This window comes from Nocardioides ganghwensis (assembly GCF_014779655.1).
Lineage (GTDB): Bacteria > Actinomycetota > Actinomycetes > Propionibacteriales > Nocardioidaceae > Nocardioides > Nocardioides ganghwensis.
This window is the reverse complement of record NZ_JACXYX010000010.1, coordinates 1-110618: the sequence shown is the minus strand read 5'-3', so window position 1 is coordinate 110618 and position 110618 is coordinate 1. Positions and strand designations below refer to the sequence as shown.

Sequence of the window (110618 nt, the reverse complement as noted above, 5' to 3'; positions counted from 1 at the left end):
GCACCAGCCTGCTGGTGGACCGCGGCTGGTACGCCACGGACAACCGGGGCGCGACCACCGCCGACGTGCCGGCGCCGCCGGCGGGCGAGGTCACCGTGACCGGGTGGGTGCGCCGCGACGCCGAGGGCGACAGCACCGAGGTCGCCGACCGGTCGACCCGCGCCGTCGACAGCCGACGCATCGGCGAGGCCCTCGGCCGCGAGGTGCTCGGCGGCTGGGTGGACCTGCGCTCGGAGTCCCCCGAGCCGGAGACGCCCCTGGTGCCTGTCGAGCTGCCCGAGCTCGACGAGGGTCCGCACTTCTTCTACGGCCTCCAGTGGTGGTTCTTCGGGGCGCTGGCGATCTTCGGGTTCTTCTACCTCATCTACGACGAGTGGCGCGGCGGGCGCGGCCCCTGGGGGAACAACCAGGCACAGACCCCCGAGCGCACCGCCCCGGGACGGGTCGAGCCCGCGCGGGCGCGGCGCCGCACCCTGCGCGAGCGGCTCGACTCGGGCGCGGAGCCGGGGGACGAGCCGGGCGACCGGTCAGTGGGCGCGGAGGAGACCGCCGTCGACCGGGAGCATCACGCCCGTCAGGAATGACGCCGCCGGCGAGAGCACGAAGGCCGCGACCGCCCCGAACTCCTCGGGCTCGCCGTAGCGGTCGAGCGGGATCGTCGCGCCGGCCGTGGCGTCGAGCTCGGCCACCCGACCGGTGGCGATGCGGCCCGGCAGCAGGCCGTTGACCCGTACGCCGCGCGGGCCCAGCTCGTCGGCGAGGGTCTTGGCGACCATCGCGAGGCGCGGACGCAGCCCCAGCGACTCCTGGGGGCGGCCCGAGAGCACGACCCACGCACCTCCGCGTCAGCTGGAGGTCCAGGCGCCCAACCTAACCAGCGATGGTGGACTCGGTCCTCGCCTCGCGGAACTGGGTCGCGTGGAGGGTGGCGTAGAGCCCGCCGGCGGCCAGCAGCTCGGCGTGGGTGCCCTGCTGGACGACGCGACCGTCGTCGAGGACGAGGATCAGGTCGGCGTTGCGCACGGTGGAGAGCCGGTGGGCGATGACCAGGGACGTACGCCCCTCGAGCGCGGCGTCGAGCGCCTGCTGGACCGCGGCCTCGGACTCGCTGTCGAGGTGCGCGGTCGCCTCGTCGAGGACGACGACGGCGGGCGCCTTGAGCAGCAGCCGCGCGATCGCCAGGCGCTGCCGCTCGCCGCCGCTGAGCCGGTAGCCCCGGTCGCCCACGACCGTGTCCAGGCCGTCGGGCAGGGCCCGCACCAGCGCCGCGATCTGCGCGGCCTCGAGGGCCGCCCAGATGTCGGGCTCGACGGCGTCCGGACGGGCGTAGAGCAGGTTGGCGCGGATGGTGTCGTGGAACATGTGCGCGTCCTGGGTGACGTAGCCGACGACGTCCTCCAGCGACTGGAGCGTGACGTCGCGGACGTCGTGGCCGCCGACGCGCACCGCACCCGACTCGACGTCGTAGAGGCGCGCGACGAGGTGGGTGACCGTGGTCTTGCCGGCGCCGGACGGCCCGACGAGGGCGACCATCTGCCCGGGCTCGGCGGTGAAGGTGACGTCGTGCAGCACGCGGCCCGTGTCGCGGGACTCGGTGCGCGCCACCGTCTCCAGCGAGGCGAGGGAGATCTCGTCGGCCCGGGGATAGGTGAAGGCGACGTGGTCGAACTCGAGCCGGGAGGCGGAGGGAGGCAGGACGACCGCGTCGGGCTTCTCGCGGATGAGCGACGGCAGGTCGAGCACCTCGAAGACCCGGTCGAAGCTGACCAGCGCAGTCATCACGTCGATGCGGACGTTGGAGAGGCCCTGGAGGGGGCCGAGCAGCCGGGTGAGCAGCACTCCGAGCGCGACGATCGTGCCGACCGACAGGTCCCCGCGGATGGCCAGCCAGCCGCCGATGCCGTAGACGAGCGCCGTGGCCAGCTGCGGCACCAGCGTCATGGCCGCGAAGAAGATCCGGGTCAGCAGCGATATGCGCACGCCGAGGTCGCGCACGACCGCGGCCTTGCGGGCGTAGGCGACGTCCTCGGCCTCGCGCCGTCCGAAGAGCTTGAGCAGCATCGCGCCGCCGACGTTGAACCGCTCCGTCATGGCGTTGCCGAGGTCGGCGTTGCCGTCCATCTGCTGGCGCGACAGGTCGGCCAGCCTCGCGCCGACCAGGCGTGAGGCCACCAGCAGGATCGGGAAGAGCGCGAGGCACAGCACCGTGACGGGCCAGCTGAGGAACAGCATCGTCACGCCCACCACGACGGCGGCGATGATGTTGGACACCGTGCCCTGGAGCGTCGAGGTGAAGGCGCGCTGGGCGCCGATCACGTCGTTGTTGAGGCGGCTCACCAGCGCGCCGGTCTGCGTCCGGGTGAAGAAGGCGAGCGACTGCCGCTGGACGTGCGCGAACACCTGCGTGCGCAGGTCGTAGATCAATCCCTCACCGATGCGGCTGGACAGCCACCCGGTGATCAGCCCGAAACCCGCGTCGACCACCGCGACGACGGCGACGAGGGCGGCGAGCCAGACCACCAGCGAGACGTCGCCCGTGCGGACCCCGTCGTCGATGATCGCCTTGAGCAGCAGCGGCGGAGCCACCACGAGGGCGGCGTCGACGACCGTGACCGCGAGGAACGCGGTGATCAGGCGCCGGTGCGGTCGGGCGAACCCCAGGACCCGGCGTACGGTCTGGCGCTCGATCTTGTTGTCGATGACGCTCCGGTCGCTGCGCAGGAACCGCCACGGAGGGCCACCTGCCCCCGGTCCCATCGACATACGTCTTCTCCCTCTGCCCGTCCGACCCAGGCAGAACGCCCCGGTGGACCCCAGTGTTCCTGAGGGGTACGACGATCAGTCCGCGAGGGCGGCCGCCACGGCGCGGAAGCGGCGTACCTGCGCCTCCCGCTCGAGCCGGCGCTGCTCGTCGAGGTCGCGGTCGGCCGCCCCCTGGAGCAGCGTCTTGGTCTCGGCCACGACGCCGGGCATCGGGGCGACCAGGGCGGCGGCCAGGTCGGCGACCGCCGCGTCGAGGTCGGCGGAGGGCACCGATGCAGTGGCCAGCCCGATGCGGACCGCCTCCTCGGCGGGCACGACCCGCGCGGTGGCGCAGATCTCCAGCGCCCGGGCGTAGCCGACGTGCTCGACCAGGGGCTTGGTGCCGGTGAGGTCGGGCACCAGGCCGAGGGCCGACTCCTTCATGGAGAACTTGGCGTCGTCGGCGACCACCCGGAGGTCGCACGACAGGGCGAGCTGGAAGCCGGCGCCGATGGCGTGGCCGCGCACCTTGGCGATCGAGACGAAGCGCGGGTCGCGCAGCCAGGTGAAGCCGCCCTGGAACTCGTCGATGCGTGCGGCGGCCTCGTCGTCACTGAGCGCCAGCAGGCCGACGACGCTCTCCTGGCCGGCCGTCGACGGGTCGAGCATGGCCCGGTCGAGCCCGGCGGAGAAGGTCTCCCCCTCCCCCGTCACCACGACGACCCGGACGTCGTGCGGCAGCGTGCGGCCGATCTCGCCCAGCGCGATCCACATCGCGGGAGTCTGCGCGTTGCGGACCTCGGGACGGTCGAGGGTCACCGTGGCCACCTGGCCGTCGATGTCGAGGCGGAGGCCGACGGCGGCGAGGTCTTCGGGAGTCATGGGCGCGAGGTTACTACCCGTCGGTAACCTCAGGCGAGGGAGACCAGGTCGGCGTACTCGTCGCTCCAGAGGTCCTCGTCGCCGTCGGGCAGCAGCAGCACCCGGTCGGGGTCGAGCGCCCGTACGGCTCCCTCGTCGTGCGTCACCAGGATGATCGCCCCGGTGTAGCTGCGGATCGCGTGCAGCACCTCCTCGCGGGAGGCCGGGTCGAGGTTGTTGGTGGGCTCGTCGAGCAGCAGCACGTTGGCGCTCGACACGACGAGGATCGCCAGGGCGAGGCGGGTCTTCTCCCCACCGGACAGCACGCCGGCGGGCTTGTGGGCGTCGTCGCCGGAGAAGAGGAACGACCCCAGCACGGAGCGGGCCTGCGTGTCGGTCAGCTCCGGTGCGGCGCTGTGCATGTTCTCCAGCACGGTCCGGTTGACGTCGAGGGTCTCGTGCTCCTGGGCGTAGTAGCCCATCTTGAGGCCGTAGCCCGCGACCACCTCGCCGGTGTCGGGCTGGTCGACGCCCGCGAGGATGCGCAGCATCGTGGTCTTGCCGGCGCCGTTGAGCCCGAGGATGACGACGCGGCTGCCGCGGTCGATCGCGAGGTCGACGGCGGTGAAGACCTCGAGCGAGCCGTAGGACTTCGACAGCTCGGTGCCCATGAGCGGCGTCTTGCCGCACGGGGCCGGCTCCGGGAACGCGATGCGCGCGACCTTGTCGGCCTGACGCTCGGACTCGATGCCGGCCATCATCTTCTCGGCGCGCTTGAGCATCGACTGCGCGGCCTGCGCCTTGGTGGCCTTGGCCCGCATCTTGTTGGCCTGGTCGGTGAGGACCTTCGCCTTGTTCTCGGCGTTCTGGCGCTCGCGCTTGCGCCGCTTCTCGTCGTCCTCGCGCTGGGTGAGGTAGTTGTGCCAGCCCATGTTGTAGACGTCGATGACGGCCCGGTTGGCGTCGAGGTGGAAGACCTTGTTGACCGTCGCCTCGAGCAGCGCGTTGTCGTGGCTGATCACGACGAAGCCGCCGCGGTGTGCCTTGAGGAAGTCGCGCAGCCAGACGATCGAGTCGGCGTCGAGGTGGTTGGTGGGCTCGTCGAGCAGCATGATCTCCGCGCCGGAGAACAGGATCCGGGCGAGCTCGACGCGACGGCGCTGGCCTCCGGACAGCGTGCCGATCGGCTGGGCGAGCAGGCGCTCCTCGATGCCGAGCGCGGCGGCCATCTGCGCGGCCTCGGACTCCGCGGCGTACCCGCCTCCGGCGTGCAGCTCGGCGTCGGCGCGCGTCCACCGCTTCATCCCGCGCTCGTGGACCTTCGGGTCCTCGCTGGCCATGTCGACCTCGGCCTCGCGCAGGCGGCGTACGACCTCGTCGAGGCCGCGCGCGGACAGGATCCGGTCGCGGGCGATGACCTCGGGGTCGCCGACGCGCGGGTCCTGGGGCAGGTAGCCGACCTCGCCGCTGCGCAGGACCTGCCCGGACGCGGGCTGGCCCTCGCCGGCGAGGATGCGGGTGAGGGTCGTCTTGCCGGCGCCGTTGCGCCCCACGAGGCCCACTTTGTCGCCTGCGGCGATGCGGAAGGTGACGTCCTCCATGAGGAGCCGCGCGCCGGCTCGGACCTCGAGCTTCTGGGCGGTGATCATCTCGGGCGCCATCCTACGAAGGGGTGGCTCCGAGAGCCCCATCGGCGGCGTTCGCGCTACTGTGCGCAAAGGCTCCCCCAGCCCCCCAGATCCGCGGAAAGGCGACTCCCATGCGCTTCAACCCGAAGGCAGACATCAGCGGTGGCCGCGTCCGCGACGTCGGCGGCAGCGGCGGCGGTGGCGGTGGTGGCGGGATGCGGATCCCGATCCCCGGCGGCACCCGGGCCGGCGGCGGGATCGGAGGCCTCATCATCATCATCCTGTTCGTCGTGCTGACGCAGTGCGTGGGTGGAGGCGGTGGCCTGCCCAGTCCCGGCGGCTCCGGCTCGCAGACCCAGCCCGAGGGCATCGACACCGGCGACAAGCGCTACGCCAACTGCAAGACCGGCGCGGACGCGGACGACGACCCCGACTGCGCCCGCCTCGGTGTCGCGGTCTCGCTCGAGGACTACTGGGGCGAGACCCTGCCCGAGCAGGGTGACGTCCAGTTCCAGCCGTCCACGATCAACACCTTCGCCGGCGGCGTCGACACTGCCTGCGGTCAGGCGACCTCGCAGGTCGGCCCCTTCTACTGCCCCGGTGACCAGCAGATCTACCTCGACACCACGTTCTTCCCCCAAGTGCTCGAGCAGCAGCTCGGGGGCCAGGGCGGCGACTTCGTCGAGCCCTACGTCCTCGCCCACGAGTACGGCCACCACATCCAGAACCTGATGGGCACGATGGGCAAGGTCCGCACCCAGCAGGGCGCCGACTCCGACGCCGTACGCCTCGAGCTGCAGGCCGACTGCTACGCCGGCATGTGGACCGCCTACGCCGAGGACAGCGAGCTGCTCACCCTCGACGACGGCGACATCGCCGAGGCGCTCGACTCCGCCAAGGCCGTCGGCGACGACCGCATCCAGCAGAAGTCCGGGCAGGGCGTCGACCCCGACGGCTGGACCCACGGCTCGTCGGAGCAGCGGATGGGGTGGTTCAGCCGCGGCTACGAGGAGGGCACGCTCGAGTCGTGCGACACCTTCTCCGCCAGCGAGCTCTGACCCGGGCCGGCGCTCAGGCCAGCAGCGCCTCGATGTGCCCGACCTGGCGCTGCATGGCGTAGATGTAGGGAGCGACGCTCGGGTGGCGGAACTTGCCCGCCAGCGCTCCCTCCCCGTCGGCGACCCGGGCCAGCGCCCAGTCCAGCCGCGTGAGGGCGGTGTAGACGGCCATCACGCGCGCGCCCGTCACCACCTCGTCGGGTGAGGCCAGGCCGGCCGGCAGCGCGTCGACGTACGCCTCGACGAGCGGCTCGACGTCCTCGCGGGTGGCGAGGGAGAGGTAGCCGAGGTCAGCCCCGACCGGGCCACGACCCAGGTGGGCCCAGTCGATGGCGATCGCGCCCTCGCCGCCGGGCACCCGTCCGGGGATGTTGGCGGCGGACGGGTCGCCGTGCTGTGCCACCTGCGGCAACGCGTCGCACCGGTCCAGCCACACGGTCCGGTGCCGCCAGAGGTGGTCGGCGATGTCGGCCATCGGCGTGCGCGCGAGGGTGCGCCAGCCGCCGCGGCGCTCCACCAGCGCCAGCCGGCTGCGGAGCTGGTCGCGCGCGAGCCAGGGGTGGGTGCCGAGGTCGGCCGCGGCGAACCGCCCGAGGCAGGCGGCCAGCCAGAGGCCCGGAGCGTCGTCGGCCTCCACCCGGACGTGGACCAGGGTGAGGCCCTCGTCGTCCTCGTCGACCCGCACCACCGGCGCCTCGCGGAGCCCGGGCGAGTCCGCGACGACGCCGCTGAGGGCGACGTCGGCAGCACGCCGCCAGTAGTTCACGTCGGCGGGCGCCAGCGGGCCACGGGCGTCGTACGGGTCGGGGCGCGCGAGCCGCTTCACGACGACGTCGCGACCGCCCATCTGCGCGGACCACAGCCCGACGGTGGCCGGCCCTGCCCCCGGGAGGCGCTGCCACCCCGGCTCCGGCTGCCAGGCCGTCGCGGCGGACCCGTCCATGGTGGTGAACCTAGCCGACCTCAGGCGTTGACGACATCGACGCGGAGCGCCTGCGTGTCGGCGATCGCCGCGTCCAGCACCGCGCGGCGCGGGTCGGGCACGGCCAGCCACGGCTCGACCACCGTGAGACCGGTGAGGCGCGGATCGGCCAGCACCGCGTCGACCGCTGCGTGGTCGCCCCCGGTGGAGACGACCGGCACCGCGCCCAGGATCCGGGCGGCGTGGTCGGCGGCGGCCTCGTAGGCCTGGCGCGCCTGGTTGTCGCGGCGCCGCGCGAACCGCTGCTGGCTCTGGCCGCCGGCCTTGGTGCGGCCCTGCACGTGCCGCTGGCCGACCTTGTGCTCGACGAGGTCCGTGCCCCGCAGCCGCGCCACGGCGAACCCGCCCTTGCGCACCAGGAGCACTCCCCACTCCCCCGGCGCGACCGCCGCGGTCGCGAACGCTGCCGCCTCGGGCTCCCCGGCGTACGACGCCCCGAAGGGCAGTCGGGCGGTGAAGTGCGAGCCGTCCGCGGCCTCCCCGCGCAGGGCGCCGTCGGCCACCGACAGCGTGGCGCCGCCGTGACCGGTGGTGAAGTTGGCCACCCAGCGCTCCCAGCGCGCGACGGGGACCAGGACGTGGGGCACGGTGACGGAGGTCCTCAGAGGAAGTCGAGCGGGTCGAACTCGTCGATCGGGATGACCCGGGTGCGCGGCAGCGCGGAGTTGAAGGCGCCGAGGTCGTACTCGAGGTCGAAGATCCGCAGGCCCGGCAGGTTGCGGAACTGCGAGTTGACGAACTCGGTGAACCCGATGACGCCGACCTGACGACTGCCGTCGCAGAGGGCGGAGACCTGCTCCACGAAGTCGCCGTCATGGCTGACGAGCACCACGTCGGCATCGCGGTGGACGAGCGCCTCGGCCGTGCGCTGGATCGCGATGTCGACGATCTTGCCCTCGCCGCTCAGCGGGATGGGCTTGAAGCCGATCGCCAGCAGGGCCTGGACGAAGCTCGTCGGCAGCTCGGTGGTCGCGGCCAGGAAGAACAGGCCCGTGACGTCCTGGTCGAAGGCCCGCTCCGCCCACTCGAGCAGCCGGTCCCAACGCGGGCGCTCCTCCGGGCGGGGGCGCCGGCCCAGGATCGAGGTGCCCAGGGTGGCGTCGATGTTCTCCCCGTCGACGAGGAGGTAGGTCATCCGCTCGGCCATGCGAGGACTCTCCCACACCGGCCGCGGGCCGGCCGTCAGGCCTGGTAGACGACCTTGAAGGACTCGACGACCTCGTCGCCGGCCACGTCCACCTCGGTCACCTCGACGAGCGCCCGCGGGACGCCCGACCCGTCGCAGAGGATCGAGAGCACGCCGCTCTGCGGGAGCTCGCCGGCGTAGTCGGCCTCGGCCGCCGTGGTGCTCCCCTTCTCGTCGGCGAGGACCTGCGCGACGAACGCGTCGGACTCCTCTGGCGTCTCGCCGTAGGCCCACGCGGGGGGCGGCACGGACTCGAGCGTCGTGGGGCCGAAGTAGGTCGGCGCCGCGTTGAGCTTGGCGTGGAACCGGGCGAGGTCCCAGAAGACCCGGAGCTCCTCGTGGTCGAACGCGATCAGGGACAGGTCGACCTCGGGCTCCTCCATGGCCGCAGCCTATCGACCTGCCGGTCGGACTAGGCCACGGCCGCGACGTACGCCGCGAACTCGCGCGCCGCCTCCATCGAGCCGGGCCGCGGCGGGGCCAGCGGGTCGAGGCCGAGGTCGCGGTCGGCGAGCACCTGCTGCAGCAGCGGGCGCCACCCGGGGTCGCCGTGCATCATCGCCCAGCGCAGCGCGTCCCGCTTGCTGGCCACCTCGCCGGTGCGCACCGTGTAGAGGCTGCGCGCCGCCTGCACCACGAGGTAGCGCTGGCACCACGCGACGGCGGGCGGACACCAGTCGAGGACGTCGTGGGCCAGCGTCGCCAGCCCCGCGCGCGCGCTCTCCCGGAGCACGTCGTCCGGCACCGGGGCCACGACCTCGACGGCGCACGGACCGACGAGGGTGATCCCGTGCTCGCGCAGGATCCATCGCGTCCAGGGCTGGTTGCAGTGCTCCGACCACTCGAGCCGGTCCGACCCGTGGTCGACGTAGAGCCACTGGCGGCCGAGCCCGTCCGGCGTACGCAGGTCCCCCGCGACGGCGTACGACCCCTCGAGGTGACGGTTCCAGAAGCCGGGACGCTGGGGCAGCTCCGCGTGCAGCTCGCGGAGCGCCGCCTCCTGCCCGGCGTCGGGTCGCTCGCGGACGACGACGAGGAAGTCGCAGTCGCTGTGCCGGTCCCCCGCGCCGAGTGCGAAGGAGCCCTGGAGGTACGCCCCGACGAACGACTCGCCCAGGGCGGACTGCGCGCCGGTGACGAGGTCGTGCAGCACGCCGTTGAGCTCGGCGTAACGCGTCGGGTGGGGGTTCAGCACGGTTGGAGTGTGCGCCCGTACGCGCCCGGACGCCACGGATTATCGGGGCGTGCGCACCGGTCCCGCGCCGCTGGTCCGGCTGGGGTCCGCGGGCTACGGTCGAAGGTCCCCCCACCCAACCGGAGGTCCACATGCGTCGCCTCGTCCTCACCTGCACCGCCGCCGCCCTCGGTGTCGCCCTGTCTCCGGTCGTCCCGACCGCCAGCGGTGTGACCGCTGCACCCACCGGCACCTTCCCCGACCGCATCGAGCTGCCGGACGGCTTCCAGCCGGAGGGGATCGCCCTCGGCCCGGGACCGACGGCGTGGTTCGGGTCCCGGGCCGACGGCGACATCTACGAGGTCTCGCTGCGCACCGGCGAGGGCACCGTCATCAGCGAGGGGCCCGGCACCCCCTCGGTGGGGATGAAGTCCGACCGGCAGGGTCGCCTCTACGTCGCCGGTGGCAGCTCCGGCACCGCCCGGATCATCGACACCGAGACCGGCGCCGTGCTGGCCGACCGGACCCTCACGACCGGCGCCAGCTTCGTCAACGACGTGGTCCTGACGCGCACCGCGGCGTGGTTCACCGACTCCTCACAGCCCCAGCTCTACCGCGTCGACCGCGGGGCGGGCGGTGAGCCCGGGACGGCCACCACCACGCTGCCCCTGACGGGCGAGTGGGTACAGGGCACGGGGTTCGGCGCCAACGGCATCAGCACCACGCCGACCGGCCGCGCGCTGCTGGTGGTGAACTCCACGACCGGGCTGCTCTACCGCGTCGACCCGGCCACCGGCGAGGCCACGCAGGTCGACCTCGGCGGGGCGTCGCTGACGATGGGCGACGGCATGCTCCGCCACGGCCGCACCCTCTACGTCGTGCGCAACCGCATCAACGAGGTCGCCGTGCTGCGCCTCTCGCGCTCCGGCCTCACCGGACGCCTGGTCCGGACGATCACCGCCGGCGACCTGCCCGCGTCGACGTCCTTCGACGTGCCGACCACGGTCGCGAAGTTCGGCTCGCACCTCTACCTGCCCAACGCGCGCTTCACCACGCCGGCGACCCCGACCACCGACTACTGGGTGACCAGGGTGCGGGCGAAGGCCGGGAGCTGAGCCCGGAGGTGTCGACCCGACCGTCGCGCGCTGCGCGCGTGCCCGACCTCAGACGTTGAAGCCGAGGGCGCGCAGCTGCTCGCGGCCGTCCTCGGTGATCTTGTCCGGACCCCACGGCGGCATCCAGACCCAGTTGATCGCGACGTCGCCGACCAGGCCCTCGAGGGCCGACTCGGTCTGGTCGGTGATCACGTCGGTCAGCGGGCATGCCGCGGAGGTGAGCGTCATGTCGAGCACGGCGTTGCTGTGCTCGTCGAGGTGGACGTCGTAGACCAGGCCCAGGTCGACGACGTTGATCCCGAGCTCGGGGTCGACGACGTCCTTCATCGCCTCGGTGACGTCCTCGACGGTCACGGTGGACGTACCGGCGCCGGGGGCGGCCTCGGGGACCTCGGGCAGGTCGGAGTGGTCGGCCTTCTGGGGCTCGCTCATGCGGTCTCTCCTTCAGTCTGGGCCTGGGTGGTCGCGTCCTTCCACGCCATCCAGGAGAGGAGCGCGCACTTCACGCGCGCAGGGAACTTGGCGACGCCGGCGAAGGCGATCCCGTCCTCGAGGACGTCCTCGTCGGGCTCGACCTGCCCCTTGCCCTGCATGAGCTCGAGGAAGGTCTGGTGGATGGTCATGGCCTCGTCCACCGGCTTGCCGATCACGAGGTCGGTCAGCACGGACGCCGACGCCTGCGAGATGGAGCAGCCGACGCTGTCGTAGGACACGTCCTCGACCACGGGGCCGTCGGCACCGTCGGACAGGTGCACCCGGAGGGTCACCTCGTCGCCGCACGTCGGGTTGACGTGGTGCACCTCGGACTCGAAGGGGTCGCGCAGCCCCTTGTGGTGCGGGTTCTTGTAGTGGTCCAGGATGATCTCCTGGTAGAGCGCGTCGAGATCGGTGCTCATCTCATCCCACCTTGAAGTAGCTGCGGGTGTGGTGAAGGCCCTCCACGAGCGCGTCGATCTCGGCGGGCGTCGTGTAGAGGTAGGACGACATCCGCGTCGAGCTCTGCACGCCGAAACGGGCGTGCGCCGGCTTGGCGCAGTGGTGTCCCGCCCGGACCGCGACGCCGCGCGAGTCCAGCACCTGGGCGATGTCGTGCGGGTGCACGCCGTCGAGCTCGAAGGAGATCGCGCCGCCGCGCTGCGCCGCGTCGAGCGGGCCCAGCACGGTCACGCCCGGCACGGACTGCAGGCCCTCGAGGGCGTACGCCGTGATCGCCTGCTCGTGGCGGTGGATCGCGTCCAGCCCGACGTGGCGGAGGTAGTCGACCGCAGCGCCGAGGCCGACGGCCTCGACGATCGGCGGGGTGCCGGCCTCGAAGCGGTGCGGCGCCCTGGCGTACGTCGAGCGGGCCATGGTGACGGTCTCGATCATCTCGCCCCCGCCGTGGAACGGCGGCAGCTCGTTGAGGAGCGACTCACGGCCCCACAGCACGCCGATGCCGGTCGGACCGCAGACCTTGTGGCCGGTGAAGACCAGGAAGTCGCAGTCGACGGCCTGGACGTCGACGGGCAGCTGGGGCGCGGCCTGCGAGGCGTCGATGACGGAGTACGCCCCGACGGCCTTCGCACGGGCGCACAGGTCGGCGACCGGGTTGATCGTGCCGAGCATGTTGGAGACCCAGGTGAAGGCGAGCACCTTGGTGTTCTCGTCGACCAGCTGGTCGGCGTTCGAGAGGTCGAGGTGGCCGTCGTCGGTCAGGCCGAACCAGCGCAGCTCGGCGCCGGCCCGCTCGCACGCGAGCTGCCACGACACGATGTTGGAGTGGTGCTCCATCTCCGTGATCACCACGTTGTCACCGGGCGAGAGCTCGATCGTGCGGGCCAGCAGGTTGAGCGCCTCGGTGGCGTTCTTGGTGAAGACGACCTCGTTGCGCGACGGCGCGTTGAGGAAGGCCGTCACGTGGTCGCGCGCCGCCTCGTAGGCCTCGGTCGACTCCGCGCCGAGCTGGTGCATCGCCCGGGCGATGTTGGCGTTGTGCCGCTCGAGGTGGTCGACCATCGTGTCGATGACGACCTGCGGCTTCTGCGAGGTGTTTGCGCTGTCGAGGTAGACCAGCGGCACTCCGCCCGCGAGCGTGCGCTCGAGGATCGGGAAGTCCTTGCGGATCACGTCGAGATCCGGAAGCAGTCCTTCCATCGTGGTCCTCCTCTCCGGGTGCAGTGTGGGCGGCAGGTCAGGCCTGAACGGCCTTGAGGTACTTGTCGTAGCCCTCGGCCTCGAGCTGGTCGGCGAGCTCCTTGCCACCGGACTCGGCGACCCTGCCGTCGACGAACACGTGGACGAAGTCGGGCTCGATGTAGCGCAGGATGCGCGTGTAGTGGGTGATGAGCAGGACGCCCTTGCCCTCGCGCTGCCGGAACCGGTTGACGCCGTCGGACACGATCTTGAGCGCGTCGATGTCGAGGCCGGAGTCGGTCTCGTCGAGCACCGCGACCTTGGGGTCGAGCAGCTCGAGCTGGGCGATCTCGTGGCGCTTCTTCTCGCCGCCGGAGAAGCCCTCGTTGACGCTCCGGGTTCCGAAGCTCGGGTCGAGGTTGAGCCGCTCGAGGGCGCCGTTGACGTCCTTCACCCACGTGCGGAGCTTGGGCGCCTCGCCGTCGATGGCGGTCTTGGCCGTACGCAGGAAGTTCGACACCGAGACGCCGGGGACCTCGACGGGGTACTGCATCGCGAGGAACAGGCCGGCGCGGGCGCGCTCGTCGACGGACAGCGCGAGCACGTCCTGGCCGTCGAGGGTCACCGAGCCGCTGGTGATCGTGTACTTGGGGTGACCGGCGATGGAGTAGGCGAGCGTCGACTTGCCGGAGCCGTTGGGGCCCATGATGGCGTGGGTCTCGCCCTCGTTGATGGTGAGGGTGACGCCCTTGAGGATCTCCTTGGGGCCGTCCTCGGTCTCGACGGTGACGTGGAGGTCGGTGATGACGAGCTTGCTCATGCGGGGGTGACTCCGTTCAGGGTGGTCTCGGTGTCGACGTAGACGTCGGTGCCGCGTACGTCGACGGGGAAGGTGGCGACCGGCTCGGTCGCCGGGAGGTTGGTGGGCTTGCCGGTGCGCAGGTCGAACATCGAGCCGTGCAGCCAGCACTCGATCTGGCAGTCGGCGACCTCACCCTCGCTGAGGGCGACCTCGGCGTGGCTGCAGGTGTCCTCGACCGCGAAGACCTCGTCGCCGTCGCGGGCGATGGCGATGTCGTAGCGGCCGAGGGTGACCGCCAGGGCCTGGTCGGTCGCGACCTCGTCCAGCGCGCACGCGCGCTCGAAGGCCATCAGTCGTCCGACCCGAAGGCGGCGAGCGAGCCGATGTCCTTGAGGACGTTCTTGGCGAGCTCGGCCTCGACCGTGGTCAGCAGCCGCTGCTCGATGGACGGCACGCCGACCTGGCGGATCAGGTCGTTGAAGAAGCCGTGCACGACCAGGCGCTGCGCCTCCTGCTCGGAGATGCCGCGCGACTGGAGGTAGAACAGCTGGTTGTCGTCGAAGCGCGCGGTCGCCGAGGCGTGGCCGGCGCCCTCGATCTCGCCGGTCTCGATCTCGAGGTTGGGGATCGAGTCGGCCTGGCAGCCGTCGGTGAGGACGAGGTTGCGGTTCTCCTCGTAGGTCTCGATGCCCTCGGCGACCTTGCGGATCAGCACGTTGCCGACCCAGACGGTGTGCGCCTTCTCGCCCTGGAGCGCGCCCTTGTAGACGGCGTGCGACTTGGTGCGCGGGGCGGTGTGGTCGGCGAAGATCCGGTGCTCGATGTGCTGCCCGGCGTCGGCGAAGTAGAGGCCGAGGAGCTCGGCGGAGCCGCCCGGGCCGTCGTAGGTGACGTTGGCGTCCATCCGGACCAGGTCGCCGCCGAAGGAGATGGCGGCGTGCTTGTAGGTCGCGTCGCGACCGATCCGCGCCTGGTGGTGCGAGAGGTGGACGGCGTCGTCGGCCCAGTCCTGGATCGACACCACGCTCGCCTCTGCCCCGTCACCGACGACGACCTCGACGACCGCGGACACCGCGGCGGAGCCCGTGTGGTTGAGGACGACAACGGCCTTGCTGTGGCGACCGAATCGCAGCACCACGTGGGCGCCGCTGGTGACGTCGGCGTCGGTGCCCTCGACGTCGATCACGATCGGCTCACCGGCCTCGACGTCGGCCGGGACGTCGACGAGAAGGGTCGCCCGGACCTCGGCGAGGACGCGCGCGGTGAAGCGCGTGTTGGGCGCCCAGCCGCTCACGCCCCGCAGGTCGGTCGCCTCGTCGCCGGTGACGACGTCCACGCGCACCCCATCAGGGGCGTTCCAGGTGGCCTTCGTGTTGCGGCCGTCGAGCGGGGCGTCCGCGTGGAGGCCCTTGAGCCGCTTGAGCGGCGTGAAGCGCCAGATCTCCTCGCGGCCGGTCGGGACCTCGTGGTCGGCGACGTCGAACGAGCCGGCCGGGTGCAGGTGGCTCTCCACCCGGTCGAGCTCGGAGGTCTGCTCCAGCGCGGAGCGGACTGAATCGGTGGTGACGGTCAAGGCACTTCCTTCTTATCGGCGCGGCTACAGGCGGTGATGTCTTCCGGTGCGCTCCTTGACGCCGCTTCGCGACGTCGCGGTGCGCACCGGATCATCAGCCCACGGCCCCTTCCATCTGGAGCTCGATCAGGCGGTTGAGCTCGAGGGCGTACTCCATCGGCAGCTCCTTGGCGATCGGCTCGACGAAGCCGCGCACGATCATCGCCATCGCCTCGTCCTGCTCCATGCCGCGCGACATGAGGTAGAAGAGCTGGTCGTCGGAGACCTTCGAGACGCTGGCCTCGTGGCCCATCGACACGTCGTCCTCACGGATGTCGACGTAGGGGTAGGTGTCGCTGCGGCTGATCTGGTCGACCAGCAGCGCGTCGCACAGCACGTTGGACTTGGAGCCGTGTGCGCCCTCGTTGACCTGGATCAGGCCGCGGTAGGACGTACGGCCACCACCGCGCGCCACCGACTTGCTCAGGATCGAGCTGGAGGTGTGCGGCGCCGCGTGCACCATCTTGGCGCCGGCGTCCTGGTGCTGGCCCTCGCCGGCGAACGCGATCGACAGGGTCTCGCCCTTGGCGTGCTCGCCCATGAGGTAGATGGCGGGGTACTTCATCGTGACCTTGGAGCCGATGTTGCCGTCCACCCACTCCATGGTCGCGCCGGCGTCGCAGGTGGCGCGCTTGGTGACGAGGTTGTAGACGTTGTTGGACCAGTTCTGGATGGTCGTGTAGCGGCAGCGGCCGCCCTTCTTGACGATGATCTCCACGACCGCGGAGTGCAGCGAGTCCGACGAGTAGATCGGCGCGGTGCAGCCCTCGACGTAGTGCACGTAGGCGTCCTCGTCGACGATGATCAGCGTGCGCTCGAACTGGCCCATGTTCTCGGTGTTGATCCGGAAGTAGGCCTGGAGCGGGATGTCGACGTGGACGCCCTTGGGCACGTAGATGAACGAGCCGCCCGACCACACCGAGGTGTTGAGCGCGGCGAACTTGTTGTCACCGACCGGGATGACGGTGCCGAAGTACTCCTTGAAGAGCTCTTCGTGCTCCTTCAGCGCGGTGTCGGTGTCGACGAAGATGACGCCCTTCTCCTCGAGGTCCTCGCGGATCGAGTGGTAGACGACCTCGGACTCGTACTGGGCGGCGACGCCGGCGACGAGGCGCTGCTTCTCCGCCTCGGGGATGCCGAGCTTGTCGTAGGTGTTCTTGATGTCCTCGGGCAGGTCCTCCCACGAGGTGGCCTGCTTCTCGCTGGAGCGGACGAAGTACTTGATGTTGTCGAAGTCGATCGTCGACAGGTCGGAGCCCCAGGTCGGCATCGGCTTGCGGTGGAAGAGCTTGAGGCCCTTCAGGCGCAGGTCGAGCATCCACTGCGGCTCGGACTTCTTGGAGGAGATGTCGCGCACGACGTCCTCGTTGAGGCCGCGCGTGGCGGTGGCGCCCGCGGTGTCGGAGTCGGACCAGCCGAACTCGTACTTGCCGATGCCCTTGAGCTCCGGGTTGAGTTCTTCGATGGAGGTCATGCCTTCTCCTTCTTCGGGGTCTGGGGGATGCAGGTCGTGCAGACGCCGTCGCCGTGGGCGATGGTCGCCAGTCGCTGGACGTGGGTGCCGAGCACCGCGCCGATGGCCTCGGTCTCGGCCTCGCAGAGCTGCGGGAACTCGTGGGCGACGTGGGAGACGGGGCAGTGCTGCTGGCACAGCTGCGGCACGCTCACGCCGGTCGCGGGAGCGAGCTCGCGCACCGATGCGGCGTAGCCGTTCTGGGTGAAGACCTTCGCCAGCGCCTCGGCCGGGCTCAGGTCGGGGTCGAGGGCCAGCACGGCGGCGTAGTCACGCTCGACGAACGCGACCCGGCGGCGGGCGAACTCCACGACGGCGTCCTCGCCCTGGGTCTCGGCCAGGAAGCGCAGGGCCTGCACGGCGAGGTCGTCGTACTGCTGGTCGAAGCTGTCACGCCCGGCCTCGGTGAGCGCGAACACCTTGGCGGGTCGCCCGCGGCCCCGGGTGCCGTAGACCTTCTGCTCGCGCGACTCCACGACGCCCTCGGCGAGGAGGTGGTCGAGGTGGCGGCGTACGGCGGCCGGCGTCAGGTCGAGGCGGCGCGCCAGGTCGGCGGCGGTGGACGGGCCGTTCTCCAGGATCGTGCGCGCCACGCGGTCGCGCGTGGGCGCGTCCCCGTCGAGGGTCGCAGCCGTCCTGGTGAATTCCACAACGCCAGTGTGACGTTATTGCGGTCCACCCTTCAAGCAAGGGTCACCTAAGTCACCCGGAGCCCGCCCAGATGCAGCCTCGGGACGCGCTCAGTCGGCCGTACGGGCGCGGAACGTGCGGATCGCGAGCGGCGCCACCACGGCGGTGATCAGGATGATCCAGCCGATCGTGAACGGGATCGGGTGGTGCATCGGGAACGCCGCCCCCTCGGCCAGCGGCTGGTCGTTGCCCCACAGCTCGCGGACCGCCTGGGTCAGCGACGAGATCGGGTTCCACTCGGCGACGAACCGCAGGAAGGTGGGCATGCGGTCGGTGGGCGCGAACGTGTTGGCCAGGAACGTGATGGGGAACATCGTGGCGAACATGACGCCGTTGACGGCCTCGACCGACCGCATGGCCGACCCGACCCAGATGCCGACCCAGATCATCGCGAAGCCCCAGCCCAGGAGCAGGAGGTAGCCGAGCGCGGCCTCGAAGACGTTGGTGTGGATCCGCCAGCCGATGACCAGGCCGGTCAGCGACATGACCACGAGGCCGATCGAGGAGTGGGCCAGGCTGGAGATGCTGCGCCCGACGAGCACCGCGGCGGGGTTGATCGGCAGCGATCGCATCCGGTCGACGATGCCCTTGTCGAGGTCGGCGGTGAGCCCGACCGCGACGATGAAGGACGCGAACGCCACGGTCTGCGCCATGATCCCGGCGAGCAGGAAGGCCCGATAACCGGCGGGGGTGGCGACGTCGATCGACGAGCCGAACACGTAGGCGAAGAGCAGCACGAACATCACCGGCTGGATGGTGACGTCCATCAGCATCTCGGGCATGCGCCTGATGTGGAGGAAGTTGCGTCGCGCGATGGCCCAGGACTGGGTGAGCAGACCGGTGGTGCGGATCTCGGGTCGCTCCAGCGTGCTCGTCGCGTGGGTCGTCGGGTCGGTCGTGGGGCTGGTCATCGGGTCATCTCCCCTGCCGGCTCGCCGGCTGTCTCGTCGGTGTCGTCGGTCCGCTCCTCGGCCCGGTGGCCGGTGAGGTGGAGGAAGACGTCGTCGAGGCTCGGTCGCTTGAGCCCGATGTCGTCCAGCACGATCTCGCTCTGGTCGAAGAGCCCGGCGACGCGGGTCATGTGTCCCAGCCCCTCGGCCGGGGCGGTCAGCTGGCGGGCGCCGGCGTCGACGTGGACCTCGCGCACGTAGGGGCGCAGCAGCTCCTCGGCCGCCGCGAGGTCCGCCGCGTGCGACACGGTCACCACCAGCGCCGCGGCCCCGGACTGGTCCTTGAGCTGGAGCGGGGTGCCCTCCGCGATGACCGTGCCGCGGTCGATCACCACGATGTTGTCGGCGAGCTGGTCGGCCTCCTCCAGGTATTGCGTGGTCAGCAGCAGGGTGGTGCCGTCGGCGACGAGCTCGCGCAGCACCTCCCAGAGCTCGACGCGCGAGCGCGGGTCGAGGCCCGTGGTCGGCTCGTCGAGGAACAGCACCGGGGGCGTGGCGATCAGGCTGACCGCCAGGTCGAGGCGGCGCCGCATGCCGCCGGAGTAGGTCTTGGCCGTGCGGTCACCGGCGTCGGCGAGGGAGAACCTCTCGAGCAGCTCGTCACTCGCGCGCTTGATGTAGCCGGGATCGAGACCGTAGAGCCTGCCGATGAGGCGGAGGTTCTCCCGGCCGGTCAGCAGCTCGTCGACCGTCGCCGCCTGACCGGTCAGTCCCATGCTGCGCCGCACCGCCGCCGGGTCGGCCACGATGTCGTGCCCGGCGACCCGCCCGGTGCCCGCGGTGGGCCTGGTCAGCGTGGTCATCATCCGTACCGTGGTGGTCTTGCCGGCGCCGTTGGGGCCGAGGAGGCCGAGGACCGAGCCCTCCGGGACCGAGAAGGACACCCCGTCGACCGCGACCGTCTCGCCGAAGTGCTTGACGAGGCCGTCGGCCTCGATTGCTGCAGCTCGCGTCATGCGTCCACGCTAGCCGCGGGGACCGACAGCCGCTCGTCAATATGTCGCACCTAGAATCGGTGCGTGCCACACGCCTCCCCCGCCGTCGAGATCGACGGCCTGGTGATGGCCTACGGCGACAAGGTCGCCGTCGACGGTCTCTCCCTCGACGTGGCGCGCGGCTCGATCACGGCGGTCCTCGGCCCCAACGGCGCCGGCAAGACGACCACGCTCGAGACCTGCGAGGGCTACCGCGCGCCGCAGCGCGGCACGGTCCGCGTGCTGGGCCTGGACCCCCAGCGCGACCGCACCGCCCTGCTCCCCCGCATCGGGGTGATGCTGCAGGACGGCGGCGCCTGGAGCGGCGTACGCGCCGTGGAGATGCTGGAGCACATGGCCGCGCTGCACGCCCACCCGCTCGACACCGCGATGCTCGTCGATCGGCTCGGCCTCGGCGACTGCGGCCGTACGCCCTACCGGCGGCTGTCCGGTGGGCAGCGCCAGCGGCTGGGGCTGGCCGTGGCCCTCGTCGGGCGCCCCGAGCTGGTGTTCGTGGACGAGCCGACCGCCGGCATGGACCCGCAGGCCCGCCGCACGACGTGGGAGCTGCTGGAGGAGATCCGGGGCGACGGGGTGACCGTCGTGCTGACCACCCACCACATGGAGGAGGCCGAGCACCTCGCCGACCGCATCCACATCATCGACCACGGCACGGCCATCGCGAGCGGCACGCCCGCCGAGCTGACCCGGGGTGGTCGCTCGGCCACCATCCGGCTCGTCGTCAACCGCCCCTTCCCCGACGGTGCCCCCGAGTCCCTGCGTGCCGAGCTCGGTCCGCTGACCGAGGTACGCCAGCTCGACGAGGTCAGCATGCTCATCCACGGGCCCGCCGACGCCACGACGCTGGGGCGGGTGTCCCGCTGGTGCGAGGAGCACGGCGTGCTCCCGCAGACACTGAACCTGGGCCAGCGCACCCTCGAGGACGTCTTCCTCGAGCTGACCGGTCGGGAGCTGGCGCCGTGAACCCGCTCCCCACGAGCCCGAGCCCGACCACCTTCGCGCCCGCACCCGGCAGCGCACCGCTGGCCCGGATGGTGCTCGCGCAGGCACGGATGGAGGCGCGGCTGATGCTGCGCAACGGCGAGCAGCTCCTGCTCGCCCTCGTCATCCCCGTCATCGTGCTCGTGGGCGGCGTCGTCGCGGCCGGCCGCCTGGGCAGCACCCTCGGCGGCGCCGCAGCGGTCGACGTCCTCACGCCCGGCGTGCTGGCCCTCGCCGTGATGTCGACGGCGTTCACGTCGGTGGCCATCGCCACGGGGTTCGAGCGACGCTACGGCGTCATCAAGCTCCTCGGCGCCTCGCCGCTGCCGCGGCACGGCCTGCTGCTGGGCAAGGCGCTGGCCCTGCTCATAGTCGTCGCCCTGCAGCTCGTCGTGCTGGTCGTCGTCGGGCTCCTCCTGGGCTGGGAGCCCACGCTCACGCACCCCGTCCGTACGGTGCTCGGCCTGGTCCTCGCGGTGGGCCTGGGCACGGCGGCGTTCGCCGCGCTCGGACTGTTCGTCGCGGGGGTGCTGCGCGCCGAGGCGACGCTGGCGCTCGCCAACCTGGTCTACCTCCTGCTCATGGCCGGCGGCGGCATCGTGCTGCCGACCAGCACCTACGGTGCCGCGGGCGGGCTGGTCGAGTGGCTGCCGTCCGGCGCCCTGGGCGAGGCGATGCGGGGCGCGCTCGTGGACGGACAGATCGACGCCCGGTCGCTGCTCGTGCTCGCCGCCTGGGCGGGACTCGGCACGGTGCTGACCGCACGGACCTTCAAGTGGGAATGATGAGACACGCCATCCTCGACCGCCTCGCGCCGTACCTCTGGCCCCTGGCGATCGCCAACCTGCTCGCCAACATCGGCATCGTCGTCACGGGCGGGGCCGTCCGCCTGACCGGGTCGGGGCTCGGCTGCCCGACCTGGCCGCGTTGCACCGACGAGTCGTACGTCGCGCACGGGGAGCTGGGCCTCCACGGCGCCATCGAGTTCGGCAACCGGCTGCTCACGTTCGTGCTGGCGGCGGTCGCGCTCCTGTGCTTCCTGGCCGCGCTGGGCGCGATGCACCGCCGCGCGACCAGGCTCTCGCTCGTCATCGGGCTCGGCATCCCGCTCCAGGCGGTGATCGGCGGCATCACCGTGCTGACCGACCTCAACCCCTGGATCGTCGCCGGCCACTTCCTGCTGTCGATGGCCATGGTCATGGTGTGCGTGGCGCTCCTCGACGAGCTGCGCAGCCCCGACCGGGCAGCCGCTCCCCCGCTGCCCCGGGCGCTGGCGTGGGCGACACTGGCCGCGGGCTGGGTCGCGCTCTACCTCGGCACCGTGGTGACCGGTGCCGGGCCGCACGCCGGCGACACCGAGGCACCGCGCAACGGCCTCGACCCGGCGACGGTGTCCCAGGTGCACGCCGTCTCGGTCTACGTGCTGATCGCGCTGACGGTGGCCCTGCTGGTCGTGGCGGTGCGCGGCGGGCACCAGTGGCTGGCCCGGGTGACCGGGCTGGTGCTCCTCGTCGAGGTCCTGCAAGGCGCGCTCGGATGGGCGCAGTACTGGCTGGACCTGCCCGTCGCCCTGGTGGCGCTGCACATGCTCGGAGCCGCACTGCTGGCCGCAGGCCTGGCCCGCGTCGCGCTGGCGGTCCTCCCCCACCGCGCCGACCGCGAGGCGGTGGCCGACGGCGGGCCGCAGCCCCACGCTGCGACCCGCCCGGCCTGACGCTCCGGCCCGGCTCTCGGCTGCGGGTCTGGCGACCGATCAGTACGGCTAGCGGCCGAGCAGCGGGTCCAGCGCGACGGCGACGAACAGCAGGGACAGGTAGAGGTTCGAGGCGTGGAAGAGCCGCATCGGGTTGATCTCGCCGAGGGCCTCGGACGTCTTGGTGCGCGACCACATCCGGTGCGCCTCGAGGAGGAAGACCGCGCCCAGCGCCGCGGCTGCCACCGGGTAGACCAGGCTCGTGTCCGCGACCGGCCAGAGCAGCAGCGAGGTCGCCACCATCACCCAGCTGTAGACGACGACCTGCCGGCCGACCTCGCGGGCGGGCTTGACCACCGGGAGCATCGGGACGTCGACGTTGCGGTAGTCCTCGCGGTAGCGCAGGGCCAGCGCCCACGTGTGCGGCGGCGTCCAGAAGAACACCACCATGAAGAGCACCACCGGCGTCCACGCGAGCGAGCCGGTGACGGCGGTCCAGCCGATGAGGGTCGGGAAGCAGCCCGCGATCCCGCCCCACACGATGTTCTGCGTCGTGCGCCGCTTGAGCAGCATCGTGTAGACGAAGACGTAGAACGCGATCGCGGTCACCGACAGCACGGCCGACAGCGTGTTGACCCCCGCCCAGAGGATCACGGTCGACAGGACCCCCAGCACGAACCCGAAGACCAGCGCGGCGCGCGGGGAGACGATGTGCCGCGGGAGCGCCCGACGCCGGGTCCGGCGCATCTGCTCGTCGATGTCGCGGTCGTAGACACAGTTGAAGACCGACGCGGAGCCCGCGGAGAAGGTGCCACCGAGCACGGTCCACACGACCGTGGCCAGGTCGGGCACGCCGCGGGCGGCATAGAACATCACCGGCACCGTGGTCAGCAGCAACAGCTCGATCACGCGCGGCTTGGTCAGCCCCACGTAGGCGGCGACGACGTCGCGCCAGGTCTTGGGGCCCTCTGCCTCGCCGTCGTCACCGCTCGACGGCCGGGCGGACGCAGCTGCGTTCGGACCGGCGTGGGACACGGTGGCAGACCTCAGGGGACGTGGGCGGATGGAACGCGGACAACGGGGCACCGAGGGGCATCGACAACCGTGTCGACCAGCGTCCGGGACGACCCTCGGGCGGGGTCGAGTCTACTCGGCCACGGCGATAGGCTCGCAGTCGAGGCAGCCCGGACCCCTGTGATCTGGGCTGCACCCCCGTCACCACCGGGTCCGCACCGGACCTGCACCTGCATTCCACCCGAGAGGAACCGCGTTGACCGAGAAGTCCGCCCTGCCCGCCACGCTCGAGTGGGACGACGTCGACGAGCGCGCGGTCGACACCGCCCGGGTCCTCGCGATGGACGCGGTCCAGAAGGTCGGCAACGGCCACCCCGGCACGGCGATGAGCCTCGCCCCGGCGGCCTACCTGCTGTTCCAGAAGGTCATGCGGCACGACCCGGCCGACCCCGAGTGGGTCGCACGCGACCGGTTCGTGCTGTCCTGCGGCCACTCCAGCATCACCCTCTACATCCAGCTCTACCTCGGCGGCTTCGGCCTCGAGCTCGACGACCTCAAGGCGCTGCGCACCTGGGGCTCCAAGACCCCCGGCCACCCCGAGCTCGGCCACACCGCCGGTGTCGAGGTGACCACGGGCCCGCTGGGCCAGGGCGTGGGCAACGCCGTCGGCATGGCCCTCTCGGGCCGACGCGTCCACGGCATGCTGGACACGGACGCCGCTCCCGGCGAGGGCCTCTTCGACCACCAGGTCTACGTCCTGGCCTCCGACGGTGACCTGCAGGAGGGCGTCAGCTCCGAGGCGAGCTCGATCGCCGGCACCCAGAAGCTCGGCAACCTCACCGTCATCTACGACCGCAACCAGATCTCGATCGAGGGCGACACCGACATCGCCTTCACCGAGGACGTCGCCGCCCGCTACGAGGCGTACGGCTGGCACGTCCAGACGGTCGACTGGACCAACGGCGGCACCGAGTACGTCGAGGACGTGCCGGCCCTCTACTCCGCCATCCGCAAGGCCCACGGCGTGAGCGACAAGCCCTCGCTGATCGTCCTCGACACGGTCATCGCCTGGCCCGCCCCCAACGCCCAGGGCACCGAGGCGGCCCACGGCAGCGCGCTCGGCGCCGACGAGGTCGCCGCCACCAAGAAGATCCTCGGCTTCGACCCCGACCAGACCTTCGAGGTCCCGCCGGGCGTGCTCGAGCACACCCGCGGGCTGCGCGAGCGCGGCTCCGCGTGGGGCGCGGAGTGGGACGAGAAGTACGCCGCCTGGGCCGAGGCGCACCCGGAGTCCGCCGAGCTGCTGCACCGGCTCAAGCGCCGGGAGATGCCCGTCGGCCTCGACGAGGCGCTGCCGACCTTCCCCGCCGACGCCAAGGGCGTCGCCACCCGCTCGGCCTCCGGCAAGGTGATCAACGCGATCGCGCCGGTGCTGCCCGAGCTGTGGGGCGGCTCCGCCGACCTCGCCGGCTCCAACAACACGACGATCACCAGCGCCCCGTCCGTCGGTCCGGAGGTCGCCGAGATCGGCGAGTGGAGCACCGACCCGTACGCCGGTCGTGTCCTCCACTTCGGCATCCGCGAGCACGGCATGGGCGCGATCATGAACGGCATCGCGGCCGACCGGCTCACCCGTGTCTTCGGCGGCACCTTCCTCACGTTCTCCGACTACATGCGCGGCTCGGTGCGCGTCGCCGCGCTGAGCAAGCTGCCGGTCACCTACGTGTGGACCCACGACTCCATCGGCCTCGGCGAGGACGGCCCGACGCACCAGCCGATCGAGCACCTGGCGGCGCTGCGTGCCATGCCCGGCCTCGACGTCGTACGCCCGGCGGACGCCAACGAGACCGTCGCCGCCTGGCGGACCATCCTGAGCCGCACCGACTCGCCGGCCGCCCTGGCGTTGACCCGACAGAACGTCCCGGTCTTCCCGCGCGGCACCGACTCCGACACCGGACTCGAGTGGGGCTCGACCGAGGGCGTGGCCCGCGGCGCCTACGTGCTGCTCGACGCCGACAAGGGCACGCCCGACGTGATCCTCATCGGCACCGGCTCGGAGGTCCAGCTCGCCGTCGAGGCGCGGGCGCTGCTCGCCGAGGACGGGATCGACGCCCGCGTGGTGTCGATGCCCTGCCTGGAGTGGTTCGAGGAGCAGGACGAGTCCTACCGCGACACCGTCCTGCCGCCCACGGTGAAGTCGCGCGTGTCCGTCGAGGCCGGCGTCAAGCAGGGCTGGCGCGAGGTCGTCGGCGACAACGGCCGGATCATCTCGATCGAGCACTACGGCGCGTCGGCCGACTACGCCCGGATCTACACCGAGTTCGGCATCACCGCCCAGGCCGTCGCCGACGCCGCGCGCGACAGCGTCGCCGTCGTCAACGCCTGACCGATCCCGACCGTCCAGACCCATCCACGGACCCCATCCACGGGAGGAACCGCATGAACGACCGCCTCAAGGCCCTGGCCGACGCCGGGGTGTCCATCTGGCTCGACGACCTGTCCCGCGAGCGCCTCGAGACCGGCAACCTCGCCGACCTCGTGGAGACCAGCAGCGTCGTGGGCGTCACGTCCAACCCGTCGATCTTCCAGACCGCGCTGGCCGACGGCGAGCGCTACGACGCCCAGGTCCGCGATCTCGCGGCCGACGGCGCCGACGTCGACCGCGCCACGCTCGTGATCACCACCGACGACGTGCGCGAGGCCTGCAAGGTCATGCGACCGGTCTTCGACGCCACCGACGGCGTCGACGGCCGCGTCTCGATCGAGGTCTCCCCCGGCCTGGCGCACCACACCGAGCAGACCGTGGCCGAGGCCGCCGAGCTCTACAAGACCGTCGGCGAGCCCAACGTGATGATCAAGATCCCGGGCACCGAGGAGGGCTGGCCCGCGATCACCGAGACCATCGCCGCCGGCATCTCGGTCAACGTCACCCTGATCTTCGGCCTCGAGCAGTACCGCAACGTGATGGAGGCGTACGTCTCCGGCCTCGAGCAGGCCGCCGACAACGGCCACGACCTCGCCGACATCCACTCGGTCGCCTCGTTCTTCGTCTCGCGCGTCGACACCGAGATCGACAAGCGGCTGGAGGCGACGACCGAGGGCCCCGGCACGGACCCGGCCCTGCGCGGCAAGGCCGGCGTCGCCAACGCGCGGCTCGCCTTCCAGATGTACGAGGAGTTCTTCAGCGGTGAGCGCTGGGAGGCGCTCGAGGCCAAGGGCGCGCGCAGGCAACGTCCGCTGTGGGCCTCGACCGGCGTCAAGAACCCCGACTACGACGACACGATGTACGTCGTGGACCTGGTCGTCGAGAACACCGTCAACACCATGCCCGAGAAGACGCTCGAGGCGGTCGCCGACCACGGCGAGGTGCGTGGAGACCGGGTCCGTCCCTACTACGACGACGCGGCCGCCCACATGCAGGCGCTGGCCGAGGCCGGCATCGACTACGACGACGTGATCGCGGTGCTCATCAAGGAGGGCGTCGAGAAGTTCGTCGTCGCGTGGGACGAGCTCCAGACGACGCTGGCCGCGTCGCTCGAGGCCGCGCGGGCATGAGCGCCGGCGAGCCGGTCGACCCGACCACGACCGCGGCGTGGGCCCGGCTCGCCGGGCTCGCCGACGCCTACGAGGCGGACCTCCGCGGGACCCTGACCACGTCGTGGGTCGAGAAGCACACGCTGCTCGCGGGCGACCTGCACGTCGACCTGTCCAAGAACCTCGTCGACGACGCGGTCGAGGAGGCGCTGCTCGCCCTGGCCGACGAGGTCGACCTCGCCGGGCGGCGGCAGGCGATGTTCTCCGGCGAGCGGATCAACGTCACCGAGGACCGCGCCGTGCTGCACACGGCGCTGCGGCTGCCCGCGGACGCATCGCTCACCGTCGACGGGCAGGACGTCGTGCCCGAGGTGCACGAGGTGCTCGCTCGGGCGTACGCCTTCGCGGACCGTGTGCGGTCGGGTGGGTGGACCGGCGTCACCGGCCGGCGGATCGAGACGATCGTCAACATCGGCATCGGCGGCTCCGACCTCGGCCCCGTCATGGCCTACGAGGCGCTCGAGCCCTACCGGCAGGAGGGCCTGACCTGCCGGTTCATCAGCAACATCGACCCGACCGACGCCGGGCAGACGCTGTCCGGCCTCGACCCCGAGACGACGCTCTTCATCGTCTCCAGCAAGACCTTCGGCACGCTCGAGACGCTGACCAACGCGCGGCTGTGCCGGGCGTGGCTGCTCGACCGGCTCCCCGACGGCGCCGACCCCGAGGCAGCGGTCGCACAGCACTTCGTGGCGGTCTCGACGGCGCTCGACAAGGTCGCCGACTTCGGGATCGACCCCGAGAACGCCTTCGGCTTCTGGGACTGGGTCGGCGGCCGCTACTCGATGGACTCCGCGATCGGCCTGTCCCTGATGGTGGCGATCGGCCCGGAGCACTTCGGCGACATGCTCGGCGGCTTCCACGCGATGGACGAGCACTTCCGCACCGCGCCGGCCGCCGCCAACGTGCCGCTCAGGATGGGCCTGCTCAACGTCTGGTACACCAACTTCCTCGGCGCCCACACCCACGCGGTCCTGCCCTACGCGCAGCTGCTGCACCGCTTCCCGGCCTACCTCCAGCAGCTCACCATGGAGTCCAACGGCAAGAGCGTGCGCTGGGACGGCACCCCCGTCGACCACGACACCGGCGAGGTGTTCTGGGGAGAGCCCGGCACCAACGGGCAGCACGCGTTCTACCAGCTGATCCACCAGGGCACCCGGCTGGTCCCCGCTGACTTCATCGCCTTCGCGCGGCCGGCGTACGCCCTCACGGACACCGGTCCCGACGGGCAGAGCATCGACGTGCACGAGCTGTTCCTGGCCAACTTCTTCGCCCAGACCAAGGCACTGGCGTTCGGCAGGACGGCCGACGAGGTACGGGCCGAGGGGGTCGCGGAGGAGCTGGTGTCCGCCCGGACCTTCCCCGGCAACCGGCCCACGACCTCGATCATGGCGCCAGCCCTCACCCCCTCGGTGCTCGGCCAGCTGGTCGCGCTCTACGAGCACATCACCTTCGTCCAGGGGGCGGTCTGGGGCATCGACAGCTTCGACCAGTGGGGCGTCGAGCTCGGCAAGCAGCTCGCCCAGCAGCTCGGACCGGCCGTGTCGGGCGACGCCGCGGTCGCTGCCGAGCAGGATCCCTCGACGCAGTCCCTCATCGCCTACTACCAGGAGAACCGAGGCTGATGGCTCACACCAACCCGCTGCGGGACCCCCAGGACCGCCGCCTGCCCCGCATCGCCGGCCCCTGCGGGATGGTGCTGTTCGGCGTGACCGGCGACCTGTCGCGCAAGAAGGTCATGCCGGCCATCTACGACCTGGCCAACCGCGGCCTGCTGCCGCCCGGGTTCAGCCTGGTGGGCTTCGCCCGCCGCGACTGGGCCGACCAGGACTTCGCGCAGATCGTGCACGACGCGGTGAAGCAGCACGCCCGTACGCCCTTCCGCGAGGAGGTGTGGCGCCAGCTCTCCGAGGGCTTCCGCTTCGTCTCGGGCGACTTCGACGACGACGCCGCCTTCGAGCAGCTGCGCCGCACCGTCGAAGAGCTCGACCAGCTGCGCGGCACCGGCGGCAACATGGCCTTCTACCTCGCGATCCCGCCGTCCTTCTTCGGCACGGTCGTCGGCCAGCTCAAGGAGCACGGGCTCGCCGACCCCGGTCCCGACCAGTGGCGCCGCGTCGTCGTGGAGAAGCCCTTCGGCCACGACCTCGAGTCGGCGCGCGAGCTCAACGAGACCCTCGCCGGGGTCTTCCCCTCGGGCTCGGTCTTCCGCATCGACCACTACCTCGGCAAGGAGACCGTCCAGAACATCCTCGCCATGCGGTTCGCCAACAACATGTTCGAGCCGATCTGGAACGCCAACTACGTGGACCACGTGCAGATCACGATGGCCGAGGACATCGGCATCGGCGGCCGCGCCGGCTACTACGACGGCATCGGCGCGGCGCGCGACGTCATCCAGAACCACCTCCTCCAGCTGATGGCGCTCGTGGCGATGGAGGAGCCCATCTCCTTCGACGCCGAGAGCCTGCGCATCGAGAAGCAGAAGGTCCTCGCCTCGACCACGCTGCCGCCGCGACTCGACACCACCACCGCCCGCGGCCAGTACACCGCCGGCTGGGCAGGTGGCGAGAAGGTCAACGGGTTCCTCGAGGAGGACGGCATCAAGAAGACCTCCACCACCGAGACCTTCGCCGCCATCACCGTGCACGTCGAGACCCGCCGCTGGGCTGGCGTGCCGTTCTACCTCCGCACCGGCAAGCGGCTCGGTCGTCGCGTCACCGAGGTGGCCGTCGTCTTCAAGCGCGCGCCGCACCTGCCGTTCAGCCAGACCTCGACCGAGGACCTGACCCAGAACGCGCTCGTCATCCGGGTCCAGCCCGACGAGGGCATGACCATGCGGTTCGGCTCGAAGGTGCCCGGCACCGCGATGGAGATCCGCGACGTCAACATGGACTTCGCCTACGGCGGCTCCTTCACCGAGGCCAGCGCCGAGGCGTACGAGCGGCTCATCCTCGACGTGCTGCTCGGCGACCCGCCGCTGTTCCCGCGCCACGAGGAGGTCGAGCTGTCCTGGAAGATCCTCGACCCGGTGATCGAGCACTGGGCCAGGAAGGGCAAGCCCGAGGCGTACGACTCCGGCACGTGGGGACCCGCGTCGGCGGACAAGATGCTGGCCCGCGACGGCCGCACGTGGAGGAGGCCCTGATGATCGAGCTCACCGACACCAACTCGTCGAAGATCGCCGCGGAGTTCGTCCAGGCGCGCACCCGCGCCGGCAGCCCCGCGATGGGGATGGTGATGACGCTCATCATCGTCGCCCCGGAGGACGACGCCGCCGAGGCGATGGCCGCAGCCAAGCGCGCCTCGCGCGAGCACCCCTCCCGCGTGCTCGGCGTGATCCTCGGCGACGCCCGCGGGGCCGCGCAGGTCAACGCGCAGGTCGGCAGCGGCGACGGGTGGGGCGGCGAGACAGCGCTCATCCGGCTCAAGGGCGAGGTGGTCAAGCACGCCGAGTCCGTCGTGCTGCCCCTGCTGCTGCCCGACTCACCCGTCGCGATCTGGTGGCCCACCGCGGCGCCCGCCGACCCGGCCGCAGATCCGCTCGGCGCGCTCGCGCAGCGTCGCATCACCGACTCCGCCGCCGTGTCGCGCGGGAAGGCCACGGCGATGCTCAACCAGTGCCAGACCTACGCTCCGGGCAACACCGACCTGAGCTGGACCCGGCTCACGCCGTGGCGTGCGCTGCTGGCCGCCGCACTCGACCAGCACCCCCTCAAGGTCACCGGCGCGCGCGTCGTCGCCGAGCGGGTGAGCCCGAGCGCCGACCTGCTCGTCGCCTGGCTCACCGACCGCCTCAAGGTCGACGTGACCCGGGGCACCTCGGACGGACCCGGCATCACGGAGGTCAGCATGGACACCAAGGAAGGCGCCATCCGGATCTCGCGCGCCGACGGGCGACTGGCCACGTTCTCCTCGCCCCACCGGCCGGACCGACCGGTCGCACTGAAACGGCGCGAGGTCCCCGCACTGCTCTCCGAGGAGCTGCGCCGCCTCGACGAGGACGACGTGTACGCCCACGTCGCCGCGCGGCTCGTCAAGCTCAGGAGCGCGAAGTGAACGCCCCGGAGGTCCGGCGTCACGACGACGCCGACGTCCTGGTCGGCGACGTCGCATCGGCGCTGCTCGACCGGATCGAGGCCGCGCAGGCGCGCGGGGAGACCCCCGACATCGGGCTCACCGGCGGCTCGATCGCCGAGGAGCTCCACCGCGAGCTGGCACGGCGGGCCGTGGACTCGTCGGTGGACTGGTCACGCGTGAGGTTCTGGTGGGGCGACGAGCGGTTCGTCCCGGCCGACTCCCCCGACCGCAACGCCGGGCAGGCGCGCGCGGCCCTGCTCGACCACGTCTCCGTCGACCCGGCCAACGTCCACGAGGTGCCCGCCAGCGACCAGGTCGCGACGGCCGAGGACGCGGCCAAGGCGTACAGCACGGCCCTGCGCGAGCACGGCGCCGGCTTCTTCGAGGTGCTGATGCTCGGCATCGGTCCCGACGGCCACTGCGCCTCGCTGTTCCCGGACCATCCCGCGCTCGACGCCCGCGACGCGATCGCCGTCGCCGTGCACGACTCCCCCAAGCCGCCACCGGACCGCGTGAGCCTCACCTTCGAGGCGATGGAACGCTGTCGCGCCGTCTGGTTCATCGCGAGCGGGGAGGGCAAGGCGGAGGCCGTCGCCCGCGCCCTGGCCGACGACGGCTCCGTGGCCGAGACGCCCGCCCGCGGCGTACGCGGTGACGAGACCGTCTGGTGGCTCGACGAGGCTGCCGCCTCGGCCCTCCCCTGACCGGGCACTTCCGTCCCCACCAGAGACGCCGACCGGGCACTTCCTTCCCCGCCAGGCGCGCCGACCGGGCACTTCCTTCACGACGCCCGGCGTGCGAGGTCGATGTGGCGCTTCTCCCTCGTGCCCAGCGAAGCACGCGCCTTCTCGAAGCCACGGCTCAGGCGGTCCGACGCGGCGAGCTCATTGCCGTAGACGTCCGCCTTGGTGAAGACGTCCATCGACCACCAGCGCTCATCGGCGAGCCACGCCAGCCTTGCCTCGTCGTGCTTCTCGGCGTCGACTCCGTGGAAGGCTTCGCCGAAGAACTCCGCCCCGTAGCGCACCTCTCGATCGCCCAGATCGATCCTGAAGACGGGGACGCCCGCGTCGTCGTGCTCCCAGATCTGGGTCTGTGGGCGGGCCGGGATCTCGGCTTCGTACCAGTGCAGGCGCAGGGCGCTCTCCGGAGGTGACTCGGCGCCGTCATCGCCGAGCGGCGCGAGGAACCGGAGCTGGCGCACCCCGCGATAGCCCTTGAACCGGTCGATCTCGTGCAGGAGCTCCGCCGGATCCACGCCGAGCCGCAGGAAGCCGTCGATGGCGGCCAGCGCGTCGTACCTCCAGAGCAGTCGTCCCAGGTCGCACGTCGTGCGTAGCGGGGTCGTGACTGCGAGCGTGCCCACCTGCTCGACGTCGCGTGCGAGCAGGTTCCGGGTTCCGCTCGAGATCCCGCTGCGTCTCATGCGACTCCCAGAGGTGCTGAAGAGGTCGAGGGACGGCATGAGGTGGATCGCGCTGCGAGGCAGCGCGTCGACTCCGTGCACCCAAGCAGCGGTGCGGTCCACCAGCACGACGTGCGGCGGGACGACCAGCGCTGCGGCGTCCACCCGCAGGCTCAGCGAGTCAGGCACTTGCACGGCCACGTGAACGCCGCGGAGCAACGGACGCAGCAGTCCTCGAGCCACGAGGTCGCTCAGCAGCCGCGCTGGTACGCCGGCGGACTGCGCCTGGGCCGTGGTGAACGGGCGGTCGGTCGGAATCGGTGCATCGCTGTCGAGGAGCACGACATCGCGACACCAGTAGGGCTTCGAGGGCATCCACCCACGATGCCGCGCCGATGACGAGAGCGTCGGCCGTCATCCACAGCGCCGTCTGCCCACCGGGGCCGCAAGTGCCCGCTCAGCGCGTGTGGCGGGGCCGGGAGTGCCCGCTCAGCGCGCCTGGCGGGGCCGGGAGTGCCCGCTCAGCGCGTGTGGCGGGGCCGGGAGTGCCCGCTCAGAAGATGATCTCGCCGGCCTTGCGGCGGCTGCGCAGCAGGGCGACGGCCTCGTCGAGGATGTCGGCGGCCTCGGTCTCGCTGCGACGCTCCTTCACGTAGGCGAGGTGCGTCTTGTAGGGCTCGATCTTCGGCGCCGGCGGCGGGTTCTCGCTGTCGAGGCTGGCGGGCAGCCCGCACTTCGGGCAGTCCCACGAGTCCGGCACGGCCGCCTCGATGGCGAACGTGACCACCGAGCGGTGGTCGTGGCTGCAGAAGTAGGTCACCGTCTGCCGCGGCGCGGCGTCACCGCGCTCGGCCTCGCCCATCGGACCGGCTCCGACCCGACTACCGCGGATCGCGTTCCCAGCACCAGCCATGACGACTCCTTCTCAGAAACGCTCAGGGGGATTATCAGTTGCCCTGGTAGGCCATGAGAAGGCCCAAGGCGATGATGCAGGCAAACCAGATGACGCCGACGCCGACCGTGAAGCGGTCGAGGTTGCGCTCAGCCACCGACGATCCCCCCAAGCTGCTGGAGACGCCGCCGCCGAACATGTCGGACAAGCCGCCACCTCGCCCCTTGTGGAGGAGGACCAGCAGGATCTGAATCGCGCTCGTGATGACGAGCAGGATGGTGAAGAGCAGAATCACGGTCGGAAGCCTACGTCACGTCTCGCGGGAACCGGCGGGTGCCCTCACAGCACCGGCATGTCGTAGAACCGGCAGATCCCGCCGAACTCGTCGACCTGCAGGCTGGCGCCGCCGACGAGGCACCCGTCGACGTCGGCCTTCTCCATGATCCCGCCCACGTTGGCGGCCTTCACAGAGCCTCCGTAGAGGATCCGGAGCCCGTCGGCCGCCCCGTCGCCGTGCACCTCACGCACGCGCTCGCGGATGGCCGCACAGACCTCCTGCGCGTCGTCGGGGGTCGCCACCTCGCCGGTGCCGATGGCCCAGACGGGCTCGTAGGCGACCACGAGGCCCGCGACCTGCTCGGCGGTGAAGCCGTCGAGCGAGCCGTCGACCTGCGAGAGCGTGAACGACACGTGCTCGCCCGCCTGGCGGGTGTCGAGGCCCTCCCCGACGCACACGATCGGCGTCATGCCCGCGTGGAGCGCCTGGTGCGCCTTGGCGTTGACCAGCTCGTCGGACTCGTTGTGGTACATCCGGCGCTCGCTGTGGCCGACCACGACGTAGGAGCAGCCCAGCTTGGACAGCATCCCGGCGGTGATCTCACCGGTGTAGGCGCCGCCGTCGTGGACCGAGACGTCCTGGGCCCCGTAGCGGATCGCCAGGCGGTCGCCGTCGACCAGCGTCTGCACCGAGCGGAGGTCGGTGAAGGGCGGCACCACGACGACTTCGACCTTGCCGAAGTCGTGCCGCTTGTCCGCGAGCGTCCAGGCGAGCTTCTGGACCAGCACCACCGCTTCCTGGTGGTTGAGGTTGGCCTTCCAGTTGCCGGCCATCAGGGGTGTGCGCGCCATGGTGTTCAGTCCCTCTCCAGTACGGCGATGCCCGGGAGCTCCTTGCCCTCCAGGAACTCCAGCGACGCGCCACCGCCGGTGGAGATGTGGCCGAACGCGGCCTCGTCGAAGCCGAGCTGGCGTACGGCCGCGGCCGAGTCGCCGCCGCCGACGACCGAGAGCCCCTCGACCTTGGTGAGGGCCTCGGCGACGGCACGGGTGCCGCCGGCGAAGGCGTCGACCTCGAACACGCCCATCGGGCCGTTCCAGAAGACCGTCCGCGCGTCGGCCAGCTCCGCTGCGAACGCGGCTGCCGACTCCGGCCCGATGTCGAGGCCGAGGGCGTCGGCCGGGATCTCGGAGGCCGGTACGACAGTGGGCTCGGGCTCGCGGTCGCCCGACGGGAAGGCCGTGTCGACCACCACGTCGGTCGGGAGGACGATCTCCACACCGCGGTCCGCGGCCTCGGCGAGGTAGCGGGTGCAGGTGTCGAGCTGGTCGGCCTCGAGCAGGCTCTTGCCGACCTCGTGGCCCTGGGCCTTGAGGAAGGTGAAGACCATGCCGCCGCCGATGAGCAGCTTGTCGGCCTTGTCGATCAGGTTGTCGATGACGCCGAGCTTGTCGGACACCTTGGAGCCGCCGAGCACCACGACGTAGGGCCGCTCGGGGTGCTCGGTGAGACGCCGCAGGACGTCGACCTCGGACGCGACCAGGCCGCCCATCGCCGACGGCAGCCGCAGCGCGACGTCGTAGACGCTGGCCTGCTTGCGGTGCACGACCCCGAAACCGTCGGACACGAAGGCGTCGGCCAGCTGCGCGAGCTGGTCGGCGAACGCGCCGCGCACGGCGTCGTCCTTGCTGGTCTCGCCGTCGTTGAAGCGGACGTTCTCCAGGACCGCGACGTCGCCATCCTGCAGGCCCGCCACCGTCTCCGTCGCGCTCGCCCCGACCGTGTCGGTGGCGAAGGCGACCGGGCGACCGAGCAGCTCGGCGAGCCGCTCGGAGACCGGCCGCAGCGAGTACTGCGGGTCGGGTGCGCCCTTCGGGCGGCCGAGGTGGGCGAGGACGACCACCTTGGCGCCCGCGTCGGACAGATGCTTGATGGTGGGGACGCTCGCCCGGATCCGGCCGTCGTCCGTGATCGCGGTGCCGTCGAGGGGCACGTTGAGGTCCGAGCGGACCAGCACGCGCCTGCCCTTCAGGTCACCCAGCGACTCGATCCCTGCGGTGGAGTCGGTCATCGCCGTCAGAGCGAGGTGCCGACGTGCGTGATCAGGTCGGCGAGGCGGTTGGAGTAGCCCCACTCGTTGTCGTACCAGCCGAGCACCTTGACCTGGTTGCCGATGACCTTGGTCAGCGGGGCGTCGAAGATGCAGGACGCCGGGTCGGTCACGATGTCGGTAGAGACGATCGGGTCGGTCGAGTAGCGCAGGAAGCGACCGTCGGCGGCAGCCTTGACGATCTCGTTGACCTCGTCGACCGACGTCTCGCGCGAGGCCTCGAAGGTGAGGTCGGTCGCCGAGCCGGTCGGGACCGGGACGCGCATGGCGTAGCCGTCGAGCTTGCCCTTGAGCTCCGGCAGCACCAGGCCGATGGCCTTCGCCGCACCGGTGGAGGTGGGCACCATGTTGAGCGCGGCGGCGCGGGCGCGACGCGGGTCCTTGTGGATGTTGTCCTGCAGGTTCTGGTCGGCGGTGTAGGCGTGGATGGTCGTCATCAGGCCCTTGTTGATGCCGAGGCCGTCGTGCAGCGCCTTCGCCATGGGTGCCAGGCAGTTGGTGGTGCACGACGCGTTGGAGATGACCGTGTGCTGCGACGGGTCGTAGAGGTCGTGGTTGACGCCCATCACGATCGTGATGTCCTCGTTGGAGGCGGGCGCGGAGATGATGACCTTCTTGGCGCCGGCGTCGACGTGGGCCTTGGCCTTGGTCGCGTCGGTGAAGAAGCCGGTGGACTCGACGACGACGTCGACACCGAGGTCGCCCCACTTGAGGGAGCCCGGGTCGCGCTCGGCGGACACGGCGATCTTCTGGTCGCCGACCATGATCGAGGTGTCGTCGCTCGACACGTCGGCGTCGAGGCGCCCGAGGATCGAGTCGAACTTGAGCAGGTGGGCCAGCGACGCGTTGTCGGTGAGGTCGTTGACGCCGACGATCTCGATGTCGGCGCCCGAGGCGCGCACGGCGCGGAAGAAGTTGCGGCCGATGCGGCCGAAGCCGTTGATGCCTACGCGGACGGTCATGGTGATTGTCTCCTTCGGGTGGGGCCTTCGGTGACCTCGTGGACGATCTGGCCTTCGGTGACCGGTTCCGACCCTATCGGGTGGCGGACGGGGGTCCACCCGCAGTCTCCCGCGGTACGGACCGGTAACCTTGGATCGATCCAATCCTCGGGACGCACCCGGTTGCCCGCGCCGCCCGACCGGAGCCTCAGGCGTCCTCGGCGAGCATCTCCGGGGTCAGCGACGCCTCCGTGTCGGGGATGCCGAGCTCCTCGGCACGCTTGTCGGCCATCGCGAGGAGACGACGGATGCGGCCGGCGATCGCGTCCTTGGTGAGGACCGGGTCGTGCAGCTGGCCGAGCTCCTCGAGCGAGGCCTGCTTGTGCTCGAGCCGGAGGTGGCCGGCCTGGCGGAGGTGGTCGGGGATCTCCTCGCCGAGGATCTCCAGCGCCCGGTCCACCCGGGCGCCCGCCGCGACGGCCGCGCGCGCCGAACGGCGCAGGTTGGCGTCGTCGAAGTTCGCGAGGCGGTTGGCCGTGGCGCGGACCTCGCGCCGCATCCGCCGCTCCTCCCACGCCATCAGGGACTCGTGGGCACCGAGGCGGGTCAGCAGCGCGCCGATCGCGTCGCCGTCACGGATCACGACCCGGTCGACGCCGCGCACCTCGCGCGCCTTGGCGGAGATGCCGAGCCGGCGCGCCACTCCGACGATGGCCAGTGCCGCCTCGGGGCCGGGGCAGGTGATCTCCAGCGAGGACGACCGACCGGGCTCCGTGAGCGAGCCGTGGGCGAGGAACGCACCGCGCCACGCAGCCACGGCGTCGCAGCCGCCGCCGCTGACGACCGCGGGCGGCAGGCCGCGTACGGGTCGGCCGCGCTGGTCGAGCAGGCCCGTCTGGCGGGCCAGCGCCTCGCCGTCCTTGGTCACCCGCACGATGTAGCGACTGCCCTTGCGGATGCCGTTGCCCTGGACCATCACCACGTCGGAGGGGTGGCCGTAGACCTCGGCGATGTCCTTGCGGAGCCGTCGTGCGGCGGCCCCGGTGTCGAGCTCGGCCTCCACGACGATGCGTCCGCTCACGATGTGCAGCCCGCCGGCGAAGCGGAGCATGGAGGCCACTTCGGCCTTGCGGCAGCAGGTCTTGGTGATCTGGGTGGAGGCGAGCTCTGCCTTCACCTGTGCCGTCATTGCCATGGGGCGCATCCTGCCACGTTGGTCAACAACCGAAATCCCCCTCACCCACCCCTCAGGAGGGAGTCGGTCGACTCGGCTCAGGCCTCGTCGACGATCCGCCGGAAGGCCTCGGCGAGTCGGTCGGGGTCGTGGCGAGGCTCCCCCGGCACGGCGATGTCGGCGACCACGAGCCGGGCGCCGCGGTCGGCGACGTCCTTCTCCAGCCGGGCGTGGTCGTTGGCGAGCGCCGAGGAGTCGACGAGGACGGCGTGGACGGTCAGGTCCGGCGCGTGCTCGAAGAGCGCGGCGAGGTGGTCGGCGGGCCCGAAGCCCGTGGTCTCCCCCGCCTGTGCCTCGAGGTTGAGCACGACGACGAGGCGCCCCTGCGTCTCGGCCAGCGCCCGGCGCAGGCCCGGAACCATCAGGTGCGGGATCACCGAGCTGAACCACGAGCCGGGACCGAGCACGACCCACTCCGCCGCGAGGATCGCGTCGACGGCCTCCGGACACGCCTGCGGGTCCTCGGGGACGAGCGCGACGGAGTCGATGCGGCCCTCGGTCGTCGCCACCTCGACCTGGCCGCGTACGAGGGTGACCGCGTCCGGCGCGGCCGGGTCGACACCGCGCACCCGGGCGGTGATGTCCATCGGGGTCGTCGCCATCGGCAGCACGCGTCCGTGCGCTCCGAGGAGCCGCCCCACCCAGTCGAGCGCCCGGACGTGGTCGCCCATCAGCTCCCAGAGCCCGACGATCAGGAGGTTGCCGATGACGTGGCCGTTCATCTCCCCCTGGCCGGCGAAACGGTGCTGGATGACGTCGGCCCACGTACGGCCCCACTCGTCGTCGCCGCACAGCGCGGCCAGCGCCATGCGGAGGTCGCCGGGAGGCAGTACGCCGAACTCCCCGCGCAGCCGCCCAGACGACCCGCCGTTGTCGGCGACGGTGACGACAGCGGTCAGCTCGTCGATCGTCAGGTCGTCGTGGAGCCGCCGCAACGCCGAGAGCGTGGCGAACAGGCCGTGCCCGCCCCCGAGGGCCACCGCGGCCTGCGCGGTGTCGCGCGCCACGTCATTCCCTGCCGAGGTCGCGGTGGGCGGTGCTGACGTCGTAGCCCGCCTCGCGCAGCAGCCCCGCGATCGCCTCGGTCATCGCGACGCTGCGGTGCTTGCCCCCCGTGCAGCCGACCGCCACCTGCATGAAGCGCTTGCCCTCGGTGAGGTAGCCCTCGGCGACGGTGCGGAGGACCGGGAGGTACTGCTCGAGGAACTGCCCGGCCCCGGGCTGGGACAGCACGTAGGCCGACACATCCGGGTCGCGGCCGTTCTGCGGGCGCAGCTCGGGGACCCAGTGCGGGTTGGGCAGGAACCGCATGTCGGCCACCCAGTCGGCGTCCACCGGGATGCCGTACTTGAAGCCGAAGCTGATCACGGTGACCTTGAGCCGCGTCGACGCCGCGGTGCCGAACAGCTCGGCGATGCGGTCCTGGAGCTGGTGGACGTTGAAGTTGGAGGTGTCGAGCAGCACGTCCGCGTCGCCGCGGAGGTCGGCCATCACCCCGCGCTCGCGCTGCAAGCCGTGGAGCAGGCGCCCGCCACCCTGGAGCGGGTGCGGTCGCCGGGCGGCCTCCTGGCGGCGTACGAGCACCTCGTCGGTGGCCTCGAGGAACAGGAGCGTGGTCGGCCGGCCGGTGACCTGCTGGTGGCGGTTGGCCTGGAGGGAGTCGAAGAACGAGCCCGAACGGACGTCGACGACCACGGCGATCGGCTGGTGGATGCCGCGGCTGTCGTCGACGAGCCGCACCACGTCACGCACCAGCGTGGGTGGCAGGTTGTCGACCACGAAGTAGCCGAGGTCCTCGAGCTCCTTGGCGGCCGTGCTGCGACCGGCACCGGTCATGCCGGTGACGATCACCAGCTCGCCGGGGGTCGGCTCGTTGGTGAGGGACATGCCCTAGTCCTCCATGATCTCGCCAGTGGCGGTGTTGACCGTCGGCGTGCTGGCAGCAGTCTTGCGGGTCGTGTCGGCCTTCGCGACCGCGTCCTTGATGGCCGTGGCCGTGCGCGGACCGATGCCGGGGACGAGCGCGATCTCGTCGACCTCGGCCTCCCGCAGCTTCTTGAGCGACCCGAAGTGCTTGAGGAGCGTCTTGCGCCGCACCTCGCCGAGCCCCGGGACGTCGTCGAGCGTGCTCTCGACCATCGACTTGGAGCGTCGGTTGCGGTGGTGGGTGATGGCGAAGCGGTGCGCCTCGTCGCGGATGCGCTGGAGGAGGTAGAGCCCCTCGCTGGTGCGCGCCATGATCACCGGGTCCTCCTCCCCCGGCAGCCACACCTCCTCGAGCCGCTTGGCCAGCCCGCACACCGGGACGTCGTCGATGCCCAGCTCGGCGAGTGCCTGCCGGGCCGCCGCCACCTGCGGCGGTCCCCCGTCGACGACGACGAGGGAGGGGGCGTACGCGAACTTGCGGGGCCGGCCGGTCTCGGGATCGACGAGCATCGGACCGGACTCGGTCGAGACCGTCTCGCTGCGCGCCTGCTCGTCGAGCAGCCGCCTGAAACGCCGGGTGATCACCTCGTGCATCGAGGCGACGTCGTTCTGGCCGTCGACGCCGCGGATCACGAAGCGGCGGTACTCGGACTTGCGGGGCAGGCCGTCCTCGAAGACGACCATGGAGGCGACCACCTCGGTGCCCTGGAGGTTGGAGACGTCGTAGCACTCGATGCGCAGCGGCACCTCGTCGAGCCCCAGCGACTGCTGGATCTCCTCCAGCGCACGGTTGCGTGTGGTCAGGTCGCTGGCGCGCTTGGTCTTGTGGAGCGCGAGCGCCTGCGCGGCGTTGCTGGCGACCGTCGCCTGGAGGTCGCGCTTGTCGCCGCGCTGCGGCACCCGGATGGCGACCTTGCTGCCGCGCCGCTCGCCCAGCAGCTGCTCGAGCACGTCGTGGTCGGGCGGCAGCGCGGGCACGAGCACCTCGCGCGGGATGGTGTCTCCCGCATCGGGGTCGGCGCCGCCGTAGAGCTGGAGCAGGAACTCCTGGACCAGCCCGGCGGTGTCGCTGTCGTCCGACCGGTCGGCCACCCAGCCGCGCTGGCCGCGGATCCGCCCGCCGCGGACGTAGAAGATCTGCACCGCGACCTCGAGCGGGTCCTCCGCGAGCGCGATCACGTCGGCGTCGGTGCCGTCGCCGAGCACGACCGCCTGCTTCTCGAGGGCCTTGGTGAGCGCGCCGAGGTCGTCGCGCAGCCGCGCGGCCTTCTCGAAGTCGAGCGCCTCGGAGGCGGCGTACATCTCGCGCTCGACGCGCTTGACGAAGGCGGTGGTGTTGCCGCCCATGAAGTCGCAGAAGTCGTCGACGATCTCCCGGTGCTGCTCGGCGGTGACGTTGCCGACGCACGGGGCGGCGCACTTGTCGATGTAGCCGAGGAGGCACGGGCGACCGATCTGGGCCGAGCGCTTGAAGACGCCGTTGCTGCACGAGCGCATCGGGAACACCCGCAGCAGCAGGTCGACGGTCTCGCGGATCGCCCACGCATGGCTGTAGGGGCCGAAGTAGCGGGTGCCCTTGCGCTTGGCGCCGCGGCCGACCATCACCCGCGGGAACTCGTCACCGACAGTGACGGCGAGCCAGGGATAGGACTTGTCGTCGCGGTACTTGACGTTGAAGCGCGGGTCGAACTCCTTGATCCAGCTGTACTCGAGCTGGAGGGCCTCGACCTCGGTGTCGACGACCGTCCACTCGACGCTCGCGCCGGTGGTGACCATCGTGGCCGTGCGCGGGTGCAGGTTGCCGATGTCCTGGAAGTAGGACGACAGACGGGGTCGCAGGCTCTTGGCCTTGCCGACGTAGATGACGCGGCCCTTGGCGTCGCGGAAGCGGTAGACCCCCGGCTTGGTCGGGATCGACCCGGCCGCGGGTCGGTAGGAGCTCGGGCTGGCCACCCGCCAACCCTACGGGCGGCCACCCACATCGCTTCAGCCGCCTCGGACGGCGCTCACGCGAGGGTGATCGAGTCCCCGTCGACGGTGATCTCCACCTCGGACAGCGGGGAGGGAGCCGGTCCGCCCACGTTCTCGCCGGTGGTCATGTCGAACAGGCTCTGGTGGCAGGAACAGTGGATCTTCCCGTCCTGGATGTCGGTGACGGGGCACTTCTGGTGGGTGCAGGTCCGGCTGAAGGCGTGGAACTCGCCCTCCTCCGGCTGGGTGATGACGATGCTGGGGTCCTCGATGAAGACCGCGCCGCCCACCTCGATGTCGGCGGTACTGGCGACCACGGCGCCGGCGCTCCCGCCGGACCCACTCTCGGAGCCCGAGGGGCTCGGCGTCCCGGTGTCCTCGCCCGAGCCGCCGGTCGAGCCGGCCTCGTCCTCCCCACAGGCGGCCAGGATCGGCAGCCCGGCCGCGACGGCCGCGACGCCGGTCAGGGTGCGGCGGCGGTTGATCCCCGGAATCGGCCCAGACGTCATGACGGCTTCCCTTCGCCCAGAAGTGGTTGAGAAGGACACTACCGGCCGTGCACCAGCAGGGCCGTCAGGACGTCTTCCTCGCGGCAGCCTTCTTCGCCGCGGGGGCCTTCCGGCCTGCCTTGGTGGCTGTCTTGGCCGCAGCCTTCTTGGCCGGTGCCTTCTTGGCCGGTGCCTTGGCGGTCGTGCGGGTCGCCTTGCGCGCGGGCGCGGAGGTCGCGGCCACCGCCTTCTGGCGGCGCGGCGCACCTGGCTGCTGCGCACCGCGCCCCTCGAGGATGGGGGCGAGGAACGAGCCGGTGTGGCTCTCCGCGACGGCCGCCACCTCCTCCGGCGTGCCCTCGGCGACGACCATGCCGCCTCGCGAGCCGCCCTCCGGCCCCATGTCGATGAGCCAGTCGGCGGTCTTGATGACGTCGAGGTTGTGCTCGATCACCAGGACGGTGTTGCCCTTGTCGACCAGGCCGGACAGGACGTGCAGGAGCTTGCGGATGTCCTCGAAGTGCAGGCCGGTGGTCGGCTCGTCGAGGACGTAGACCGTGCGTCCGGTGGACCGCTTCTGCAGCTCGCTGGCGAGCTTGACGCGCTGCGCCTCGCCACCGGAGAGCGTGGTGGCCGGCTGACCGAGCCGGACGTAGCCGAGGCCCACCTCCTGGAGCGTGTTCATGTGGCGCGCGATCGCCGGCACCGCGGCGAAGAAGTCGGCGGCCTCCTCGATCGGCATGTCGAGGACCTCGGCGATCGTCTTGCCCTTGTAGTGGACCTCGAGCGTCTCGCGGTTGTAGCGGGCGCCGTGGCACACCTCGCACGGGACGTAGACGTCCGGCAGGAAGTTCATCTCGATCTTGATCGTGCCGTCGCCGGAGCAGGCCTCGCAGCGGCCGCCCTTGACGTTGAACGAGAACCGGCCCTGGAGGTAGCCGCGCATCTTGGCCTCCGGGGTGGAGGCGAAGAGCTTGCGGACGTGGTCGAAGACGCCGGTGTAGGTCGCCGGGTTGGAGCGCGGGGTGCGACCGATCGGCGACTGGTCGACGTGGATCACCTTGTCGACGTGCTCGAGGCCGGTGATCTTGGTGTGCCGACCGGGCACGGTGCGCGCGTTGTAGATCTGCTTGGCCAGGGAGGTGTAGAGGATGTCGTTGACGAGCGTCGACTTGCCCGACCCGGACACGCCCGTGACCGCGGTGAAGACGCCGAGCGGGAAGCTGACGTCGACGTCCTGGAGGTTGTGCTCGCGCGCGCCGTGCACGGTGAGGTCGCGACCGACGGTGCGCGGGCGGCGTACGGCGGGGACGGGGATCTCGCGGCGGCCGCTGAGGTACTGGCCGGTCATCGAGTCGGGGTGGGCGAGCAGGTCCTCGACGGACCCGGAGTGGACGACCTGGCCGCCGTGCTCGCCGGCACCGGGACCGATGTCGACGACCCAGTCGGCGACCCGGACGGTGTCCTCGTCGTGCTCGACCACGATCAGGGTGTTGCCGAGGTCCTTGAGCCGCAGGAGCGTCTCGATGAGGCGCTTGTTGTCGCGCTGGTGCAGGCCGATGGACGGCTCGTCGAGGACGTAGAGGACTCCGACGAGACCCGCGCCGATCTGTGTGGCCAGCCGGATCCGCTGCGCCTCGCCGCCGGACAGCGAGCCGCTGGGCCGGTCGAGGGACAGGTAGTCGAGTCCGACGTCGAGCAGGAACTGCAGGCGCTCCTGGATCTCCTTGAGGACCCGCTCACCGATCTGGCGCTCGCGCACGGACAGGTCCACGGTGCGCAGGTAGTGGGCGGCCTCGTTGATCGGCAGCGCGCAGACCTCGGCGATGTTCTTGCCGCCCTGGTCGCGGGCGCCGAGGGTGACCGAGACCGAGACCGGCTTGAGCCGGGAGCCGTGGCAGGCCGGGCACGGCACCTCGCGCATGAAGCCCTCGAACCGCTCGCGGCTCGTGTCGGACTCCGCCTCGCGGTGCCGCCGCTCGACATAGGGGCGGACGCCCTCGAACGCGGCGTAGTAGGCGCGCTGGCGGCCGTAGCGGTTCTTGGTGACCACGTGGACCTTGGTCTTGTGGCCCTCGAGCAGGGAGGTGCGCGCCTTGGGGGTCAGCTGGTCCCACGGCGTGTTGAGGTCGAACCCGAGCTCCTCGCCGAGCGCGTTGACCAGCCGGAGGAAGTAGTCGGCGACGTGGGCGCCGCTCCACGGCGCGATCGCGCCCTCGCCGAGGGTCGCGCCGGGGTCGGGCACGACCAGCTCGGGGTCGACCTCCATCCGGGTCCCGAGCCCGGAGCAGACGGGGCACGCGCCGAAGGGCGAGTTGAAGGAGAACGAGCGCGGCTCGAGGTCGTCGGTGTCGATGGTGTGGTCGTTGGGGCACGCCATCTTCTCCGAGAACTTCATCTCGCGCCCGGGGTCCTTGGCGTCGAGGTCGACGAAGTCGAACACCACCAGACCGCCGGCGAGGCCGAGCGCGGTCTCGACGGAGTCGGTGAGCCGGCGCTTGGACGACTCCTTGACGGCGAGCCGGTCGACCACCACCTCGATGGTGTGCTTGAGCTTCTTGTCGAGCGTCGGCGGGTCGTCGAGGGTGTGCGTCTGGCCGTCGACGCGCGCCCGGCTGAACCCCTGCTGCTGCAGCTGGCGGAACAGCTCGACGTACTCGCCCTTGCGGCCGCGGATGACCGGGGCGAGCACCTGGAAGCGGCGGCCCTCCTCGAGCGCCAGGATGCGGTCGACGATCTGCTGCGGCGTCTGCCGCTCGATCGGTGCGCCGCAGGTCGGGCAGTGGGCGCGGCCCGCGCGGGCGTAGAGGAGGCGGAGGTAGTCGTAGACCTCGGTGATGGTGCCGACGGTCGAACGGGGGTTCTTCGAGGTGGACTTCTGGTCGATCGAGACCGCGGGCGACAGGCCCTCGATGAAGTCGACGTCGGGCTTGTCCATCTGGCCGAGGAACTGGCGCGCGTAGGCCGAGAGCGACTCGACGTAGCGGCGCTGGCCCTCGGCGAAGATCGTGTCGAAGGCCAGGCTGGACTTGCCGGACCCGGACAGGCCGGTGAAGACGATGAGCGAGTCACGCGGGAGGTCGAGGGAGACGTCCTTGAGGTTGTGCTCCCGGGCGCCCCGGATGATGAGCTGGTCGGCCACAGTGGTCCTCGGTGAGATGGCATCGGCGGAGTCGAACACATGTTCGCCTCGTCGTGCGCCGTCGGTCAAGGCGACGCACCGCTCCACACTATGACCCACCACCGACAACGGGCCCATCCGTCACCCTCGGGGGTGGAGGTCGAGGAGTGGCACCATGGGTGCCGTGAGCGATGCAGCGGGCCGCGCGCCCGACCTTCTCCCGGCCGCCGACCAGGCGCTCGTACGCACCGTCGACGGGCTCGACGACGCGGCGTGGGCCGAGCCGTCGCTGCTGCCCGGCTGGACCCGTGCGCACGTCGTGGCGCACCTCGCACTCAACGCCGAGGGGCTGGCGGGGGTGCTGCACGGCGCCCACCTCGGTCGGCCGCAACCGATGTACGCCTCCCCGGAGGCCCGCGACGACGACATCGAGGAGCTCGCCGGGGCGACCCCCGGGGAGATCCGCGAGCGGTTCCTGGCCTCGACCGCGACGTTCTCCGAGGCGCTGGAGGCGATGCACGCCGGTGACTGGGACGGCCGGTTCGAGCGGACCCCGGGAGGACCGGAGTTCGCACTGGTCAACGTTCCCCTGATGCGGGTGCGCGAGGTCGAGATCCACCACGCCGACCTCGACGCGGGCTACACCGCCGCGGACTGGCCGGAGGGATTCCGCACCCTGCTGCTCGACTCGATGACGAAGCGGCCCTATCCCGCGCCGTTCCTCGTACGCCCCACCGACCTCGCCGGCACCTGGGCGTACGGCGAGGCCGCCGGTCAGGCGGGCGCCACGGTCCCGGTGGTGACCGGGCCGTCCGCGGCCGCCGGCTGGTGGCTGACCGGCCGCGGCTCCGGCGAGGGCCTCACGTCCGACACGACCGAGCTCCCGGAGGTGGAGACATGGTGACCGACACCTACACCGGGGACGTCTCCCCCGGCGGCGACCCCGACGTACGCCGACTGGGCTGCCTGACGCTGACCAAGGTCGCCGTCGACCCGGAGATGTCCAACAACTGCTACGTGCTGCACTGCAGCGACACCGACGAGGTGGTCCTGGTCGACGCCGCGGCCGAGCCTGAGCGGCTCCTGGAGCTCATCGGTGACCGGACGCTGACCTCGGTCGTGACCACGCACCAGCACTGGGACCACCACCGCGGGCTGGCGGCCGTCACGGCCGCCCACCCCGGTGCGGTCGTCGTGGCGGGCGCACCCGACGCCGATGCGATCGAGGAGCAGACCGGCGTCACGGTCGGCCGGCGCGTGGGCGAGGGCGACACCGTCCCGGTGGGGACCTGCGAGCTCGCGGTCATCCCGGTCGCCGGCCACACGCCGGGGTCGATCTGCCTGGTCCTCGACGACGAGAAGGTCTCGCCCACCCCGCACCTGTTCACCGGCGACTGCCTCTTCCCGGGGGGCGTCGGAGCGACCTTCGGCGACGTCGACAAGTTCTCGCAGCTGGTCGGAGAGGTGGAGCACAAGCTCTTCGGCCGGCTGCCGGACGAGACCTGGTTCTACCCCGGCCACGGCAACGACGGCGTCCTCGGCGACGAGCGCCCCCACCTCGCGGAGTGGCGCGAGCGCGGCTGGTAGTCCGTGGCAGGCTGGGTGCATGAGCACGCGAGAGCTGACCCTGGCCGACTTCGAGCAGACCGTGAGCAGCGAGGGCATCGTCCTCGTCGACTTCTGGGCCGCCTGGTGCGGTCCCTGCCGCCAGTTCGCCCCGGTCTACGAGAAGGCGGCGGAGGACAACCCCGACATCGTGTTCGGCAAGGTCGACACCGAGGCCGAGCAGCAGCTGGCCCAGATGGCGGCGATCAGCTCGATCCCGACGCTGATGCTCTTCCGCGACGGCGTGCTGCTCTTCAACCAGGCCGGCGCGCTGCCTGCACAGGCCCTGGCCGGGGTGATCCAGCAGGCACGGGAGCTCGACATGGACGCCGTCCGCCAGGAGGTGCAGGCCGCGCAGGAGGCCGCCGCCAACGGCCCGCAGGACGAGGTCGGTCTCGACGACTTCGCCGCCGCGCACAGCCAGGGGGCGTACGTCGTCGACGTGCGCGAGGCCGAGGAGGTGGCCGACGGGCGCGTGCCCGGCGCCGTGCACATCCCCATGAACGACGTCCCCGGCCGCGTCGCGGAGCTGCCGAAGGACAAGCCGTTCTTCGTCATCTGCCAAGCCGGTGGCCGCAGCCGTCAGGTGGTCGACCACCTGCGCGCGCAGGGCCTGCACGCCATCAACGTCGCCGGCGGCACCGGCGGCTGGGCGCAGCGCGGGTGGCCGCTCGAGTCCTGACCCGGCCCCGGCTCGTCAGAACATCCGGCGCAGGATCGCCGGTCGCAGGTTGCTGGACAGGTGCGCCGCCAGGGCCACGAAGAACGCCACGTGCGCGCCGACGTGCAGCGGCACCCAGGCGTCGTCGCCCGTGCCGACGAGCACGAGCCCGGTGAGCGGCACGACCACCAGAAGCGTCATCAGGGCGCGCTCGGTCCGGGTCGCGAGACGCCGCCGGGCGGGTGACAGGTGCTCGGACCACGGCGGGAGGCCGGCGACGCGACGCCACAGCGGCCGTACGACGCCCAGCGCCAGCACCGCCAGCCCCAGGAGCAGGTGCACCTCGGCGAGGTCGAAGCCGCCCCCGAGCAGGTCGTGGTCGTCGGCGCGCGCCTCGCACGCGTCCTCGAGGCGGTCGAGGCGCTCCTCCTCGGCGTCGCTGGTGTCGCCGCCGCTGCGGTCCTCCCCCGCCGGGTCGCACCCGTCGTCGAGGTCGAGGTTGTAGCCGACCGCCAGCTGGGCGGCGACCGCGAGCACGGTCAGCCAGTGCAGCACCTTCTGCGAGGCGCGGTAGCCCACGCGGGGCTCGGGTCCGGGCACCCGGTGAATGCTAGGCGCAGTTCCGGACGCCGCTGAGGACGTAGGTGCCGCCGAGGCCCGTCGTGGTCACGCCGGTCCTCTGGTTGGTGGCGGAGTAGCGCAGCGTCAGGTTGAACTGGCTCGGGCTCGAGGCGGTGCAGAAGACGAAGTTGATGAGGTTCGCGGTCGCCGTCACCTGGAAGGTCTGCGGGCTCGTCTGCGGCAGGAAGTTGGTCCCGTCGACGGTGAGCTGGGTGAACTGGATCGTCCAGGTGTCGCTGGGCTGAACCGTCAGGTTGAGCGAGAACTTGTAGCCCTGGCAGTTCGGGCCGTTGGGCCCGCCCGGCTGCTTGCAGACCGTGAAGGCGCCGGGTCCCGGCACGACGGGCGTGTCGGTCGACGCGGCGAAGGCCGGGGCCGTCGAGGCGACGGCGACGACGGGAATGGTCCACGCGGCTCCGCGCACGATCGTCCTGCGGTTGTACTGGGACATGCCTGGAACCCCCACGTTCCTCGGAAGGCGCCATCCCCACGATGGCTCCGATGACGAAACTAGGGGCCCGCGTGCGCGAACACACACGTACCCGGTTTTCTTGAGGATTCCTGCGATTTCCCTGCACGAATACCGCACTGCTGGTCTGGACCAGTTGACACCGGTCGGCACGCGCTCGGCCCGCGACAGGCGTGGGATAGCCTCGCCGCGTGCTCATCAGCGACTCGCGACAGGTGCTCTTCGTCCACGTCCCCAAGACGGGCGGGGTGTCGGTCGAGGAGACGGTCAAGGAAGCCTGCCCCGACGCCCGCAAGGCGCGCGTCCCGATCGGGCGCCACGCCACGCTCGGCAAGATCATCAGGACCGAGCCGCAGGTCGTCGACTACTGGACGTTCGGCTTCGTCCGCAACCCGTGGGCGCGGATGGTCTCGTGGTACTCGATGATCTCGGCCTGGGACCGCCGGCACGGCCCGAAGAGCGGCAAGCCCCAGGACGTCAAGCACGGCTCGATGCGCGACGGCAACGCCATGTGGCGCGCCGCGGCGGCGTACTCCGGCTTCGACGAGTTCGTGATGCGCGGCACCGAGGAGCTGCCCCGCGTCGGGACCCCGCAGATCACCTACCTCCGCGCGCCCAAGCACAACCGTGAGGTCGACTTCATCGGACGCACCGAGAACTTCGTCGAGGACCTCCAGCGGGTCCAGGTGCAGCTGGGACTGGAGCCGTCGACGCCGGTGCACAAGAACAAGTCCAAGCACGGGACCTACCACGACTACTACACCGACGAGACCCGGCAGCGGGTCGCCGAGGTCTACGCCGAGGACATCGAGCTCTTCGGCTACACCTACGACTGAAGCGGGTTCTCCAACGGCGTGCCCCGGGCGCCCGCCCACTCCCCCGTCGCCTCGAGCCGCCGCCAGACCTCGTACTCCGGGGCGAAGTGGGCTGCCAGTGCCTCGCGGGTGGCGAAGGCCAGCTCACCGCGCTCGGCCTCGGACGGCTCGGAGGCGTTGCGTCGCTCGAACTCCAGCGGCACGCCCACCCGCTCGCTGAACCAGGCCGACCAGACCTCGGGGTGCTCGACGCTGAAGATCCGGTCCACCGCGATCGCGCCCTGGGCGTGGATGAACCTCGCCGGCCTCCCCTTGGGCACCGGCGCGTCCCCGTCACCGGCGAGGAAGCGCAGCGCGAACTCCTCGAACGTCATGTCGGCCGTCGACTGCCGGCTGTCCTCGCGCGCCCGGTAGCGCCACCACGACTCCAGCCACGCGATCGGCTCGCGGAACATCGTCACGAGCTCGTACGACTCGCGCGGGTGTCCCTGCGCGGCCAGCCGCGGTGCCCGGGTGTGGACGAAGCCGCGCGCCGGCAGGTGCTTCTGGCCCGGCGGCGACCCGACGACCTCGGTGGCGTACGGCGCGAGCGCGCGCTCGAGGCTCGTGCTGGCGGTCTTCGGCATGGCGAGCAGCACGAAGTCGCGTCCGGGCCCGAGCTCGAGGAACGTCATCACGCGGCCGATCATCCCGCATGCGCCGGGTCGGGCCGGGCTGGGCTAGCCTCGCGCCCGTGTTGATCTCCGACTCCAGGCGCGCGCTGTTCGTGCACGTGCCCAAGACGGGCGGGGTCTCGGTGGGCGTGGCGTTCGAGCGCTGCTGCCCCGACGCGCGCAGCAAGGCGCCCGGGGTCACTCCGCCCCTCGGCCGCCACGCGCCGTACGCCCGGATCCTGCGGGCCGAGCCGCAGACGGTCGACTACTGGTCGTTCGCGTTCGTGCGGAACCCGTGGGCACGCATGGTCTCGTGGTGGGCGATGATCCAGGACTGGGACCGGGAGTGGGGCCCGTCGAGCGGGAGGCCGCAGGGCGCCGCGGCGACGAAGATGCGTGGCAACGACATGTGGCGGGCCGCGGCGGCGTACTCGGGGTTCGAGGAGTTCGTGCTCCGCGGGACCGAGGAGCTGCCCCGGGTCGGACGCCCGCAGGTCGACTACCTGAGGGCGCCCGACCGCGAGGTCGACTTCGTCGGTCGCACCGAGAACTTCGCCGAGGACCTGGCGGAGGTCGAGCGGCGGCTGGGCGGGGAGCCCGAGCGGGTCCCCCACCGCAACAAGTCGCCGCACGGCAGCTACCGCGACTACTACACCGACGCGACGCGGGCGAAGGTCGCCGAGGTCTACGCGGCAGACCTCGACGCCTTCGGCTACACGTTCTGACGGTGCGGGCCCCGGGTCAGCTCGCCCGGTACTGGTTCCAGGCGTCGCTCATCCGCGCGACCTGGCCGGCGGTGAACTGGTACATGCAGGAGTCCTGCGTGTAGTCCATGTAGTTGTGGATCGGGTCCACGCCCGGCGAGGCGCACGAGTCGGCGCCGACGGGGCAGTCGAACTGCGGCCCGGCCTCCGCCGGGGTGTCGGCGACCTGGTCGCCCTTGCCGTTGCAGCCGCCCTGGAACGTGTGGTAGAGCGCCAGCCAGTGGCCGACCTCGTGGGTGAGCGTGTCGCCCAGCGCGTACTTGCCGGCCGTGCCGCCGGGCATCGACTCGTCGAGGATCACCACGCCGTCGTTGGTGCTGAGCTTCCTGGTGGGGAACGTGGCCCAGCCGAGGAGGTCGTCGCCGATGCTGGCGGTCCAGATGTTGAGGGTCTCCTTGCCGCCCTTGCGGGTCGCGGCCTTCATCTCCTTCTCCACGCCGCCGGGCGTGACGGTGTACCAGGCGTCGTTGACGGGGTAGGTGAAGCCGGCGAGCTCGAAGCGGAACGGCGTCGCGGCCGACGCCTGGGTGCCCGTACGGCCCGTGTAGGCCTCGTTGAGGACGTCGAGCTGCGCCCTCGCGAGCTGGGTGAGGCGGTCGCGGTCGGCCTGGGTCGCGGTCGTCGGGGTGACGATGTGGAACCACGTCGGGACCGTCACCGACCCCGCGGCGAGGGTGGAGGCGTTGTCGAGCGTGAGGTACTGCTCGCCGGTGCCGGCGAAGGGCTTGGGCTCGTTGGCCTTGGCGCCCTTGCGCACCCGGGCGTTGGCGGCGGCCTCGTCGCCGTGCTCGTCGCCGTGCTCGTCGGAGTGGCCGTCGACGCACTCGGCGGCCTTCGGGGAGAACGGCGCAGCGGTGGCCGGGATCGCCGCGGTGGCCGAGAGCGTCGTGGCGACGAGCGCCATCGAGCCGGCCACCACGAGACCCCGCAGGGAACGGGAGTGTCGCATCCGAGATGTCCTGTCTGTGTGACGTGGGAAGGCAGCAACCTAACCGGGCGACCAGCAAGAAGAACAGGCCCTCGTCGCGATCTCGTGGACAACCTCTTCCCGTGGTCTGCCCCGGCTGTCAGATTTCCGCCGTGGACGCACTCGAGACCTGGACCCGCAGCGAGCACACCTCCGACGTCGACGGGCGCCCGACGACGCACCCCGTCTGGCGCAAGGGCACCGGTCCGGGCGTCGTCGTGATCCACGAGATGCCCGGGCTGACCGCGGGCGTGATCAGGTTCGGCGAGGAGCTCGTCGCCGCCGGCCACACGGTCGTCCTGCCGCACCTGTTCGGGCCGGTCGGCCGCGAGTTCAGCAACCTCGACGTCGCCCGCGCGTTCCCGCGGATCTGCGTCAGCCGCGAGCTCACCAAGCTCGCCCGGGGCGTGACCACGCCGGTCGCCGGCTGGCTGCGCTCGCTGGCGCGCGACCTCCACGCCGAGCTCGGCGGACCCGGCGTGGGGGCCCTCGGCATGTGCTTCACCGGCGGCTTCGCGCTGGCGATGATGGTCGACGACGCCACCGTCGCCCCGGTGGTCTGCCAGCCCAGCACGCCCTTCATCGGACTGCCCGGCCGGGCCGCGGACCTCAACCTCTCCCCCGCCGACGTCGGGGCCGTGCGCCGGCGCGCGGCCGACGGCTGCTCCGTCCTGGGCATCCGGTACGCCTCCGACCCGCTGGTCGGGACACGCTTCGACACGCTGACGTCGTTGATCGGCGACGCCTTCATCCGCGTCGAGCTCGAGGGGAAGGGCCACTCGACCGTCACCGAGCAGCGCTCGCAGGTCGCGGTCGACGCGATCCTGGAGTTCTTCGCCGAGCGGTTGCGGTAGGCCCGCGCCAGGATGCTCAGTCGTCCAACGAGGCGTTCAACCGCTGCACGGTCTCCAGCGCTCCCTGCGAGGTCTCCGGCGCGGTGTCGCGGTAGTAGGTCCACCCGCTGATGGCGGGCGCGAGCGCGTACCCGCGGGCACGCCGGTAGGCGGCCTCGTCGAGGCCCACGGCGTCGCGGTAGACCTGCGCGGCCGACGGGGGGACGTAGCCCCACATCGCGTTGAGCTCGATCGCGGGGTCGCCCCGCCCGGCGCAGCCCCAGTCGATCACGGCCGCCAGGCGCCCGTCGCGCACGAGCAGGTTGCCCTCGTGGAGGTCGCCGTGGAACCAGCGCGGCTCGCCGACGTACGCCGGCGCGTCGAGGGCGTCCGCCCAGACGGCCAGCACCGCGTCCCGGGAGACCTGCGTGGGGTCGGCGCGCCCGGTCCACTCCCGCACCCAGTCGTCGAGCGCGGTCAGCGGCCCGCCGCGCCCGTGGGTCGTGACCGGGCCGTCCATGCCGGGCACCTCACGACAGGCCCGGACGAAGGAGCCGAGCGCGGTCCCCCACTCCTCGGGGTCGAAGGTCTCCTCGTTGGGGTTCGCCCCCTCGATCCACGGCACGACGGTCCACGCGAACGGGTACCCTCGCCCGGCTCGCCCAGCGCGACCGGCGCAGGGATCGGCAGCGGGAGGTGCGGTGCGAGCAACCGGCGTACGGTCGCGTCGTCGACGGCCACCTCGTCCGCGTGCATCCCACTCATCGGACAGCACCGTAGTACCGACGAGTAACGTAGGCACGTGAGTTTCCTGAGCCGTCAGGCCGTGATCGCCGCCCTCACCGTCAACGCCCTGCGTCCCCCGCGCGGCCAGCGCTCGGGGGTGCCGTCGTTCGCCGCCGGCTGGCTGTTCGGCGAGACCGCCCCGCAGATGCTGGCGCTCACCGCGCTCGATGCTGCCGCGCACCTGACCCAGGGCCGCCGCGAGGGCGTACGCGCCAAGGCCGCGCTGGCCCTCGCGGGCGCCAGCGCGCTCGGCCTGGCCCACATGGTCCGGCAGAGCCGCCGGGCCGAGGACGTGCTCGAGGACGCCCTCGTCGAGGGCCTCGGCGTCGACTACGTCGAGCAGCTCGACCGGGCGCCCGACCCCGCGGACCTGGCGGTGTCGTGGCGACGGCTGGCGCGGCCGTTCGACTTCGCCGACGACGCCGTACGGGTGATCAGGAACCTCCCCTACTCCGAGGCAGGTCGCCGCGGCCACCTCGACATCTACCTGCCGGCCACGGACGACGCGATCACCGGGGCCCCGGTGCTCCTGCAGGTCCACGGCGGCGCGTGGATGATCGGCGAGAAGGAGCACCAGGCGCGTCCCCTGATGAACCGGATGGCCGCCCAGGGCTGGGTGTGCGTGGCGATCAACTACCGCCTGTCGCCCCGCAACCCGTGGCCTGCGCACATCGTCGACGTCAAGCGCGCCATCGCGTGGGTGAAGGACAACATCGCCCGCTACGGCGGCGACCCGGACTACGTCACCATCACCGGCGGGTCCGCGGGCGGCCACCTCGCCGCGCTGGCGGCACTGACCCCCGGTGACCCGGAGTGGCAGCCCGGCTTCGAGGACGCCGACACCTCGGTCCAGGCCGCCGTCCCGTTCTACGGCGTCTACGACTTCGCCGGCTCGACCGGCCTCACCAACGCCATCGGGATGCGCGACGCGTTCCTGGGCCCGCGCGTCCTGCAGACGACCTGGCAGGACGCCCCGCACGTCTACGAGGCCGCCTCCCCCATCCTGCGGATCACGCCCGACGCCCCCGACTTCTTCGTCGTCCACGGCGAGCTCGACACGCTCGTCGCAGTGGAGCAGGCGCGGCTGTTCGTCGCCGAGCTGCGGCGCACGTCGAGGAGGTCCGTGGTCTACGCCGAGCTCCCCGGCGCTCAGCACGCCTTCGACGTCTTCCACTCGATCCGCAGCACGTACGCCGTGCGGGCGGTCGACCGCTACCTCACCTGGCACTGGAACACCTGGCGCCACGGGCTCGCAGCCGACAGCGGCGTCGAGCCCGAGGAGATCGACCTGATGGACGAGGCCGACAGGGACGCAGGGTGACCGCGCCGGACCGGTCGCTGCCCGCGGACCTGCTCGAGCACGCCCGCGCCACCAAGGGCTTCATGCCCGAGGACGAGGGTGGGCTGCTGCACCGGTGGGCCCGCGTACGCCTCCCACACGGCCCGGCCCTCGAGGTCGGCACCTACTGCGGGAAGTCGGCGATCTGGCTCGGCGGCGCCGCCCGCGAGGTCGGCGGCACCGTCTTCACCGTCGACCACCACCGCGGCTCCGAGGAGAACCAGGCGGGCTGGGAGCACCACGACGACACCCTGGTGGACGCCGCGACCGGCCTGATGGACACCCTCCCGACCTTCCGGAGGACCATCGCGACCGCCGGCCTCGAGGAGCAGGTGGTCGCGGTCGTCGGCCGGTCGGAGACGGTCGGTGCGTGGTGGCGCACGCCTCTCTCGCTGCTGTTCATCGACGGCGGGCACGGCGTCGAGCCCGCCCGCGCCGACTTCCGCACGTGGCCGCGGTGGGTCGCGGCCGACGGCGTGCTGGTGGTCCACGACGTCTTCCCCGACCCGGCCGACGGAGGGCGTCCGCCGTACGAGGACATCTACCTCCCGGCGCTGGCCAGTGGTGCGTTCACGGAGGTGGAGGCCGTCGGGTCGATGCGGGTGCTACGCCGTACGTCCGGCGACGCCGGCGACCCGCTCGCCTGACCGGCACCCGCACTCCAGGCCGATCTCGGCGAAGTCGGCGGCGAGGGTCGTGCCGCGCATGATGTCGGCACCGGGCGTGCTGTCGGTGAGCGCGTCGAAAGCCAGCACCACCGCCGCAGCCGTGTAGGTCGTCTGCTCGACCGGCCAGTTGACGCCCTGCTCGTCGGGGGCGGTGGGGAACACGTAGCCGGTCCAGTAGGAGCCGTCGTCCGTACGCAGGTGCTGCATGTCGGCGAGCAGCTGACGGGCCCTCTCGCGGTCGCCGATCGCCTCGAGCGCGAGCACCAGCTCGCACGTCTCGGCGCCGGTGACCCACGGGTTGGTGGACACGCACCGGATCCCGAGGCCGGGCTCGACGAAGGTGTCCCAGCGTTCGGCGAGCAGCTCGCGCGCCGCCTCGCCGCGGACCGCGCCGCCGAGGACCGGGTAGTACCAGTCCATCGAGAAGGTCGACTTGTCCAGGAACTGGTCGCGGTGCTCGCGCAGCGCGTGGCCGAGACGGCCGCCGGCGAGCTCCCACTCGACCTGCGGCTCCCCCACCAGCTCGGCGAGCGCGACGCCGGCCCGCAGCGAGTGGTAGATGCTGGACGACCCGGCCAGGAGGGCCTCCTCGTTGACCACGGCCGGCTCGCCGTCGTGCCACTCCTGCGACCACGCGACGCCGCCGAACGGCAGCTGGAGCGACACCACGAAGTCGAGCGCGCGCCGGACGGTCGGCCACATCAGCCGGACGAACGCCTCGTCGCGCGCGACCAGCCAGTGGTGCCACGTGGCGACCGCGACGTACGCCGACATGTTGGTCTCACCGGAGTGGTCCTCGACCTCGCCGACGACGATCTTCAGCGGCCACGAGCCGTCGGCGCGCTGCGTCTCCCGCGCCCACGCGAAGGCGCGCTCCGCGGCGTCGCGGCGTCCGCCGACCATCAGCGCCATGGCCGCCTCGAGGTGGTTCCAGACGTCGGTGTGCTCACCTGGGGTCCACGGGATCGCGCCGGAGGGCTCCTGCATCGCCTCGATCGTCGCTGCGGTCTGCTCGACCCGGGCGCGGGTGAGGACGTCGGTCATGCGGGCTTGCGGAAGTAGAGCACCATGCTCTTCCCGATGAGCGGGTCGAGCACCTTGCCGGCGTACTGGAGCGCCCTGGGGTTCTCCATGATCTCCCAGACCAGGAGCCGGTGGTAGGCCTTGGCGAGCGGGTGGTCGTCGTTGGTGACGCCGACCGCGCACTTGATCCACCAGTAGGGCGTGTGGAGGCCGTGGGCGTGGTCCTTCCCGGTGAAGACCATCGCGTCGCCGGGCGTGCCGTCGTTGGAGCGGCCGGCCTTGGTGACCTTGTCGACGAGCTCCTCGGTCGTGTAGATCCGGACGTGGCCGCCCTCGGCGTTGTGGTAGTCGTCGGAGAGCTTCCAGTTGACGATCTCGGGCAGCCACCGCGGCACCGAGATCGCGAGCGTGCCGCCGGGGCGGAGCACCCGGACGAGCTCCTTGATCGCGTCGACGTCGCGGTGGATGTGCTCGAGGACCTCCGCGGCGACGATGCGGTCGAACTCGCCGTCGGCGAAGGGCAGCGCCAGGGCGTCGCCCTCCTTGACGTCGGCCTCGGCCCCCTCGGGCACCTCGCCCGCCTCACGCATCGCGGCGAACCACTCGCGCACGGTCGCGAGCTCGTCCGCGTCCTGGTCGAACGCGATGACGTCGGCGCCGCGCTTGTACATCTCGAAGGCGTGCCGTCCGGCGCCGCAGCCCATGTCGAGCACGCGGTCGCCGGGGCGCAGGCCCAGCCGGTCGAAGTCAACGGTCAGCACGGTGGCCCTCCCTCTGGCCGGCCCTCTCGGCGTGGAAGGCGGCGATGGTCTCCTCGTAGGCGGCGGCCGTGGCCTCGGCCACGGCACGCCAGCTGAACATCCTCTCGACGCGGGCGCGCCCGGCCGCGCCCATCGCCGTACGTCGCTCCGGGTCGTCGAGCAGCGCGGCGATCGCCTGCTCGAGCTCGCCGACGTCACCGGGCGTGACCAGGTCGGCGCACTCGCCGTCGGGGCCGACCACCTCGGGGATCGCGCCTGCGCGGGACACCACCAGCGGGGTCGCGCACGCCATCAGCTCGGCGGTCGGCAACGAGAACCCCTCGTAGAGCGACGGCACGCAGGCCACCTCGGCCGAGCCCATCACGTCCACCAGCTCCGCGTCGCTGACGCCGTTGACGAAGCTGACCTTGTCGGCGATGCCGAGCTGGTCGACGAGCTGCTCGGTGCGGCCGCCGGGCTCGGGGCGGGTGACGAGCACCAGTGACACGTCGCGCTCGACGGCGAGCTTGGCGAAGGCCTCGAGCAGCGTGGCGATGCCCTTCATCGGGGCGTCGGCGCTGGCCATCGCCAGGATCCGGCCCGGCACGCGCGGCGCGGTCGGGGGGGCGAAGACGTCGTCGACGCCCAGCAGGATCGTCTGCATCCTGGCGGGGTCGACGCCGAAGTCCCGGGCGACGTCGCGACGCGACGACTCCGACGGCGTGAGCACCTTGCGGTAGCGCTTGGCGACCCTGGTCTGCATGCGCAGGAAGCCGTACCACCGGCGCAGCGTGAGGCGCTTGCGCCAGGTCGGCGCGGTCTGGAGGTCGATCCTGCGGTCCATCGTGATCGGGTGGTGGATGGTGGCGACCACCGGCAGGCCGTAGGACTCGAGCGCCAGGATCCCGGTGCCGAGCACCTGGTTGTCGTGCGCGACGTCGAAGTCGCCGGCACGTTCCTTCATCAGTCGCGCGATGCGCGAGCTGAACGTCTTCGGCTCGGGGAAACCGGCCGCGCACATCGTCAGGAACTCCTCGACGTCGATGAGGTCGCGGAACTCGCGCAGGTGCGGCACCCGGAACGGGTCGGGCTCGCGGTAGAGGTCGAGGCTGGGCACCTTCGTGAGCACGACGCCCTCGTCGAGGTCGGGGTATGGCTGCCCCGAGAACACCTCGACCTCGTGGCCGAGGCGGACGAGCTCGCGGCTCAGGTGCCGGATGTAGACGCCCTGTCCGCCGCAGTGGGGCTTGCTCCGGTAGGACAGCATGGCGATACGCACCCGGTCATTATGCCTACTCATCGGTAGGCGACCCGTAGCCGGACCGCCTCCTCACCCCTCGCTGGAGTGACCGGGGAAGACGTGGGCTGTCGGGTCCAGGACCACCGCCGCGTTGTTGACCGCCGTCGCGGCCTCCCCGAAGCCGACGGCGATCAGCCGGACCTTGCCGTGGTAGTCGGTGATGTCGCCCGCGGCGAAGACGCGCGGGAGGTTGGTCCGCATCGACGAGTCGACGACCACGTGCCGCTTCTGCGTCTCCAGGCCCCAGGTCTGGATCGCGCCCAGGTCCGCGATGAAGCCGAGCGCGGCGACGAGGGCCTGTGCCTTGCGCACCTGCGGCTCCTGCCCGTCGACGGTGATCTCGACCTCCTCGAGGTGGCCGTCGCCCCGCAGCTCGGTGACCTGCGCGTTGGTGATGATCTCCACGCTCGAGTCCTTGACCGCCGCCACGGTGCGCTCGTGGGCACGGAAGGCGTCGCGGCGGTGGACCAGCGTCACGGACGCGGCGATCGGCTCGAGGTGCTGGGCCCAGTCGAAGGCGCTGTCCCCTCCCCCGACGACGACCACGTCCCTGCCGGCGTACGGCGCGAAGCTGGGCACGAAGAACTCCATGCCGCGGCCCACCCAGCCCTCGCCGGCCGGCAACGGGCGCGGGCTGAACTTCCCGATGCCCGAGGTGATCAGCACCGCCCCCGCCGTGACCTTGGTGCCGTCGTCGAGGGTGACCACGACCTCGTCCTCGCCGTGGTCGAGCGTGGTGGCCGTGCGGTCCAGCAGGTACGTCGGGTCGGCCGTCGCGGCCTGGGCGACGAGCCCCTCGACGAGGTCACGTCCCTTGATGCTGGGGAAGCCCGCGACGTCGAGGATCGCCTTCTCGGGGTACATGGCGGTGATCTGACCGCCCAGCTCGGGCAGCGAGTCGACCACGGCGACGCGCAGGCCGCGGAAGCCGGCGTAGTAGGCGGCGAACAGGCCGGTGGGGCCGGCTCCGATGATCAGCAGGTCGGTCGTCACGTCGTCCACGTCCCGGATCCTTCCGGTCGGGCGGGCTGCCGACAAGGGCCGGTCCGCGGTGTCCCCGTGCAGCGTCCCCCGTCTGCCGTCCCCCGTCTGCCGTCCCCCGTCTGCCGTCACAGGGCGTCGAGCTCGCTGAGCTTCCACTCCCCGCCGTCGCGCCGCAGCGTGACGAGGACGCGGTCGAGGTCGAGGGTCGGCTCGGCGAGGTCGTCGCCGGAGGTGCGCTGGTTGACGAAGACCAGCACCCGCGCGTGGGTCGCCGAGGCGGTCACGAGGGCGGTGTCGACCACGTCGGCGGAGACCACCGTACGGTCTCGCTGGCTCGAGGTGGCGACGCCCGCCATCGTCCGGTCGTAGCGGTCCTGCATCGCGGTCGTCATCAGGGCGCGCGCCGCAGCCTTGTCCTCGGCGAGCGTGTCCCACGAGTAGCCGTACGCCGCGGCGGCAGCCTCTGCGGCCCGCTCGCGCACGGCGTCCTTCACCGAGGCGGACACCACGGACACGTCCGGGTCGTCGGCGCTGCTGATCCCTGCGCCCGACCCCGGTCCGGGGTCCCGCAGCACCCACACGAGCGCGAGGGTCGCCGCGCACACCAGCACCACGAGGCCCACGATCCAACGCCTGCTCGTCATCATGGTCCGGTCACCGCACGAACTGGAGGTTGTCGGTCAGCCACCGGTCGTCCTCGCGGACGAGCTCGAGCCGCAGGCGGTAGTAGCGGACCTGTCCCTCGCCCCCGGTGCCGGTGTTGGTCACGGTGCTGTTGGCGGCGACCAGGACCGTGGCCGAGTCGGCGTCCTGGTCGCCCACGCCGAGCGCGACGACCTCGGGCACCGAGGTGGCCTCGGTCCGGACGGCCTCGCGGGTCAACGTCTCGCGCTGCGACTCGTACTGCTCGGCGAACTCGCCGGTCGCGCCCGCCAGCACGGCGTCGATGAGCGGGTCCATGTCCTGGTGGTCGACGGTGAGGAAGGCCAGCGCCTCGGCTCGGGCCGCAGCCGCGACGTCCTGCTGCGCAGCGGTCAGCTCGGCGTCGACGGAGTCGCGGGAGGTGACGACGAGCCCGATCGCGACGAGCAGGCCCACGAGCACGACGGCGAGCCCGCCTGCCACCCAGCTCCGTGCTCGTACGCCCACGCGGCGAACCTAGCCCAACGGAGCGTCGCCGTGCGGGTGATCGGCGCGTCCCTAGACTGCATCGTCGTGAGCAGACCGATCCAGTACCTGAGCGCGCACCCGTCCGCGATGCTGCTGGGCGCGCAGCTGCTCCAGGTGCTCGCCTGGCCGTTCCTCGGCGGCTCCACGGTGGGTGGGGCGTTCCTCGGCGTCATCGGGATGCTGGCCGTCGGGTCCGCGGTCCTCGCGGTCCGGCGTACGCCGCACGTGAGCCGGGTCGTGTTCTTCCTCGGCGCCCCGACGATCGTCTTCACGCTGCTCGAGGCGGTCTTCCCGACCACCGACCCGATCGTGCTCGTCTCGGGCCTCCTGCACGCGCCGTTCTACTTCTACGTCTCGTACGCGATGCTGCGCTACCTCTTCCACGACGACAAGGTGACGACCGACGAGTACTTCGCCACCGGCGCCGCGTTCACCGTCGTCGCGTGGGGCTTCGCCTACCTCTTCGCGGCCGTGCAGGTGGTGTGGCCGCAGTCCTTCAGCAACGCGGGCGGCTTCGAGCACTCGTGGTTCGAGCTGCTCTACCTCTCGTTCTCCGTGCTGACCAGCGTCGGGCTCTCCGACCTGGTCGCCGTGGGCGTCCAGGCGAGGTCGGTGGTCATGGTCGAGATGATGACGGGCGTGTTCTACATCGCCATGGTGGTGTCACGCATGGTCGGTCTGACCATCCTGCGTCAGCGCTGATCCGGGCGAGCGGCCGTCAGTCGTCCTCCTCCTCGTGGTCGAGGAGGCCCTCCTTCTCGGCCTCGCGCACGATCCGGCGTACGTTGTCGATGCTGCCGCAGTCGGCGTCGAGCTGCTTGTTGCGCTCGGTCGCGAAGGCGACGCCCAGCTCCGCGCGCACCTGCTCGCCGACCTCCTCGCGCGCCGGATTGAGGATCGTCAGCTCCTCCTCGGTGAGGTGGTGGTTGAGCGCGGTCGCGAGCTCCTCCACGGCATCGTCGAAGGCCTGGGTGTCGGTGCCCTTGAGCTCCAGCACCTTGAGCATGGCCTCGTGGCCCTCGGCGTGCTCCTCCTCGCCGTGCTCGGCCTCGTGCTCGGTGATCGCGTCCTTGCGGCGCAGCTTGGGGTAGACGTGCTGCTCCTCCGCCTCGGCGTGGGCGACGTGGAGGGCCGCGAGGGCCTTGCGCACGGCGTCGCGGTCCGAGGAGCTGTCGCGCAGCTGGCGCATCAGGGACTCGAAGCGGCGGTGGTCCTCGAGGATGAGGTCGATGACGTCGCCGGAGACCGGCCTGCCCAGGTCGATGGGAGTGCTCATGCCGCGAACCTAGCGAGCACCTTCGAGTCGGACCAGTGCACACCTCCGGACGGGTGTGACGTGCCTATGCTGGCGACGTGCCGGAGATCGAGGTGTGGCGACAGTTCGACCACGATCCGCGGAGTCCTGCCAACCGGTCGATCCGGGCGTCGGACCGCGACCGCGCGGTGATCGAGACCGTCCTCGCCGACGCGTTCGCCGAGGGCCGCCTCACCCGCGCCGAGTACGACGAGCGCACCGAGGCCGCGCTCGCCAGCCGTACGCTCGGCGACCTCGTGCCCCTCGTCGAGGACCTGCCCGTCAGCCGGGCTCCTCGGTCAGGAGCTGCCGACATCCGCCAGCAGGCGGTCCGGAAGTGGCAGGCAGACCGTCGGGAGGCGCTGCTGGGCGTGATCGGCCTCTCCGCCCTGCTCTGGACCATCTGGGCAGTTGCGACGCCCGGCGGGTTCCCGTGGCCGCTCTTCCCCGTGGGATTCGCGCTGATGAACCTCGCGCGGATCGTCGTGAACAAGCGCGACATCATCGACGAGCACGCCCGTCGGCTGGAGAAGAAGCAGGAGAGGGAGCTCAGGCGGCGCCCGGACGAGTTCTGAGCTCGTTCCTCACTTCGTCGCCGGCGCTCGCTGCGCTCGCGCTGCTCCTCGCTCGTCGGGTGCGCCACAGACCTCGTTCCTCGGCCCGAGCGCACCACTCCTCACTTCGTCGCCTCCATCATCTGGCGCAGCTCCTTCTTGAGGTCGGAGATCTCGTCGCGCAGGCGAGCGGCCACCTCGAACTGGAGCTCCGCCGCCGCCGTCTTCATCTGGTCGGTCAGCTCCTGGATGAGCACGGCCAGGTCGCTGCTCGGGATGCCGGCGGTGTCGGGGGCGTCCTGGTGGATCCTCGACAGGGCGGGCGTCGGCGACTTGCCGGCCTTCACGCCGCCGGCCCGGCCCTTCTGGCCGACGTCGGCCCAGGTCTTGAGGAGCTCCTGGGTGGTCTCGTCCTCGCGGGCGAGCATCTCGGTGATGTCGGCGATCTTCTTGCGGAGCGGCTGCGGGTCGATGCCGCGCTCGGTGTTGTAGGCGACCTGGATCGCGCGGCGACGGTTGGTCTCGCCGATCGCCATCTCCATCGAGGGGGTGATCTTGTCGGCGTACATGTGGACCTGGCCGGACACGTTGCGGGCGGCGCGTCCGATGGTCTGGATCAGCGACTTGTCGGAGCGCAGGAAGCCCTCCTTGTCGGCGTCGAGGATGGCCACCAGCGACACCTCGGGCAGGTCGAGGCCCTCGCGCAGCAGGTTGATGCCGACGAGGACGTCGTACTCGCCCAGGCGCAGGTCGCGCAGCAGCTCGATCCGCTTGAGGGTGTCGACCTCGGAGTGGAGGTAGCGGGTGCGGATGCCCGCGTCGAGGAGGTAGTCGGTGAGGTCCTCCGACATCTTCTTGGTCAGCGTCGTGACCAGGACCCGCTCGCCCTTGTCGGAGCGCTCGCGGATCTCGTGGATCAGGTCGTCGATCTGGCCCTTGGTCGGCTTGACCACGACCTCGGGGTCGACCAGGCCGGTCGGGCGGATGATCTGCTGGACTGCGTTGTCGACGCCCCCGACGCGGTCGAGCTCGTAGTTGCCCGGGGTGGCGGAGAGGTAGATCGTCTGGCCGATCCGGTCGACGAACTCCTCCCACCGCAGGGGGCGGTTGTCCATCGCGCTGGGCAGTCGGAACCCGTGGTCGACGAGGTTGCGCTTGCGTGACATGTCGCCCTCGTACATGCCGCCGATCTGCGGCACCGCGACGTGGGACTCGTCGATGACGAGCACGAAGTCCTCGGGGAAGTAGTCGAGGAGCGTGTTGGGGGCGCTGCCGCGGGTGCGGCCGTCCATGTGCATCGAGTAGTTCTCGATGCCCGAGCACGAGCCGACCTGGCGCATCATCTCGATGTCGTAGGTGGTGCGCATCCGCAGGCGCTGGGCCTCGAGGAGCTTGCCCTGCTTCTCGAAGGTGGCGAGCTGGTCCTCGAGCTCGAGCTCGATGCCCTTGATCGCCCGCTCCATCCGCTCCGGGCCGGCGACGTAGTGGGTGGCGGGGAAGACGTGCAGCTCGGTGTCGTCGGAGACGACCTCGCCGGTGATCGGGTGCAGCGTCATCAGCCGCTCGACCTCGTCACCGAAGAACTCGACGCGGATCGCGAGCTCCTCGTAGACCGGGAAGATCTCGAGGGTGTCGCCGCGGACCCGGAAGGTGCCGCGGGTGAAGGACATGTCGTTGCGGGTGTACTGGATCTCGACGAGCCGCCGCAGCACCGAGTCGCGGTCGTGCTCCTCGCCGACCTTGAGCCGCAGCATCCGGTCGACGTACTCCTGCGGGGTGCCGAGGCCGTAGATGCAGGACACCGTCGACACCACGATCGTGTCGCGGCGCGTGAGCAGGCTGTTGGTCGCGCTGTGGCGCAGCCGCTCGACCTCCTCGTTGATCGAGGAGTCCTTCTCGATGTAGGTGTCGGTCTGGGGGACGTAGGCCTCGGGCTGGTAGTAGTCGTAGTAGGAGACGAAGTACTCGACGGCGTTGTCGGGGAACAGCTGGCGCAGCTCGTTGGCGAACTGCGCGGCAAGGGTCTTGTTGGGCTGGAGGACGAGCACGGGCCGCTGCAGCTGCTCGGTCACCCAGGCGACCGTCGCGGTCTTGCCGGTGCCGGTCGCTCCGAGGAGCACGATGTCCTGGACGCCGCCGTTGACCCGCTCGACGATCTCCTCGATCGCGGCCGGCTGGTCGCCCGACGGCTGGTAGTCGGAGACCACCTTGAAGGGGGCCACCCGGCGCTGGAGATCGGTGACTGGACGCATGCGTCGAGCCTACGGGCAGGCACCGACAACGGCGTCCTACGCTCGAGCCGTGCCCACTCCCACCCAGCCGCCGGACCGCGTGCTCGACCTGTTCGCGGCCGAGGGGGTGCTGGAGCCGCTGCCGGGCGGCCAGGGCACGACCTGGCGTGCCGGCGACCTCGTCCTGTCCCCCGGGCACGACGGGTCCGGGGCGTGGCTGGCCCCGGTCCAGGCGCGGCTGGCCGTACGCCTCGACGAGGCGGCACCCCGGTCGCTCCGGCTCGCGCTGCCGGTGCCTGCGCGCGACGGCAGCCTGACCGTGGACGGCTGGGCGGCGACCCGCTTCGAGCCGGGAACGACGCCGTGCGACGACCTGCCGACGCTGCGGGCCACGGCGCACCTCCTGCACGCCCACCTCGCGGGCGTCGTCCCCGACCGTCCCGACGGGCTCGACGCCCGCACCGACCGCTGGACGGTGGCGGAGCGGCAGGCGTACGACGCCGACGCAGCCCTCGAAGCCACCGCGCACCGCCCCGAGCCGGGACTCGCCGACCTCGTGGCCGCGCTGGTCGCGGGGCTCGACGGCACCGACCTCGGCCGTGAGCAGCTGGTCCACCGCGACCTCGCCGGCAACGTCCTGCTCGACGTGACCGGCGTGCCGTTCGTCATCGACCTCTCCCCTGCGTGGCGCCCACCGCTGTGGGCGGAGGCGATCTGCGTGCTCGACGCCGTGCTCTGGCACGGCGCGCCGGCCGCGGCGCTGGAGGAGTGGCGCCACGGCGTCGAGCGGCAGGCGATGCTGTGTGCCGCGCTCTTCCGGGTGCTCTCCGACCAGCCGTGCGACGTCGAGCGGTACGCCGTGCTGGGGCTAGCCGGCTAGCGCATGCGGTCGAAGGTGACGACCCGCTCCACCGGGTCGCCGGCGACGAGCCCGACGGGCAGCCCGCCAGCCGGGGCGCGCGCCCGGGCCTGGGGGTCGTGCGCTGGGTCCCGTGGCTAGATTGAGCCCGTGACCGTCGCCCGCACGCTGACCGCCCTGCGGCGCACCCTGCTCGGGCTCGTCGGGCTCCAGCTCGGCGTGGCCGTCGCGCTCTCGCTCGTCGACTCCTACCGCCGTCGGGGCAAGAAGCCGAAGCCCTTCCCCGTCACCCGGCCCGACACCGTGCCGGTCGGCGACGGCGAGATCACGACCTACACGTTCGGGCGCGACCTCTACGACGACATGCTGGCCGCGATCGACGGCGCGAAGAAGCAGATCCTCTTCGAGACCTACATCTGGAAGGGCGACGAGATCGGGTGGAAGTTCAAGACCGCCCTGACCGCGGCCGCCGCGCGCGGCGTCGACGTGCACTGCATCTACGACGGCTTCGCCAACATGGTGGTCTCGCCCGCCTTCAAGCGCTTCTCCCCCTCCCTCAAGGTCCTGCGCTACCCCGTGTGGACGGCAGGCCTGCGCGTGTGGGACCTGCGCCGCTACGGCCGCAACCACCGCAAGATTCTCGTCGTCGACGAGGAGGTCGCCTTCCTCGGCGGCTACAACATCGGCTCGGCCTACGCCACCGAGTGGCGCGACACGCACGTACGCATCACGGGGCCGGGCGTGTGGGACATGAAGCGGGCGTTCGCCGACTTCTGGAACCTCAACCGCCACCACCGGCTCCGTCGCAACGAGCGACCGCTCCTGATCGAGACGGCGTCGGACTGGGACCCGCAGATCCGCGTGCACAAGAACGTCCCGCGGCAGTGGAACTTCCCGATCCGCAGCATGTACCTCGAGGCGATCAACCGGGCGAGCCGCAACATCTGGCTCACCACGGCCTACTTCCTGCCGGACCAGGACTTCGTCGACGCGCTGGCCGAGGCTGCACGCCGGGGCGTCGACGTACGCATCCTGCTGCCGCTGAAGTCCAACCACATCGTCGCCGACTGGATCTCGCGCGGCTACTACGGCCAGCTGCTCCGGTCCGGCGCGCGCATCCTGCGGTTCCGCGACGCGATGGTGCACGCCAAGACCGCGACCATCGACGGCAGCTGGGCGACGGTCGGCACCGCCAACATCGACCGGCTGAGCCTGCAGGGCAACTACGAGATCAACCTCGAGGTCATCGACCCGGCCTTCGCCGCGGTGATGGAGGAGGTCTTCCGCACCGACGAGTCCAACTGCCTCGAGCTCACCCTCGACGAGTGGGAGGCGCGCGACCTCAACCGGAAGTTCACCGAGACCTTCCTCGCGCCGCTGCGCCCCCTGCTCTGAGCAGCAGGATCCACGTCGACACGACGCCGATCCACCCCAGGCCCGCGACGTACGCGACGGCCTGCCACCCCGACCAGTCGAGGGCGTCGCCGTACCTCAGCAGCGCACCTGCCTCGAGGACCACGAAGGCGGCGCCCGTGAGCCCGAGCGGGCCGACGTCGTCGGTGTCGTCGATGACGTACGCGTGCCCGGCCGCCCAGCCGAGCCCGACGAGCCACGCGCCCACGGCCCGGCCGGTCAACGGCGTCAGTGGCCACGCCCAGCCTCCTGCCGCCCACTCCGGGGCCAGCAGGAGGGCGACGCCCGACACCAGCAGCACCGCTGCGAGACCGCCGAGCAGGACCCGCAGGGTGCGCGGCAGACGGCGTACGCCCTCGGCGCGCGCCGGCGTGCGGGACTGACGGACCAGGCCGAGGACCATCAGCACCGGCACGCCGGCATAGATGGCGAGCCAGCCCCACGTCACCGCACGGGCGGTGGCCGGGTGCTCGGCACCGAGGTGGAACCTGTCGAGGTGCAGCAGGGTCACCGCCAGGGTCAGCGTGGTGAAGACGAGGACTGCCCACACCGTCAGGCGGGCACGTCCCCAGCCCGCGGCGCGCGCTCCTGCCACCTCGAGGACGGCACTGGCCCAGTAGGCCGCGCCCAGGAAGACCGCGGTCATCGGCACGTCGATGGTCCACGCGAACCAGTCGGCCGTCCGCGTCGGGAAGACCGTGAGCTGGAAGCCGGCCAGGAAGACGAGCACGGCGGCGGTGACCAGCAACCGCCGCATCGCCCCGGTGACAGGGGTCATGCGGTCGGGGCCGGGTGCGCGGCGAGGTAGCCGTGGAGCAGGGCGATGACGGTGGCACCATCACCCACGGCCGTCGCCACCCGCTTGACCGAGCCCGAACGGACGTCGCCGACCGCGAAGACCCCTTCCATGCTGGTCTCCAGCAGCAGCCGACCGTCCTGACCAGTTCGGATGAAGCCCGCCTCGTCGCGCGCGATCTCCTCCGGCAGCCAGGAGGTCCGCGGCACCGAGCCGATCAGCACGAACAGCCCGCCGGCCGGCACCTCCTCGCGCGAGTGCCCGTGCGGGTCACCCAGGGTCAGCCCGGCCAGGCAGCCGTCCTCCTCGCGCCCGTCGAGCACGGCGGTGCGATACCGGATGGCGACGTTGCGGGTCGCCTCGAGCTGCGCGATGAGGTAGTCCGACATGCTCGCCGCGAGCGACGGCCCACGCACCAGCAGGGTGACCTGGTGGGCGTAGCGAGCGAGGTGGAGGGCCGCCTGCCCGGCCGAGTTGCCACCGCCCACGACGTACACCTCCGTCCCGGCCATCGACGGCGCCTCGGACACCGCGGCCCCGTAGAACACTCCGCGCCCGACCAGCCGCTCGAGGGACGGCACGTCGAGCATGCGGTAGTCGACGCCGGTGGCGATCACGACGCTGCGGGTGCGGATCACGCTGCCGTCGGACATGGAGACGGTTCGCAGGTCACCGTCGGTGCCCAGCCCCTGCACCTCGCGCAGGAAGGAGTACTCGCTCCCGAAGGCCCAGGCCTGCTGGAACGAACGCCAGGCCAGGTGAGCGCCGCTGACCCCGCGGGCGAACCCCGGGTAGTTGCGGATGAGCGACGAGGTGCCCGCCTGGCCACCGACCGCACGCTGCTCGACGACCATCGTCGAGAGCCCTTCGGATGAGGCGTACACCGCCGCGGCCAACCCACTCGGGCCGGCGCCGATCACCACGACGTCGTAGACGTGGTCGCTCGGAAGCGGACCCATCAGCCCGAAGGCGTCGGCGATCTCGAGGTCGGACGGCGCGACCAGCGTCGTGGGTGGCGTGGTGAACGCCAGCTGGAGCACCGGCAGCTCCGGGTCGGTGAGACCGAGCCCGGCCAGCAGCCGGTTGGCCGACTCGGTGCCGACCTGGTGGAAGCCGACCGGGATGTGGTTGCGGCCGAACTGGTCGCGCAGCGCGTGGGTGCGCTCGTCGCGCTGCTCGCCGATCATCCGCACCGCCTCGAACCCGATGCCCTGGGCCAGGTGCCAGTCGTCGAGCGTGTCGGTGATGGCGCCGTGGAACTCCTCGTCACGCCGTCGCTCCGGTCGGAGCAGCACGAGCTCGGCGTGGCCGTGACCGATCGCGGCGAACACGTCCTTCGTGCTGGCGAAGTCGCCCCAGATGGCGGCGACGGCCCGCTTCGCCGAGGGGTGCAGCGAGTAGGCGCGGCGCAGGAAGTCCAGTCCGTCGCGGTCGTCGGGCCCGTAGCAGGCGATCACGAGGGCCACCTGCCGTTCCCACCGGCGCAGGCCCTCGAGCACGGCGCGCGCGTGGCCGTAGTCGGCGCACACGACGACCTCGTAGTCTCCTCCGTACCTGTGCCGCAGCTCCGACTCGAGGACGTCCCGTGACGCCTCGTCCGTGGTGGCCAGCAGCAGGACGGGGTCCGTGTTGCCCATGACGATCGACGCTACTCCCGGGCCGCGTCGGGCTGCGACACCATTTCTGGGGGTCTGGACCGGCGCACCGACCTGCGCGTCAGCGCGTCGGAAGGTGGGTCGGGACGCTCATCCGCGGACCGCGGCGGGGGCGCGACCGGCCCCCGGCGACCGCCATCGTCGCCGCCCGGCCCCGGTGCGGCCGGTAGGGCTCGAGCAGCCCGGCCATCTCGTCGTCGGTGATGTCGTGCCCCACGAGGGCCCAGCCGACCCAGTTGGCGAGGTGGTAGTCGCCGAAGCTGACGGCGTCGGCGTCGCCGAGCGCCCGCTGGCGCACCTCCGCGCTGGTCCACACCCCGATCCCGCGGACCGACCGGAGGCGCCGGTCGGCCTCCTCGGCGGACACCTCGGTGATGCGCTCCAGCGACGGGGCGAGGCGGCACGCGGTGACGACGGTGCGGGACTGGGCCGGCTGGACACCGAGGCGCAGCCACTCCCACGACGGGATCGCCGCGATCGTCTCCGGAGTCGGTTGCAGCATCAGCCGCAGCGGCGCCACCGGCCCGGGCGCCGGCTCGCCGTGGCGGCGTACGAGCTCGCGGAACGAGCCGAACGCCTGCTTGCCGGTCACCTTCTGCTCGAGGATCGAGGGCACCAGCGACTCCATGACCAGGCCGGTGCGACCGATGCGCCAGTGCTGGTGGGCGCGCCAGCCCTCGGCGACCTCGGGGTGGTGGTGGGGCTCGAAGCCGGTCGGGTCGTCGTCGGCGCCGAGCAGCGCGGGCATCCGGTCGAGCGCCCACTCGGCCCCCGGTCCCCAGGCCCGGCCGACGACCTCGCCCGCCGACGGTCGCGGCTGCACGCACAGCGACGCCGGCCCCGCGGGCGTACGCATGGCGCGCCAGATGCGGCCGTCGTCGAGGTGCCGCTGCGTCGGGTCCCCCGCGCCGCGCCGCTGCGGTCGCAGGACCTGCGAGGGCGCGCACGGCCAGTCGGGCACCCAGGTGCGGGTGCGCTCGGCGGACGTGGCGGGCATGGTGCGACGGTAGACGAGGCCACCGACCACGACGACGGATAGGTTGCTGCCATGTCAGAAGGAATGGGCGGGACACCGAACAAGCGCGACCTCGAGGCCGGCATCCAGAAGGACTTCTCGAGGTCCATGTCCTACGGCGACTACCTGCGCCTCGACGTGCTCCTCTCGGCGCAGCAGCCGCTGTCGGACCCGCCCCAGCACGACGAGCTGCTCTTCATCGTCCAGCACCAGACGAGCGAGCTGTGGCTCAAGCTGATGGTCCACGAGCTGCGCTCGGCCCGCGCGCTCCTGCGCACCGACGACCTCTCCCCCGCGCTCAAGCGGATGGCCCGCATCAAGCACATCCAGCACACCCTGACCGACCAGTGGTCGGTGCTGGCGACGCTCACGCCGAGCGAGTACGCCGAGATCCGGCCGTTCCTGGCGACCAGCTCGGGCTTCCAGTCCGCGCAGTACCGCGAGGTCGAGTTCCTCCTCGGCAACAAGAACGCCGACATGGTCGACGTGTTCTCCCACGACGAGGCCGCCCGCACCCGCCTCGCCGAGCTGCTGCACGAGCCGTCGCTCTACGACGAGTTCCTCGCCCACCTCTCACGCCAGGGGTACGCCGTCCCGCAGCGGCTGCTGGAGCGCGACTGGACGCAGCCGCACACCACCGACCCCGAGCTCGTGGACCTCTTCGCGGCCGTGTACGCCGCGCCCGCCGAGCACTGGGGCGTCTACGAGACGTGCGAGGAGCTCGTCGACATCGAGGACGCCTTCCAGCAGTGGCGCTTCCGCCACCTGCAGGTCGTGCAGCGCGTCATCGGGCACAAGGTGGGCACCGGCGGGTCGTCAGGGGTGGACTTCCTGCGGCGTGCGCTCTCGCTCACGTTCTTCCCGGAGCTCTACGAGGTGCGAACGAGGATCGGGCAGTGAAGGCGCCTGCCGTGACCGTCCGCAGCCTCAGCCAGGAGGAGGCCGTCGAGCGCGCGGCCCTGCTGGCGATCACCTCGTACGACATCGAGGTCGACCTCACCGACCTGGTCGACGGGCCCGCCTTCCGGGCCGTCAGCACCGTCCGCTTCAGGGCCACCGCCGGAGCGTCGACGTTCGTCGACTGCTGCTCCGAGGTCGAGGCCGCCACGCTCAACGGCACGCCGCTGCCCGCGGCGGAGGAGGGTCGGATCGCGCTCGACGGCCTCGCCGAGGACAACGAGCTGGTGGTCGCCACCGTGCAGCGCGACACCACGCACGGGCGCGGGGTGCACCGCGCCGTCGACCCCGGCGACGACAACGTCTACGTGTGGACGAGCTTCGAGCCGGACGAGGCGCGCTACGCGTGGGCCTGCTTCGACCAGCCCGACCTCAAGGCACCCCATGCCTTCACCGTCGTCGCACCGGAGGCGTGGACCGTGGTCAGCAACTCCGGCGACCCGCTGGTCGAGGACGTCGACGGCGGGCGGCGATGGACCTTCGAGCCCACGCCGCCGCTGTCGACGTACAACCCCGTCGTGGTGGCCGGACCGTTCGTCGAGGTGCGGCAGGAGGCCGGGGGCCACGACCTCGGCCTCTACGCCCGACAGACCCTGGCCTCCGCGCTGGAGCGCGACGCCGAGCAGCTGTTCACGCTCACCGCACAGGGCCTCGAGTTCTTCGGCGAGCGCTTCGGCATGCCGTTCCCGCAGCGCACCTACGACCAGGTGTTCCTGCCCGAGTTCGGCGGGGCGATGGAGAACTACGGCTGCGTCACCTGGTCCGACAGCATCCTGCGGCGCCACGAGCCGACCACCGGTGAGTGGCAGGTGTTCGCCAACGTGCTGCTGCACGAGATGGCGCACATGTGGTTCGGCAACATCGTCACGATGCGCTGGTGGGACGACCTCTGGCTCAACGAGGCCTTCGCGGAGTTCGCCTGCATGTGGGCCGCGGAGAGAGCCACCGCCTACGGCGACACCGCGGCCAACAACCTCGTGGGCGACAAGCTCTACGCCTACCTCGCCGACCAGGGACCCAGCTCCCACCCCATCCGCCAGCCCGTGCGCACCGTGGCCGACGCGGAGTCGATCTTCGACTCGATCACCTATCCCAAGGGCGCGGCGGTGCTCAAGCAGCTCATGCACTTCGTGGGCGAGGACACCTTCTGCGTGGGCATGAGCGCCTACTTCGCCGAGCACGCATGGGGCAACACCACCCTCGACGACCTCGTCGGGTCGCTGGAGCGGGCCAGCGGACGCGACCTCCAGCCGTGGCGTGCGGCCTGGCTGGAGACCGCGGGCGTCGACCGGCTGGGCATCGAGCAGACCGACGACGGCCTCGTGCTCACCGCCGTCGGCGCCCACGGCGCCCCCCACCCGCAGGTGGTGGGCGTGGGTGCCTACCGCCGCGCCGGTGAGGCGCTCGAGGAGGTCGGCTCCGCCCGCGTGGAGGTGGTCGGCGGGCGCACCGCGGTCGAGGGCCTGCCCGACGCCGACCTCTACCTCGTCAACCACGACGACACCACGTTCGCCACCACCCGGCCCGACCCCGCCGGGCGGCAGGTGCTGGTCAGCCACCCGTCGGGCCTCCCCACGACCCTGGCCCGCGCCGTGGCGATGGCGACCGTGTGGGACATGCTGGCCGGGGGCGACGCCACGGCTGCCGAGGCCGTGGGGGCGCTCACCGACGTGCTGAGGGTCGAGACCGTGGAGACGGTCGCCGAGCCGTGCCTCGAGCTCGCCCTCACCGCGGCCCAGCAGTGGGCACCGGAGTCCGAGCGGCTCGACCTCGAGGCGCAGGTCGCAGCCGCGGCCCGCCGCCTGGTCGACGCCGGGGTGTCGCGGCAGGCGGCGTTGCGCACGCTGGTCCGCACCGCGACCGGCGAGGACGACCTCGCCGCGGTCCGTGAGCTCTCCGGGGACGACCTCGACCTGCAGTGGTACGCCCTGGACCGCCGTGCCGAGCTCGGCGAGGTGGACGCCGACGCCGTCCAGGCCCTGCAGGAGCGCGACCCGGACCCCGACGCCTGGGTCCGCGCGCTCGGCGTGCGCGCGAGCTCACCCTCTGCCGAGGCGAAGGAGGAGGCGTGGACCGCGATGGTGGAGCGGACCGTGCCCATCCAGGCCGCCCGCACCGTGGCGGCAGCCTTCTGGCGACCGGGGCAGGAGGACGTGCTGGCGCCCTACGCCGAGCGCTACCTCGAGGCGCTGCCCACCCTGCACGAGGGCGGGATGATCCCCGGTCTCGCGCTGACCGCCAGCCTCTTCCCGGTGTACGCGGTCGACGAGGCCTGGGTGGCGAGGGCTCGCGACGTGGCGGCCGCCCAGGCAGCGCCCGTGGTGGTCGGCTCGCTCACCGAGCGTTCCGAAGAGGTGCTGCGGATGGTGCGCGCCCGCTCGCTGTGAGGCCGCAGCCTCAGAGCAGGCGGCCGCAGGTGGGCCACGGGGAGCGTCCGCGCTGCTTGTAGAGCAGCTTCGCGCGGTAGGTCTGCTCGCCCGCCGACGCGGCGGTCGGCAGGCCGGAGCCGCCGACGCTGCGCCACGTGCCGAGGTCGAACTGGTAGAGCCCGTAGTAGCCGGCCGGGTTGACCGCGCGCGGGTTGCCGCCCGACTCGCAGTTGGCCAGGGCGCCCCAGTTGAGGCCGTCGGCGCCTGCCACGGCGTACGGCTTGCGTCCCACGAGCACGCGGCGCGGGCGCGGGTCGCGGAGGAGCTTCGTCCTGACGACGCGGTACTTCACGGGCTCGCCGTTGTGCAGGGTCTTGACCGCGACGACCTGGCGCACGCCGGGCCGCCCCTTGCGCACGACCTTGCGCTTGCCGGGCTCCAGCTTCGTCGTCGGGACCTCGACCAGGCCGCGGCGGACCGACGTCCGCTTGGTCTTGCGCTCCTTGACCACGTCGGTGAGGCGTACGACGTCACCCGCGCGCAGGCGCTTGCGCTTGCCGGAGACCTCTCGGCCGTCGCGGACGACGTCGACCAGGTCGTTGCCGTCCACGGGGACGCCTTGCGCCTCGAGGAGCTGGCCGGGCCACACGCGGGGCACGGTCGCCACGTCGACGGGCGGCTGGTCGGCCACCTTGACGCGTACGGCGACGGCGTCGCGGGTCTCCTCGGCGGCAGCGCTGCCGGGCAGGAGGCCCAGGGTGAGCGCGGCCACGGCGAGACCGGCTGAAAGGGAGCGGGCGGACAGGGCGGGTGTGGTGGTGGCACGCACGTGCTTCGGACCTCACGGGGTTGGGGGCGACGGGCCGCGGCGTGCGTCACCTCGCGACGGAGGCGCCTCGCTCACGGCGAGGACACAGCGCGAGGACACTGCCTGCGGCACATCCACCAGAACACGATCGCGCCCGCATGTCGAATCGGGCGCACGCATACGGTGGGGCCATGGACGTTCGTCGGGTGGTCGTCGCAGCCGAGCGCGCCTGGGACGGAGCCCGCCTCCGCCGGGCCCGCTCCAGGCTCCCCGAGCACTTCAGGATCGAGGCCTACATCGGCCACGGCGGCCCCCGCGGTGCGGTCGTCCGCGGACGCGTCCTCGACAACCCCGTGGCGAGCGAGGCCGTGGACGGCGAGGGCGTGGGAGCCGCCGTACGCCGCACCCTGCGCCACTTCCTGACCAACGACCTGCCCGGGGTCCCGCTCGAGGTCCGCGTGGGCGGGACGATCGTCGACACCGTGACGGACGCGGAGGGCTACTTCCTGGTCCGCGTCCCCACCACGCCCGAGGCCCTCGAGAGCCCGTGGACCCGCGGCACCGTCGAGCTCCGCGGGGACTACCGCGGCGTGGCCGAGCCGCACACGACTCCGGTGGAGGTGAGCGTGCCGCCGGCTGGAGCGAGGTTCGGGATCATCTCGGACGTCGACGACACGATCCTCCAGACCGGCGTCCAGCGGGTGGGCCGGATGATCCTGCAGACCCTCACCGGCTCCTCCCTCACCCGCACGCCGTTCCCGGGCGCGGTCGAGCTCTACCGGGACCTCACCGCGGGCGTGAACCCGGTCTTCTACGTCTCGTCGAGCCCGTGGAACCTGCACGCCTTCCTCGTGGGGTTCCTGCGCCACCGCGGCTTCCCGCTCGGGCCCGTGCTGCTGCGCGACCTCCTCGGCACCTGGGCGGGCCGCGAGCAGAAGCACGACCGCATCCGGGAGGTCCTCGACCTCCACCCCGACCTGCCGTTCGTCCTGCTGGGCGACTCCGGTGAGCACGACCCGGAGATCTACGCCGACATCGTGCGCGAGCACCCCGGTCGGGTCCTCGCGGTCTACATCCGGGAGGTCCGTCTCGACCCGGGCGACGGCCGCGTGGAGAAGGTGTCGGACACGTGGGGCTCGGACGTGCCGTTCGTGCTGGCGGCCGACTCGGACGCCGTACGCCGGCACGCGCGGGGCCTCGGGCTGCTGTGACGTTGGAACGGGTGCCTTCGAGCTGCCAGTACCTCGATGTCTCGCCAGCCAATGACCTCGAGGAGAACCCTGTGAAGACCGAGTACCACGCCTTCGTCGACGGGGATGTCGGACGCTGCGGCGCCATCCTTCGCCACGTGGAGCCGCGGAGGATGCGGACGCGCACCGTGTTCCGCATGGGTGAGGACGCTCCCGTGTACCTCGTGGACCATCTCGTCGATCACGACGGTGATGTCCGACGGTGGAGCCGGTTCACGTACGAGTCACCTGGCTCGGAGAGCCAGCACTCGGGGACGCGCGACACCGATGGCACCGTCCACGTGGACGGGACGCTGGCGCCGGAGCTCGCCGACGCGGTCGGCGGGTACGGCGAGCACCTGGTTGTGGCACAGATGCTCGGCGGCGACGAGGACACCGTGGCGTACGTCCAGTTCGACGAGAGCGAGCCCGGAGAGGACCCACAGACGGCGGAGCTGCACAAGCGCGGGTTCGAGGCGACGGAGCTGCTGGACGGTTCCACCGTGAACGCCGAGCGCGTCCAGCTCGTCCTGGCCGGACGCTTCAGCAACGCGCACTGGAGCGTTGACGGCGTGGTCGTGAAGTCTGACTGGTGTGGGGCCCAGTCGTTCGTGGTCGACGATCTCGACGCTCTGTGCGCAGGACTTGACTCGGAAGTGGTGGGGCGGATCACGGAGTTCGCGGCGCAACGGGTCGGGGAAGCCGGCGGCGGTTTCACGTCCTAGGTAGCGGACCGGCCCGCGTGGTGCTCGCGGTACGGCCGGTAGAGCCGCTCCAGGAAGGCTTCGAGCTCCGCTGCGAGCTCGTCGTCCAGGGACGGGAACGAGAAGGTCGCCTTGCCGGTGCGGCACTTCCGGAACCTCGCCGTGCAGCCTTGGAGTGCCTCCGGCCACGTGTCCACCGCGATCGCGTAGAGGCTGACCTTGTTGGCGCTCCGCTTCACTGCCGCGAAGTAGTCGTGGCCGCCGGACCCGGGCCACCGCAGGGAGGGCATGCCGTAGATGGTCGCCTCCTCCAGCTCGTCCCGGTAGGGCTCGAGGAGCCGCCAGATCCGCGATTCGACAGCGTCGAGGTCCGCCATCGGACAAGTGTAGGAGTCCTTGTCGCAGCACGTCACGCACTTGACAACTGTACTCGTAATCGGTCATAATCGAACACCTGTTCGCACTGGCGGAGGTCCAGGAAGGGGTGGCGACCAGTATGACTGTCAGCACCGACTCCCCTGCTGCCGCGCCCGACTGGTCCGCGGATGAGCTGCACGCCTTGGCGGACATGCTCGCCGAGGTCGGCACCAGCGAGGGGCCCGTGGCGATGCTCGACCAGGTCGAGGCGCTCGAGCGGATCAAGTCCGCCGCGGCCGCGGCGCAGGTGCGGGCGACCGCTGCGTTCGCCGACGCGGCAGAGGCCGCAGCGGACACTCCCACCGACGGCAGGCGGCGGCCCCGTCGCGCGTTGTCGATCGGCGCGGAGGTGGCGCTGGCCGCTCGCACCAGCCCCTACCAGGGCGAGCAGCGGGTCCTGCTCTCCCGTCGGCTCCGGGACCACCTGCCCGGCGTGCACGCCGCCTTGGGCCGTGGTGAGATCCGAGAGGACCAGGCGTTCGCCGTCTCCCGCGCGGTCGCCCACCTCGACCCCGCTCAGCGAGCCGCCGTCGACGCCGACCTGGCCGGCACTCCCGACAGGCTCGCCGGTCTCGGTGACGAGAAGCTCCGCCAGGCCGTGCGGCGCTCCTGCCTCACCATCGCCGCGGACGCCGAGACCCGTCGCTACCGCCGCGCCCGGGCCGACCGGCACGTGACCACCCGCCAGCTCGACGACGGCACCGGCCGCATCACTGCGATCGTGGCCGCCGAGGACCTCGCTGCCGTGCGTGCGGTCCTGGACGAGGAGGCTGCTGCGGCGAGAGCCGCCGGCGACGAGCGCACCGGCGGGCAGGTCCGCGCCGACGTGCTCGTGCACCGGCTGACCGGCCACGACCCCGTCGAGCCGATGCCTGTCCGGGTCAACCTGGTCGTGTCGGTCGAGTCCTTGATCGGCGCAGGCAGCGAGCCGGCGCAGGTTCCGGGCATCGGCTGGCTGCCCGCCGCCCTGTGCACCGACCTGGTCCGGGCAGCCTCGGCTGCCGCGAAGGCCACCCTGCGGCGTCTCTTCGTACGCCCCGCCGACCGCTCGCTGGTCGCGATGGAGTCGACCAGCCGCGCCTTCCCGGCCGGCCTGGGCGAGCTCCTCGACCTCCGCGACGGCGGTCTGTGCCGCACGCCCGGCTGCAACGCCGCCATCCGCCACCACGACCACGTGGTCCGCGAGAGTGACGGTGGATCCACCAGCGCCCACAACGGGCAAGGGCTCTGCGAGCGCTGCAACTACGTCAAGGAGAGTCCGGGCTGGACCTCCTGGGTGGCGACACCCGACACCGGCCCGCACGAGGTCCACGGCGTGTCCGAGCACCTTCGCATTCTCCGGTCGACCGCGCCACCCCTCCCCGGCTGCGGCGCCACCGACCACTCACCCGCCGAGCTCCGCCTGGCCCGGGCACTCACCCTCGCCGCCTGAGCGCTGACGAGGGCGCCTACCCCGGCCGCTCGATCGTCGTCTCCACGCCCGTCACCGACGGCCGCCGCGGCGTGCTGGAGAACCCGAACCGGCACGGCGGGTCGACAGGCGCGAGCGCGCCCAGGTCCCTCCCCCGCCACCGACCGGAGAGCGCCGTCACGGCGTGCACCGAGGTCGCGCCGTACCACTCCCGCCGGTCGTTGCCGGCCGTCCTGTTGGTCCGTACGCCACGCATCACGACCCGGGCGACGGGGTCGACGACGGCGCACCAGGCCGGGGACGTCGCGACCCGCGCCGGCACCAGGCCGAGCGCGGCGCCCAGCGGCGTACGGCCTCCGACGACCAGCCGCAGCGACAGAGACGGGGTGGAGACCGCCCACCCGTCAGCGGTGTCCTCGACCGCGACCGGCTCGATGACGTGCTCGTCGAAGGCGTAGGTCGCCGCGACGAAGTCCCGCACGCGCTCGTCCGGTGCGAGCAGCACCCGGTGGCCGGCGGCGTCCTCGACCATCACGTCCGCGAAGGAGCCCCACGGCGAGGCGTCCCACCGGCCGACGACGACCCGCACCCCGCTGGTGCTGCCGACACCGGCGATGCGGCCGGTGAAGCGTTCGCGGACGCGGGTCACGGCGCCACGAGGCCGTCGGGATCGCGGCCGTCCGCGACCAGCCCGGCGGCGACGCCGGCGCGGTCCTCGTCGGACCGGTTCTGGCTGAGCTTGGCCTTGGCCTCGACCGACCCGACGACGACCTCGACGCCGACGATCGGGCGGAGGTTCTTCTCGACGTAGTCGGCCGGTGCGTCGGTGACCGCCCACGGGTCGTCGCGCGGCTGCTCGTGGTGCTCGGTGAGACGGGTGACGAGCCCGCGGACCCACTCGGCGTCGTCGTGGACGGTGACGGCACCACGGAGGTGGACGACCGTGTAGTTCCACGTCGGGACGACCCTGCCGTGCTCGGCCTTGGTGGCGTACCAGGACGGCGAGACGTAGGTGTCCGGACCGGTCACGATCGCCAGCGCCGGAGAGCCCCCGACGATCCGGCGCCAGTGGGCGTTGGCGCGGGCGAGGTGCCCGACGAGCCGGTCGCCCTCCCACAGCACCGGCAGGAAGGTCGCGTCCGGTGTGCCGTCCTCGCCCACGGTGACGAGCTGCGCGGTGCCGACCGCGGCGACGAACGGACGTACGTCGTCGGGGTCCATCACGTTGAGGCGCGGGACGTAGAGCTGCGGGTCTGGCATGGGCCCATCCTGCCCGTTCGGGCGCGGCGGCTGTCGGTGGCGGGCGGCAGGATGGACCCATGCTGCTCGCCGAGCTCGTCGCGACCTCCGCCGAGGTGTCCGCCACCAGGTCCCGCAAGGCCAAGGTCGTCCTGCTCGCCGAGCTGCTGGGCCGGGTCGAGCCCGATGAGCTCGAGGTCGTGGTGTCCTACCTCGGAGGCGCGCTGCGCCAGCGGCGTACGGGCCTGGGCTGGCGCGGCGTCAGCGACCTGCCGCCGCCGGCCGACGAGCCGTCGCTGGACGTGCTCGAGGTCCATGAGGCGTTCGAGGCCATGTCGCGGCTCTCCGGCCCGGGGTCGCAGACCGCGCGCCGGGAGGCCGTGGTCGACCTGTTCGCGCGGGCCACCCCCGCCGAGCAGAAGTGGCTCCAGGCCGTCGTCACCGGCAACCTGCGCCAGGGCGCGCTCGACGCGGTCACGCAGGAGGCCGTGGCGGTGGTGGCCGAGGTGCCGCTCGCCGCCGTACGCCGCGCCGCGATGCTCGCCGGGTCGACCGTCGCGGCTGCCGGGGCCGCGTTCGAGGGCGAGGCGGCGCTCGCCGCGATCACCCTCGAGGTCGGCCGGCCGGTCATGCCGATGCTCGCCTCCAGCGCGCCCGACGTCGCGGCCGCGATGGCCGGCCTCTCCCCCGACGGGACGACCGAGGTCGCCATCGACGCCAAGCTCGACGGCATCCGCATCCAGGTCCACCGCGAGGGCGACGACGTGCTCGTCGTGACCCGCTCCCTCGACGACATCACCGGCCGGTTGCCCGAGGTGGTCGAGGTCGCGCGCTCGCTCCCCGCCGAGCGGTTCGTCCTCGACGGCGAGGCACTCGCGCTGACCGACGACGGGCGACCGATGGCCTTCCAGGACACCGCCAGCCGCACGGCCCAGGAGAGCGCCCAGGACAGGCAGAGCGACGTCACTCCCCACTTCTTCGACCTGCTCCACGTCGACGGCCGCGACCTGCTCGACTCCCCCGGCCACGAGCGGCTCGCCGCGCTCGACGCCCTGGTGCCCGAGCAGCACCGCGTACGCCGCCTCGTCACCGCCGACCCGGCCTCGGCCGACGCGTTCGCGACCGAGACGGTCGCCGCCGGTCACGAGGGCGTCGTGCTCAAGGACCTGTCCGCTCCCTACGCCGCCGGCCGCCGCGGGTCCGCGTGGGTCAAGGTCAAGCCGGTCCACACCCTCGACCTCGTCGTCCTCGCGGTCGAGTGGGGCTCGGGCCGGCGCGAGGGCTGGCTCTCCAACATCCACCTCGGCGCCCGCGACGAGACGTCACCGAGCGGCTTCGTCATGCTCGGCAAGACCTTCAAGGGCATGACCGACGAGATGCTCACCTGGCAGACCGAGCGGTTCCTCGGCCTCGAGACGCACCGCGAGGGGCACGTCGTCCACGTCCGACCCGAGCAGGTGGTCGAGATCGCCTTCGACGGCCTCCAGCGCTCGACGCGCTACCCGGGCGGACTCGCGCTCCGGTTCGCGCGGGTCCTGCGCTACCGCGACGACAAGGCGCCCCACGAGGCCGACACGATCGAGATGGTGCGCTCCCACGTGGCCGGCTGAGCCCAGTCAGGCCCGCGGCTTCGCGAGCCGGCACCCGGGCGTGTCCAGGTCGAACGCGCGACCACCGTCGAGGCAGCCCAGCAGCCACGACGTCTGCTGCCCGTAGTTCATGTGCGGCACCATCCGCACCCGCCCGCGCCGGTCCTCCTCGCACGCGGAGTCGATGCAGCGGCGACCGCCGACGTAGCCGGTGTTGGCGATGCCGACGACGAGGCCCGTCGAGCGGGACACGATCGGCGAGCCGGAGTAGCCGCCGCGGATCGCGCACCCGTCCCGCGCCGGGAGCCGGATCGAGCGCCACCAGTCCCACGCCCGCTCGTGGAGCCGGTAGGCCGTGCCGCGGGTGGCGCAGACCCGCTGCTCGGTCCAGTAGGCCGACGGGATCCGGATCCGGTCGCCGCGAGACGGCCCCGCCTCGGCCAGCGTGAGCGGCGCGACGCCTGCGCCCGCCAGCTCGGCGTACGTCTCGCGGAGCGTGAGCACCGCGAGGTCGGTGCGGAACATCGCTGCGTAGTCCAGCCGCACGGCGCGCGCGGCCCTCGCCACCTCGCCGCGTCCGTCGAGCAGCTCGACGCGCGTCCACCTCTCCTGGTCGACGAGGACCTCCCGGGCGCCCAGGAACGGGAACCGCACGCAGTGGCCGTTGGTGATCACGACGCCGCGGTCGGTGTCGAGGGCGGCCGGCCAGCGCACCAGCGCGCCCGAGCAGCCGGGCAGCCGCGCCGTACCTGCGAACCGTCCCGTGTCGGCACTGGTCGACGTGGGGGCCGCCGACGTGGGGAGCGGCGACAGGACCGTACCGAGCACCAGCAGGGCGAGCGCGACCGACGATGCGGCCCGACGGGCTCGGAGAAGCGGCATGTCGGCATGGAACCACACGCTGTGCCACGTCAGGCCGAGCCACCACAGACCGGGCACCGCCGCCGCCCTCCCTAGACTGGCCGCCATGAGCACCGACCCCACGGCCAGCGCGGCCCCCGGACGCGGCGGCTCCGCGGCCGCCCGCCGCCGGGCGCGCGAGGCGGAGATCATCTCGGCGACCCGGCAGCTCTTCGACGAGCGCGGCGTCCGCGACGCTCAGATCGAGGACATCGCAAAGTCCGTCGGGATCAACCGCGCCATCATCTACCGCCACTTCACCGGCAAGGAGGAGCTCTTCAGCCTCACGCTGGTGCAGTACCTCGACGAGCTGCGCGTGGCGCTCCAGGACGCCGCGGCGACGACCGACGACCCGCGCGAGCAGCTCGTACGCCTGGTGGACGCCTTCGTCGACTACGGCCTGGCCCACCCGGCGTTCGTCGACTGCGCGCAGTCGATCATGCGACGCCCCGGCGGTGACCTGCTCGAGGAGGTCAGCGAGTCCGCGATGTACCGGCTCGGCCAGGCGATCAGCGGCTGCCTGTCGGTGCTCACCCGCACCATCACCTCGGGTGCGCGCAGCGGTGACTTCCACGTGGAGGACCCCGAGCTGCTCGCCAACATGCTCTACGCCAGCGGTCTCGGCACCCTCCAGCTCGGCCGGGTGGCGATGCTGGTCGCCGAGGAGGAGCCGGGCGTCCCCCGGATCAGCCGCATCACGGCCGCGCAGGTCCGCGACCACATGGTCGCCACCGCGCTGGCCCTGGCGGCCGGTGCCCCCGCAGGTGCGGCGCCCGGACGCTGAGCCGCGTCGCTCAGCGCGACAGGTGCTTGGCCCGGGCGAAGCAGAAGACCCCGTAGCAGGCGATGCCGAGGCCGATCGCGATCAGCAGCACCTGGCCGAACGGCTGCTCGAGCACGGTCTGCAGCGCTTGGTCCAGGCCCCCGGACTTCTTCGGGTCGTGCGTGATCGCGGCGTAGCCGAACAGGCCGCCCACCAGGGCGATCGAGATGCCCTTGGCGATGTAGCCGGCCTTGCCGAGCTTGACGTACGCCGAGCCGTCCGTGCCGGACTGCCCCTGTGCGTCGAGGTGCTCGCGGAACTTCTCGGTCCATCCGCGATAGACGAGGGAGCCGCCGTAGGCGATGATCGCGATCCCCACCGCACCCACGATCAGCTGGCCGCCGGGGAGCTGCATGAGCTTCGCCGTGGTCGAGCCGGTGCCGCCCCCCTTGCCTCCTCCGGAACCGGTCGCGGTCTGCACCGCGCTCCACCCGATCGCGCCGTAGATGACGGCCTTGCCGAGCGAGGTGGCGCGCTTGCGCCACCGCTTCGTCTCGTCGGACTCGTCGCGGTAGCCGAAGGCGAACTCCAACAGCCGCCACACCACCAGCAGGAACATGCCGACTGCGACCAGCCACACGAGCACCCCGCCGAGCGGCTGCTCGGCCAGGTACTGCATCGCCCCACTGTTGGAGGCGGAGTCCGCCTTCTCACCTAGGGCCAGCTGGATGGCCAGCCAGGCGATCAGCAGGTGCACCACGCCGTACGCCACCAGCCCTGCCCGGATCGCGTGGTCGAGCCAGTCGCTCTCGTGGGCCTGCTCGGCGGTGTCGGAGGCGTTCATGGGCTCAACCTAGGACCTGACGACCGAAGCCGCGAGCCCTCCGACCCCTGAGGGTGAGCCCGGCGCCGGCGTGCCCTAGACCAGGGTGGCGCGGTCGCGCTGGATCGAGCCCAGGAGTCCGTTGACGAAGGCGGGCGAGTCGTCGGTGGAGAGGTCCTGCACCAGCTGCAGGGCCTCGCTCACGGCGACCGTCTCCGGCACGTCGTCGTCGCCCCAGAGGAGCTCGTAGACGCCGATGCGGAGCACGTTGCGGTCGACGGCCGGCATCCGGCTGAGGGTCCACCCCTTGCTGTAGGTGGTGAGCACCTCGTCGATGCGCTCACGGTGCTCGACCACGCCCCGCACCAGCGTGCTGGTGTAGTCGTTGGTCGGCCCCTCGCCGGCCTCGATGGCGCGGTCGAGCGCCACCACCGGGTCCTCCGAGCGGAGCTCGGAGGCGAACAGGATGTCCAGCGCGCGCTTGCGGGCCTTGGAACGGGCTGCCACGTCTGCGTCAGGCCTTGACGCGGCCGAGGTAGGACGAGTCGCGGGTGTCGACCTTGACCTTCTCGCCGGTGGTGATGAACAGCGGCACCGCGATCGTGTGACCGGTCTCCAGCGTGGCCGGCTTGGTACCACCGGTCGAGCGGTCGCCCTGCAGCCCCGGCTCGGTCTCGGCGATCAGCAGCTCGACCGAGGCGGGGAGCTCGATGAACAGGACGCGGCCGTCGTTGGTGGCGACGATCGCCTCCTGGTTCTCCAGCATGAAGTTCTTGGCGTCGCCGACGACCTCGGGCGAGACCTCGAGCTGCTCGTAGGTGCTGGTGTCCATGAAGACGTAGGACGAGCCGTCGTTGTAGAGGTACTGCATGGTCCGCTTGTCGACGTTGGCCGTCTCGACCTTGGTGCCGGCGTTGAAGGTCTTGTCGACGTTCTTGCCCGACTCGACGTTGCGGAGCTTGGTGCGCACGAAGGCCGGGCCCTTGCCGGGCTTGACGTGCTGGAACTCGACGACGGCCCAGAGCTGACCCTCGATCCTGAGGACCATGCCGTTCTTGAGGTCGTTGGTGCTTGCCATGTGCTCGATCTCCGCCTTCGTCGCGTGTCCAGGTGTCAAGGTGCAGGTGCCGCGGCCACAGGGGCCGGCGCCGACGCGCCAGTCTAGTCGCGGGCCGCGAGAGCCATGAAATGCCGGGCCTGCCCCTCGGTGGTGCCGCGCGGGTTGCGCCGCCACCCGCCGTTGCCCGGCAGGAGCATCACCAGCCAGAACGCGGCCCACAGCGGGCGGTAGGCCTCCAGGCGCTCCCGGGCCTCGGCGTCCAGGCCGACCGCGTCCGCCAGGGCCCGCACGTCGTACACGCCGGGCAGGCGGCTGCCGATGTGCTCGACGCGGTCGGCGAGCTCGTACGCCGGGTCGCTGAGGCCACGAAGGCCCGCGCCACGTCCACTGCCTCGCCGACCAGCACCGGGTCCAGGCACTCCCCCAGGTCGTGGTCACCGGCGAGCCACTCCCGCATCACCTGCGCGTGCTCGGCGGCGCCGTGGCGTCGCGGGCCGACGCCTGCCTCCCGGACCAGCTCGACCGGTACGCCGTACAGCCGGCGCAGCGACGCGCCGAGGGCCTCCGTCTGCACGGTCGTCAGCGGGCGTGGACCGAGCGGATCGCCGGGGATCCGCTCCATCACGATCACCGGCGTCTCCCCGTCCTCGCGGCGCAGCGGCCGCGGGGCGAGGCCGGGCGCGTGCGCGGTCGCCCCGATGGTCAGGCCGTGGGTCGAGGTCTGCACCGGTTCACCGTAGCCGCGCTAGCGTCGCTCCCATGCGAGTCACCATCTTCGGCGGACACGGCAAGATCGCTCTCCTCCTGGCTCCGATGCTGGTCGAGGCGGGTCACGAGGTCACCTCGGTCATCCGCAACCCCGACCACGTCGCGGACGTCGAGGCGACGGGGGCGACCGCCCTCGTCTCGTCGGTGGAGGACGCGGACACGGCGGCGCTCTCCGACCTGCTCTCCGGACAGGATGCGGTGGTGTGGTCGGCCGGCGCGGGCGGCGGTGACCCCGAGCGGACGTACGGCGTGGACCGCGACGCGGCGATCCGGTCGATGGAGGCCGCAAAGGCTGCCGGGGTCGGCCGCTACGTGATGGTGTCGTTCTCCGGCTCGACGCCCGACGCGCTCGTGCCCGAGGACGACCCGTTCCGGCCCTACCAGGACGCCAAGATCGCCGCCGACGAGCACCTGCGCTCCTCCGGCCTCGACTGGACGGTCCTCGCCCCCGGCTCCCTGACGACCGAGCCGGCCACCGGGTCGGTCAACCCGGGCGCCGGCTTCCAGGACGGCGACACGACCTCGCGCGAGCTCGTCGCGCAGGTCGCCCTCGCGGTGCTGGGCGACACCCGCGCCCACCGGAAGACCCTGGTCTTCGGCGACGGAGACGTCCCGATCGAGGACTGGCTGGCCTCGCTCTAGGGGACGAGCGCCCGCACCCGGTCGGCGGCCACCCGCAGCTCCCGCCGGTCGGTGACGGCGAGCCGCGCCGCCGAGGCGAGCCGGCCCAGGTCGCCCCCCGCGACCCGCCACACGTCCTCGACGACCTCCGCGGGCGGCGTGATGTCACCGCGGGTGTCGTGCCAAGCGAGCTCGAGCAGCTCCAGCAGGTCGAGCGCCGCCGCAGCCTGTCCCCCGAACTCGAGGGCAGCGCGCCCCCGTGCGGCCTCGCGGCGCTCGCGCCTGCCGGTGCCGACGACGGACGGAGGCACGCGTCCCCCGCTGCCTGCCCCGGCCGCACCGTCGCGGACGATCACCGGACCGACCGCCTCGGGCGTACGGTGCCGAGCCGGTGGAGCACCGCGTCGCGTCGCGCAGCCCGCACCTCTCCCAGCTTGACCTGGCAGTCCCAGCACCGGTCGGTCGGCACGCAGCACATGGCATCGCGGACCTCGGCCTCGAGCTGGTCGGCGTGCGCGCTCCTGCTGACGACGCTCCTCATGGTTCCCTCCCCCGGCGACACGACCTCGTGACCGCCTCCCCCGAGTGTGGCTCGGCGGTCCGACAGCCGGCATCGGCATTACTACGCATGTCTGGACCAGTCAGGGCCCCGTGGCCGGATCGGGCGGGAGGGGCGCGAACCGTGCCGGTCGATCCCGGCCAGGCGCGACCATGACGACTCAGCAGCCGCCGACGTCGCCGCCGCCGCACCCCGCGTCGGTGCCGCGTCCGAGTGGTCCGACAACAGGGCGGCGGTTGTCGGGGTCGGATGCGGACGACCACGACTCGGTGGAGCCCACGACCCCACCGACGATGACGACCAGCATCACGCCTACCAGCACGACGAGTCCGACGTCCTCGCGATGGCCCATCCGCAGTGCCACCGCCACCCCGGCGACCAGCGCGAGTGCCGAGATGCCACCGAGCAGCGCCCACGACCTGGGCCCGCGACGCCCGGCGACACGGTGCGGACTACGGCCAGGTCCCATCACCCGAGTGTGCCAGACGTGCTCCCCCGACGATCCGGCCCTGCCACGGCGGCACTCCCCGCGCGTCGGGGTCGGGGACGCGACGCCTCAGAGGTCGACCTCGCCCACGATCCGCGTCACCGCGTCCCCCGACACCCACACCTGTCCGTCGGCCGCCTCGAGGCGTACGCGCCCCTCCCGGCCGATCACGCTCCCCTGCCGGGACGTGTACGCCGACGGGAGCGCACCGGTGCCGATGAGCCACTGGGCGAGCCCGGCGTTGGCCGAGCCGGTGACCGGGTCCTCGCCGAAGTCGCGGCCGTCGGCGTAGAACGCGCGCACCTCGACGTCGGCGCCCAGGTCCGCTGCGGAAGCGGGGTCCCATCGACCGAGGATCGTCACCTTGAGGTCCGTGAAGGCGCCGACGTCGGGCTCGACGGCCACGACGGAGGCGGCCGAGCCGAGGTCCACGCCGACCCACCCGGGACCGTTGTCGATCCAGGCCATGTCCTCGACCGCGTCGTCGGTGACCCCGAGCGCACGGACGACGCGGGCACGCAGGTCGGCCTCGACCGGGCCCGAGCGACGCAGCGGCGGCGCGGCGAACCCGAGCCGGGGCGAGCGGCGTACGTCGACGAGGCCCGCGCCGCACTCCTGAACGATGGTGTCCCCGTGCGGCACTCCCCCTGCCTCCAGCCACGCGTGCGCGCTGCCGATCGTCGGGTGCCCGGCGAAGGGCAGCTCGCCGCCGGTCGTCCAGATCCGGACGCGGTAGTCCGCGGCCGGGTCGGTCGGCGCGCAGAGGAACGTGGTCTCCGACAGGTTGGTCCACCGCGCGAACTCCGCCATCTGCGCGTCGGTGACGCCGTCGGCGTCGTGCACGACCGCGAGCGGGTTGCCGAGCCACGGCTCGGCACTGAAGACGTCGACCTGGCGGAAGGGAAGCACGCGCCGATCCAACCAGACGAGCGATCAGGCGTGGGCTGCGCCGTCATGACCTCTCACGTCATGGTCTCCCGGCGCCCGCACCACCAGCCTTGTGCCATGACCTCGACACAGCAGACCTCGACCACCGCCCCCGCTCCTGCCACCGCCTCCACCACGCGCGCTGGCATCACCGTGCCGGTCGCCGGCGCCTTCCTCCTCGTCGACGCCGCCATGACCGGCGTCAACGGACTCGCGTACGTCCTCGCCGGCGGCTGGCTCGCCGACTGGTTCGGCGCCCCCGAACCGCTCGTACGCTCCCTCGGCGCCTTCCTCCTCGTCGTCGCCGCCTGTGTGGCGCTCCTCGCCACCCGACGCCCGATCCCCCGGCGCGGCGTCGCCGCCCTCGCCACGCTCAACGTGGTGTGGGTGGTCGCCAGCCTGGACTACGCGCTCCTCGGCGGGCTCACCACGCTCGGCGTCGCCTGGACCGTCCTGCAGGCGGTCGTGGTGGGCGTGTTCGCCGCCGGTCAGGTGTGGCTGGCACGCAGGGGCTGACCAGGGCTGACACAGTGACGACCATGACCTTGGGGACCACCACGACCCTGGACCGCACGGCGCCGGCCGACGTGGGCTCGCTCGTCCGGCACTGGCGTCAGCGCCGCCGGCTGTCCCAGCAGGCGCTGTCCGACCGGTGCGGCGTCTCCACGCGCCACCTGTCCTACATCGAGACCGGCAAGGCGCGGCCGAGCCCGACCATGGTCGGCCAGCTGAGCGAGGCGCTGTCGGTGCCCCTGCGCGAGCGACGCCGTCTCTTCGCCGCGGCCGGCTTCGTCCCGGACACCTCCGAGCTCCCGCTCGACGCCCCGGCCCTGGCCGAGGTCAACGAGGCTCTCGAGCAGATCCTCGCCGGGCACGAGCCCTATCCCGCACTGGTGATCGACGGCGGCTGGGACCTCGTCACCGCCAACGAGGCCGCCTACCGCCTGCTCGCCGACGTGCCGGCCGACGTGCTCGAACCGCCCGTCAACGTGGTGCGGCTCAGCCTCGACCCGCGCGGCCTGGCCCCGCGCATCGCCAACCTCGACGAGTGGCGCGCGGCGATCATGTCGCGGATCCGGCACGAGCACGACACGACGGGCGACCCGCGCCTGGCTGCCCTCCTGGCGGAGTTCCCGGTCCCGCGCCCCCACCCGACGCCCGGCATCGTGCTGACCCTGCGCCTGCGGGCCGGCGACGACGTGCTGTCCTTCCTGACGACCACGACGGTCTTCGGCACGCCCGGCGACGTGACGGTCGCCGAGCTCGCGATCGAGGCGCTCTATCCGGCCGACGCGGCGACCCGGGCCGCACTCGCGGTCACGGGCCGGGTGTGACCAGGCGCTCGAGCGCCTGGCGGTAGCCGTCGATCCCCTGCCCCGCGATCGTCGCCACGGCGTGCGGCTCCACGACGGAGGTGTGGCGGAACTCCTCGGCACGCTGCTTCGGGTCGGAGATGTGCACCTCGACCAGGGGCGCGACGAGCTGGGCGCACGCGTCCCACAGCGCGAGCGAGTAGTGGGTCCACGCACCCGCGTTGAGCACCACGGGGTTGCCGTCGTCGGCCGCGGCGTTGAGCCAGTCGAGGAGCTCGCCCTCGTGGTTGGTCTGGCGCACCTCGACGTCCAACCCGAGGTCGCGGCCCCACTCCACGCACTGGTGGGCGAGCTCGGCGTGGGTCGTCGAGCCGTAGATCTCCGGCTGCCGGCGGCCGAGCCGCCCGAGGTTGGGGCCGTTGAGGACGAGGACCTTCGTCATGTCGGCAGCGTAGTGGCGCGAGCCGAGTGGACGTCCTCGGTGTCCGGGAGCGGTGGGACGGTCCAGTCGGCGGGCGGTCGCCACGCCTGCCACTCCTCGTCGAGGGGCCAGTCCGCGGCCTCGACGAGGTCGGCGCGCGCCCACTCGGCCGCTGCGCGCACCTCGTCCGCGAGCTCGCGCGTGTAGCGCCCGCACGAGACGGCGACCTCGAGCTCGTCGGCGTCCTTGAGCCACAGCTCGCCGTCGGGGTCCCGCCAGAGGTCGAGCACCAGGTCCCGGGTCGCGGTCTCGGCACCGTTGCGGCGATGGGCGAGCTCGAGGTTGACGTAGTGCCCGGCGAAGGAGCCGTCGTCCTCCCAGAACAGCCACACCGACCACGGTCGTCCCGTCGGCGCGATCCGCAGGATCCCACCGCCCTGCCAGCGGCTGACGGCCGTGGTGCCCTCCGCCAGGAACCGCTCGGCCAGCGGGATCTCCCGCGGCAGGCGCCCGTCGACGGGCACCCACGTGACCACCTCGGTGTGCTCCGCCAGCCACACGACCAGCCCACGCTCGTCGTCGCGCACCACGCGCACGGGCTCGAGCCGGGGCCCGTAGCGCCACAGCAGGACGTCGCCGTGGTCGAGGAAGGGGGGCGTGCCGTCCGTACGCCAGCCGTCGTCGGCGCCGACCGAGCGTTGCGCCTCGAGGAGGTCCAGGTCGACGGGGCGCGGCGTCGCGGGTCCGACCAGGCGCGTCATCGTCCCGCCCGAGTCGCTGATGGCGGTGTCGTCGTCCCCCGAGGTGTCGGTCACCCGGCGGACGATATCGCGGCGTACGCCGCCCGCAGGTCGTCCTCGCCGGGGCCGGCCAGGATCCGGGGTGCGGCCAGGTCGTCGAGCACGACGAACCTCAGCTGTGATCCCCGGGCCTTCTTGTCGACCTTCATCGCGGCGTGCAGGTCGTCGAAGGAGGCAGCGCCCATCGATGCCGGGTCGTACGACGTCGGCAGGCCGACCCGGCCGAACGCGGCGCGGTGCCGTTCGACGACCTCGGGGGCCAGGGAGCCGGCGCGAGCCGCGAGCTCGGCGACGTAGACGCAGCCGATCGCGACGGCCTCGCCGTGGCGGACGGTGTAGTCGCTGGTGCGCTCGATCGCGTGCGCCAGCGTGTGGCCGTAGTTGAGCACCTCGCGGCCGGGGTGGCCGTCGCGCCCGCCGGTCTCCTTGAGGTCGTCGACGACCACGTCGATCTTGACCTGGATCGCCCGCTCGACGAGCTCGCGCAGCTCGGCGGAGTCGTGGGTCAGCGCTGCCGGGTCGGTGCGCTCGACGACGTCGAGGATCGCAGGGTCGGCGACGAAGCCGCACTTCACGACCTCGCCCAGCCCGGCGACGAGCTCGTCGCGCGGCAGCGACTCGAGGAGCGCGAGGTCGCAGAGCACGCCGGCCGGCTCGTGGAAGGACCCGACGAGGTTCTTGCCGGCCCCGGTGTTGATGCCGGTCTTGCCACCGACCGCCGCGTCGACCATCGCGAGCAGCGTGGTGGGCACGTGCACGACGCGTACGCCGCGCAGCCAGGTCGCGGCGACGAAGCCGCCGAGGTCGGTGGTCGCTCCGCCGCCGATGGTCACGACGGCGTCGGACCGGGTGAAGCCGGCCTCGCCGAGCGCCTCCCAGCAGTCCGCCGCGACCGGCGCGGTCTTGGCACGCTCGCCGTCGGGCAGCCCGAGCGCGAGCACGTCGTAGTGCTCGACCAGGGCGTCGACGACCGGGTCGGCCAGCTCCCCCAGCGAGCCCGCGTAGAGCACCGCCACCCGCTCGACCGACTCTCCCAGCAGTGCGGGCAGCCGCCCGGACAGCCCGTGGCCGACGACGACGTCATAGGGGGACGCGCCGCGGACGGCGAGGACGCTGTCGGGACGGGGGGCGCTCATCGGAGCAGCTCCTGGATCTCCGCGGCCACCTCGAGGGGCAGGCGCCCGTCGGTGTCGACGACGTGGGTCGCGACCGACTCGTAGACCGGGGTCCGCTCGTCGAGCAGGGCCTTGATCCGGGCCCGCACGTTGCCGAGCAGCAGCGGCCGACCCACGCCGAGGCCGACCCGCTTCACCGCGTCGGAGAGCCCCACGCGCAGGAAGACCACAGGCACGCCGGCCAGCAGCTCGCGGGTCTCGGGACGCAGCACGGCGCCACCGCCGAGCGCCAGCACACCCTCGTGCTCGGCGATCGCCGCGGCGACGGCCGCGGCCTCGAGGTCACGGAAGTGGTCCTCGCCGGACTCCACGAAGATGTCGGCGATCTCGCGCCCGGTGCTCGCCTCGATGTCGGCGTCGGTGTCGCGCACCGGCACGCCCCAGGCCTCCCCGAGCAGTCCGGCCACAGTCGTCTTGCCGGCGCCCATCGGGCCGACCAGCACCACCCGGGGTGACATCTCGGGGATCACCTGTAGCGGAGGGTGTCGAGGTAGGACTCGGCGTTGCGGCGCGTCTCCTGCACCGAGTCGCCGCCGAACTTCTCCACGACGGCGTCGGCGAGGACCAGCGCGACCATCGCCTCGGCGACGATGCCGGCGGCCGGAACGGCGCACACGTCGGAGCGCTGGTGGTGCGCGACCGTCGCCTCGCCGGTGGCGACGTCGACGGTGCGCAGCGCCTTGGGGACGGTCGCGATCGGCTTCATCGCGGCGCGCACGCGCAGCACCTCGCCGGTCGACATGCCGCCCTCGGTGCCGCCGGAGCGACCGGACGTGCGGCGCAGGCCGTCGTCGGTGGACACGATCTCGTCGTGGGCCTCCGAGCCGGGGGTGTCGGCGAGCTCGAAGCCGTCGCCGACCTCGACGCCCTTGATCGCCTGGATGCCCATGAGGGCGCCGGCGAGCCTCGCGTCGAGGCGCCGATCCCAGTGGACGTGCGAGCCCAGGCCCGGCGGCAGGCCGTGCACGACGACCTCGACGACGCCGCCGAGCGTGTCGCCGTCCTTGTGGGCGCGGTCGATGCGCGCGACCATCGCGGCGCTCGCCTCGGGGTCGAGGCAGCGCACCTCGTCGGCGTCGAGCCGCTCGACGTCGTCCGGCGCGGGCACCAGCCCGGCGGGCGCCTTGACGCCGCCGAGCGACACGACGTGCGACACGATGCGGGCACCGACGGCCTGCTCGAGGAAGTTGGACGCCACCCGGCCCAGCGCCACGCGGGCGGCGGTCTCCCGGGCGGAGGCCCGCTCGAGGATCGGGCGCGCCTCGTCGAAGGCGTACTTCTGCATGCCGACGAGGTCGGCGTGGCCGGGCCGGGGCCGGGTCAGCGGGGCGTTGCGGGCCAGGGCCTCGAGCTCCACCGGGTCGACGGGGTCGGCCGACATGACCTTCTCCCACTTGGGCCACTCGGTGTTGCCGACCTCGATGGCCACCGGGCCGCCCTGGGTCTCACCGTGGCGGACGCCGCCGAGCACGCGGATCGCGTCCTGCTCGAACTTCATCCGCGCGCCCCGGCCGTAGCCGAGCCGTCGGCGGGCCAGTGAGTCGGCGAGGTCGTCGGAGGTGACGCGGACGTGGGCGGGCAGCCCCTCGAGGATCGCCACCAGAGAGGGACCGTGGGACTCGCCTGCTGTGAGCCATCGGAGCATGGGTGAAGTCTCTCAGGGCCCGAAGGGCCACGAGAGCGCAGTCCCCCAGACGAGACCCGCGAGCGCCCCGAGCACCATGAAGGGACCGAACGGGAACGACTTCTTGAGCATCGTCCGGTCGCGGCGCACGATCGCCAGGCCCACGGCGGGGAGGGCGAAGGAGACGAAGCCGACCCACAGCCCGAGGGCCACCTCGTTCCAGCCCGCCCAGCCGAGCACGAGGCCGACCGGCGCGGCCAGCCGGACGTCGCCGAAGCCCATCCCGGCCGAGCGGACGAACCACAGCACCCAGAAGAACGACCGCCCCACGACCATCGCGACCAGCGCGCGCACGAGCGCGTCCCGCTGGTCCGTGGCCAGACCGACGACCGTCACGAGGAGGATCGCGGCGAGCGTCGCGGGGATGACGATCACCCGCGGGAGCAGCTTGGTGTGCCAGTCGATGACCGACAGGGCGACGGCGACCGGCACCAGCGGCACCAGCCACAGCAGCGGCCAGTCGAGTCCGGTGACGGCTCCCACGAGGGCCCCGGACACCGCCGAGACGACGGCGCTGCGCAGGCCCAGCCCGGGCCGCGCGGCGATGACGGCGTACGGCGTCTTGGCCGGCTCGTCGTCAGGGGTCGCGTCGTCAGGGATCGCGTCGGCCTTCGGCGCGGGCTCCGGGACCCGGGCGACGAGGCGTGGCACCAGCAGACCGCCCACCCCGGCGAGCAGGGCCGCGAGGAGCGCGGCGAGCAGGGTCTCGTTCACGGGAGCATTCAACCCGGCCCGTGCTCAATCGGCATGGCGCGCCGCGAGGGCGTGTTCGCCGGCATCGCGCATCACCGCGAGCGGGGCCTGCCTCCCGGTGAACAGCTCGAGCTGGAGCGCCGCCTGGTGGACGAGGAGGTCCAGCCCGCCGACGAGGGTGCGGCCGGAGTCGGTGGCCGACGCCGCCAGGGGTGTGGGCCACGGGTCGTAGAGGACCTCGAAGACCACCGGGACGCCCGCGCAGCGTCCGACCAGCTCCGGCGCCTGCGCCGAGGCCGGGATCGTGGACACGACGATGTCAGCGCTCAGCCGTCCACCGGACATCGGCTCGACCGTGACCTCCGGCTCGGCCGGATGGGCACGCAACGCAGCCAGGGTCTCGGCCGCACGTGACTCCTCCCGCACCGCGACGACGATCGACCGCACGCCGAGGTCCGCGAGCGCGAGACCGACCGAGGTGGCCGTGGCGCCGCCGCCCAGGACGACCGCCGACGCCAGCGGGACGGACGTACGCTCCCGGATCGCGGCGGCCGCGCCGGGCAGGTCGGTGTTGTCGCCGACGCGGGTGCCGTCGTCCTCGAGCACGAGCGTGTTGACCGCCCCCGCCAGCCGGGCGCGGTCGGTGAGCCGGTCCACCAGGGGCAGCGCCTCCCGCTTGAGCGGCATCGTCAGCGACAGCCCGCGCCACTCCGGTCCCAGCCCGGCGACGAACTCCCCCAGCCCTCCCGCCGGCACCCGGTGCGCGTCGTAGGTCCAGTCGAGCCCGAGCTCGGCGTAGGCCGCGCGGTGCAGCACCGGGGACAGCGAGTGGGCGATCGGGTCGCCCAGCACGCCGCAGCGACGGCTCAGCAACGGTCGGAGGTCTCGCAGTAGGTCTTGTACTCCTCGCGCCCCACCAGGAAGTCGTCGTAGTCCTCGTAGAACTTGGTCTCGCCCGTCTCCAGGTTGACGGTGACGTAGTAGTACCAGGGGCCGTCGGCCGGGTTGGCCGCTGCCTCGATCGCGTCGTCACCGGGCGCCTCGATCGGCGTCGGCGGGAGCCCGGGGTTGATGCGGGTGTTGTAGGGCGTGTCCTCGGCCAGCTGCTCGGGGGTCAGCTCGGTCGAGCCGGGCGACAGTCCCAGCCCGTAGGCGATCGAGGCGTCGATGCCGAGCGTGCCGTTGGTGCCGCCCTTGTCGCCCGGACCGTCGAGGCGGTTGTAGATGACGCGTGAGATCTTCGGCATGTCGTCGCCGCGGCCCTCGGCCTCGATGAGCGAGGCGATGATCATCAGCTCACCGGGAGTCTTGCCGAGCTCGGCGGCCCGCTCCTCCAGGCCGGCCTCGTCGGCCGCCTGCCGCCAGCGGTCGACCATCATCCTGAGGATCCGCACGGGCTTCATGCCGGGCTTGATCTCGTAGGTCGCGGGGAACAGGTAGCCCTCGGCGTTGCCCTCGGCGTAGTCGGGCAGGCCGATCCTGTCGGGCTGCTGGAGCGCGCGGTTCCAGGCCTGCTCGGGGAAGTCGGTGCTCTCGGCCAGCGTCGACACGATCTCCGTGAGCCGGAGGCCCTCGGGGACGGTCACGGTCGGGAAGCCGATGAGGTTGTCGGGGTCGATGAGGACCTCGAGCGCGTCGGCGGCGCGCATCTCCTTCTGGAGCTCGTAGGCGCCCACCTGGATGCCGCTCGAGTCGGGCTCGCCCGCGGCGGCGTCGATGAACGCCTGCACGGACAGGGTGACGCCCTCGGCCTTGAGGTTGCGGCCGATCTGGGCGACGGTGTCGCCCTCGTTGACGGTGAACTCCACCGAGCCCCGGCCGGGACCGGGGTAGTCCTCCGGCCCCTGGAACTGGTCGGCGACCCAGGAGACGCCCTGGGTCAGCGCGACGTAGAACCCGCCGAGCAGCACGACGAGCGCGACGAGGACGGCGACGCAGCCCTTGAGCCCGCGCCCCTTGCGCCGCCGACCGCCGGGGACGTACTCGCGGTCGTCGAGCTCCTCGAGCTCGTCGGGGCGCAGGTCCTCGTCCGGACGGGCCTCGTGCTCACTCATCAGTCACCTCGACGATCTCTCCCGGGGCTTGCCCACTCGACCGTTCGGTGTCGAGTGCGGTCTGCAGGATCAGGACAGCGGCTGCCTGGTCCACCACGGCCCGGCGTTTCGCTCCGCGCCGCCCCTGCTCGCGCAGGATCGACTCGGCCGAGACCGTGGTCAGTCGTTCATCACACAGCCTGACGGGCACGGGTGCAACTCGGCGCGCCAGCCTGCCGGCGAGTGCGCGCGCCTTGTCCGCCGCCGGACCCTCCGTGCCGTTGAGCGAGCGCGGCAGGCCGACCACGACCTCGACCGCCTCGAGCTCGCTGACGAGCTGGGCGATCCGGCGTACGTCTCCCTTGCCGCTGCGCACGGTCTCGACGGGCGTGGCGAGGAAGCCGGAGGGGTCACTGCTCGCGACGCCGATCCGGGCGTCCCCCGGGTCGATGCCGAGCCGTACCCCGAACCGCATCCTCAGGCCTGGACCTTCGCGGCGACCTCGCGGGCGACGAGCTCGAGCGCCTCGTCGATGCGCGAGGCGTCGGTGCCGCCACCCTGCGCGACGTCGTCCTTGCCGCCGCCCTTGCCGCCCAGGAGCGGGCCGACGGAGCGTACGAGCTCGCCGGCCGACAGCCCGCGCTCGCGCGCCTCGTCGTTGGTCGCCGCGACGACCGAGACCTTGCCGCCCCCCTTCTCGTCGGACTGGGTGCCGATGATGACCACGACGCCGGGCTCGCCCTGCGGCAACCGGCCGCGCACGTCCATCGCGAGGTTGCGTACGTCGCCACCCGCCGCGCCGTCGGCACGGTGGGCCACGAGCCTGACCGGGCCGACCTGCGTCGCCCCCGCGGCCAGCTCCGCGCTCGCGCCGAGCAGCTGGGCGAGGCGGGCCTTCTCCAGCTCCTTCTCGGCGGCCTTCAGCCGCTCGGTGAGGCCCTGGACCCGGCTGACCAGGTCGTCGGGCTGGGTCTTGAGCAGCCCGGTGAGCTGGGCGACCACGTCGCGCTCGCGGGCGAGGTAGCCGAAGCCCTCGACGCCGGTGAGCGCCTCGATGCGCCGGTTGCCCGAGCCCACGCTGGTCTCGCCGGTCACCACGACCGTGCCGATCTGCGAGGAGTGGTCGACGTGCGTGCCTCCGCACAGCTCGCGCGACCAGGGGCCTCCGATCTCGACGACGCGGACCTTGGTGTTGTCGTAGGTCTCGCCGAAGAGGGCGATCGCGCCCCACTCCTTGGCCTGCTCGAGCGTCATGTAGTCCCAGGCGACCGGGAGGTCGGCGCGCAGCGCCTGCTGCGAGACCAGCTCGATGTCACGGACCTGCTCGGGGCTCAGCGCCTGCGTCCACCCGAAGTCGAGGCGCAGGTAGCCGGGCCGGTTGTAGGAGCCGGACTGCAGGGCCGTCGGGCCGAGCACCTCGCGGAGCGCGGCGTGCACGACGTGGGTGCCGGAGTGGGCCTGGCGGGCGCCGGTGCGCCACTCGGGGTCGACCCGGGCGTGCACCTCGCGGCTCGCCTCCAGCTCGCCCTCGAGCACGCGCACCTGGTGCACCACCAGACCCTTGATCGGGCGCTGGACGTCGACGACCTCGAGCATGCCGCCGTCGAACACGATCGTGCCCGCGTCGGCGACCTGGCCGCCGGACTCGGCGTAGAACGGGGTGCGGTCGAGGACCAGCTCGCCCACCTCGCCCTGGGCCAGCCGCGTGACGGGCGTGCCGCCGCTGAGCAGGGCCAGCGGCTTCGACTCGGTCTCGAGGGTCTCGTAGGCCAGCCACTCGGTGGGGCCGAACTCGTCGAAGACCCCTCGGTAGACGGCCGTGTCGCCGTGGGCGCCCTTCTTGGCGCGGGCGTCGGCCTTGGCGCGCTCGCGCTGCTCGGCCATCAGGCCGCGGAAGCCCTGCTCGTCGACCTGCAGGCCCTGCTCGGCCGCCATCTCGAGCGTCAGGTCGATCGGGAAGCCGTAGGTGTCGTGGAGCGCGAAGGCGCGCTCGCCGGAGAGCATCGAGCCGCCGGTGTGCTTCACCTCGGACGCGGCGGCGTCGAAGATCTGGGTGCCGGCCTGGAGCGTCTTGCGGAAGGCGTCCTCCTCGGCGTACGCCACCTGCGAGATCCGCGCCCAGTCGGTGACCAGGTTGTCGTAGGTCTCCCCCATCCTGTCGCGGGAGACCGGCATCAGCTCCGGCAGGACGCGGTCCTCGCAGCCCAGCAGGCGCATGGAGCGTACGGCGCGACGCAGCAGGCGGCGCAGGACGTAGCCGCGACCGTCGTTGCCGGGGGTGACGCCGTCGCCGATGAGCATCATCGAGGAGCGGACGTGGTCGGCGACCACCCGGAAGCGCACGTCGTCCTCGGCCGATCCGGGTGTGCCGGCGCCGTAACGGCGACCGGTGAGCTGCTCCGCCTTCTCGATGACGGGGTACATCACGTCGATCTCGTACATGTTGTTCTTGCCCTGGAGCAAGAACGCGACGCGGTCGAGGCCCATGCCGGTGTCGATGTTCTTCTTGGGCAGCGAGCCGGCGATGTCGAAGTCGGACTTGGAGCGCACGGCGGAGAGCTCGTCCTGCATGAAGACGAGGTTCCAGATCTCCAGCAGCCGGTCCTCGAGCTCGACCGGCATGTCCGGACCGAGGGTGGCCGCGTCGAAGTCGGGGCCCCACTCGGGGCCGCGGTCGTAGAGGATCTCCGAGCACGGGCCGCCCGGGCCGGGCACGCCCATCGACCAGTAGTTCTCCTTGGGGCCGAGCTGCACGATGCGCTCGCGCGGCAGCCCGGTGACCTTCATCCAGAGCCCGATGGCCTCCTCGTCGCCCGCGAGGACCGACGGGTAGAGGCGCGACTCGTCCATCCCGAAGCCGCCGTCGGCCTGCGACTTCGTGATGAGGTCCCAGGCCAGCTCGATGGCGCCTTCCTTGAAGTAGTCGCCGAAGGAGAAGTTGCCGCACATCTCGAAGAACGTGCCGTGCCGGGTGGTCTTGCCGACGTCCTCGATGTCGGGCGTGCGCACGCACTTCTGGATGCTGGTGGCCCGGTCGTAGGGCGGGGTCTCCTGGCCGAGGAAGTAGGGCTTGAACGGCACCATCCCGGCGGGGACGAACAGCAGGTTGGGGTCGTCGGCGAGGAGCGAGGCGGAGGGCACCACGGCGTGTCCGGCGGCCTCGAAGTGCGCGAGGAAGCGGCGGCGGATCTCGGCGGTGTCCATCAGGGCTGGTCCTTCTTCTCGGTGGTGCTCGTGGTCAGTTCGGGGGGCCCGGTCTCGTTGCCAGTGGGCCTCAGCCCGAGCTGCTCGCGCAACTCGGTTTCGCGCTCGACCCGGCCCCGGTGGACCTCCTCGGCGAACAGGCGGGCGCCGACCTGCCACCCGCGGACGCGGTCGCGCATCCCGTCGGCGGTGAGCGCCTCGGCGGCACGGCGGGCGCGGGCGGCGGCGTACACCCCGACCCCCGCCCCGGCGACGAACCAGAGTGGGCGACCCATCAGGCGACGTCCTCCCCGATGGGTCCGCCGAGGTCGGCACGCTGCCTCGCGCGGAACTCGCGCAGCGCCTGCTTGGTCTCCGCCCGGCGCTCGCGACCCGCGCGCCGGGTCTCCTGGCGCACCTGGAAGCGGATCCGGTTGCGGTTCTCCGCGGACAGGGCCCGGCGCAGGCCGTGGGTCCACGAGGCGGCCTTGACGACGGTCTCGCGGGCGACGATGTCGGTGAACAGCCGCCCGTCGATGGGCACGGCGACAGCGGCTCGACCGACGGGGCGCTGCTCGCCGGCGACCGGCGCCGCGGCGTCCGTCCCGACACCGGTGATGACGAAGGTGTCCACGCCCGCGTGGTCGACCGCGGGCGGCGGCGCCGAGACGACCGGCGACTCGAGGAGGGCGACCCGCTCGGCGAGCGCGGCAGCAGTCGCCTCGGCGCGCGCGGCGCGGGCGCGGGCGCGTACGGCCACGAGCAGCGCCACCAGCGCCACCAGACCGGCTGCCGCCAGCCACACCTGCTCCGAAGTCACGGCGCCGAGCCTACAAGCCTCACGGGATGGCGAGATCACCCGTCGGGCGCACTCGCCACCAGCGGAAGCCGTAGCCGTCGAGGACGACCCGGGCGGCGGACTCCCCGGTGACCACCTCGTCAGCCATCAGGTCGACCGCCTCGAGTCCGTCCCCGCCGGGGTCGACCGGTACCTCGACGGTGGCGGGTTCGGCTCCGAGGTTGTGGACGGTGACGACGGCCGTCCCGTCCAGGTCGCAGCGCTGCACCAGCACCTGCGGCTGGTCCTGCTCCACCACGCTCCACGTCCCCCAGCCGAGCTCGGGGCAGGTGCGCCGGATGCTGATGAGCTTGCGCATGAAGCTCCACAGGGAGTCCGGGTCGTGCCTCTGGGCCACGACGTTGACGTGCTCGGGGCTGCAGGCGCCCGGCACCACGCGCTGGACCAGACGGCCCGGCGGCGCGGACGAGAAGCCCCCGTTGCGCCCCGCGGTCCACTGCATGGGCGTGCGCACCGCCATCCGGCCGTCGGCCTCGAGGTCCTCCCCCATGCCGATCTCCTCGCCGTAGTAGAGCGTGGGCGTGCCGGGCAGGGAGAACATCAGGCTGTAGGCCATCCGGATCCGACGCGGGTCGCCGCCGAGCATGGTGGGCAGGCGCCGCTTGAGGCCGCGGTCGTAGAGCTGCATCTCCGGCTCGGGACCGAAGGCGGCGAAGACCTCCTGGCGCTGCGCGTCGGTCAGCTTGTCGAGGGTCAGCTCGTCGTGGTTGCGCAGGAACGTCGCCCACTGACAGGTGTCGTCGATGGCAGGGCGCTGCGAGATGGCCTTGACGAGCGGGCGGGCGTCCTCGCGTGCGAGGGCGAGGTAGGAGGCCTGCATGCCGATGAAGTCGAACTGCATCTGCAGCTCGTCGGCCGACTCGCCGCCGAAGAAGGCCCGCTGCTGCGCGTGCGGGAGGTTGACCTCTTGACCTCTCCGAGCATCATCGCCGAGCCCGAGCGCCGGTTGAGGAAGGCGCGGATCGTCCGCATCAGCTCGTGGGGGTCGACCGCGAGCGCCGGGTCCCCGGAGTTCTTCGAGCTCTGCTCGAGGAACGGGATCCCGTCGACGCGGAACCCGTCGAAGCCGAGCTCGAGCCAGAAGCCGACCGTGCGCAGGACCTCGTCGACGACCTCGGGGTTGGCGAGGTTGAGGTCGGGCTGGTGCTTGTAGAAGTTGTGGAGGTACCACTCGCCGGTGCGCTCGTCGAGCTCCCAGATGGAGTCCTCCCGGTCGGGGAAGACGACCAGCTTCGAGGTGTCCGGCGGCTCGGTGTCGCGCCAGACGTAGTGGTCGCGGTAGCGGTTGGACGTGCTCCGTCGCGACGCCCGGAACCACGGGTGCTGGTCGGAGGTGTGGTTGACCACGAGGTCGGCGATGACCTTGATGCCGCGGTCGTGGGCGGTGCGGACCACCTCCACCAGCTGGCCGAGGGTGCCCAGTCGCGGGTCGACGCCGTAGAAGTCGGTCAGGTCGTAGCCGTCGTCGCGGTCGGGGCTGGGGTAGAACGGCATCAGCCACAGGCAGGTGATCCCGAGCTCGGCCAGGTAGTCGATGCGCTCGGCGAGCCCGCCGAGGTCGCCGATCCCGTCGCCGTCGGAGTCGTGGAAGGTCTCGATGTCGAGGCAGTAGATGACCGCGCTCTTCCACCACAGGTCGCTCGTGTCGGTGACTCGCACGCTCCTACACAAGCAGACCGCGGGCCCCGGCGTCAGCCCCGGAGGGTGGGGAGCACGTGCTCACCGAACGCGTCGATGAAGCCGTCCTGCTCCTGGCCGACGAAGTGCAGGTAGACGTCGTCGAACCCGACCGCCGCGAGCTCGGCGATCCGGTCACGGTGCCAGGCGAGGTCCTCGGACACCTCGACCGCGCGGCGTACGCCGTCGATGCCGACGTGCTCGGCCATCACGTCGAACGCCTCGGCCGTCTCGGTGTCCCAGTTGACGGGCTCGGTGAAGACGTTGGTGCGCCACTGGTCGAGGGCGATCGCCTCCGCCTCCTCGAGCGTCGGCGCCCAGGACAGGTGCATCTGGAGGGCGAGCGGCCCCTGCCCGCCAGCGTCGCGGTAGGCGGACACGATGTCACGCAGCACCTCGACCGGCTGGTTGATGGTGACCAGGCCGTCGGCCCAGGCAGCCACGCGCCCGGCGGACGCCACGGACACCGCTGGACCGATGAGGCGCGGGGGCACGTCGGGACGTTCCCACACCCTCGCCCGGTCGACCGTGACCCGACCGTGGTGGGTCACCTCCTCACCTGCCAGGAGCCGTCGGATCACGTCCACGCACTCCTCCAGGCGCCGCGTGCGCTCCTCCTTCGGGGGCCAGCGGACGCCGGTGACGTGCTCGTTGCTGGCCTCACCGCTGCCGAGCGCGGTCCAGAAGCGCCCGGGGAACATCTCCGCCAGCGTCGCGATCTTCTGCGCGACGACCGCCGGGTGGTAGCGCACGCCCGGTGCGCAGACGCAGCCGAGCTCGAGGTCGGTGGTGGCGAGGGCCGCGCCGAGCCAGCTCCAGGCGTAGCCCGAGTGGCCCTGGCGCTCGCTCCACGGCGAGAGGTGGTCGGAGCACATGGCCATGTCGAACCCCGCCCGCTCGGCGTGCTGGAGGTCGGCCAGCAGGCGGGAAGGGGCGATCTGCTCGTGCGAGGCGTGGAACCCGATGCGCATGCCCCCACCGTAGACGGCTCGGCGAGCCCGGAGGACCCGCCAGGTCAGCGCAGGACGTAGAGGTCCTTGTAGTTGGGCGCACCCCACGAGGCCTCGCCCGTCGGGTTGCCGACCCTGTCGCCGAAGGCGAACAGACGGTTGGCGTAGGCGGTGGGGATGATCGGGAAGTAGTCGGTGAGGATCCGCTCGTCGAGCTCGCCCCACGCGGCGGCCTGCCGGTCGACCGGCAGTCCTGCGATGTCGTCGATCGCCTCGTCGACCGACGGCTCGGAGAAGCGGGCGGTGTCGAAGGGGGCGCCGCTCCTCAGCAGGGGCGGGAGCAGCGCCGAGCCCGACGGCCACATGGGGCACCAGGTCACGCCGCGCAGGTTGAGCGTCTTGTTGACCTCGTTGTCGGGGTCGAGCCAGACGCTGTAGATCGACTGCTGCACGGGGACGGCCGTGACGTCGAAGCCACCCTCCTCCAGGCCGGTCGTCAGCTGGTTCTGGGCGGCGACGGCGAGCGGGTCCAGCTCGTTGTAGGCCATCGTGATCGGGTAGGGCTCGTCGCCGTGGCCGGCCTCGGCGAGCAGCTGCCGCGACCTCGCCGGGTCGTACGTGATCTGCTCGCCGTCGACCTGCACGTCCCTCCGGCCTGCCATCCCGGGCGGCATGATCGAGCCGGCCGGGACGCGGGTCACGCCCGGCACCTCCCCGGCCGCGATCCAGACGTCCTCGTAGGGGTAGGCGTAGGCCAGGGCCTTGCGGACGCGGATGTCGGTGATCCTGGTGTAGTCGGGGGTGATGGTGGACACGCACTGCGTGGCCTGCTGGACGAGGCGGTCCCCGAGCCGCGCGGTCGCGTCGAGGTAGCGGTCGGAGCCAACGGACGTCGACACGGCGGCGCGGCCGGCGGAGCTGCCCGACAGCATGATCTCGTCGACCTTCGCCTGGTCCTGGCTGAACCGGAAGACGAACCTGTCGACGTACTGGTGGCGGGCGGGGTCGGACGCGGGCTCCCAGGCGTCGTTCCTGACCAGCACCAGCTCCTCCGCCGGCTCCCAGCTCTCGACCTCGTACGGCCCGGTGGCCAGTGGCCGCTGGCCGTACTGCGAGGGGTCGGACGCCTCTCCCAGCGGAGCCGGCCCCATCGCCATCACGGCTCCCCAGTGGTCCATGTCGGGGAACGGTCGGTCCATCGCGATGGTCACGTCCTGGCCGTCGACCGAGATCCCGGGCCAGTCGTCGCAGCCGGGGTCGTCCCCGGTGTAGGGGCCTGCATAGTCGTCTGCACCGGCGAAGTAGTGCGTGGAGTACTCCGTGCCGGGCCCGGAGGGGAACGTGCCCGAGTCGAGCGAGCGGCAGATGCCGAAGGCGACCTCCTCGGCGGTGACGGGCTCGCCGTCCTCCCACGTGGCGTCGTCACGGATGGTGAAGGTCCACTCGGTGAAGTCGTCGTTGGGGCGGCCCAGGTCGGTCGCGAGGTCGGGCACCAGGACCGCTCGCCCGTCCGCGCCGCGGGCGTACTGGGTCAGCGAACGGCTGACGAGCGCCTGCTGGATGGCGTTGCCCGTGGCCGACCACCCCCCGGTGGGGTCGAGCGTGTCGGGACCCGGAGCGCCGGGGAGGAAGACGGTGATCGTGCCACCGGAGGTGGCGCCCGCGACCTCGGGCGCGGGGCCGCGACGGGTCGGGTCCTCCGACACGCCGGCCGGCTGCGCATGGGCCCCGGCCCTGGGTGCGTCCCACCCCTGCCCCGTTCCGCCGCCCGCGCACGCGGCGAGCAGCGCGAGGCCCGCGCCGGCCGTGACGACCAGCGACCTGCTCCCCCTCATGTCCTCAGCTCTCCCCCATCTGTCTAGTGGCCCCGCACGATCCGGCGCACCCGCTCCCAGCGGTCCTTGACCCCTGCCTCCGCGCCGAGCGACGTCGGACGGTAGTAGCTGGCGTCCTCGAGGACGTCGGGCAGGTACTGCTGCTCGGCGACACCGAACGGCTCGTCGTGGGGGTAGGCGTAGCCCTTGCCGTGGCCGAGGTCCCGGGCCCCGCCGTAGTGGGCGTCGCGCAGGTGGGCGGGCACCTGCCCGATCCTGCCGGCCTTGACGTCGGAGATCGCCGCGTCGATGGCGGTGATCACGGCGTTGGACTTGGGCGCCACGGCGAGGTGGATGGTGGCCTGGGCGAGGTTGATCCGCGCCTCCGGCATGCCGATCAGCTGGACGGCCTGTGCGGCCGCGACCGCCGCCTGGAGGGCGGTCGGGTCGGCCAGGCCGATGTCCTCGCTGGCGTGCACCACGAGCCGGCGGGCCATGAAGCGGGGGTCCTCCCCCGCCTCGATCATCCGCGCCAGGTAGTGCAGGGCAGCGTCGGGGTCCGAGCCGCGGATCGACTTGATGAACGCCGAGATCACGTCGTAGTGCTGGTCGCCCTGGCGGTCGTAGCGCACCGCGGCCTGGTCGACCGCGGTCTCCGCGGTGGCGAGGTCGATGGCGTCGAGACCGTTGCTCGCCGCGGCGCCCGCGGCCGCCTCGAGGTAGGTCAGCGCGCGGCGCGCGTCGCCGCCAGCGAGGCGTACGAGGTGGTCGCGGGCGTCGTCGTCGAGCCCCGTCGCCCCGGCCAGGCCGCGCTCGTCGGCGAGCGCCTGGTCGATGACCTCGGCCACGTCGTCGTCGGTCAGCGACTGCAGGCGCAGCAGCAGGCTGCGCGACAGCAGCGGACTGATGACCGAGAAGAACGGGTTCTCGGTCGTGGCGGCGATGAGCGTGACCCAGCGGTTCTCCACGCCCGGCAGGAGGGCGTCCTGCTGGGCCTTGGTGAAGCGGTGCACCTCGTCGACGAACAGGACGGTCTCCTGCCCGCCCCGGGCGAGCTCGGCGCGCGCGCCGTCGATGGCGGCGCGGACCTCCTTGACCCCGGCGGCGACCGCGGAGACCTCGACGAAGCGACGACGGGTCTGCTGGCTGACGATCGCCGCGATCGTGGTCTTGCCGGTGCCGGGCGGGCCCCACAGCAGGAGCGACATCGACTGGTCGCCCTCGATCAGGCGCCGCAGGGGCGACCCCGCCGCACGCAGCTGCTGCTGGCCGACGAGCTCGTCGATCGTGCGGGGCCGCATCCGGACGGCCAGCGGGGCCGACGCGTGGGTGTTGGCGCCCAGCGACCCCGCGCTGGGCACGTCGGACCCGGGCGCGGGTCGCCCCGCGCCCGGGATCTCGAACAGGCCGTCCACGACGGTGAGTATCCCCCGACGTCGTCGGGCGGCTGACTCAGACCCCCGTGGTCTGCTTGGACCTCAGGTCGTACCAGGTCTTCTCGTAGCCCGGGATGGTGAGCTGGGTGTTGCTCGGCACGGCGCCGGGGACCGGGCTGCCCTGGTCGTCGACGCCGAGGAGCTCCGTCGTCACCGGGGTGGCCGGGTGGGCGCCCAGCTCGCCGGCGAAGTGGCAGGCGACCTTGTGGCGCTTGCCGATCTGGAGCAGCGGGGGCTCGACCTTCGCGCAGATCTCCTGCGCGAACTGGCAGCGCGTGCGGAACCGGCACCCCGAGGGCGGGTTGATCGGGCTGGGCACGTCACCCTCGAGCCGGATGCGCTCACGCCGACCGCCGACCGCGGCCTGCTTGACGTCGGGCACGGCCGACAGGAGCGCCTGCGTGTAGGGGTGGTGCGGCTTGCCGTAGATGGTCTCGCGGTCGCCGATCTCCACGATCTTGCCGAGGTACATCACGGCGATCTCGGGGCAGAAGTGACGCACGATGGCCAGGTCGTGGGCGATGAAGAGGAACGCCACGTCGAACTCGGACTGGATGTCCTGGAGCAGGTTGATCACCTGCGCCTGGATCGACACGTCGAGCGCCGAGACCGGCTCGTCGGCGACGAGCACCTTGGGGTTGAGCGTCAGCGCGCGGGCGATGCCGATGCGCTGGCGCTGGCCGCCGGAGAACTCGTTGGGGTAGCGGTTGTAGTGCTCCGGGTTGAGGCCGACGATCTCGAGCAGCTCCTGGACGCGCGGGATCACCTTGTTCTTCGGGACCACGTTGTGGACCTCGAGCGGCGCACCGACGATCGTGCCGACCGTGTGCCGCGGGTTGAGCGAGGTGTAGGGGTCCTGGAAGATCATCTGCACGTCGCGGCGCAGCGGCTTCATCTCCCTGTTGGAGAGCTTGGCCAGGTCGTGGCCGTCGAACATCATCGAGCCGCCGGTCGGCTTGTAGAGCCGGGTGATGAGGCGGCCGGTGGTCGACTTGCCGCAGCCGGACTCGCCGACCAGGCCGATCGACCCACCCTGCGGCACCTCGAACGAGATGCCGTCGACGGCCTGCACGTGCCCGATGGTGCGTCGCACGAGACCCGACGACTTCACCGGGAAGTACATCTTGAGGTTGTCGACCGTGAGGACCGCGGGGGCGTCGGGGTCGAGCTCGGATGCGGTGTGGCCGTGCTCGACGAGAGTCCGGAAGTCGAGGTCGCCGACGTTGACCTCGTGCGAGCCGTAGGCGTCGCTCGTGCCGTCGCCGAGCTGGCGCTCGCCGCTCTCGGCGGCGTTGGCCCCGACGGCGGTCGGCTCGATCTCGGCTCGGGCGTTGGGGTCCTGGGTCATCGGGTCTCCTCGAGGAGCTCGGGGGCGATCTCGGGCAGCACCTCGGACTGGTAGACCCCGACCGGGTCCGCGAGGTGGCAGCGCTTGAGATGGGCCGTGCCCGTGCTGGCCGGCAGCAGCTCGGGAAGCTGGGTGCTGCACAGGTCACCGGCGACCTTGCCCGTGTGCACGCACCGCGGGTGGAAGGAACATCCCGGCGGCGGGCGCAGCAGGCTGGGCGGGTTGCCGGGGATGGGGATCAGTCGTGCGTCGGTCGACGACGACACGTCGGGCACGCTGGACAGCAGCCCCCACGTGTAGGGCATCTCCGGCGTGGTGAGGATCTGCTTGGTGGTGCCGAACTCGACGCAGCGCCCGGCGTACATCACGAGCACGTCGTCGGCCATCTCGGCGATGACGCCGAGGTCGTGGGTGATGATGATGACGGCGGAGTTGAACTCGCGCTGCAGGTCCTGGAGCAGGTCGAGGATCTGCGCCTGCACCGTCACGTCGAGGGCCGTGGTCGGCTCGTCGGCGATCAGCAGCGACGGGTCGTTGATCAGGCCCATGGCGATCATCGCGCGCTGGCGCATGCCGCCGGAGAACTGGTGCGGGAAGTCGTCCACGCGCCGGTCGGGCTGCGGGATGCCGACGCGGTCCAGCATCTCGATCGCCTTGCGGCGGGCGTCGCGCTTGGACGCGCTCGAGTGGTGGACGAGGTAGGCCTCCTCCAGCTGGGCGCCGATCTTGTAGAACGGGTGCAGCGCGGCGAGGGCGTCCTGGAAGATCATCGCCATCGCGTTGCCGCGCAGGCCGCGCATGCGCGACTCGCTCAGCCCGACGACCTCGGTGCCACCCACGCGGATGGAGCCGGAGATCTGCGCCGACTTGGCGTCGTGCAGGCCCATCACGGCCATGCTCGACACGGACTTGCCGGAGCCGGACTCGCCGACGATGCCGAGCGTCTTGCCCTTCTCGACCGAGTAGGACAGGCCCTGCACCGCGGTGACGGGGCCGTCCTCGGTCGGGAAGGTGACCTTCAGGTCCTCGACCCGGAGGAAGGGACCGTCGGCCTCGGCTGCCGCCGCGGCGGCGCTCGACTGGGTCACGGGAACGCTGGTCACGAAAGCCTCACCCTCGGGTCGAGGACGCTGTAGACAACGTCGACGAGCAGGTTGGAGATGATCAGGACGACAGCGCTGAACAGGGCGGTCGCCTGGACGACGGGAAGGTCACGGCCCTGGACGGCCTCGAGGGCCCACCAGCCGATGCCCTGGATCTCGAAGATCCGCTCGGTGAAGATCGTGCCGGCGAGCAGGGTGCCGAAGTCGATGCCGAAGATCGTCACCACCGGCACGAGGGCAGCACGCAGGCCGTGCTTGTAGACGATGGTCCGCGTCGGCAGGCCCTTGGCCTTGGCGGTGCGGATGTAGTCCTCGCTCAGCGCCTCGACCATCGCACCACGCGTGAAGCGGGTGTACTGGGTGCAGCCGAAGATGCCGAGCGCCACCCAGGCGAGGAACAACCCGCTGAACCACTTGAACGGACCGTTGTCGGCTATCGGGAAGTAGCCGGTGTCGCTGAACAGCGGCACCTCGAAGGTGATCGTCAGGTAGAGCCAGGTCAGCAGGGCGAAGAGGTAGTAGGGGATCGAGCTGATGAACAGGAAGCTCGAGACCAGCGCCTTGTCCGTCACGGTGCCACGGCGTCTCGCAGCGGCGACGCCGATGGGGACGCCGAAGAGGAGGTAGAGGAAGGCGCCGCCGACGGCCACGGAGAAGGTCGCGGGCATGCGCGAGACCAGCTCCTCCTTGACCGGCTGCTTGGTGCGGTAGCTCACGCCCAGGCAGGGCGCGGCGCACTCGTACTCGCTGGAGGCGATCGTGATGGTCCGGCCACCGAAGACGCCCGAGACGAACTTGCCGTACTCCACGTAGACGGGGTTGTCGTAGCCGAGCGTGCGCTCGTAGACCTCGAGCCGCGCGGGGGTGCACCTGTTGCTGGTCTCACGGTCACAGATCGGCTGAGCGGGGCTCGACGGTCCGTACCAGAACAGCAGGAAGATCGCCATCGAGACCAGGGCCACGACGAGGACTCCCGAGATCAGGCGCTTCACGACATAGGCAAACATCGCTGGTCACTCTCCGGGGATGGTGGATGAGTCGGACCCCCGAGGCAGGAAGCCTACTGGGTCCGGGCTGCCGAGTGGGGACTCCCGTTGTTCGGGAGTCCCCACCCGTCAGTGCTGTGCTACTGGGTACTACGTGGTGCCCCGGGCCCGAGCCCGGTGGGCGACCAGGATCACTGCATCACGTACAGGTCCTTGTAGTTCGGCGCACCGATCGAGCCATCGCCCGTCGGGTTGCCGATCTTGGTGCCGAAGGCGAACAGGTCGTTGCGGAACGCGGTCGGGATGATCGGGAAGTACTCCGTCATGATCTTCTCGTCCAGCGCGCCCCACGCGTCGGCCTGCTCCTCGAGCGGGAGCTCGTTGATGGCGTCCATCTCCTCGTTGATCGACGGCTCGTCGAAGAACGCGGTGTTGTAGACGGCCCCACCCTTGAGCAGCGGCGGGAGCATGGTCGAGCCGGCCGGCCAGTCCGAGCACCAGTTGACGCCACGGAGGTTCAGCTTCTTGTTGACCTTGTTGTCGGGGTCGAGCCAGATGTTGTACGGCGACTCCTGGACCGGGATCGCGGTGACCTTGAAGCCGGATGCCTCGAAGCCCTTGGTGATCTGGTCCTGGGTGGCCTTGGCCAGCGGGTCGACCTCGTAGTAGACCATGGTGATCTCGTAGGGCTCGTCGCCGTAGCCGGCCTCGGCCAGCAGCTCCTTGGCCTTCTCCGGGTCGTAGGTGATCTGCTCACCGTCGACCTGGAAGTCCTTCTTGCCCGCCATGCCGGGAGGCATGATCGAGTTCGCGGGGACCCGGGTCACGCCCGGCACCTCGCCGCCGGCGATCCACACGTCCTCGTAGGGGTAGGCGTAGGCCAGGGCCTTGCGGACCTCGATCTCGGTGATCTTGGTGTAGTCAGGCGTCAGGGTCGAGACGCACTGCGACGTCTGCTGCACCAGGCGGTCGCCCAGCTGCGAGTTGGCGTCGTTGTACTTGTCCGAGCCGAGGCTGGTGGACACCGCGGTCTGGCTGTCGGCGTTGTCCGACAGCATGATCTCGTCGACCTTGGCCTGGTCCTGGTTGAACTTGAAGACGAACTCGTCGGCGTACTGGTGACGACCCGGGTCGGACTCAGCAGCCCACT

116 protein-coding genes (1 of these 116 running past the window's edge) are annotated in these 110618 nt (G+C 71.8%); 34 read left to right on the top strand and 82 right to left on the bottom strand.

The genetic code is table 11. The features are described from left to right. A protein-coding gene (locus IEZ24_RS13640) for an SURF1 family cytochrome oxidase biogenesis protein (protein ID WP_129454396.1) crosses the window boundary here: on the top strand, positions 1-584 show its 3' portion. The gene continues 337 nt to the left of window position 1, outside the view; 584 of the gene's 921 nt are visible here — the last part of the coding sequence; its start codon lies off the left edge, out of view; its stop codon occupies positions 582-584. On the opposite strand, the gene IEZ24_RS13635 is transcribed toward IEZ24_RS13640, so the two are convergent. From IEZ24_RS13635 to IEZ24_RS13620, 4 genes are all read right to left on the bottom strand, one after another. Next, positions 528-827 carry an SDR family oxidoreductase gene (locus IEZ24_RS13635; RefSeq protein ID WP_242498424.1) on the bottom strand — a complete coding sequence of 100 codons (300 nt, stop codon included), beginning with the start codon at positions 825-827 and terminating at the stop codon, positions 528-530. The two genes, IEZ24_RS13640 and IEZ24_RS13635, sit on opposite strands and share 57 nt — an antisense overlap. 43 nt (positions 828-870) lie before the next feature. After that, positions 871-2757: an ABC transporter ATP-binding protein gene (locus IEZ24_RS13630; protein WP_318151925.1), complete on the bottom strand. Its 1887-nt coding sequence runs from the start codon at positions 2755-2757 to the stop codon at positions 871-873. 81 nt (positions 2758-2838) lie between these two features. Next, positions 2839-3624 carry an enoyl-CoA hydratase/isomerase family protein gene (locus tag IEZ24_RS13625; RefSeq protein ID WP_129454400.1) on the bottom strand — a complete coding sequence of 262 codons (786 nt, stop codon included), beginning with the start codon at positions 3622-3624 and terminating at the stop codon, positions 2839-2841. A gap of 29 nt (positions 3625-3653) precedes the next feature. Beyond that, positions 3654-5252 (bottom strand): ABC-F family ATP-binding cassette domain-containing protein, encoded by a 1599-nt coding sequence (locus IEZ24_RS13620; RefSeq protein ID WP_129454401.1) that lies wholly within the window; start codon positions 5250-5252, stop codon positions 3654-3656. 110 nt (positions 5253-5362) lie between these two features. Here IEZ24_RS13620 and ypfJ point away from each other — a divergent pair, with 110 nt between their 5' ends. Further along, a complete protein-coding gene (gene ypfJ, locus IEZ24_RS13615; RefSeq protein WP_129454403.1) occupies positions 5363-6289 on the top strand; it encodes a KPN_02809 family neutral zinc metallopeptidase in 927 nt (308 codons plus the stop codon). Positions 6290-6302: 13 nt separating this feature from the next. Here the strand turns inward: ypfJ and IEZ24_RS13610 are convergent, their stop codons facing one another. From IEZ24_RS13610 to IEZ24_RS13590, 5 genes are read right to left on the bottom strand one after another with little or no spacing between them, the layout of a single operon-like run. After that, positions 6303-7232: a phosphotransferase gene (locus IEZ24_RS13610; protein ID WP_129454405.1), complete on the bottom strand. Its 930-nt coding sequence runs from the start codon at positions 7230-7232 to the stop codon at positions 6303-6305. Between the two features lie 20 nt (positions 7233-7252). Beyond that, positions 7253-7858 (bottom strand): acVLRF1 family peptidyl-tRNA hydrolase, encoded by a 606-nt coding sequence (locus IEZ24_RS13605; protein ID WP_129454407.1) that lies wholly within the window; start codon positions 7856-7858, stop codon positions 7253-7255. Between the two features lie 14 nt (positions 7859-7872). Next, positions 7873-8418 carry an NYN domain-containing protein gene (locus tag IEZ24_RS13600; protein WP_129454408.1) on the bottom strand — a complete coding sequence of 182 codons (546 nt, stop codon included), beginning with the start codon at positions 8416-8418 and terminating at the stop codon, positions 7873-7875. Positions 8419-8453: 35 nt separating this feature from the next. Next, positions 8454-8840 carry an ASCH domain-containing protein gene (locus IEZ24_RS13595; RefSeq protein WP_129454410.1) on the bottom strand — a complete coding sequence of 129 codons (387 nt, stop codon included), beginning with the start codon at positions 8838-8840 and terminating at the stop codon, positions 8454-8456. A gap of 29 nt (positions 8841-8869) precedes the next feature. Continuing rightward, positions 8870-9652: an aminoglycoside adenylyltransferase domain-containing protein gene (locus IEZ24_RS13590; protein WP_207206760.1), complete on the bottom strand. Its 783-nt coding sequence runs from the start codon at positions 9650-9652 to the stop codon at positions 8870-8872. A gap of 131 nt (positions 9653-9783) precedes the next feature. Between IEZ24_RS13590 and IEZ24_RS13585 the strand changes: the two genes are divergently transcribed. Beyond that, entirely contained in the window at positions 9784-10746 is a 963-nt protein-coding gene (locus tag IEZ24_RS13585; protein ID WP_129454412.1) for an SMP-30/gluconolactonase/LRE family protein, read from the top strand. A 48-nt stretch (positions 10747-10794) separates the two neighbouring features. Here the strand turns inward: IEZ24_RS13585 and IEZ24_RS13580 are convergent, their stop codons facing one another. From IEZ24_RS13580 to IEZ24_RS13535, 10 genes are all read right to left on the bottom strand, one after another. After that, the gene (locus IEZ24_RS13580; protein WP_129454413.1) at positions 10795-11178 is read right to left on the bottom strand and encodes a metal-sulfur cluster assembly factor; all 384 of its coding nucleotides are present in this window, start codon (positions 11176-11178) and stop codon (positions 10795-10797) included. After that, positions 11175-11642 (bottom strand): Fe-S cluster assembly sulfur transfer protein SufU, encoded by a 468-nt coding sequence (sufU, locus tag IEZ24_RS13575; RefSeq protein WP_129454415.1) that lies wholly within the window; start codon positions 11640-11642, stop codon positions 11175-11177. Before sufU ends, IEZ24_RS13580 begins: the two co-directional genes overlap by 4 nt. Before the next feature lies 1 nt (position 11643). Then, positions 11644-12879 (bottom strand): aminotransferase class V-fold PLP-dependent enzyme, encoded by a 1236-nt coding sequence (locus tag IEZ24_RS13570; RefSeq protein WP_129454417.1) that lies wholly within the window; start codon positions 12877-12879, stop codon positions 11644-11646. 37 nt (positions 12880-12916) lie between these two features. After that, on the bottom strand, positions 12917-13678 hold the full coding sequence (gene sufC, locus IEZ24_RS13565; protein WP_129454418.1) for a Fe-S cluster assembly ATPase SufC: 762 nt from the start codon (positions 13676-13678) through the stop codon (positions 12917-12919). Further along, complete coding sequence (locus IEZ24_RS13560) at positions 13675-14010, bottom strand: non-heme iron oxygenase ferredoxin subunit (RefSeq protein ID WP_129454420.1); 336 nt, start codon at positions 14008-14010, stop codon at positions 13675-13677. Before IEZ24_RS13560 ends, sufC begins: the two co-directional genes overlap by 4 nt. Further along, a complete protein-coding gene (gene sufD, locus IEZ24_RS13555) occupies positions 14010-15233 on the bottom strand; it encodes a Fe-S cluster assembly protein SufD (protein WP_129454422.1) in 1224 nt (407 codons plus the stop codon). The genes IEZ24_RS13560 and sufD overlap by 1 nt, the downstream gene beginning before the upstream one ends. Before the next feature lie 94 nt (positions 15234-15327). Continuing rightward, a complete protein-coding gene (gene sufB, locus IEZ24_RS13550; protein ID WP_129454423.1) occupies positions 15328-16746 on the bottom strand; it encodes a Fe-S cluster assembly protein SufB in 1419 nt (472 codons plus the stop codon). After that, positions 16743-17435 carry a helix-turn-helix transcriptional regulator gene (locus IEZ24_RS13545; protein WP_129454425.1) on the bottom strand — a complete coding sequence of 231 codons (693 nt, stop codon included), beginning with the start codon at positions 17433-17435 and terminating at the stop codon, positions 16743-16745. Before IEZ24_RS13545 ends, sufB begins: the two co-directional genes overlap by 4 nt. 90 nt (positions 17436-17525) lie before the next feature. Further along, positions 17526-18386, bottom strand: coding sequence for an ABC transporter permease (locus IEZ24_RS13540; protein ID WP_129454427.1), 861 nt, complete (start codon positions 18384-18386; stop codon positions 17526-17528). After that, the gene (locus IEZ24_RS13535; protein ID WP_129454428.1) at positions 18383-19381 is read right to left on the bottom strand and encodes an ATP-binding cassette domain-containing protein; all 999 of its coding nucleotides are present in this window, start codon (positions 19379-19381) and stop codon (positions 18383-18385) included. The genes IEZ24_RS13540 and IEZ24_RS13535 overlap by 4 nt, the downstream gene beginning before the upstream one ends. A 63-nt stretch (positions 19382-19444) precedes the next feature. Between IEZ24_RS13535 and IEZ24_RS13530 the strand changes: the two genes are divergently transcribed. The 3 genes from IEZ24_RS13530 (at position 19445) to IEZ24_RS13520 (ending at position 22115) form a co-directional block, all read left to right on the top strand. Then, positions 19445-20383, top strand: a complete 939-nt coding sequence (locus tag IEZ24_RS13530) for an ABC transporter ATP-binding protein (protein ID WP_129454430.1) — start codon at positions 19445-19447, stop codon at positions 20381-20383. 68 nt (positions 20384-20451) lie between these two features. After that, positions 20452-21186: an ABC transporter permease gene (locus IEZ24_RS13525; protein ID WP_129454583.1), complete on the top strand. Its 735-nt coding sequence runs from the start codon at positions 20452-20454 to the stop codon at positions 21184-21186. Next, positions 21186-22115: a COX15/CtaA family protein gene (locus IEZ24_RS13520; RefSeq protein ID WP_224745304.1), complete on the top strand. Its 930-nt coding sequence runs from the start codon at positions 21186-21188 to the stop codon at positions 22113-22115. Before IEZ24_RS13525 ends, IEZ24_RS13520 begins: the two co-directional genes overlap by 1 nt. 48 nt (positions 22116-22163) lie before the next feature. Here the strand turns inward: IEZ24_RS13520 and IEZ24_RS13515 are convergent, their stop codons facing one another. Then, entirely contained in the window at positions 22164-23129 is a 966-nt protein-coding gene (locus IEZ24_RS13515; RefSeq protein ID WP_129454433.1) for a heme o synthase, read from the bottom strand. 235 nt (positions 23130-23364) lie between these two features. On the opposite strand from IEZ24_RS13515, the gene tkt reads away from it, so the two are divergent. Genes tkt through pgl form a run of 6 tightly spaced genes read left to right on the top strand, consistent with a single transcriptional unit; the run spans position 23365 to position 31486 of the window. Further along, entirely contained in the window at positions 23365-25494 is a 2130-nt protein-coding gene (gene tkt / locus IEZ24_RS13510; RefSeq protein WP_129454435.1) for a transketolase, read from the top strand. Positions 25495-25547: 53 nt separating this feature from the next. Further along, complete coding sequence (tal, locus tag IEZ24_RS13505) at positions 25548-26663, top strand: transaldolase (RefSeq protein WP_129454436.1); 1116 nt, start codon at positions 25548-25550, stop codon at positions 26661-26663. Next, a complete protein-coding gene (gene pgi, locus IEZ24_RS13500) occupies positions 26660-28327 on the top strand; it encodes a glucose-6-phosphate isomerase (RefSeq protein ID WP_129454438.1) in 1668 nt (555 codons plus the stop codon). The genes tal and pgi overlap by 4 nt, the downstream gene beginning before the upstream one ends. Beyond that, entirely contained in the window at positions 28327-29850 is a 1524-nt protein-coding gene (gene zwf, locus IEZ24_RS13495; RefSeq protein ID WP_129454439.1) for a glucose-6-phosphate dehydrogenase, read from the top strand. Before pgi ends, zwf begins: the two co-directional genes overlap by 1 nt. Further along, complete coding sequence (locus IEZ24_RS13490) at positions 29850-30761, top strand: glucose-6-phosphate dehydrogenase assembly protein OpcA (protein ID WP_129454440.1); 912 nt, start codon at positions 29850-29852, stop codon at positions 30759-30761. The genes zwf and IEZ24_RS13490 overlap by 1 nt, the downstream gene beginning before the upstream one ends. Beyond that, a complete protein-coding gene (pgl, locus tag IEZ24_RS13485; RefSeq protein ID WP_129454441.1) occupies positions 30758-31486 on the top strand; it encodes a 6-phosphogluconolactonase in 729 nt (242 codons plus the stop codon). The genes IEZ24_RS13490 and pgl overlap by 4 nt, the downstream gene beginning before the upstream one ends. Positions 31487-31563: 77 nt before the next feature. On the opposite strand, the gene IEZ24_RS13480 is transcribed toward pgl, so the two are convergent. From IEZ24_RS13480 to uvrA, 12 genes are all read right to left on the bottom strand, one after another. Further along, the gene (locus tag IEZ24_RS13480) at positions 31564-32562 is read right to left on the bottom strand and encodes a type IV toxin-antitoxin system AbiEi family antitoxin domain-containing protein (RefSeq protein ID WP_129454443.1); all 999 of its coding nucleotides are present in this window, start codon (positions 32560-32562) and stop codon (positions 31564-31566) included. Between the two features lie 178 nt (positions 32563-32740). Beyond that, positions 32741-33100: an RNA polymerase-binding protein RbpA gene (locus IEZ24_RS13475; protein ID WP_129454445.1), complete on the bottom strand. Its 360-nt coding sequence runs from the start codon at positions 33098-33100 to the stop codon at positions 32741-32743. A gap of 34 nt (positions 33101-33134) precedes the next feature. After that, positions 33135-33374 (bottom strand): preprotein translocase subunit SecG, encoded by a 240-nt coding sequence (gene secG / locus IEZ24_RS13470; protein WP_129454447.1) that lies wholly within the window; start codon positions 33372-33374, stop codon positions 33135-33137. A gap of 44 nt (positions 33375-33418) precedes the next feature. Beyond that, the gene (gene tpiA / locus IEZ24_RS13465; protein WP_129454448.1) at positions 33419-34207 is read right to left on the bottom strand and encodes a triose-phosphate isomerase; all 789 of its coding nucleotides are present in this window, start codon (positions 34205-34207) and stop codon (positions 33419-33421) included. Positions 34208-34212: 5 nt separating this feature from the next. Next, a complete protein-coding gene (locus IEZ24_RS13460; protein ID WP_129454450.1) occupies positions 34213-35427 on the bottom strand; it encodes a phosphoglycerate kinase in 1215 nt (404 codons plus the stop codon). Positions 35428-35432: 5 nt separating this feature from the next. Continuing rightward, positions 35433-36428: a type I glyceraldehyde-3-phosphate dehydrogenase gene (gene gap / locus IEZ24_RS13455; protein ID WP_129454452.1), complete on the bottom strand. Its 996-nt coding sequence runs from the start codon at positions 36426-36428 to the stop codon at positions 35433-35435. A 187-nt stretch (positions 36429-36615) separates the two neighbouring features. After that, positions 36616-37602 (bottom strand): DNA-binding protein WhiA, encoded by a 987-nt coding sequence (whiA, locus tag IEZ24_RS13450; protein WP_129454454.1) that lies wholly within the window; start codon positions 37600-37602, stop codon positions 36616-36618. A 77-nt stretch (positions 37603-37679) separates the two neighbouring features. Beyond that, positions 37680-38648 carry a gluconeogenesis factor YvcK family protein gene (locus IEZ24_RS13445; RefSeq protein ID WP_129454456.1) on the bottom strand — a complete coding sequence of 323 codons (969 nt, stop codon included), beginning with the start codon at positions 38646-38648 and terminating at the stop codon, positions 37680-37682. A 1-nt stretch (position 38649) separates the two neighbouring features. Beyond that, a complete protein-coding gene (rapZ, locus tag IEZ24_RS13440) occupies positions 38650-39528 on the bottom strand; it encodes an RNase adapter RapZ (protein ID WP_129454458.1) in 879 nt (292 codons plus the stop codon). Between the two features lie 3 nt (positions 39529-39531). After that, positions 39532-41520, bottom strand: coding sequence for an excinuclease ABC subunit UvrC (gene uvrC / locus IEZ24_RS13435; protein ID WP_129454459.1), 1989 nt, complete (start codon positions 41518-41520; stop codon positions 39532-39534). A 53-nt stretch (positions 41521-41573) separates the two neighbouring features. Beyond that, positions 41574-42047 (bottom strand): Rieske (2Fe-2S) protein, encoded by a 474-nt coding sequence (locus tag IEZ24_RS13430; RefSeq protein WP_129454461.1) that lies wholly within the window; start codon positions 42045-42047, stop codon positions 41574-41576. 64 nt (positions 42048-42111) lie between these two features. Next, complete coding sequence (gene uvrA / locus IEZ24_RS13425; RefSeq protein ID WP_129454462.1) at positions 42112-45168, bottom strand: excinuclease ABC subunit UvrA; 3057 nt, start codon at positions 45166-45168, stop codon at positions 42112-42114. Positions 45169-45331: 163 nt separating this feature from the next. Between uvrA and IEZ24_RS13420 the strand changes: the two genes are divergently transcribed. Genes IEZ24_RS13420 through trxA form a run of 3 tightly spaced genes read left to right on the top strand, consistent with a single transcriptional unit; the run spans position 45332 to position 47434 of the window. Continuing rightward, on the top strand, positions 45332-46051 hold the full coding sequence (locus IEZ24_RS13420; RefSeq protein ID WP_165356039.1) for a maleylpyruvate isomerase N-terminal domain-containing protein: 720 nt from the start codon (positions 45332-45334) through the stop codon (positions 46049-46051). Further along, positions 46045-46734 carry an MBL fold metallo-hydrolase gene (locus tag IEZ24_RS13415; RefSeq protein WP_129454466.1) on the top strand — a complete coding sequence of 230 codons (690 nt, stop codon included), beginning with the start codon at positions 46045-46047 and terminating at the stop codon, positions 46732-46734. The genes IEZ24_RS13420 and IEZ24_RS13415 overlap by 7 nt, the downstream gene beginning before the upstream one ends. A 19-nt stretch (positions 46735-46753) precedes the next feature. After that, positions 46754-47434 (top strand): thioredoxin, encoded by a 681-nt coding sequence (trxA, locus tag IEZ24_RS22385; protein WP_165356040.1) that lies wholly within the window; start codon positions 46754-46756, stop codon positions 47432-47434. A 15-nt stretch (positions 47435-47449) separates the two neighbouring features. On the opposite strand, the gene IEZ24_RS13405 is transcribed toward trxA, so the two are convergent. Both IEZ24_RS13405 and IEZ24_RS13400 read right to left on the bottom strand, forming a co-directional pair. Beyond that, on the bottom strand, positions 47450-48013 hold the full coding sequence (locus tag IEZ24_RS13405; protein WP_165356041.1) for a cytochrome b/b6 domain-containing protein: 564 nt from the start codon (positions 48011-48013) through the stop codon (positions 47450-47452). A 10-nt stretch (positions 48014-48023) separates the two neighbouring features. After that, positions 48024-48485, bottom strand: a complete 462-nt coding sequence (locus tag IEZ24_RS13400; RefSeq protein ID WP_129454470.1) for a hypothetical protein — start codon at positions 48483-48485, stop codon at positions 48024-48026. A 209-nt stretch (positions 48486-48694) separates the two neighbouring features. Here IEZ24_RS13400 and IEZ24_RS13395 point away from each other — a divergent pair, with 209 nt between their 5' ends. Beyond that, positions 48695-49339, top strand: a complete 645-nt coding sequence (locus tag IEZ24_RS13395) for a sulfotransferase family 2 domain-containing protein (protein ID WP_129454471.1) — start codon at positions 48695-48697, stop codon at positions 49337-49339. Here IEZ24_RS13395 and IEZ24_RS13390 read toward each other — a convergent pair. Further along, positions 49330-49995 (bottom strand): sulfotransferase family protein, encoded by a 666-nt coding sequence (locus tag IEZ24_RS13390; RefSeq protein WP_129454473.1) that lies wholly within the window; start codon positions 49993-49995, stop codon positions 49330-49332. The two genes, IEZ24_RS13395 and IEZ24_RS13390, sit on opposite strands and share 10 nt — an antisense overlap. A 56-nt stretch (positions 49996-50051) precedes the next feature. On the opposite strand from IEZ24_RS13390, the gene IEZ24_RS13385 reads away from it, so the two are divergent. Next, positions 50052-50696, top strand: a complete 645-nt coding sequence (locus IEZ24_RS13385) for a sulfotransferase family 2 domain-containing protein (protein WP_165356042.1) — start codon at positions 50052-50054, stop codon at positions 50694-50696. A gap of 16 nt (positions 50697-50712) precedes the next feature. Here IEZ24_RS13385 and IEZ24_RS13380 read toward each other — a convergent pair whose 3' ends face one another. Beyond that, positions 50713-51684: a zinc metalloprotease gene (locus tag IEZ24_RS13380; protein ID WP_191192861.1), complete on the bottom strand. Its 972-nt coding sequence runs from the start codon at positions 51682-51684 to the stop codon at positions 50713-50715. Between the two features lie 131 nt (positions 51685-51815). On the opposite strand from IEZ24_RS13380, the gene IEZ24_RS13375 reads away from it, so the two are divergent. Further along, positions 51816-52556, top strand: a complete 741-nt coding sequence (locus IEZ24_RS13375) for a dienelactone hydrolase family protein (RefSeq protein WP_242498425.1) — start codon at positions 51816-51818, stop codon at positions 52554-52556. Positions 52557-52572: 16 nt separating this feature from the next. Here IEZ24_RS13375 and IEZ24_RS13370 read toward each other — a convergent pair whose 3' ends face one another. After that, positions 52573-53310 (bottom strand): phosphotransferase, encoded by a 738-nt coding sequence (locus IEZ24_RS13370; RefSeq protein ID WP_242498432.1) that lies wholly within the window; start codon positions 53308-53310, stop codon positions 52573-52575. A 27-nt stretch (positions 53311-53337) separates the two neighbouring features. On the opposite strand from IEZ24_RS13370, the gene IEZ24_RS13365 reads away from it, so the two are divergent. Then, positions 53338-54642 (top strand): alpha/beta hydrolase, encoded by a 1305-nt coding sequence (locus IEZ24_RS13365; protein ID WP_129454480.1) that lies wholly within the window; start codon positions 53338-53340, stop codon positions 54640-54642. Continuing rightward, entirely contained in the window at positions 54639-55307 is a 669-nt protein-coding gene (locus IEZ24_RS13360) for a class I SAM-dependent methyltransferase (RefSeq protein ID WP_242498426.1), read from the top strand. The genes IEZ24_RS13365 and IEZ24_RS13360 overlap by 4 nt, the downstream gene beginning before the upstream one ends. On the opposite strand, the gene IEZ24_RS13355 is transcribed toward IEZ24_RS13360, so the two are convergent. The 6 genes from IEZ24_RS13355 to IEZ24_RS13330 form a co-directional block, all read right to left on the bottom strand. Further along, positions 55266-56372, bottom strand: coding sequence for a prenyltransferase/squalene oxidase repeat-containing protein (locus IEZ24_RS13355; protein WP_129454482.1), 1107 nt, complete (start codon positions 56370-56372; stop codon positions 55266-55268). The genes IEZ24_RS13360 and IEZ24_RS13355 overlap by 42 nt on opposite strands. Further along, positions 56369-57112 carry a class I SAM-dependent methyltransferase gene (locus IEZ24_RS13350; RefSeq protein ID WP_129454484.1) on the bottom strand — a complete coding sequence of 248 codons (744 nt, stop codon included), beginning with the start codon at positions 57110-57112 and terminating at the stop codon, positions 56369-56371. Before IEZ24_RS13350 ends, IEZ24_RS13355 begins: the two co-directional genes overlap by 4 nt. Further along, positions 57099-58370 (bottom strand): glycosyltransferase family 4 protein, encoded by a 1272-nt coding sequence (locus tag IEZ24_RS13345; RefSeq protein ID WP_129454485.1) that lies wholly within the window; start codon positions 58368-58370, stop codon positions 57099-57101. The genes IEZ24_RS13350 and IEZ24_RS13345 overlap by 14 nt, the downstream gene beginning before the upstream one ends. Positions 58371-58421: 51 nt before the next feature. Then, the gene (locus IEZ24_RS13340) at positions 58422-59393 is read right to left on the bottom strand and encodes an NAD(P)/FAD-dependent oxidoreductase (protein WP_207206761.1); all 972 of its coding nucleotides are present in this window, start codon (positions 59391-59393) and stop codon (positions 58422-58424) included. A 107-nt stretch (positions 59394-59500) separates the two neighbouring features. After that, on the bottom strand, positions 59501-60019 hold the full coding sequence (locus IEZ24_RS13335) for a hypothetical protein (protein WP_129454487.1): 519 nt from the start codon (positions 60017-60019) through the stop codon (positions 59501-59503). A 10-nt stretch (positions 60020-60029) separates the two neighbouring features. Then, the gene (locus IEZ24_RS13330) at positions 60030-60524 is read right to left on the bottom strand and encodes a hypothetical protein (protein WP_129454489.1); all 495 of its coding nucleotides are present in this window, start codon (positions 60522-60524) and stop codon (positions 60030-60032) included. Positions 60525-60590: 66 nt separating this feature from the next. Between IEZ24_RS13330 and IEZ24_RS13325 the strand changes: the two genes are divergently transcribed. Continuing rightward, positions 60591-61247, top strand: a complete 657-nt coding sequence (locus tag IEZ24_RS13325; RefSeq protein WP_242498427.1) for an ion channel — start codon at positions 60591-60593, stop codon at positions 61245-61247. Positions 61248-61263: 16 nt separating this feature from the next. Here IEZ24_RS13325 and IEZ24_RS13320 read toward each other — a convergent pair whose 3' ends face one another. After that, entirely contained in the window at positions 61264-61821 is a 558-nt protein-coding gene (locus IEZ24_RS13320; RefSeq protein WP_129454491.1) for a hemerythrin domain-containing protein, read from the bottom strand. Between the two features lie 77 nt (positions 61822-61898). On the opposite strand from IEZ24_RS13320, the gene IEZ24_RS13315 reads away from it, so the two are divergent. Continuing rightward, a complete protein-coding gene (locus IEZ24_RS13315; protein ID WP_129454493.1) occupies positions 61899-62414 on the top strand; it encodes a DUF1707 SHOCT-like domain-containing protein in 516 nt (171 codons plus the stop codon). Between the two features lie 101 nt (positions 62415-62515). Here the strand turns inward: IEZ24_RS13315 and uvrB are convergent, their stop codons facing one another. Then, entirely contained in the window at positions 62516-64645 is a 2130-nt protein-coding gene (gene uvrB / locus IEZ24_RS13310) for an excinuclease ABC subunit UvrB (protein ID WP_129454495.1), read from the bottom strand. Positions 64646-64694: 49 nt separating this feature from the next. Here uvrB and IEZ24_RS13305 point away from each other — a divergent pair, with 49 nt between their 5' ends. Together IEZ24_RS13305 and IEZ24_RS13300 are read left to right on the top strand one after the other, a co-directional pair. After that, a complete protein-coding gene (locus IEZ24_RS13305) occupies positions 64695-65504 on the top strand; it encodes an aminoglycoside phosphotransferase/kinase family protein (protein ID WP_207206762.1) in 810 nt (269 codons plus the stop codon). 129 nt (positions 65505-65633) lie between these two features. Next, positions 65634-66878: a phospholipase D-like domain-containing protein gene (locus tag IEZ24_RS13300; protein ID WP_318151924.1), complete on the top strand. Its 1245-nt coding sequence runs from the start codon at positions 65634-65636 to the stop codon at positions 66876-66878. On the opposite strand, the gene IEZ24_RS13295 is transcribed toward IEZ24_RS13300, so the two are convergent. From IEZ24_RS13295 to IEZ24_RS13285, 3 genes are all read right to left on the bottom strand, one after another. Then, the gene (locus IEZ24_RS13295; RefSeq protein WP_191192860.1) at positions 66838-67674 is read right to left on the bottom strand and encodes a hypothetical protein; all 837 of its coding nucleotides are present in this window, start codon (positions 67672-67674) and stop codon (positions 66838-66840) included. The genes IEZ24_RS13300 and IEZ24_RS13295 overlap by 41 nt on opposite strands. Beyond that, positions 67671-69329: an FAD-dependent oxidoreductase gene (locus IEZ24_RS13290; protein WP_129454498.1), complete on the bottom strand. Its 1659-nt coding sequence runs from the start codon at positions 69327-69329 to the stop codon at positions 67671-67673. The genes IEZ24_RS13295 and IEZ24_RS13290 overlap by 4 nt, the downstream gene beginning before the upstream one ends. A gap of 79 nt (positions 69330-69408) precedes the next feature. Beyond that, the gene (locus IEZ24_RS13285) at positions 69409-70344 is read right to left on the bottom strand and encodes a DNA-3-methyladenine glycosylase family protein (RefSeq protein WP_129454500.1); all 936 of its coding nucleotides are present in this window, start codon (positions 70342-70344) and stop codon (positions 69409-69411) included. A 51-nt stretch (positions 70345-70395) separates the two neighbouring features. Between IEZ24_RS13285 and kynA the strand changes: the two genes are divergently transcribed. Continuing rightward, positions 70396-71262: a tryptophan 2,3-dioxygenase gene (kynA, locus tag IEZ24_RS13280; RefSeq protein ID WP_224745303.1), complete on the top strand. Its 867-nt coding sequence runs from the start codon at positions 70396-70398 to the stop codon at positions 71260-71262. Between the two features lie 11 nt (positions 71263-71273). After that, positions 71274-73706 (top strand): aminopeptidase N, encoded by a 2433-nt coding sequence (gene pepN / locus IEZ24_RS13275; protein ID WP_129454502.1) that lies wholly within the window; start codon positions 71274-71276, stop codon positions 73704-73706. Positions 73707-73716: 10 nt separating this feature from the next. Here pepN and IEZ24_RS13270 read toward each other — a convergent pair whose 3' ends face one another. After that, positions 73717-74517: a resuscitation-promoting factor gene (locus tag IEZ24_RS13270; RefSeq protein WP_242498428.1), complete on the bottom strand. Its 801-nt coding sequence runs from the start codon at positions 74515-74517 to the stop codon at positions 73717-73719. Positions 74518-74687: 170 nt separating this feature from the next. Between IEZ24_RS13270 and IEZ24_RS13265 the strand changes: the two genes are divergently transcribed. Both IEZ24_RS13265 and IEZ24_RS13260 read left to right on the top strand, forming a co-directional pair. Continuing rightward, the gene (locus IEZ24_RS13265) at positions 74688-75707 is read left to right on the top strand and encodes an App1 family protein (RefSeq protein ID WP_165356044.1); all 1020 of its coding nucleotides are present in this window, start codon (positions 74688-74690) and stop codon (positions 75705-75707) included. Between the two features lie 71 nt (positions 75708-75778). Beyond that, positions 75779-76450 (top strand): hypothetical protein, encoded by a 672-nt coding sequence (locus tag IEZ24_RS13260; protein WP_129454506.1) that lies wholly within the window; start codon positions 75779-75781, stop codon positions 76448-76450. On the opposite strand, the gene IEZ24_RS13255 is transcribed toward IEZ24_RS13260, so the two are convergent. After that, positions 76447-76806 (bottom strand): hypothetical protein, encoded by a 360-nt coding sequence (locus IEZ24_RS13255; protein WP_129454507.1) that lies wholly within the window; start codon positions 76804-76806, stop codon positions 76447-76449. The two genes, IEZ24_RS13260 and IEZ24_RS13255, sit on opposite strands and share 4 nt — an antisense overlap. A 119-nt stretch (positions 76807-76925) precedes the next feature. Here IEZ24_RS13255 and IEZ24_RS13250 point away from each other — a divergent pair, with 119 nt between their 5' ends. After that, on the top strand, positions 76926-78278 hold the full coding sequence (locus IEZ24_RS13250) for an HNH endonuclease (protein ID WP_129454509.1): 1353 nt from the start codon (positions 76926-76928) through the stop codon (positions 78276-78278). A 16-nt stretch (positions 78279-78294) separates the two neighbouring features. Here IEZ24_RS13250 and IEZ24_RS13245 read toward each other — a convergent pair whose 3' ends face one another. Together IEZ24_RS13245 and IEZ24_RS13240 are read right to left on the bottom strand one after the other, a co-directional pair. After that, positions 78295-78906, bottom strand: a complete 612-nt coding sequence (locus IEZ24_RS13245) for a hypothetical protein (protein ID WP_129454511.1) — start codon at positions 78904-78906, stop codon at positions 78295-78297. Further along, positions 78903-79517, bottom strand: a complete 615-nt coding sequence (locus IEZ24_RS13240; protein ID WP_129454513.1) for an FMN-binding negative transcriptional regulator — start codon at positions 79515-79517, stop codon at positions 78903-78905. The genes IEZ24_RS13245 and IEZ24_RS13240 overlap by 4 nt, the downstream gene beginning before the upstream one ends. Before the next feature lie 59 nt (positions 79518-79576). On the opposite strand from IEZ24_RS13240, the gene IEZ24_RS13235 reads away from it, so the two are divergent. Further along, the gene (locus IEZ24_RS13235; RefSeq protein WP_129454515.1) at positions 79577-81106 is read left to right on the top strand and encodes an ATP-dependent DNA ligase; all 1530 of its coding nucleotides are present in this window, start codon (positions 79577-79579) and stop codon (positions 81104-81106) included. 6 nt (positions 81107-81112) lie between these two features. Here IEZ24_RS13235 and IEZ24_RS13230 read toward each other — a convergent pair whose 3' ends face one another. Then, entirely contained in the window at positions 81113-81967 is an 855-nt protein-coding gene (locus tag IEZ24_RS13230) for a S1 family peptidase (RefSeq protein ID WP_165356045.1), read from the bottom strand. A gap of 85 nt (positions 81968-82052) precedes the next feature. On the opposite strand from IEZ24_RS13230, the gene IEZ24_RS13225 reads away from it, so the two are divergent. Further along, complete coding sequence (locus IEZ24_RS13225) at positions 82053-82769, top strand: TetR/AcrR family transcriptional regulator (protein ID WP_129454518.1); 717 nt, start codon at positions 82053-82055, stop codon at positions 82767-82769. Between the two features lie 10 nt (positions 82770-82779). Here the strand turns inward: IEZ24_RS13225 and IEZ24_RS13220 are convergent, their stop codons facing one another. The 4 genes from IEZ24_RS13220 to IEZ24_RS13205 form a co-directional block, all read right to left on the bottom strand. After that, positions 82780-83592 carry a DUF1206 domain-containing protein gene (locus IEZ24_RS13220; RefSeq protein ID WP_129454520.1) on the bottom strand — a complete coding sequence of 271 codons (813 nt, stop codon included), beginning with the start codon at positions 83590-83592 and terminating at the stop codon, positions 82780-82782. Positions 83593-83667: 75 nt separating this feature from the next. Then, complete coding sequence (gene nusB / locus IEZ24_RS13215) at positions 83668-84078, bottom strand: transcription antitermination factor NusB (protein ID WP_129454522.1); 411 nt, start codon at positions 84076-84078, stop codon at positions 83668-83670. Between the two features lie 7 nt (positions 84079-84085). Next, positions 84086-84649, bottom strand: coding sequence for an elongation factor P (gene efp, locus IEZ24_RS13210; protein ID WP_129454524.1), 564 nt, complete (start codon positions 84647-84649; stop codon positions 84086-84088). A gap of 83 nt (positions 84650-84732) precedes the next feature. Further along, positions 84733-85050 (bottom strand): hypothetical protein, encoded by a 318-nt coding sequence (locus IEZ24_RS13205; RefSeq protein WP_165356046.1) that lies wholly within the window; start codon positions 85048-85050, stop codon positions 84733-84735. 340 nt (positions 85051-85390) lie between these two features. On the opposite strand from IEZ24_RS13205, the gene IEZ24_RS13200 reads away from it, so the two are divergent. Next, complete coding sequence (locus tag IEZ24_RS13200) at positions 85391-86041, top strand: SDR family oxidoreductase (RefSeq protein WP_129454527.1); 651 nt, start codon at positions 85391-85393, stop codon at positions 86039-86041. On the opposite strand, the gene IEZ24_RS13195 is transcribed toward IEZ24_RS13200, so the two are convergent. The 4 genes from IEZ24_RS13195 to IEZ24_RS13180 form a co-directional block, all read right to left on the bottom strand. Then, complete coding sequence (locus tag IEZ24_RS13195) at positions 86038-86331, bottom strand: hypothetical protein (protein ID WP_129454529.1); 294 nt, start codon at positions 86329-86331, stop codon at positions 86038-86040. The two genes, IEZ24_RS13200 and IEZ24_RS13195, sit on opposite strands and share 4 nt — an antisense overlap. 41 nt (positions 86332-86372) lie before the next feature. Further along, complete coding sequence (locus tag IEZ24_RS13190; RefSeq protein ID WP_129454530.1) at positions 86373-86561, bottom strand: hypothetical protein; 189 nt, start codon at positions 86559-86561, stop codon at positions 86373-86375. 178 nt (positions 86562-86739) lie between these two features. After that, positions 86740-87048: a hypothetical protein gene (locus IEZ24_RS13185; protein WP_129454531.1), complete on the bottom strand. Its 309-nt coding sequence runs from the start codon at positions 87046-87048 to the stop codon at positions 86740-86742. Between the two features lie 87 nt (positions 87049-87135). Continuing rightward, positions 87136-87975 carry a PhzF family phenazine biosynthesis protein gene (locus tag IEZ24_RS13180; protein ID WP_129454533.1) on the bottom strand — a complete coding sequence of 280 codons (840 nt, stop codon included), beginning with the start codon at positions 87973-87975 and terminating at the stop codon, positions 87136-87138. A 96-nt stretch (positions 87976-88071) separates the two neighbouring features. On the opposite strand from IEZ24_RS13180, the gene IEZ24_RS13175 reads away from it, so the two are divergent. Further along, positions 88072-88509 carry an aldo-keto reductase family protein gene (locus tag IEZ24_RS13175; protein ID WP_129454535.1) on the top strand — a complete coding sequence of 146 codons (438 nt, stop codon included), beginning with the start codon at positions 88072-88074 and terminating at the stop codon, positions 88507-88509. 23 nt (positions 88510-88532) lie between these two features. Then, the gene (locus IEZ24_RS13170; RefSeq protein WP_129454537.1) at positions 88533-89327 is read left to right on the top strand and encodes a helix-turn-helix domain-containing protein; all 795 of its coding nucleotides are present in this window, start codon (positions 88533-88535) and stop codon (positions 89325-89327) included. On the opposite strand, the gene IEZ24_RS13165 is transcribed toward IEZ24_RS13170, so the two are convergent. From IEZ24_RS13165 to IEZ24_RS13070, 21 genes are all read right to left on the bottom strand, one after another. Then, positions 89311-89748, bottom strand: coding sequence for a type II 3-dehydroquinate dehydratase (locus tag IEZ24_RS13165; protein WP_129454539.1), 438 nt, complete (start codon positions 89746-89748; stop codon positions 89311-89313). The two genes, IEZ24_RS13170 and IEZ24_RS13165, sit on opposite strands and share 17 nt — an antisense overlap. Then, a complete protein-coding gene (locus IEZ24_RS13160) occupies positions 89745-90542 on the bottom strand; it encodes a DUF402 domain-containing protein (RefSeq protein ID WP_129454541.1) in 798 nt (265 codons plus the stop codon). The genes IEZ24_RS13165 and IEZ24_RS13160 overlap by 4 nt, the downstream gene beginning before the upstream one ends. Beyond that, entirely contained in the window at positions 90539-91663 is a 1125-nt protein-coding gene (gene aroB, locus IEZ24_RS13155) for a 3-dehydroquinate synthase (protein ID WP_129454543.1), read from the bottom strand. The genes IEZ24_RS13160 and aroB overlap by 4 nt, the downstream gene beginning before the upstream one ends. Then, the gene (locus tag IEZ24_RS13150; protein ID WP_318151923.1) at positions 91660-92172 is read right to left on the bottom strand and encodes a shikimate kinase; all 513 of its coding nucleotides are present in this window, start codon (positions 92170-92172) and stop codon (positions 91660-91662) included. The genes aroB and IEZ24_RS13150 overlap by 4 nt, the downstream gene beginning before the upstream one ends. Next, positions 92169-93347, bottom strand: a complete 1179-nt coding sequence (gene aroC / locus IEZ24_RS13145; RefSeq protein ID WP_129454545.1) for a chorismate synthase — start codon at positions 93345-93347, stop codon at positions 92169-92171. The genes IEZ24_RS13150 and aroC overlap by 4 nt, the downstream gene beginning before the upstream one ends. Positions 93348-93359: 12 nt before the next feature. Continuing rightward, entirely contained in the window at positions 93360-94100 is a 741-nt protein-coding gene (locus tag IEZ24_RS13140) for a prepilin peptidase (protein WP_165356047.1), read from the bottom strand. Between the two features lie 24 nt (positions 94101-94124). Further along, positions 94125-94952: a shikimate dehydrogenase gene (locus tag IEZ24_RS13135; RefSeq protein ID WP_224745301.1), complete on the bottom strand. Its 828-nt coding sequence runs from the start codon at positions 94950-94952 to the stop codon at positions 94125-94127. Further along, complete coding sequence (mltG, locus tag IEZ24_RS13130; protein WP_129454549.1) at positions 94946-96133, bottom strand: endolytic transglycosylase MltG; 1188 nt, start codon at positions 96131-96133, stop codon at positions 94946-94948. Before mltG ends, IEZ24_RS13135 begins: the two co-directional genes overlap by 7 nt. Further along, positions 96126-96587, bottom strand: a complete 462-nt coding sequence (ruvX, locus tag IEZ24_RS13125; RefSeq protein WP_129454551.1) for a Holliday junction resolvase RuvX — start codon at positions 96585-96587, stop codon at positions 96126-96128. The genes mltG and ruvX overlap by 8 nt, the downstream gene beginning before the upstream one ends. Before the next feature lie 2 nt (positions 96588-96589). Then, a complete protein-coding gene (gene alaS / locus IEZ24_RS13120) occupies positions 96590-99316 on the bottom strand; it encodes an alanine--tRNA ligase (RefSeq protein ID WP_129454552.1) in 2727 nt (908 codons plus the stop codon). Further along, positions 99316-99591, bottom strand: a complete 276-nt coding sequence (locus IEZ24_RS13115) for a DUF6167 family protein (RefSeq protein ID WP_129454554.1) — start codon at positions 99589-99591, stop codon at positions 99316-99318. Before IEZ24_RS13115 ends, alaS begins: the two co-directional genes overlap by 1 nt. Beyond that, a complete protein-coding gene (locus IEZ24_RS13110) occupies positions 99591-100115 on the bottom strand; it encodes a hypothetical protein (protein WP_129454555.1) in 525 nt (174 codons plus the stop codon). Before IEZ24_RS13110 ends, IEZ24_RS13115 begins: the two co-directional genes overlap by 1 nt. Before the next feature lie 19 nt (positions 100116-100134). Further along, the gene (locus tag IEZ24_RS22605) at positions 100135-100695 is read right to left on the bottom strand and encodes an alpha-amylase family glycosyl hydrolase (RefSeq protein WP_455429461.1); all 561 of its coding nucleotides are present in this window, start codon (positions 100693-100695) and stop codon (positions 100135-100137) included. Positions 100696-100847: 152 nt separating this feature from the next. Then, a complete protein-coding gene (locus IEZ24_RS21730) occupies positions 100848-101813 on the bottom strand; it encodes an alpha-amylase family glycosyl hydrolase (RefSeq protein ID WP_318151922.1) in 966 nt (321 codons plus the stop codon). Positions 101814-101845: 32 nt separating this feature from the next. Further along, positions 101846-102802 carry a TIGR03885 family FMN-dependent LLM class oxidoreductase gene (locus IEZ24_RS13100; RefSeq protein ID WP_129454558.1) on the bottom strand — a complete coding sequence of 319 codons (957 nt, stop codon included), beginning with the start codon at positions 102800-102802 and terminating at the stop codon, positions 101846-101848. Positions 102803-102846: 44 nt separating this feature from the next. Then, complete coding sequence (locus IEZ24_RS13095; RefSeq protein ID WP_129454560.1) at positions 102847-104616, bottom strand: ABC transporter substrate-binding protein; 1770 nt, start codon at positions 104614-104616, stop codon at positions 102847-102849. Between the two features lie 23 nt (positions 104617-104639). After that, entirely contained in the window at positions 104640-106010 is a 1371-nt protein-coding gene (locus tag IEZ24_RS13090; protein WP_397190913.1) for a replication-associated recombination protein A, read from the bottom strand. Positions 106011-106047: 37 nt separating this feature from the next. Further along, entirely contained in the window at positions 106048-107379 is a 1332-nt protein-coding gene (locus IEZ24_RS13085; RefSeq protein ID WP_224745299.1) for an ABC transporter ATP-binding protein, read from the bottom strand. Further along, positions 107376-108482 (bottom strand): ABC transporter ATP-binding protein, encoded by a 1107-nt coding sequence (locus tag IEZ24_RS13080; protein ID WP_129454562.1) that lies wholly within the window; start codon positions 108480-108482, stop codon positions 107376-107378. The genes IEZ24_RS13085 and IEZ24_RS13080 overlap by 4 nt, the downstream gene beginning before the upstream one ends. Continuing rightward, entirely contained in the window at positions 108479-109489 is a 1011-nt protein-coding gene (locus IEZ24_RS13075; RefSeq protein ID WP_129454563.1) for an ABC transporter permease, read from the bottom strand. The genes IEZ24_RS13080 and IEZ24_RS13075 overlap by 4 nt, the downstream gene beginning before the upstream one ends. A 170-nt stretch (positions 109490-109659) precedes the next feature. After that, the coding region (locus tag IEZ24_RS13070) for an ABC transporter substrate-binding protein (protein ID WP_224745298.1) at positions 109660-110618 on the bottom strand (959 nt) is incomplete at its 5' end.

Excerpts from the sequence above, each read along its gene's own strand:
- IEZ24_RS13475 (WP_129454445.1), bottom strand. The coding sequence starts at position 33,100 with ATGGCTGGTGCTGGGAACGCGATCCGCGGTAGTCGGGTCGGAGCCGGT.
- IEZ24_RS13115 (WP_129454554.1), bottom strand. The coding sequence starts at position 99,591 with ATGGGTCGCCCACTCTGGTTCGTCGCCGGGGCGGGGGTCGGGGTGTAC.
- IEZ24_RS13170 (WP_129454537.1), top strand. The coding sequence starts at position 88,533 with ATGACCTTGGGGACCACCACGACCCTGGACCGCACGGCGCCGGCCGAC.
- IEZ24_RS13100 (WP_129454558.1), bottom strand. The coding sequence starts at position 102,802 with ATGCGCATCGGGTTCCACGCCTCGCACGAGCAGATCGCCCCTTCCCGC.
- sufB (WP_129454423.1), bottom strand. The coding sequence starts at position 16,746 with ATGACCTCCATCGAAGAACTCAACCCGGAGCTCAAGGGCATCGGCAAG.
- IEZ24_RS13610 (WP_129454405.1), bottom strand. The coding sequence starts at position 7,232 with ATGGACGGGTCCGCCGCGACGGCCTGGCAGCCGGAGCCGGGGTGGCAG.
- IEZ24_RS13320 (WP_129454491.1), bottom strand. The coding sequence starts at position 61,821 with ATGAGCACTCCCATCGACCTGGGCAGGCCGGTCTCCGGCGACGTCATC.
- aroC (WP_129454545.1), bottom strand. The coding sequence starts at position 93,347 with ATGCTCCGATGGCTCACAGCAGGCGAGTCCCACGGTCCCTCTCTGGTG.
- sufU (WP_129454415.1), bottom strand. The coding sequence starts at position 11,642 with ATGAGCACCGATCTCGACGCGCTCTACCAGGAGATCATCCTGGACCAC.
- IEZ24_RS13560 (WP_129454420.1), bottom strand. The coding sequence starts at position 14,010 with ATGGCCTTCGAGCGCGCGTGCGCGCTGGACGAGGTCGCGACCGACCAG.
- IEZ24_RS13460 (WP_129454450.1), bottom strand. The coding sequence starts at position 35,427 with ATGACCGACTCCACCGCAGGGATCGAGTCGCTGGGTGACCTGAAGGGC.
- IEZ24_RS13230 (WP_165356045.1), bottom strand. The coding sequence starts at position 81,967 with ATGCCGCTTCTCCGAGCCCGTCGGGCCGCATCGTCGGTCGCGCTCGCC.
- IEZ24_RS13380 (WP_191192861.1), bottom strand. The coding sequence starts at position 51,684 with ATGCGACACTCCCGTTCCCTGCGGGGTCTCGTGGTGGCCGGCTCGATG.
- IEZ24_RS13175 (WP_129454535.1), top strand. The coding sequence starts at position 88,072 with ATGACCTCGACACAGCAGACCTCGACCACCGCCCCCGCTCCTGCCACC.
- IEZ24_RS22605 (WP_455429461.1), bottom strand. The coding sequence starts at position 100,695 with ATGTTCTCCCTGCCCGGCACGCCCACGCTCTACTACGGCGAGGAGATC.
- IEZ24_RS13400 (WP_129454470.1), bottom strand. The coding sequence starts at position 48,485 with ATGTCCCAGTACAACCGCAGGACGATCGTGCGCGGAGCCGCGTGGACC.
- IEZ24_RS13620 (WP_129454401.1), bottom strand. The coding sequence starts at position 5,252 with ATGATCACCGCCCAGAAGCTCGAGGTCCGAGCCGGCGCGCGGCTCCTC.
- tpiA (WP_129454448.1), bottom strand. The coding sequence starts at position 34,207 with ATGGCGCGCACACCCCTGATGGCCGGCAACTGGAAGGCCAACCTCAAC.
- IEZ24_RS13525 (WP_129454583.1), top strand. The coding sequence starts at position 20,452 with ATGGTGCTCGCGCAGGCACGGATGGAGGCGCGGCTGATGCTGCGCAAC.
- efp (WP_129454524.1), bottom strand. The coding sequence starts at position 84,649 with ATGGCAAGCACCAACGACCTCAAGAACGGCATGGTCCTCAGGATCGAG.
- whiA (WP_129454454.1), bottom strand. The coding sequence starts at position 37,602 with ATGGCAATGACGGCACAGGTGAAGGCAGAGCTCGCCTCCACCCAGATC.
- IEZ24_RS13415 (WP_129454466.1), top strand. The coding sequence starts at position 46,045 with ATGGTGACCGACACCTACACCGGGGACGTCTCCCCCGGCGGCGACCCC.
- IEZ24_RS13085 (WP_224745299.1), bottom strand. The coding sequence starts at position 107,379 with ATGACCCAGGACCCCAACGCCCGAGCCGAGATCGAGCCGACCGCCGTC.
- IEZ24_RS13295 (WP_191192860.1), bottom strand. The coding sequence starts at position 67,674 with ATGACCCCTGTCACCGGGGCGATGCGGCGGTTGCTGGTCACCGCCGCC.
- IEZ24_RS13235 (WP_129454515.1), top strand. The coding sequence starts at position 79,577 with ATGCTGCTCGCCGAGCTCGTCGCGACCTCCGCCGAGGTGTCCGCCACC.
- IEZ24_RS13190 (WP_129454530.1), bottom strand. The coding sequence starts at position 86,561 with ATGAGGAGCGTCGTCAGCAGGAGCGCGCACGCCGACCAGCTCGAGGCC.
- IEZ24_RS13095 (WP_129454560.1), bottom strand. The coding sequence starts at position 104,616 with ATGAGGGGGAGCAGGTCGCTGGTCGTCACGGCCGGCGCGGGCCTCGCG.
- IEZ24_RS13535 (WP_129454428.1), bottom strand. The coding sequence starts at position 19,381 with ATGACGCGAGCTGCAGCAATCGAGGCCGACGGCCTCGTCAAGCACTTC.
- IEZ24_RS13255 (WP_129454507.1), bottom strand. The coding sequence starts at position 76,806 with ATGGCGGACCTCGACGCTGTCGAATCGCGGATCTGGCGGCTCCTCGAG.
- IEZ24_RS13430 (WP_129454461.1), bottom strand. The coding sequence starts at position 42,047 with ATGACGTCTGGGCCGATTCCGGGGATCAACCGCCGCCGCACCCTGACC.
- zwf (WP_129454439.1), top strand. The coding sequence starts at position 28,327 with ATGGCTCACACCAACCCGCTGCGGGACCCCCAGGACCGCCGCCTGCCC.
- mltG (WP_129454549.1), bottom strand. The coding sequence starts at position 96,133 with ATGAGTGAGCACGAGGCCCGTCCGGACGAGGACCTGCGCCCCGACGAG.
- uvrB (WP_129454495.1), bottom strand. The coding sequence starts at position 64,645 with ATGCGTCCAGTCACCGATCTCCAGCGCCGGGTGGCCCCCTTCAAGGTG.
- IEZ24_RS13075 (WP_129454563.1), bottom strand. The coding sequence starts at position 109,489 with ATGTTTGCCTATGTCGTGAAGCGCCTGATCTCGGGAGTCCTCGTCGTG.
- tal (WP_129454436.1), top strand. The coding sequence starts at position 25,548 with ATGAACGACCGCCTCAAGGCCCTGGCCGACGCCGGGGTGTCCATCTGG.
- ypfJ (WP_129454403.1), top strand. The coding sequence starts at position 5,363 with ATGCGCTTCAACCCGAAGGCAGACATCAGCGGTGGCCGCGTCCGCGAC.
- IEZ24_RS13355 (WP_129454482.1), bottom strand. The coding sequence starts at position 56,372 with ATGACCGACGTCCTCACCCGCGCCCGGGTCGAGCAGACCGCAGCGACG.
- IEZ24_RS13490 (WP_129454440.1), top strand. The coding sequence starts at position 29,850 with ATGATCGAGCTCACCGACACCAACTCGTCGAAGATCGCCGCGGAGTTC.
- IEZ24_RS13165 (WP_129454539.1), bottom strand. The coding sequence starts at position 89,748 with ATGACGAAGGTCCTCGTCCTCAACGGCCCCAACCTCGGGCGGCTCGGC.
- IEZ24_RS13520 (WP_224745304.1), top strand. The coding sequence starts at position 21,186 with ATGAGACACGCCATCCTCGACCGCCTCGCGCCGTACCTCTGGCCCCTG.
- IEZ24_RS13585 (WP_129454412.1), top strand. The coding sequence starts at position 9,784 with ATGCGTCGCCTCGTCCTCACCTGCACCGCCGCCGCCCTCGGTGTCGCC.
- kynA (WP_224745303.1), top strand. The coding sequence starts at position 70,396 with ATGTCAGAAGGAATGGGCGGGACACCGAACAAGCGCGACCTCGAGGCC.
- IEZ24_RS13285 (WP_129454500.1), bottom strand. The coding sequence starts at position 70,344 with ATGCCCGCCACGTCCGCCGAGCGCACCCGCACCTGGGTGCCCGACTGG.
- IEZ24_RS13200 (WP_129454527.1), top strand. The coding sequence starts at position 85,391 with ATGCGAGTCACCATCTTCGGCGGACACGGCAAGATCGCTCTCCTCCTG.
- IEZ24_RS13225 (WP_129454518.1), top strand. The coding sequence starts at position 82,053 with ATGAGCACCGACCCCACGGCCAGCGCGGCCCCCGGACGCGGCGGCTCC.
- IEZ24_RS13265 (WP_165356044.1), top strand. The coding sequence starts at position 74,688 with ATGGACGTTCGTCGGGTGGTCGTCGCAGCCGAGCGCGCCTGGGACGGA.
- IEZ24_RS13540 (WP_129454427.1), bottom strand. The coding sequence starts at position 18,386 with ATGACCAGCCCCACGACCGACCCGACGACCCACGCGACGAGCACGCTG.
- IEZ24_RS13220 (WP_129454520.1), bottom strand. The coding sequence starts at position 83,592 with ATGAACGCCTCCGACACCGCCGAGCAGGCCCACGAGAGCGACTGGCTC.
- gap (WP_129454452.1), bottom strand. The coding sequence starts at position 36,428 with ATGACCGTCCGCGTAGGCATCAACGGCTTCGGCCGCATCGGCCGCAAC.
- IEZ24_RS13480 (WP_129454443.1), bottom strand. The coding sequence starts at position 32,562 with ATGCCCTCGAAGCCCTACTGGTGTCGCGATGTCGTGCTCCTCGACAGC.
- ruvX (WP_129454551.1), bottom strand. The coding sequence starts at position 96,587 with ATGCGGTTCGGGGTACGGCTCGGCATCGACCCGGGGGACGCCCGGATC.
- IEZ24_RS13250 (WP_129454509.1), top strand. The coding sequence starts at position 76,926 with ATGACTGTCAGCACCGACTCCCCTGCTGCCGCGCCCGACTGGTCCGCG.
- IEZ24_RS13290 (WP_129454498.1), bottom strand. The coding sequence starts at position 69,329 with ATGGGCAACACGGACCCCGTCCTGCTGCTGGCCACCACGGACGAGGCG.
- IEZ24_RS13240 (WP_129454513.1), bottom strand. The coding sequence starts at position 79,517 with ATGCCAGACCCGCAGCTCTACGTCCCGCGCCTCAACGTGATGGACCCC.
- trxA (WP_165356040.1), top strand. The coding sequence starts at position 46,754 with ATGAGCACGCGAGAGCTGACCCTGGCCGACTTCGAGCAGACCGTGAGC.
- IEZ24_RS13595 (WP_129454410.1), bottom strand. The coding sequence starts at position 8,840 with ATGGAGGAGCCCGAGGTCGACCTGTCCCTGATCGCGTTCGACCACGAG.
- rapZ (WP_129454458.1), bottom strand. The coding sequence starts at position 39,528 with ATGTCCCTCACCAACGAGCCGACCCCCGGCGAGCTGGTGATCGTCACC.
- IEZ24_RS13335 (WP_129454487.1), bottom strand. The coding sequence starts at position 60,019 with ATGACGAGCAGGCGTTGGATCGTGGGCCTCGTGGTGCTGGTGTGCGCG.
- IEZ24_RS13185 (WP_129454531.1), bottom strand. The coding sequence starts at position 87,048 with ATGGGACCTGGCCGTAGTCCGCACCGTGTCGCCGGGCGTCGCGGGCCC.
- IEZ24_RS13570 (WP_129454417.1), bottom strand. The coding sequence starts at position 12,879 with ATGGAAGGACTGCTTCCGGATCTCGACGTGATCCGCAAGGACTTCCCG.
- pgi (WP_129454438.1), top strand. The coding sequence starts at position 26,660 with ATGAGCGCCGGCGAGCCGGTCGACCCGACCACGACCGCGGCGTGGGCC.
- aroB (WP_129454543.1), bottom strand. The coding sequence starts at position 91,663 with ATGAGCGCCCCCCGTCCCGACAGCGTCCTCGCCGTCCGCGGCGCGTCC.
- sufC (WP_129454418.1), bottom strand. The coding sequence starts at position 13,678 with ATGAGCAAGCTCGTCATCACCGACCTCCACGTCACCGTCGAGACCGAG.
- IEZ24_RS13580 (WP_129454413.1), bottom strand. The coding sequence starts at position 11,178 with ATGAGCGAGCCCCAGAAGGCCGACCACTCCGACCTGCCCGAGGTCCCC.
- alaS (WP_129454552.1), bottom strand. The coding sequence starts at position 99,316 with ATGGACACCGCCGAGATCCGCCGCCGCTTCCTCGCGCACTTCGAGGCC.
- IEZ24_RS13600 (WP_129454408.1), bottom strand. The coding sequence starts at position 8,418 with ATGGCCGAGCGGATGACCTACCTCCTCGTCGACGGGGAGAACATCGAC.
- IEZ24_RS13625 (WP_129454400.1), bottom strand. The coding sequence starts at position 3,624 with ATGACTCCCGAAGACCTCGCCGCCGTCGGCCTCCGCCTCGACATCGAC.
- IEZ24_RS13630 (WP_318151925.1), bottom strand. The coding sequence starts at position 2,757 with ATGGGACCGGGGGCAGGTGGCCCTCCGTGGCGGTTCCTGCGCAGCGAC.